The sequence below is a fragment of the Pseudomonas sp. HY7a-MNA-CIBAN-0227 genome (assembly GCF_040310325.1).
In the GTDB taxonomy this organism is placed as follows: Bacteria; Pseudomonadota; Gammaproteobacteria; order Pseudomonadales; family Pseudomonadaceae; genus Aquipseudomonas.
In genome coordinates this window covers 1-112,814 of sequence record NZ_JBEOPT010000006.1, presented here as the reverse complement: position 1 = coordinate 112,814, position 112,814 = coordinate 1, and the positions used below count along the sequence as shown (strand labels likewise).

Genomic DNA, 112,814 nt, shown 5'->3' with positions numbered 1-112,814 from the left:
TAACTACGGAGTGAGCGTCAATCGCGTCGACGGCAATCGCAAGGTCACCTGGTCGGCGCGCCGCGCCAAGGGTAACCAAACCCTCTACTACCGCCTGGTGCTGACCAAGCGCTACAGCGGCGAGAAGATCAAGGTCAAGGGCCCGACTTTCCGCGACAGCATCGCCGTCGAGGGCCCGGAAAAAATCGCCGCAGAAGCCCTGCTTGCGCCAATCCGCCAGCACTCGGCGGACGTCGAAACCTTTATCAGCGAAGCCATCAAACGCACCAACAACCTCAGCGACGACAACGTCAAGCTGCTGCTGGCGGGCGACCCCTCGACGCCGCACAAAGCCAAGATCGTCGAACTGCTGCTGTCCATCGCCCACGTGCCGGTGGAAAAGGTCCACACCATCCGCCTCGTCGCCGACCAGCCGCAAACCCCAGAACTGTGGCTGCGCAGCTTCAATGGCAATGACTGGCTGTACTTCAACCCGGACACCGGCGAACAAGGCCTGCCGTCTGACCGCCTGCTGTGGTGGACCGGTGACGAAAACCTGATCACCGTCGACGGAGGCAAGAAGGCCATGGTGACCTTCAGCCTGAACAACAGCGAAATGAACGCCATTCGCCTGGCCAAGCTGACCGACGAAAACACCGACGCCAACTTCCTCGAATACTCGCTCTACGGCCTGCCGCTGCAAACCCAGCAGACCTTCATGATCATGGTGATGATCCCGATTGGCGTGCTGGTGATCCTGATCCTGCGCAACCTGATCGGCCTGCAGACCCTGGGCACGTTTACGCCGGTGCTGATTGCCCTGGCGTTCCGTGAGACGCAGTTGGGCTTCGGCATCGTGTTATTCACCATTATTACCGCGCTGGGCTTATCCCTCAGGTCGTACCTGGAACACTTGAAGCTGCAGATGCTACCGAGGTTGTCGGTGGTGCTGACCTTCGTGGTGGTGCTGATCGCGGCCATCAGCCTGTTCAGCCATAAGCTGGGCCTGGAGCGCGGGCTGTCGGTTGCGCTGTTCCCGATGGTGATCCTGACCATGACCATCGAACGCCTGTCCATTACCTGGGAAGAGCGCGGTGGCGGCCATGCCATGAAAGTAGCGATCGGCACGCTGTTCGCCGCGTCCCTGGCGCACCTGATCATGAGCGTGCCGGAGTTGATCTACTTCGTCTTCACCTTCCCTGCGATCCTGCTGATCCTGGTGGGCTTTATGCTGGCCATGGGTCGTTATCGCGGCTACCGCCTGACCGAACTGGTGCGTTTCAAGGCCTTCATCAAGGCTGACTCGTAATGTTCGGCTTCTGGAAGACCTGGAAGGCCCTGGAAGCGCGGGGCATCATGGGCATCAACCGGCGTAACGCCGACTACGTACTCAAGTACAACAAGCGCAGCCTGTATCCTATCGTCGATGACAAAATCATCACCAAGGAACGGGCCATCGCCGCCGGCATTCATGTGCCGGAGCTATACGGGGTGATCTCCACCGAGAAGGAAATCGACAAGCTCGACGAGATCATCGGCGGGCGCAGCGACTTCGTGATCAAGCCGGCCCAGGGCGCCGGCGGTGACGGCATCCTAGTGATTGCCGACCGCTTTGAAGGCCGTTATCGCACGGTGTCCGGCAAGATCATCAGCCATGAAGAAATCGAACACCAGATTTCCAGCATCCTCACCGGCCTGTATTCCCTGGGCGGCCACCGCGATCGCGCGCTGATCGAATACCGGGTGGTCCCGGACCAAATTTTCAAAAGCATCAGCTACGAAGGCGTGCCGGACATCCGCATCATCGTGCTGATGGGCTACCCGGTGATGGCCATGCTGCGCCTGCCAACCCGTCAGTCCGGCGGCAAGGCCAACCTGCACCAGGGCGCCATCGGCGTCGGCGTAGACTTGGCCACTGGCCTGACCCTGCGCGGTACCTGGCTAAACAACATCATCACCAAACACCCCGACACTACCAACGCGGTGGATGGCGTGCAGTTGCCCAACTGGGACGGCTTCATGAAGCTCGCAGCGGGCTGCTATGAGCTGTGCGGGCTGGGGTATATCGGCGTGGACATGGTGCTGGACCAGGAAAAAGGTCCGTTGATCCTTGAACTCAATGCCCGACCGGGGCTGAATATCCAGATCGCCAACGACTGCGGCCTAACCTTACGTACCCACGCAGTGGAAGCGCGACTGGAAGAGCTGAAGACGGCCGGCGTGACGGAAACGCCGGAAGAACGGGTGAAGTTTGCGCAGGAGATGTTTGGGCATATTCCGGCGGTGGAAGGATAAAGGCAGCTACAAGCGGCAAGCTACGAGCTGCAAGAAAGAGCAGCTGTGTCATTTAACTCGTGGCTTGAAGCTTGGAGCTTGGAGCTACCCCCCAAGGCTGATCCACACAGCATGTTGACCTGTTCCGTACACCCCCTGCCCTACCGAGCCAACCCTGCCGAGTATTTCGCGGCTATTCGACATGCCCCCGGTGCGGTGCTGCTAGACAGTGGCCGGCCGAGTGCCGAGCGTGGTCGCTATGATTTGCTCAGTGCCTGGCCGGAAGCGACATTGGCGGTTTGGCCGGATGAAAGCGGCAGCGATTTCCTGCAACGGCTACGGGAGAACCTGACGCTATTGGGTGAAGCCTCCCTGCCCGCCCCTTATGAACTGCCGTTTGCCGGCGGGCTGATCGGTTACCTCAGCTACGACTTCGGCCGTCACCTAGAACAGCTGCCGCATCAGGCCGTGGATGATCTGCGCCTGCCCGATGCGCGCTTTGGCCTGTATGCCTGGGCATTGATCAGCGACCATCAGGCGCTTACCAGCCAGTTGGTGTTTCACCCCAAACTCAGCGAAGGCGAGCGGCAACGCCTAGCGACGCTATTCAGCCAGCCCGCCGCCAGTGCGCCCGCCACCTTCAAACTGCACGGCGCAATGACCCCGGACCTGACCGCCGAGGCGTACGAACAAGCCCTGGCCCGCATCCAGGACTACATCCAGGCTGGCGACTGCTATCAGGTCAACTTCGCCCAACGCTTTCGCGCGCCTTGCATCGGCGATCCGTGGGTAGCTTATTGCGCTCTGCGCGAAGCCTGTCCAACGCCGTTTTCGGGGTTCCAGAGCCTGCCGGACGATGGCGCGGTACTGAGTTTGTCGCCCGAGCGTTTCGTCAAAGTCAGCGAACGCCAGGTAGAAACCCGGCCGATCAAGGGCACGCGCCCGCGCGGGCTGACACCCAGCGAAGACGCTGCCAACGCCGCCGAACTCCTGGCCAGCGCCAAGGATCGTGCAGAAAACCTGATGATCGTCGATCTGCTGCGCAACGATCTGGGCCGCACCTGCCGCACTGGCTCGGTGAAGGTGCCAGAGTTGTTCAGCCTGGAAAGTTATCCCAACGTTCACCATCTGGTCAGTAGCGTCACCGGCGAATTGGCGATTGATAAAGACGCCCTGGACCTGATCGCCGGCAGCTTCCCCGGCGGCTCGATCACCGGCGCGCCGAAGATTCGCGCGATGCAGATTATTGACGAACTGGAACCGACCCGGCGCGGACTGTACTGCGGCTCATTGTTGTACCTGGACGTGCGCGGGGAGATGGACAGCTCCATCGCCATTCGCAGCTTGCTGGTCAAGGATGGCCAGGTGTGTTGCTGGGGCGGTGGCGGGATTATCGCCGACTCCGAGTGGCAGGCAGAGTATCAAGAGTCGATGACCAAGGTGCGAGTGTTGCTGGAGACCCTGGAAGGGCTGTAACCAAATACCCTGTGGCGAGTGGGCTTGCCCCCGTTGGGCTGCGCAGCAGCCCCCAATAAGGTGACCGCGGTGCTTCAGAGATCACTTCATTGCAGGCTTTGGGGCCGCTTCGCAGCCCAACGGGGGCAAGCCCCCTCGCCACAAAGAGCCCCTAGACACAAAATTGAAGCCTACAAAGTTCGTAGGTCTCTTAGCTTCCCGTCACCAGAGAATCACAGGCTCAACGGCCGATTCGACGCCTTGATGAATTCCTGCTTCAAATCCTCAAATGTATGCACCGCCGGAAACTGCGGAAACTCTCGAATCACATTCTCGGGTGCGTGAAACAGGATGCCCTGGTCGGCCTCGCCCAGCATGGTGGTGTCGTTGTAGGAATCCCCAGCAGCAATCACTCGGTAGTACAGGCTCTTGAAAGCCAACACCGACTGACGCTTGGGATCTTTCTGACGCAACTGGTAACTCACCACCCGATCATTCTCGTCGGTAATCAACCGATGGCAGAGCAAGGTCGGAAAGCCCAATTGGCGCATCAGCGGCTGGGAAAACTCATAGAACGTATCCGACAGAATCACCACCTGGAAGCGCTCGCGCAGCCAGTTGACGAAGTCGATGGCGCCATCCAGCGGCTTGAGGGTGGCGATCACTTCCTGGATGTCAGAAAGTTTGAGGCCGTGCTCGTCGAGAATCCGTAGGCGTTGCTTCATCAGCACGTCGTAGTCGGGAATGTCCCGAGTGGTGGCCCGCAGGGATTCAATACCGGTTTTTTCGGCGAAGGCGATCCAGATTTCCGGAACCAGCACCCCTTCCAGGTCGAGACAGGCAATTTCCACAACACACTCCCATTGATATTGTTAAGTTGAGCGAGCAAAAAAAGGACTGCCGAACTCTAGCGATTCATGCTCGCCGCCGCAACGCAGAGCGGATTTTGTTACCATCGCCTCCTATAGAGCGCTCAGCGCCACTGACCTGTAGGAACCGTCCTGATGAACCAAGCCTTCGACGTCGCTGAACTCGCCGCGACTTATGCCAACAAGTCCGCCCAGGACATCCTCAAACTGGCGTTCAGCCAGTTCGGCGACGACTTGTGGATCTCTTTCAGCGGTGCCGAGGACGTGGTGCTGGTAGACATGGCCTGGAAGCTGAACAAAAACGTCAAGGTGTTCAGCCTCGACACCGGCCGTCTGCACCCGGAGACCTACCGGTTTATCGAGCAAGTGCGGGATTTCTACAAAATCGATATCGAATTGATCTCCCCGGACCAAAGCAAGCTGGAACCTTTCGTCAAGGAAAAGGGCCTGTTCAGCTTCTACAAGGACGGCCATGGTGAATGCTGCGGCGTGCGCAAGATCGAACCGCTGCGACGCAAGCTCTCCAGCGTCAGCGCCTGGGCCACCGGCCAGCGCCGCGACCAGAGCCCCGGCACCCGCAGCCAAGTGGCAGCGCTGGAAATCGACACGGCCTTCTCCACCCCGGAACGCACCCTGTACAAATTCAACCCGCTGGCACAAATGACCAGCGAGGAGATCTGGGGCTACATCCGCATGCTGGAATTGCCGTACAACAGCCTGCACGAACGCGGCTTTATCAGCATCGGCTGCGAGCCCTGCACCCGCCCGGTGTTGCCGAACCAGCACGAGCGCGAAGGCCGTTGGTGGTGGGAAGAAGCAACCCAGAAGGAATGCGGGCTACATGCGGGGAATATCATCAGCAAGGGGTGAGGTTTAACTCAGTCAAACTGCGCTGAACCGCTGGCCCAATTGCTGTTCGGCAAACTGCTCGATGATGAAGTCGACGAAGGCCCGGGTCTTGCCCGGCAGCAGTTTGTGTTCGCCGTAGTAGAGAGAGATGTTGCCGTCGTCGACGTACCAGTCCGGCAGGACTCGCTGCAACTCGCCGCTGTCGAGGAATGGCACCGCCATCGGCATGCTCACCAAGGCAATGCCAAGGCCTTGGGCGCTGGCGCAGCAGGCGGCTTCGGAGTCACTCATGGTCATTCCCGGCTTGAGCACCAATGGCCGGTGCTCGTGACTGCGACTGGTCAGTTGCCAGGAACGAACTCGCCCGGTTTGTGGCGAGCGGATCAGGATGCCGTTGCACCGTGCCAGGTCCTCGGGCGACAGCACCGGCAGGCGTCGCGCCAGGTAATCCGGTGAGGCCACCAGAACTCGGTGAGCCGGGGTCAATTTGCGCGCGACCACCCCTTGAGGCAGGTCAAAACCACCGCCAATGGCGGCGTCGAAGCCTTGGCCGATCAGGTCCACCTGGCGATTATCGAAATGCCAATCCGGGCTGATATCGGGGAAACGTTTCAGAAACTCCCCCAGCAACGGCATCACATAGCGATTACCGAACACAGTGCCCATGCTGACTTTGAGCGTGCCCACCGGCCGTCCTTCGGCGCTGGCCAGGTTGGCCACGGCGTTTTGGATGGTGGTGAGGCTACTGCTGACCTCCTCCAGAAACAGCTTGCCGGCTTCGGTCAGGGTCAAGCGCCGGGTGCTGCGCTGGAACAAGCGCACACCCAGGCGCGCTTCCAGCTTGGCAACGCTTTTGCCGACGGCAGCCGGGGTCAGGCTCAGGTGCCGAGCGGCTTCGGCAAAGCTGCCACCTTCAGCGCTGCGCACGAAGCATTCGATACTGCCAAAGCTTTCCATATCGTCACATTCTAAACTTTTGGTTTACACAGACTATAGCAATCACGGTCTACCGAGACAGGGTTGTGTGGTCGATACTCGGCGCCAACACCAAGGCAGCCCCGCCTTGAATAATTGGGAGATCGACATGACCACACAAAATCTCAGCGGCAAAGTCGCCTTGATCCAGGGCGGTTCCCGCGGCATCGGTGCCGCCATCGTCAAACGCCTCGCGGCGCAAGGCGCAGCAGTTGCCTTCACCTACGTCAGCTCTGCGGCCAAGGCCCAAGACTTGCAAAACAGCGTGATCAGCGACGGCGGCAAAGCCCTGGCGATACATGCTGACAGCGCCGATGCCGCTGCCATTCGCAATGCGGTCAGCGCTACCGTCGAAGCGTTCGGGCGCCTGGATATCCTGGTGAACAACGCCGGCGTACTGGCAGTGGGGCCACTGGAAGATTTCAAACTGGAAGACTTTGACCAGACCCTAGCCATCAACGTGCGCAGCGTGTTTATCGCCACTCAGGAAGCAGCCAAGCATATGGGCGAAGGTGGCCGCATCATCAACATCGGCAGCACCAACGCCGAGCGCATGCCATTTGCCGGTGGTGGTCCGTATGCCATGAGCAAGGCGGCGCTGGTGGGCTTGACCAAAGGCCTGGCGAGGGACCTGGGGCCTCGGGGGATTACCATCAACAACGTGCAGCCAGGCCCGGTGGATACTGATATGAATCCGGCCAACGGTGATTTTGCCGAGAGCCTGATCGGGCTCATGGCGGTTGGGCGTTATGGCCGCGTAGAAGAGATTGCCAGTTTTGTGGCATATCTGGTGGGGCCGGAAGCTGGGTATATCACTGGCGCGAGTTTGACGATTGACGGTGGGTTCAGTGCTTGATCGGTCTGAAATGCACTCTTTGATCTGACAGAGATCAGATGTGGGAGTTGGCTTGTTGGGTTGGGTTGGGTACATATCCGTTATTTTGGTCAGGGCGACTTGGGGTTACGCCCTTACGGCGTGTCACTTTGAAAAGCCCAAAGTAACCAAAGGCTCTTGCCCCACCACTCGGTGCCTCGCTGTGGCTCGGCATGCCTTCTCTGCGGCATTGCTCCGTGGGCCGCCGCGACGGGCCATCCTTGGCCCAACGCGGCTAAACCGGCGTCCTGCCGGTTTACCCACGGATCAATGCCTGCGTTCAGCCATCGTGGTTAACGGGGCGCCTCAGATCAAAATCAAAAGCACGGCGGCCTGGTAGCCGACCTGAGTGGTGAGAAGCAAGAGCGGATCCCATGCCCCCTGTAGAGCGAGCTTGCTCGCGATGGTCGTTAACGATGACACGGGCATCCTGGATGAATGCGGTGCCTGTGAGCCCATCGCAGGCGAGCCAGCCCCCACAGAAAAGCGGATTGGCGCTGGCTTTTGATCTCGCTCTTGATCTGCCTGCCCATAAAACCAGAGGCTGAACACAGGTGTTGTGCAGTGGCTAAACCGGCAAGGATGCCGGTTTAGCCAGGTGGATCAGCGCAACGGCGGCAAGCCGTAAGCCGCAAGATCGAAGTCCGCCAGCTGGCGGATGATCTGGTCGGCGTGGTGGTACTTGCTGTCGGCCATGGCTTCATCCGGCACGGCGATGGCGGTCATGTTCGCGGCTTTGGCGGCGGTGACGCCGAAGGGTGAATCTTCAAACACCAGGCAATTCTCGGGCGCTATGCCCAGACGGCGGGCGGCGGTGAGGAAGATGTCCGGCGCAGGCTTGGCGGCACCAACTTCTGGGTCGTCGGCGGTGACGATGGTGTCGAACAAACTAAACCATTCCTTATGCAGGGTGGTCTTGTGGCCAAAGGAATTGCGCGATGAACTGGTACCCACGGCAATCGGAATGTTGTGGGCCTTCAAGTGCCGCACCAGCGCTTCAGCGCCCGGCATGCCGAGGGCTTTGGGGAAGCGCGCGCTCATCAGCGGCTCGCGGATCACTAGGAATTCTGCGGGTGTAATCGGCAATTCCAGGGCCTTGACCACGTACTCGGCCAGGTCCTGGGCGCCACGCCCGATGATGTGCTGCTTGATACTCCAGTCGTAGGTACGACCGTAGCGTTCGGCGATGATTTGCGTGACTTCGGTGTAGATGCCTTCAGTGTCCAGCAACAACCCGTCCATATCGAAAATCACGGCCTTGATCGGGCCGACAGCAGTACGCGGTGCGTTCATCACAACAGATCCGTTGGCAGGGACGTCGGCGCAGCAGCACGCCGCAGACGTTGAAGACTAAAAGGATTCAGCACAATAACGGCCGGGGTTGCCTGTAAGCAACCGTTAAGGATCTGCGACCAGAAAGGTAGCGGATGCCTGAAGTCACTACCTATCAGCTGGAACGCCAAGGCTCGCTTATCTCAAGCGAGCACAAGCATCAAAACAACGCGGCGCTAATAACGGCGCAAGAGACGGCCGATTATTTGATTTTCTTAACCTGACCTTCATCTTCCATCAACGCGGCAAACTGCTTCCAGCTCAGACGGTGCTTGTTGACACTATTACCCGCAGGCACCCATTCAATATTGCCCTTGCTGATCAGGATCTTCCCAAGCCTTGCGCCGTCAGCCTTGACCTCGACTTCAATATCTTTGCTCAGGACGACTTTCTGGTGAAAATTGACACTAACTTCGTGAGCCATTGCGGCTTCCTTGTCTGATGATTGCTTCAACCACTGCTCGACGAGTAGCGGCCAGCGAACAACAATATCATATTGATATCATTCACTTGCACTCACTTGGTCCATGCCCTGCGTGATCGAATAATTGCACTGCAAACGGAATTCATGATGTTTTATCGCCTAGCCGCCGACAGCCTGGTGCTGTTTCACCTGTTATTTATCCTGTTCGTACTGTTTGGCGCACTGCTGGCCCTCAAGTGGCGCCCCGTCATCTGGCTGCACCTGCCTGCTGCCGCGTGGGGCGTCGCCGTCGAAGTCTTCCACCTGCCCTGCCCGCTGACCCGCTGGGAAAACCTGTTCCGACACCTCGCCGGGCAAGACGGTTATGGCGGCGGTTTTATCGAGCACTACATCCTCACATTGATTTATCCCGCCGGGCTGACCCCGCAGATCCAACTGGGCCTGGGCGCCCTGGTGTTGTTGATCAATATCGCGGTGTATGTGCGGTTGATCAGACGGGTATGTTGATGGTCTGCGTTACCCTTTGACCTTGCTTAAGGGTGGGGCCAAATCCAGTTGTATCGATGCATCAGATAGCGGCTGATGTCTCGGTGTGCTTCTTGGGCAGTCATGTAGCCCACAGTCGGTATCCACTCGGCTTTCAAACTCAGAAACTGACCGTTCGGCTGTTTTGCGCCGTGTATGGTTTGCCAATCTGGGCCTGAGGAGCTATTCATTCTGAGTGGGAGTTACTGTCACTGGGCCAGTATCCTTTTTTGATGTTGTTCGGGGATGGAATAGCTCTTCTTGGGGTCGGGTCTATGCAAAGCATTCGCTCAGTGAGTCGCCGGTTCGGTCGTGTGTACGACATCCTGTGGGTGATCGGTGGGCAGGCCGCGCAAAGCCTGGCCAGCTTTCTTACAGGTCTGGCACTCGGTCGATGGGTTTCGCAGGAGGCACTGGGCGCATATGCCTTGGGTTATACCTTCTGCTTTTTGATTATTTCCCTGGGCGATACGCTGATCGCCACCCCCTACACCTATTTTCGAGCGCGTCAGGAAGGTGAGCAGGCGCAACTGTTTCCGGCGGCCTTGCTGGGTACGCTGTTGCTGGGTCTGGTGGTCGCACTGGGCCTGACGCTGTTTCATGTGCTCGGCACGGGAATACTGGCCGAGCTCTGGCCGGCCTTGCCGGTAGCAGTTTTCTGTTTGGTGCTGCGCGAGTTTCTGCGTCGACATTTCTATGTCATCGGCCGCTCTGTTTCGGCCTTGTTGCTTGACCTGCTCACGGCTGCTGGCCAACTGGTATTGCTGGGCTGGCTGCTGGCCAGCGATCGACTGAACGCCAACAACGTTTTCTGGACCATCGGCGCAGTCTCCGGGATCGCATTTGTTGTGTTCCTGTCGATGGTACAAGAGCGCTTTGTGGCCATTGGTCCGGGAACGCTCTGCAAGAGCTTGCGTGAATTTTTTGGCTATGGCGCCTGGCTGGTGGGTGGCGGACTTTGCCATGTGGCCAGCGTCCAATTGTATCCATGGCTGGCACTGCTGGGTGGCGGGCAAGGCCAGACCGGGCTCTACGCCGCCTGTGTTGCGCTGACCAACCTGATCAACCCGCTGCTCATTGCCCTGACCAATTATTTTCGTCCACGCTTCATTGCGCACTATAAAGAGGCGCAGGGACACGATTTTGTGGCGTATGTGTTCAGGCGTGCGTTGCTATTTCTGATTCCCGCTCTGGTGTTGTTACTTGTGGTCACCTTTGAAGGTGGCACATTGCTGCGTCAGCTGTATGGCGAACCCTTTACCGCAGGTGCTCCCGCGCTGGTATTCCTGGCCCTCGGCCTGTTAGCTGTCGCCTGTGCCGCGCCTGTACAACTGGGCCTTCTGGCCCTTCGCGCTCCGGTCAGTAACGTGTTCTACCATGGCTCCATCCTGCTGGTAGTGGTGGTTTTGGCTTACTTCTGGCGTGACCGACTGTCACTTGTCACCCTGGCCCAGATATACCTTGGTTCAAATGTTGCCGGCCTTTTGATGTTGCTGGGATTGCTGCAATTTTTTAAAAAAAATAACCGTGGTGCGACTGGTGAATCAATAGCGAGCAGCTAGAGTTCAGAAGCGCTGGTGATGGTATTTTGATATTGAAGTGCCGCCCTTTGGTGTGGCAGTCAATGCAGTAGTAAGCGTGGAGACATGCCCCCGTTTGCGCAGTATCCAGAAGGGGCTTATGGCTGGGTCTAAAACGTTGAATTCTTAAACGGTCCTGTGATCGGGGAGATTCGGGTTATGCGCAAAATAGTCATTACAGGCGGGGCGGGCTTTGCTGGGTCGCATATTGTTGATGAGGTGTGTCGGCGCTTTCCGAGTTCGAAGGTAGTGGTCCTCGACAAGATGACGTATGCCGGGGATTTCAGGAATATCTCCCATCACGTTTTTTCCAATCGCGTCCAGTTGCTGGTTGGCGATGTGACAGATCTCGATTTGTGTCGGCGTGTCGTGAAGGGGGCCGATCTGGTCATTCACGCGGCTGCCGAAAGCCATGTCGACAACTCTTTTGGCAACTCCCTGGAGTTTACCCGGACCAATGTCCTTGGGACCCACAGCCTGGTGGAGGCTTGCCGTCAGGAAAAGGTAAAAAAGATCATTCATGTCAGCACCGACGAGGTTTACGGTCAGATCATGAGTGGTGCGGCGAGCGAGGATGAAGTCTTGCGCCCGACCAACCCCTACTCGTCGTCCAAGGCAGCGGCAGAGATGATTCTGCAAGGCTATGTCCAGTCCTATCACGAGCCCATCGTGATCATTCGAGCCAACAACCTCTACGGCATCCGCCAGTTCCCGGAAAAAATCATTCCGCGATTCATCAGCCACCTGTTGACCGAAAGACGTTTGCCCTTGCACGGAAATGGCAGCTATCGACGCCACTACCTCAGTGCCGTGGACTTCGCCGAAGCGGTGGTATTCGTTGCCGAGCACGGTGCGGTGGGCGAGGTCTACAACATCGGCACCACCGAGGAATACACCAACCTGGAGGTAGCCGAGTTGATCAGCAACGCCTTTGGCAAGGACTCGTCCGAGTTGATCGACTTTGTGCCGGATCGTCCTTTCAACGATGGCCGCTACTCGGTCTCATGGGAAAAGCTCCAGGCCATGGGCTGGTCGCCACGGCACAGCCTGCATACAGACATCCCGCTGCTGGTCGATTGGTACCGTAATAATTTCGAGCGCTATTCGGAGTTGTTCGGGCCTGTACTCGTGCGTGAGCGGATGGAGCTTGAGAGCGACACTTTTACTACGGCGCTGGTTGAACAACGACCCAGTCCGTTCGGACCTCTCGATTCCTGATCTTCGTAGGCCATACCCGTAGTTTGCGGGGCTGGGGAGAATGCAATGACAGTATCGGAACCGCTTCTGGGCGTAGCCCAGAAGGAGGGGGACACTTGTGCCCGGGCTCGGGGAAAACCGACGCGACGTTTCGACGCTGCGGCCCTGGATGGTCTTGAGATTTTATTGGTGCGCCTGACCCGGGCCTGTGGCGGGGTTCTGGCAACGTTGCTGCTGGCCAGCCAGTACTGGTTGCTCAACGGTGCTCACTGGTCTGGTGTCTGGCTGGTCGGGCTGGCCCTGGTATGCAGCATGAGTTTGCTGCCGGTACGGGGTTACAAGGGTTTCGCCAAGCATGACGTTCGAGCACTGCGCATAGTCTATGCGGTGCTCGGCAGCGTGCTAGTGACGCTGTTTATCGTGCTGTTCATGTGGGTTGGCAACTTACCGCTGCTCCCGGCGGTGATGTACCTGGAGCTCACCCTGGCACTGGTGCTGTTGTGGCTACTCGCAGGGTGGGTCGTCGATAAACTGACGCGAAGCTGGGATCGCAAGGTGCGTCTGGTGATTGTCGGAGCCGGCGAACAGGGCGTGGCTATTTCGCGCTACATGACCGAGAACGAGTCGGGGATCGAGGTTATCGGGTTCATAGATGATCGCCAGTCCCGGATTGATTGCAGCAACCTGCCGTTTCCAATGCTGGCCGGAGGCACTGCGCAACTTGAGCAATTGCCGGCGGACGTGGATGGGGTCGTCATCGCTCTGCCCAATCAGGCCGGAGACCGAGTCAGCTCGTTGGCCACGCGTCTGCGCGGGCAACTGGGCAATGTCTATCTGGCGCCGGACGAGCCAGTGCTGGGGCACGCTTTCGTCAATCGGCCGACACAGGGTCCGGGCAATATGCTGTTGCTGGGGATGAATCCGCTGCCGATCGAAGCGCGGCTGATCAAGCGTGCTTTCGATATCACCTTCGCTTTTTGTGTGCTGACACTGTTCCTGCCATTGGGTTTGATTATTGCCGTGCTGATCCGTCTCGAGTCGCCCGGGCCAGTGTTGTTTACCCAGAAGCGCTACGGCTTGCGCAATTGCATGTTCGATATCTACAAATTTCGTAGTATGCGTTTTGACGCCGACTCCGCCAGCAAAGCCATCAACCTGACACAACGCACGGATAGTCGGGTCACGCGCGTGGGCAATTTCCTGCGGCGTACCAGCCTCGATGAGTTTCCGCAGTTTATAAATGTATTGCTCGGCCATATGTCGGTCATCGGCCCTCGGCCGCACCCTCCCGGGGTCATGGCCGGCGATCGGACCTATGAAACCGTTATTGTGGATTTCGTCGAGCGTTATAAGGTGCGCCCCGGCATCACCGGCTGGGCCCAGGTCAATGGTCTACGCGGCAACACGTTTACGGAAGAGTCACTGACCGAGCGTTTTGTCTACGACGTGCAGTACATCGAGAACTGGTCGCCGGAACTGGACCTGTGGATCGTGTTCAAGACCATGTTTGGCGGTTTCGGAGGTGCCAATGCATTCTGATGCCCAACAGGCCGTTGCCTCACTGGTCGAGCGCACCAGTATCGTGATTCTGACCCTCAATGCCGCCGAGCACTTGCGCGCATTGTTGCCCGCGCTGGCGGCATTGGAACATGCGCCCCAACGGGTGCTGTTTGTTGACTCGGCGTCGACCGACGAAACCGTCTCGTTGGTGCTGGGTGCCGGTTACAACGTCCAGAGCATCCAGCGCCGTGAGTTCGGGCACGGCAAGACCCGAAATCTGGCGGCGCAGCTATGTGCCGACAGCGACTACCTGGTGTACCTGACGCAGGATGCCTGCCCGCAGGGCAGCGACTGGCTGGCGCAATTACTGCAGCCTTTCGCCGACCCGCAGGTAGCGTTGGCGTATGGCCGTCAGCTGCCGCGTGCCGGGGCCACCGAAGCCGAGCGTTTTGCCCGTGAGTTCAATTACCCGGCCCGCGCAGAGCGAACCACGCTGGCCGACATCGCTCATGCCGGGATCAAGGCGGTGTTCTGCTCCAATTCTTTTGCCGCCTACCGGCGCGAGGCGTTGGAAAAAGTCGGCGGTTTTCCCGAACGCTTGCCCCTGGGCGAAGACATGGCGGTTGCCGCGCGTTTGCTCAAAGGCGGCTACGCACGGGTATACCAACCTGCGGCACGTGCGATTCACAGTCACGACTACAGCATTGTCCAGGAGCTCAAGCGTTATTTCGATATCGGCACTCTGATCGCCATGGACAGCGAACTGAGCCAGGCCCGACTGGCGGCGTCCGGCGAAGGTATGCGTTTTGTCAAAAGCGAGATTGCTGCCGCCTTGCAGCGTAAGCAGCCGCTGGCGGTGGTGCCAATTCTATTGCGAACCGCCGGGAAGTATTTCGGCTACTCACTGGGCGAACGCTATCGCTTGCTGCCGCTCGGCTGGCGGCGCCGGTTGAGCATGCATTCGTTCTTCTGGGATCAGCCATGAGCATCGTCGTCGTTGGCAGCACCAGCCTGATTTCCCGTGCCTTGCAGGAGCGCCCGGAGACCGCAGGCTGGCACTTCATCGGTCACCGCCAGGCGCTGGACGAGGATGCCTGGCCGGACAAGGTGCGCGTGGTGCTCAACCTGGCCTACAACCCGGCATTGCGCAACGGCTACGACCCGGCACTGGATTTCGAGCTGGCCCTGGCCCGGCGCGTGGAGCACTTGCCAGATGTGCACTACATCATGGCCAGCTCGCGGATGGTCTATGGCCCCGCCGACAGCGATGGGCGCTTGCATGAGGAGCGAGTACTCAACCCGGTGAACCCTTATGGCGTAGGCAAGGCGCTCACTGAAAACGCCTTGTCGCAGCTACTCGGGCCGCGGCTGACCATTGTGCGACTGAGCAATATCTTTGGTTACGAGCTGGACGATAGCCGGCGAAATTTTTTCGCCATGGTCTTGCGCAGCTTGTTCATCAGCCAGCGCATCGTGTTCGACATGAGCCCCTTCGTCGAGCGCGACTTCCTCCCGGTGGAGGTGCTGGCACGCTGGCTGGTGCGAGTAATTGAGGCACCGGTGCCGGGCATCTTCAACCTCGGTGCCGGTTTCGGCACGCCGACCGGGCGTATTGCGCAATGGTTACTGGAAGGTTTCGGGGGTGGCGAGTTGCTGATCAACGACATGCGTGAAGTCGACGCGTTCTGGCTGGACATGCAGGCGGCAGAACGCGCGTTCGGTATCACAGGGGCCAAACCGAACTGGCTGAAAACTCATTGTCATGTCCTGGGGGCACGTCTGCGTCAGGAGCACCGACTGTTGAAGGAGAAACGCGGATGAAGTCCCTGACTGTTTCCATCGTCAACTACCGCACTGCTCAGTTGGTGAACGAGTGCATTGATTCGCTCAAGGCGTTCCCCGCGACCCTGGCTCAGACCAGCATCGTAGTGGTCGATAACGCCTCGGGCGATGACAGTGTGGCGCAGATCTCCAGCCGGCACCCGGATGTTCGGCTGATCGCTTCGTCGCAGAATCTGGGGTTTGGAGGCGGTAACAACCTCGTACTCCGGGGCCTTCAGAGTCACTACGTGTTGCTGCTCAACAGCGACGCACAGGTTGAGGTCGGCACGCTCGACAGCCTGCTGCGGGTGCTCGAAGCGCAACCTGAAGTCGGTGCGGTGAGTGCCCGGGTAGTTAATGCCAGCGACGGTGCCGACCAGGACTTCCCGTGCCGCTTCCCGACACTGCCGGAAATGTTTCGGCGGTTGTATGGCGGTCCGCAGTTTCCAGCCTGTGGCCAGGAAGCACCGCTGGAACTGGAGCGTCTGCACGGCGCCTGCATGATGATACGAGGCGAACTGTTGGGCAGCGTCGGCCTGTTCGATGAAGGCTTCTTCATGTACGACGAAGATGTCGACTGGTGTGTGCGGGCACGAAACCAGGGCTGGCGCTTGCTGTTGGTGCCCGCAAGTCGTGTGTTGCACCACGGTGGCAGTTCGTCCGGGCGCGCGCCTAGTGGTCATCGCCCTGGCGCCCTGAGCGAAACCGCATTGCGCATGCGCTATGAGCTGCGTCGCAGTCGCTATCGCCTGTACCGCAAACACCGTTCGGCAGGAGAGGTGCTGGTCCTGAAACTGCTGACCGATACGGTCATGTTGCTGGCCAGCGTTCGAGCCCTGCTGGTCGGTTTACTGCGACCTGGACGGCGCGACGAGGCCTTGGCGCTGCTGCGGGCCAACGTGCGTGTCATCTCGATCAACCCGTTTCGCATCGAGGTGCCATTGCATGGCGTCTGAACCCTTGGCCCCATTGGGAATACATGAGCGCGTGCAGGCCCCCGGGGTGATTTTGGCCGTTGTCCTAGGTTTGGCGGTATCGCTGCTGACGGTGTATATGCCGCTCGCCGGCATCGGAGCCTCGCTGGCAATCGGCGCGAGCCTGCTCTTGAGCAAACAGCCCAAGTTGCTGTTGCTGGCGTTCGTGATCAGCCTGGCGATTCCGATCCAGAAAACCCTCGGCGGTATTCCGCTGAATGCTGCCGATGCCATCATCGTGGTCTGGTGCGCACTCTGGCTATTCATGCTGCAACGCCAGGATGGCCCGCGACTGGGGCGCATCCAGGTGCCTTTTCTGATCTGGGCGATCTTGCCTTTCGTGGTCGCGGTGTTTCTCGCCCAACTAGGTTCGACCAACCCTGGATCGAGCATCAAGCAATCGCTGCGCGTTGTTGAATGGTTTGTGGTGCTGCCGGTGTTGCTGATGGTGTTTCGTCCGGCCGAGCACTTCTGGCGTTTCATCGCCATGACCCTGATTTGCGTATCGAGTTTTTTTGCCATCGACGGGCTGGTGGAGGCCGCCACTAATGGCCACACCATCACCGGCATGCTTGGTATTCCGGTGCCTGGGCCCACTGGAGATGAACCGCAGATACGCCATACCTTCGACGTGTCGGGCCGTGCCGGCAGCTCATTCGGTGGCGCTCAGGGCCTGGCCATGTACCTGGTGATGATGATGAACATTGCCATTGCCCATTTGCTTTGCTCGCGCACGACTTATCTGCGCTGGCTGTCGTTGATCGGCATCGGTATCAGTATTGCCGGATTGATCGCCGCCGATTCGCGCGGCGGTCTGCTCGGGGGGGTGGGATCGTTGCTGGCGATCGGCCTGGTGCTGCGCCCAGGCCTGTGGAAACCGCTGTTGCTGATCGCCATTGTCGCGTTGGTTGCCTTGCCGCTCGGACTGGGGCTGTGGCCCAGTTGGGATGGCACGATCACCGGCCTGATTCCCGGCCGTGCGGACGCGGTGAACGATCGCTTGATCATCTGGAGCGTGGCCCGCGATGTCTGGTTCGACAACCCATTGTTCGGGGTTGGCCTGGGTAATTTCCGCGACGAGTTCTTCACCCGCGGCGTGACGCTGAATGTCGAGCTGGGCTATCAGTCGCTGCACGCTCATAACACTTACATGGAAATCCTCGTCGACACAGGGTTGATCGGACTGCTCAGTTATCTGTCGTTCATTGTCGTTGTGTTGCGCCAGTTGCTGCGTCGCTGGCGGCGCGGCGGGCAGGAGTCGGCGGATATATTTGCCCTCGCCGCAGTCGGCACCCTGACGGCCTACTGCATGTTCGCCATGGTCGACATGCTACTGCTGCAAAACATGCATTTCACCCTGGTGTTGCTATTAACGCTTGGCCTGACCGATTCGTCGTCACCTGCCCTGGGCCTGACCGCGCGCAATGTCGCTGAGGTGAAAGCATGAGAGTCCTTTTACTGGTGCAAGAGTTATCCATCGGCGGGCTACCCAACTATGCCCTGGACCTGGCCCGGGCGTTGATTGCTTGCGGTGACCAGGTTGTGCTCGCGCATCAAGGCGTGTCGGTGCCGGCGCATTTGGATAGTCAGGGTGTCGAGATCATCTCGCTGGCGGGTGCCGGGTCTGCGTTTGCGGCAGTGGAGCAACTACGTGCCTGGAGCCCGGATGTGATCCATGTGCATCTGTGCAGCGATGTCGCCTTGCTCGAAGCATTGGTCTCAAGCGGGCTGGCGTTGGTGCGCTCCTTTCATGACTACACCTCCATGTGCCTGCGCCGCGGTCGGCGGCGTTTTGCGGGGGACCGTTGCGCGCGTGCGCTCGGTTGGTCGTGTGCATTGTACGGCTGCGTGATAGGCCCACCGTCGGCCGGTGGGCGTGTTCCACGGCTGATGGACCTGCCAGGCAAGCTCCACGAACGTACGCTTTATCAGGGGTTCGATGCCGCGGTTGTGGGCAGTCAGCATATGCGACGAGTCTTGCTCAGCAATGGCTTTGCTGCCGAGCGTTTGTCCGTGGTGCCGTATTTCAGCCGCTTCGATCACGTCGCGCAAGGCGAGCCGGCCTATGGCAAGGCCCCGGGGCTGGCAACCGGAGATCGCCCGGTGCGGTTGCTGTTTACCGGCCAAGCGGTCAAGGGCAAGGGGCTCGAGGTGCTGATTCGTGCACTCGCGCGGGTGCACGGCAATTGGCGGTTGACGGCGATCACCAGTGGTCCGCGGTTGTTGCCGGCCAAGGTGTTGGCCGATCGCCATGGCCTGAGCGAGAGAATCGAGTTCATCGAGTGGCTGACACCGCAAAAGCTGGCTGCGTACTACCGGGATGCCGATCTGTTCGTTTTACCTTCCGTGTGGGACGACCCTGGTCCCTTGGTGGGTATTGAGGCCATGTCGTTCGAGACACCGGTACTGGCGTTCCCGGTAGGGGGCATTCCCGACTACGTCCAGGACGGTGAAACCGGGCTGCTGGCAGCACAGGTCAGTGCCAGGGCGCTTGCGACAGGACTGCAGCGAGCCCTGGACAACCCGAGCGACTTAACCCGACTCGGGCGTGCGGCACGCGTTCACGTTGTTCGTGCGCATAGCCGCGATGGCCATATCGACACACTGCGTCGCCTTTACCTGAGTTGCAGCAAGCGTGTCGCTGCGCAATCAGAGCAATTGATCACATTGCAGGAGCTTGGTTGATGAAGACATTCTTCAAAAGACGGGTGCGTCCATGAACGCCGTACTGCGGCAGTTTGCCGGCTTTTACAGCAAAGCCATCGCACGCTGGGAGGTGCAGCGTGGCGAGTTGCTCAGCGTTCAACGCCTGCGCGGCTTCGCGGTGCTGATGGTACTGGTCTATCACGCAGAAGACATTGCCCGCAAGCTGCCGGCGCTGGCGGACTTTCACAGTACCTATGCCTTGCGCTTCGGCTACTCGGCACCCGATATGTTCTTCGTCATCAGTGGTTTCATCATGACCTACGTGACGGTCAATAGCCGGTTTCAGCCAAAACGCTGGTTGCTCGGCCGGTTTTTCCGAATCGTGCCGATGTATTTTCTCTTCACATGCCTGGTCATGCTGCTCTGGCTGTACAACCCGCAGATGACCATGGGCTCGGGCAGCCATGACTGGGCGAGTGTTATCCAATCCTTGTTGATGCTGCCCCAGGCCGACCTCCCATTACTGTTCATTGGCTGGACGCTCGAGCATGAACTAGTGTTCTACACGATAGTGTTCCTGGTGGCATGTTTCTTGAAGATGGACGCGTTGTTCTGGGTGATGCTCGCACTTTCGGTGCTCGCGCTGGGTAAATGGACACTGATTCACTACACAGGGATCGAGCTTTGGGACTATCACCTGTTCTCCCTCTACATCATTCAATTCACCCTCGGTGTCTGGGTCTTTCGCATTCGCGAACGGGCCAGCAGCTGGGGCGTCATGCTGCCTGCAGTGGTCGGGTGTGCACTGCTGATGATCGGCGGGATGTTCGCTGAGTCGGGGCTGATCAATCACGAGCAACCCGTGCGGGTCCTGGCCTTCGGCGGAGCCTACGCGGCGTTCCTGCTGGCGGGATTGAACTGGGAGCTGAAGAACCGCAGCGCCGGCATCGTGCCGCAACGACGCGACGCGATGGTGCTGATTGGTGACGCGTCCTATGCGATCTACCTGACCCACCCATTCGTACTGGCCAGCTACGGCAAGTTGTTCCTGATGGTGAGCGTTTCACCGCTCGCCAGTGTCGGCCTGGCGGTGTTGGCGGGTATCTCGACGATCGTAGTGGGATATGCGGTGCACGTCTTGCTGGAAAAACCTGTGATCGAGATAGGCAAGCGATTAACCCGGGCCTTTGCCTGAGCACTGAAGGAAGGACCTATTCATGAATGCAATCAGTCGTCCAATTGTGTTGACGCCGGATATCGAAGATGCCCGGCTGACACTCCCCATGCAGGATTTGATGGCCCGGGTGTTACGTGATGCGCAGTCGCACACTTTGACCCAATTGATGATCGTTGGTGTCACCCGCAAGGTCGGTGCGTCCTTTATCACCCGGCAGGCAGCCAGCCAGCTGTCGATGGCGTTCGGCAGTGTGCTGGTGATTGAGGTCAGCGCCACTGCCGATGAAGCGGAAATGCTCGCGGGTGATATCGGTCGGTTGCGTGTGCCGGATCATTCGGCGGTGCAGATAAATCTGTCGACCAGCAGTTGCCTGAAACTTTTCGGTCTGGGAGGGAGCACCTCTCATGGCTCGTTGAGTGAGCGCCTGCATGAACATTTCGATCTGGTGCTGTGGGACATGCCATCGCCGACTTTCGCACCCGTCGCGATCGTCGCCGCCAAGAGCATGAACGGCATCATCCTGGTTGCGCAGACCAACAAAACCAGGCACCAGGCAGCCAGTTATGTCAGTCAACGTCTTCAGGAAAGCGGCGGCAAGATACTCGGGGTTGTGCTTAACCGTACGCTCAATTTCATTCCCGGCTGGCTTTATCGCTGGCTTTGAGCAGGCAGGCACGTCATCCGCTATTCACCAGGGGAGTAATAAAAATAAATGGCGATCATGGAATGGTTGGGGACAGGCAAAAGGGTGCTCGCATCGCTGTTGGTGCTGGGTGGGTTGTTAACCGGCTGCTCGACGATTGAAACGCAACAAATGCCAAGTGCCGACGGCTTGCCGCTATTGGGCGCCGACGGGATCGTGCCGGGGTTGCAATACCGGATTCGTCCGGGGGACGACCTGGATATCAAGTTTTACGTTGCCAAGGACTACAACGAGCAGGTGCCGGTTCGTCCGGATGGCTATATCACCATGCAGCGGGTCGATGACATCAAGGCCGCTGGGCTGACGCCCAATGAGCTGCGCGAAGAGATAAGACGTCGCTATCTGGGCCTCGTCAACGATCCCAGCGTCTCGGTGATCGTCAAATCCTTCAAGGGCTTTCGCGCCTACATCGGTGGCGAAGTGGCGGTACCGCAGGTGGTACCCATGGACGGTGGCATCACGGTCATGCAGGCCATTTATCGTGCCGGTGGTTTCCGCCCGACAGCGCACCCACAATCGATCGTACTCATTCGCAAGATGCCGGACGGGCGCCCAGTGCCTTATCACCTAGACCTGAGTGACCAGGCGATCGCGCAGGGCAAATCCGACCTGGGCGTGGCGCTCAGTCCTTACGACGTGATCTACGTGCCGCGTTCGCCAATCGCCAATGCCAACCTGTGGGTTCAGCAATACGTCACCGACCTGGTGCTGTTCAAAGGCATACAGTTCGGTTTCTCGGTCAATCGCAACTACAACAAGGGCGATTCTTCCGATGGCTCCTTCTGATCGAAGCGGGTGGCGTCAGTGCCTGGTGCTGATAGTGCTGTTGGGCGCAATGCTGGCGCAGTTGGCCCAGGCAGCCGCACCCGTGCTGGGGATCAACGCGATGTGGGGCAGTGGTGACCCGGAGCAACTGCGCGAGCGCTTCAAGAAAGCCAAAAGCCTGGGCGTCACCCACGTGCGGATCGACTGGGAGTGGCGCCTGGCAGAGCCGCAGCGCGGCACGTATCAGTGGGACAAGCTCGACAACCTGGTACGGGTAGCTTCCGAGGAAGGCATTGAGTTATTGCCCATCGTTCACTACGCCCCGGCCTGGGCTCTGGTTGACAAGACCAAGGCTGGGGATGTTTTCGAGTTGGCGCCGAGCGAGGACGCCTACCAGGACTTCGGTCGTTTCGTCAGTGCCTGCATCGAACGTTATGGCCCTGGTGGCAACGCCCCACAAGGGTTGAAGCCCATCGGCTATTGGCAGATATGGAACGAGCCCAACGTCAAACAGTTCTGGGGGCCGGAGCCTGACGCCGATGCGTTTGTAGCGATGATGCAGGTGGTCAATAAGGAAACCGAACGGCTGCGAGATCGGGTCAAGATTGTCCATGCCGGTATCTCGCGAGCCGACATCGAGTACCTGTGGGAGCTCTGGGATATCGACAAGGATTACGGCAGAACCTTCGACATCCTTGCCGTGCATCCGTATGTCTTCGACATGAAGGAAGGTGTTCGCGAGCCGGATGCCATGGACAAGGACGAGTCGAAACCTGCGGCCATGGGCTTTATCGGCAGCACCGACGATCCGGCCTTTCTCGGCAAGGTATTCAACCTGCAGTTGTTCATGAATCTCAAGGGCGCAAAGGACAAGCCGATCTGGATCACCGAAGAAGGCTACGTAGTAGCCGATCATAAACTCGGCGTCACTGAAGCCGAGCAGGCCAGGCGGATGGTCGCGACCCTGGATTACATCAACCAGCACCTCACTCAAGTACCCTTCGGCGAGGGCAATCAAGCGTTGCCGGCTAATGTTCAGCGGGTGTACTGGTTCTCCCTGGAAGACTACCCGTCACCCGATGGGCTGGGCAATTTCGGACTGTTCCGTGCCGACGGCAGCGAACGTCCTGCCGCTGAAATCTTTCGTCATTTGAAACAATAAGAGGCTGTGGCCATGACCATACGCGACGTGCTCAATATTCTGTTCAAGCGGCGTTATGTAGTGCTCGGGTTTTTCCTGGCAGCACTGGTCGGCGGCTTTGCCGGGCTGAAACTGTTTCCGGCGACTTATGAGTCGACCGCGCGTCTGCTGGTACGCATTGGTCAGGAAGATATCTATGTCCCGACACTGAGCAGCACCCAGTTCCGCGCCCCGATGATGTCTGTGGTGCGTGAGGAGCAGCTTCACTCCGAAGCGGGCATCCTCACCAGCGAGAACCTCTCCGAACAGGTTGTCGATGAGGTCACGCCGCAAAAACTGTTCCCCGGCATTGATGTCGAGCATCCCTGGTATACGCCCAAGGGTGTGGTCCAGGGCCTGACCCAGATGTACAGCGCGATTGAAGGCTACTTCTTTCCACAGTCGGCCGACCGCAGCCTGCGTAGCCGGGCAGTGAGCCGGATGCAGAGCGATCTCTCGGCGGAGCCGGTGAAAAGCTCCAATATCATCGAGGTGAGCTTGCGTAACAAGTCAGCAGAGGCGGCTGCGCTTGGGGTCAACACCTTGGTCAAACGCTATCTGGTGGAGCGGGTTCGCATCTACCAGCGTGAGAAAACCAGCTTTATTTCCAGCCAGCTGGATGAACTGGAGTCGCAGATCAAGACGACCGAGCGTGGCCTAGGCAGCTTGCGCAGCGAAAGGCAGGTGGTCGATGTCGATTTGCAGCGCAACATGCAAATAGACAAACTCAAGGATGCACGCAAGAACATCGATACCACCCAAGTGATGATCGACCAGACCGAGCGCCAGAACGAGGTGCTGCGCCAGCAATTGAACAATGTACCGCGCACCACCGAACTCACTGGGGCGCAGAGCTCGAACAGTTTTGCCCTGAGCGAGTTGAGCAAGCAACTCACTGACCTCAAGCGCACGGAAGCCGAAACCATTTCCCGGCTCTCGGCAAACGATCCAAAAATTGTCCCGCTGCGTCAGGAAATTGCCGTGGTCGAGCAGCAAATCAGTTCGCAGAAGGGGCAGCGCTATGCCTCTTCCGAGCGCGGCATCAACCCTCTCAACGCTCGGTTACGCGATGACCTGATGCGCAATGAGTCCGCTCTGGCCGGTTACCGTCAGGCACTGGCGACCCTGACCCAGCAGGAGAAACTGGATATCGAGCGGCTCAACGAACTCAATGGGATCGAAGCGCAATTCAAAGAGATGGAGCAGAAGCTTGGCGTGTTGCGCGACAGTCGCAAGTTGTACCTGGAACGGTTTGAGGAGACCCGCTTCCTCAGTCAACAAGCCGAAGCCCAGATCGGTAACGTTTCGGTGGTCAATTGGGCCTCGGTGAACAATCGCCCGGTCAGCCCCAAGCTCTGGCTGGTACTGGTCGGAGTGCTATTGGGTGGTCTGCTCGGTGGCATTGGCCTGGCTTTCGTTTTCGAAATCTTGGATGACAGCCTGAAATCCGAGTCCGATGTGCAGCGATATCTCGGCTTGACGGTGATCGCCAAGGTGCCGCAACTAGGTTGACACGGTTGTGCACGAACGCCCCGTTGTCCCTCGGGTCACGGGGCGTTTTGCCCGCTAGGTGTTGATGACGCCGAGGACCGTTAACGGCTTCGCTCACAAAAAAATGCTCCCACTCCTAGCTTCGATGCGGGGGCATTTTTTATATAAGTGGCGTTATTCGCATTCAGCGTTCTATCTATCTTCAACTGGCGAAATCGACCAAAAACTGACTCGCAAATTCATCTACGGGGGCGTTGTAAACTCCAGCACAGTACGCCAGCAGTCATGAAATATACGCGTCCCACTTCACACCGCGCATCACTAAGCGACCAGTCACCTTTGACAACAGCGCAAGCAGACGTGCAAGGCCAATGGCGGCATCATCAAACCGAAGGTAAGAACTGTTACCTTCCTTGTTAAATAACATTCCTTCGTTCTTGATAAATATCCCTTTTGTGAGATCTAAGTACACGTCTGGTTGGCAGGCCTCTGGAAGCTCTATAAGTTTGCGCTCGATGCTCTCCAGTGCAGAACCTCCGTATGTGAGAACAACGCTCAATATCCTAGCGTGCGGCCAATCTAGATCGCCAAGCTGAACCCCCTCAAGCGTAGTAGGGATTAGCGTTTTTACGCTCTCAATATTGAGAGCTACAGCCTCAAGAACAGATGGTGTTATTTCTGTTTTGATTTCGAAGGTTGCTACACTTCCCTCCTGGAAAATCAAGTCGTGGCCGCTAGCGAACGGAAGTCGAGGCATGGACTTCAACATTAATACGATATCTTGCTGTTTCGAACGTCGACCATTCGAGTCGATAATTACTCCACTTACAACGCTGGTCACTTCAGGAAGATGTGCAACAAGAAAGTCCTGAATGAGTCGCTCTCGCGCCGATCCCGCAGTGGCAGAATGTCCCAGTACCTTGGTCATTTCGTATTGAGCATTTAACCCTTTAACAGCCCCTTGACAGTACTCAATTAGCGGTTTCATTAAGGTGCTCTTTTCTTGGAAATGAATATTGTGACTCTCTAGGAATCGGTGAGCGGCTGAAAATGGCCAGAGGTAGCCACACTTTATCCAAGTCTCGACGGTCGGGTGAAATGGCCCTTACACGCTCAGTCACAGGTCCCTCTTTACGCCCCATGGGAGCACCAGTCCCATGGTGCTCCCATGGGGCAATTTTCTGGATGCCAAAAACCACAAACCCCCGACTTTCTCTAGGAAAATCAGGGGTTTGTGTTTACTTAATGTGGCGGTGAAGGAGAGATTCGAACTCTCGATACAATTTCTTGTATACACACTTTCCAGGCGTGCTCCTTAAGCCACTCGGACACTTCACCGTATCTCGTCAAACTCATTCAGTCTGTCGAGGCGCGCTAATGTAGTCGAAAGCTTTTCTGATGGCAAAGGTTTTTTTCAGAATTTTCATGCGCTTAGACGGTTATACCGTTCCAGGCGTATTAGGCGCCGTACTCACCAAGGCGATTGTGCCATTCTCAGGCACAGGCAACGCCTGCCTAGAGTCGCTGCTGCGCCCTGCCGAAGGCTGCTCGCGGGCGGGCATGGGGGAAAACTCTGACTGGCCAGTCAGTCACGGCGCTTTACCAGGGCGAGCGCGGTGAGTAACGTCTGCTGCCTGCACTTCTATTACATGTATTACAAAGGAATCGCGTCATGAGTGAGTTGATTGCCTACCACCTCGAAGACGGTATCGCGACCCTGACCTTGAGCAACGGCAAGGTCAATGCCATTTCACCTGCGGTGGTCGGTGCCTTTAATGAAGCGCTGGATCAGGCCGAGAAAGATCGGGCAGTGGTGATCATCACGGGCCAGCCCGGGATTCTGTCGGGCGGTTACGATTTAAAAGTGATGACCGCCGGCCCCAAGGAGGCGGTCAGCCTGGTGACGTCGGGCTCGACCCTGGCCCGTCGCCTGTTGTCACACCCTTTCCCGGTGATTGTCGCTTGCCCTGGGCACGCGGTGGCCAAGGGCGCGTTTCTGTTGTTGTCGGCGGATTATCGGATTGGCGTGGAAGGGCCGTTCAGCATTGGCCTGAATGAAGTGATGATCGGCATGACCATGCACCATGCCGGGATCGAGTTGGCGCGCGATCGCCTGCGCAAGTCGGCGTTTCATCGCTCGGTGATCAATGCCGAGATGTTCAACCCGCAAGACGCTTTGAGTGCCGGCTTCCTCGACAAGGTGGTGGCACCCGAAGAACTGCAGGCAGCGGCGTTGGAAGCGGCGCGTCAGTTGAAGAAAATCAATATGAACGCCCACAAGCACACCAAGCTGAAAGTGCGTAAGGCGCTGCTCGAAGCGCTGGATAGCGCGATCATTCAAGATCAGGAGCACTTGGGTTAAGTCGACAACCCATGCATTACTAGAAGCCCGACCTTGAGTCGGGCTTTTTCTTGCACTCAACTCTGAAAAGAGCCACAACCGCTCTAAACAGTGTCTGTCACCGAATGTTGAAACATGCGCTTAAACATCGCCCATCTCCTACCTCTACAGGGGTAATTGCCGAATACAGTGCACGTCCGTACACTGCGCCACCTTTTGTCCCAATGGGCCGTATCGATGCTTTACTCTGTACGCATGTTATTGATGAGCCTGCATTTTATCGTCGCTGGCGTGCTGGGCGTGCTGCTGGGGATTTGCCGGCCATTCAACCCGGACAATAGCCGTCTTTGTGCACGCCTTTATGCGTTGCCTGCGATGTGGATTTTGCGCTTGCGGGTCAAGGCCCAGGTTGACTCGCTGCGGGACAAACCCAACAGCTGCGTGATCATCGCCAACCATCAGTCCAACTATGATTTGTTCGTATTCGGTAACGTGGTGCCCTACCGTACCGTGTGTATCGGCAAGAAGAGCTTGAAATGGGTGCCGCTGTTCGGGCAGTTGTTCTGGCTGGCGGGCAATGTGTTGATTGATCGGAGCAATGCCCTCAAGGCGCGGCGTTCAATGCTCACCACCACCCATACGTTGCAGCACGAAGACACCTCGATATGGGTGTTTCCGGAAGGTACGCGCAACCTCGGCGAAACCCTGCTGGCGTTCAAGAAAGGTGCGTTCCAAATGGCGATTGCCGCTGGCGTGCCCATTGTGCCGGTGTGCGTCAGTACCTATGTGAAGCAGATGAAGCTCAATCGCTGGAACAGTGGTGATGTGTTGATTCGTTCATTGCCGCCCATTCCTACGGCCGGATTGACGATAGATGACATGCCCCGACTGATGGAGGAATGTCGGGCGCAGATGGTGGTGTGTATTGCAGCAATGGATCAACAGCTGCAAACAACCTGACTCCGCTGGCGCCCTGTTCAAGCTAAGCTGCCCGCAGCCATCCAAATAAAGAAGCGATCAGCACTATGGGTAGAGTTGTTGCCGCCGCCGTCTACAGCGCCGGGAAGAAAGTCACTAACATCACCCTCGACGAAGGTGCTGCCTGGGCCGCCAAGCCTGACCATTTTGTCTGGATTGGCCTCGAAGAGCCCAACGCCCAGGAGTTGGCCAATCTGCAACGCCAGTTCAACCTGCATGAACTGGCCATCGAAGATGCCCTGGAAAAACACAGCCGGCCCAAGCTGGAAACCTTCGGCGATGCGCTGTTTATCGTGACCTACTCGCCGGTTCGCCATGAAGGCAAGCTGGAGTTTATCGAAACCCATATCTTTGCCGGCAACGGATACATCATCACTGCCCGCAATGGCCACTCGGCGTCCTACGGTTACGTGCGCCAACGCTGTGAGGCGCGTCCATTGCTGCTGGAACACGGGGAAGACTTCGTACTCTACGCGATACTGGATTTTGTCACCGAGAACTACCAGCCAGTCAGCGAAGCGATTCATGCCGAAATCGATGAGCTGGAGCGCAACGTGCTATGCAACTCCCTGAGTGAACGGGATGTCCAGCATCTCCACGGGCTGCGCCGCGATGTGCTGCGACTACGCCGCTATGTGGCGCCGATGGTGGAGATCAGTGAGGAACTGCAGAGGCTGAGCTTTCCGTTTATCGACAAGAATATGCGCCCGTATTTTCGCGATGTGCAGATTCACGTCACGCGGCAGATGGAAGACCTGGCGACCCTGCGGGATATCGCCAGCCAGACCATTGAGATCGGGGTGTTGCTGGAAGCGTCTCGACAGAGCGTGGTGCAGCGCAAGTTTGCCGCCTGGGCGGCGATCCTGGCGTTCCCCACGGCGGTGGCCGGAATCTATGGGATGAACTTCCAGAACATGCCAGAGCTGCAATGGCACTACGGTTATTTTGGCGTATTAGGGTTTATCGCGGCGGGCTGCATCGGGTTGTGGGTAAGTTTCAAGCGTTCGGGGTGGTTGTAAGTCACCCCGCAGGCTTATTGATCAGGCAACCTGCGGTTTGTGCGCAACAAACCGCATCATCCACTCCGCCACGGTCACGCCGTGGTGGTCATGCTCCAGGCTGGCCATACCTTTCTGATAGACCTGTTCGCCCAGGTGTAGCTGGCGGATATCCAACAGTGCCCGCGAGTAGTCGTGGATAAACTCAGGATGACCCTGGAAGCACAACACCTGGTCATTGATGTGATAGGCGGCAAACGGACAGAAATCACTGGACGCGATGACCGTGGCGTTTTCCGGTAGCGCCGTGACCTGATCCTGGTGGCTGATCAACAGTGTCAGTTCTTCCACCACCGGACTCATCCACGGAGCCTTGGCAGCCAGTTTGTAGTTGTGAATACCCACGCCCCAGCCCTGGGTCGCCCGCTCGCTCTTGCCGCCCAGCAGCAGCGCCAGCAGTTGATGCCCGAAGCAGATACCTAGCAATTTGTCGCCACGTTCATAGCGCTTCAGCAGGTACGTCCTGAGGGTTTCGATCCACGGGTCAGTGGCAAAAGAGTCGGCCTTGCTGCCCGTCACCAGGTACGCATCGAATACCTGATCATCGGCCGGATAATCGCCCTGCATCACGTTGTAGACGGTGAACTCAGCAGCAATCGGCTGCTGGGAGAACAGGCGCTGGAACATCTGCCCGTAACCTTGATATTGATCGACCAGTTCCGGACGCAGGATATCGGTTTCCAGAATGCAGACGCGTAGTGACATAAAAAATACCTGACACGGTGATGGGAATAATGCACACGCAAGAAGCCTGCCTTGAAATACCCCAGCAAGGCAAGCCCTAGCCTATGTCTTTACCTCGCTGCAGTCAGAACGTCGCACCCTGCGCCGCTTTTTCCAGCAACAAGGCCGGCGGCGAAAACCGCTCGCCATATTGCTCGGCCAGGTAACGCGCCCGCGCAACAAAGTCGTTCAGTCCATATTGATTAATGAACTGTAATGCCCCGCCACTCCAGGCCGCAAAACCAATACCAAAAATCGAACCGACGTTGGCATCGGCGGTGGACATCAGTACGCCTTCCTCCACGCACCGCACCGTCTCGATGGCCTGGATAAACAGCAGTCGGTCCCGCACATCCTGGGACGAAATCTGCTGGTCAGCTTTCTCGAAACGACTTTTCAGCTCCGGCCACAAATGTTTTTGCCCTCCGCTGGGGTATTCGTAGAAACCGCCGCCGGCTGCCTTGCCAGGCCGCTTGTATTCATTGAGCAACAGATCAATCACGGCGAACGCCGGATGCTGAGGCATTGTTTTACCTTCGGCCTGCAGGTCCTTGGCCGTCTGCTGACGGATATGGCTCATCAGGCTGAGGGAAACCTCGTCGGAAATCGCCAGCGGGCCAACGGGCATGCCGGCCTTACGCGCCTCAGTCTCGATCATCGGCGCGGCCACGCCTTCACCGAGCATGGTGATGCCTTCGTTGGTGAAGGTGCCAAACACACGCGAGGTAAAGAAGCCGCGACTGTCGTTGACCACGATCGGGGTTTTCTTGATCTGCAGTACGAAATCGAAACCTCGGGCCAGGGTTTCGTCGCTGGTATTGGCGCCCTTGATGATCTCTACCAGAGGCATTTTTTCCACCGGGCTGAAGAAGTGCAAACCGATGAACTTGCCCTGGTCCGGCACCGCTTTGGCCAAGCCACCGATGGGCAAGGTGGAAGTATTTGAGGCGATCACCGCGTCGGCACCGACAACCCGTTGCGCGGCGGCCGAGACCTTGGCCTTAAGGTCTCGGTCTTCAAATACCGCTTCAATGACCAGGTCGCAGCCGGCAAGGTCGGCATCGAGCTCTGCAGGATGAATCCGCGCCAGCGTGCTTTCTCGCTGCTCGGCGGTCAGTTGCCCACGGCTGACCTTCTTGTCCAGCAGCGCTGCAGAATGAGCCTTGCCCTTCTCTGCCGCGGCCAGGTTGACGTCCTTAAGCACCACCTCGATCCCGGCACAAGCGCTGGCGTAGGCGATCCCCGCGCCCATCATCCCGGCGCCGAGTATGCCGACCTTGCGTGTGACGTATGGAGCGAAGCCTTGTGGTCGCGAACCGCCAGCGTTGATTTCATTGAGCTGGAACCAGAAGGTGCCGATCATGTTTTTCGCCACCTGGCCAGTGGTCAGCTCCGTGAAGTAGCGGGTCTCGATCAACTGCGCGGTGTCGAAATCAACCTGGGCGCCCTCCACGGCGGCGCAGAGAATTTTCTCCGGAGCCGGGAAACAACCATTGGTTTTGCTGCGCAGAATCGATGGGGCGATGGCGAGCATTTGCGCGACTTTCAGGCTCGACGGCGTACCGCCGGGGATCTGGTAGCCGCTGACGTCCCAACGCTGCTTGGCCGTCGGGTTGGCGAGTATCCAGGCCCGGGACTTGGCCAGCAGCTCGGCGCGATCCGTCGCCAGCTCGTCGATCAATCCAGCTTGCAAGGCCTGTTGCGGCGTGACTTTTTTGCCCTCCAGCAAGTAGGGCAAGGCTTTCTCCAAGCCCAGCATGCGCACCATCCGCACCACTGCGCCACCGCCCGGCAGCAGGCCGAGGGTGACTTCCGGCAAGCCTATCTGTACCGACTTGTGGTCCAGCGCCACGCGGTGCTGGCACGCCAGGCAAATCTCCCAGCCACCGCCAAGGGCCGCGCCGTTGATGGCCGCCACCACTGGTTTGCCAAGAGTCTCCAGGGTGCGCAGTTGCGCCTTCAACCCCAGGACCATGTCGTAGAAGGCCTTGGCGTGGGGCTTTTCAATCTTGATCAATTCAGTGAGGTCGCCGCCGGCAAAGAAGGTCTTTTTCGCCGAGGTGATGATCACTCCGGCAATCGAATCCTTTTCCGCTTCCAGGCGTGCGACGGTGGCGGCCATGGCTTCGCGGTACACCGCATTCATGGTGTTGGCGCTCTGGCCCGGCATGTCCATGGTCAGCACCACAATCTGGTCCTGGCCTTTTTCGTAACGAATGGCATCGGTCATGACAAATTCCTTAGGCTCAGAGGCGTTCGATAATGGTAGCGATACCCATGCCGCCGCCCACGCACAGGGTGGCCAGGCCATAACGCTGCTGGCGCACCTCCAGTTCGTCGAGCAGGGTGCCGAGGATCGCGCAACCCGTCGCGCCCAGGGGATGGCCCATGGCGATGGAGCCGCCATTAACGTTGACCCGCGCGGCGTCGATGCCCATGTCCTTGATGAACTTGAGCACCACCGAGGCAAAGGCTTCGTTGACCTCAAAGAGGTCGATGTCTTCAACCCGCAAGCCGGCCTTGGCCAGGGCTTTGCGGGTGGCAGGCGCTGGGCCGGTGAGCATGATGGTCGGATCGGTGCTGGTCACCGCCGTGGCGACGATTCGCGCCCGTGGTTGCAGGCCCAATTCGCGACCCTTGGCTTCGGAGCCGATCAGCATTAACGCAGCGCCGTCAACGATTCCGGAGCTGTTGCCCGGTGTGTGCACATGGTTGATGCGTTCCACATGGCTGTAGACCCGCAACGCGGTGGCGTCGAAACCCATCTGGCCCATCATTTCGAAACTGGGCTTGAGCTTGCCCAAGCCCTCCAGGGTGGAGTCGGCGCGAATGAACTCGTCCTGATCCAGCAGCACGATGCCGTTTTGGTCTTGCACCGCAATAAGCGATTTTTTGAAGGAGCCGTCCGAACGTGCCCTCGCCGCTTTCTGCTGGGAGTGCAAGGCAAAGCCGTCGACATCCTCACGGCTGAAGCCTTCCAAGGTCGCTATCAGGTCAGCACCGATGCCTTGAGGCGTGAAGTGGCTGTGCAAGTTGGTTTGCGGGTCCAGCACCCAGGCGCCACCGTCGCTGCCCATGGGCACACGAGACATGGACTCAACGCCGCCGACCACCACCAGGTCTTCGAAACCGGAGCGCACTTTCATCGCCCCGAGGTTGACCGCTTCCAGGCCGGACGCACAAAAACGGTTGATCTGCACACCGGCGACGCTGACGTCCCAGTCAGCCACCAGCGCGGCGGTCTTGGCGATGTCCGCGCCCTGGTCCCCCACCGGAGTGACGCAGCCAAGGACGATGTCATCCACCTGCCGAGTGTCGAGGCCTGTGCGCTGCTGCAGCGCCGCCAGCAACCCGGCCACCAAGTTCACCGGCTTGACACTGTGCAAGGCGCCATCGGCCTTGCCTTTGCCCCGGGGCGTGCGTATCGCATCAAAGATCAAAGCTTGGGTCATGTCGTCCTCGAACCGCTGTGCAATGAAGCTCTCAAAGACGAGAGCCGACCGTGCTCTTACCTTAGGCGCAGAAGCGTTGTATTCAATGACCGAAGCGCTCATTGACCTTGACGCGCACGCTCAGACGAACGGTAGGAGGCTAATGGAAACCCCTGATTAATCGTTTTAGCTGTCTAGCCAAGGGGCTGCCGCCGAGCTGGCAATATGCCTCATGCATTTTTTAGAGGATTTTCATATCGGTTGATATTAAAGGGATCTAAGCCACGGACAACGAGGGCTCTAAGGTTGAATTTGTAGGAGCTTTAAAAGGTGGCTACCGGGTTTTGCTGGGGCACCTGTAAGAAAAGCGACATGTTCGACCTTCATAGTGAAATGTACCGGCACGCATTTGACGCTCAGGAATAACAACAAAAGGCAGTCAGCCATGTTCAAACAATCGAAAGTACGTCAGGCGGGACTCATTCTTTTCGCCACCACCCTGATTCTGATTTTGCCCAATCTGACCAAGATCATTGGGTGACTGATTCATTCTCCACCTGTGCCAATACAGCACCAGGCATGCAGCCTTTGGCAGCACCTACCGGGAAATTGCGTACAGCTGTCCCGTCGTAGGGGCTGTCTTTTTGCGTACTGATTGTTTGTGGTTTTCCGGTATCGTTAGCCACGGTTTCGGCCTTGGGAAGTCAGGCCGGTTAACAGTGAGCTATCGCGGGCCAGCCCTTGAAATACATCATCGCCTTCTTGACCCTGCTGCTGGCCTTGCCTGCCTCTGCTGCGCAGTTGACCATCGAGTTGGATCACACCAGCAAAATCTGGCAAACCGCTGATTTGCTCAAACACCCGGCTGCGCAAACGGTACAGATCGCCTATGACGTTTCCTACAAGCGCGCCATGACCTATCGTGCGGTTCCGCTGGCAGTTTTGCTTGCAGGTGTACAACCTGAAAACCATCTGCAGGCAGTGGCCCTCGACGGCTTTGCCGCGGAGCTGACGGCGGCTCCCCTGCTTGAAAAAACCGGCAGCCGGGCCTGGCTGGCGGTGGAAGATCCGGCTCACCCGTGGCCAGCACTGGCAGCTGACAAACCTGGCGCCGGACCGTTTTATCTGGTCTGGACTAACCCGCAAGCGGGCCATATCAGCCCCGAGCAATGGCCGTTTCAGATCTCTGAAATCAAACAGCTGAAGACAGTTGCCGAACGTTTCCCGGCATTGTTGCCAGATCCCAAGCTGGCGGCGGATGACCCGATCAACCGGGGGTTTGTGCTGTTTCAGAAAAATTGCCTGGCCTGCCATCGGCTCAATGGTGCCGGTGATGCCCATGTCGGGCCAGATCTGAATATCCCCTACAGCCCGATCGAGTACTTCAGCGGTGATTTCCTCAAGCGCTACATTCGTGATCCACAGAGCATGAGGCATTGGCCCCAGGCGAAGATGCCAGCGTTTGCGGCCAGTGTGTTGCCAGACAGCGAGCTGGATTTGCTGGTGAGGTATTTGAAGCATATGGCAGGGCGTAAGCAGTAGCCTTGAGGTGACTGGAAAGACCTTATCGCAGGAACCGCCGTAGCAGTTGCCGAGCTTTAGCGAGGCTACGTCGGCCGCACCACCGCCACCAGATCAGACCCCAACACTAGGTCGCTCCCGACGCCGCCTCGCTAAAGCTCGACAGCTTCTACGAAAAATAGCGGGGCTGCGCGATGTGTAAATACCTATGCTCATTGCAAGCAAGCATGCGATAGCAGGCTAAATCCTACTGCTGCTGCACCGAAAACATCGGCATTGGCGCCACAAACACCTTGGCATGCATCTGTTCATGGCCTCCGCCGCGCCGCATGCCGCGTACCGGGCAGGCATCCAGGTAATCCAACCCCACCGCCAGCTTCAAATGCCGCTCCGGCCGGGCCACTTGGTTGGTCACGTCGAAGCTGTACCAGGCTTCATCCAGCCAGGCTTCGGCCCAGGCGTGACTGGCCAGGTGCTCGCTGTCTTCGCTGTACAAATATCCCGACACATACCGCGCCGGAACCCCCAGGCTGCGAGCGCAGGCCAAGAAGGCGTGGGTGTGATCCTGGCAAACGCCCGCACGACCGGCGAAGGCCTGGGCGGCACAGGTGTCGACTTCGGTGGCGCCCGGCGAGTAGGTCATGTACTGGTTGAGAGCATGCATCAGGTCGATCAAAGCGCTGCGATCTCGACGCTTTTGGCACTGCTTTTCGGCAAAGCTGCGCAGCGCTTCGTCAGGTTCCGTCAAGCGGGTGCAACGCAGGAACGGAAACGCCGATTGGCTCTCATGCTCGGCCTCACGTAACTCGTCGATATCCACCTGGCCACGGGCGCAGATGATGATGGCTTCGTGGGGTTCATCCAGGGTCAGTACATGCAGGATATTGCCGAACGGGTCCAATTGCGCTCGCACCGGGCGCGGCAGGTCCAGTTGCCAGCTGAGTACATGCTGGCGCTCGCTGTCGTGGGGCGTCAGGCGCAGATACTGGATGCTGGCACGTACCTGGTCTTCGTAGTGGTAGGTGGTTTCGTGGCTGATGGAGAGTCTCATGCCGCCTCCAGATAGGAACTGTGAATAGCGTTACCCAACTGGCGCACCAGCGGGATGAAGTCGGTCAGCCAGGCGTGCAGGCCTTCCTCCAGGATTTCGTCGATCGCAGTAAAGCGCAGGCGTGCGTCCATCTCGGCGGCCAAGCGCTGGGCCGGACGACCGTTGATACCCGGCAGGCTGGCGAGGATCTGATCGATCTCCTCGCTGCAAGCCCGTAGCGAACGCGGAACGTCGGCCCGCAACAGCAGCAACTCAGCCACCTGTCGGGCACCCGGAGCATCGCGGTAAATCTCGGTATAGGCCTCGAACGACGATAAGGCCCGCAGCAGCGCGCTCCACTGGTAATAGGCGTGAGCAGTGCCATCGATGACGGCTTCGGCCTGATCGCCGGCCATTTCATATCGAGCGTCCAGCAAGCGCAGGGTGTTGTCAGCCCGTTCGATAAAGGTGCCCAGGCGAATAAAACGGAAGGCGTCGTTGCGCATGATAGTGCCGTAGGTGGCGCCGCGGAACAGGTGGGAGCGCTCCTTGACCCACTCGCAGAAACGGCTCATGCCATAGCGGCTCAAGCCCTGCTGGGCAATACCGCGAATCTCCAGCCAGGTGGCGTTGATGTTTTCCCACATGTCAGCGGTGATTCGCCCACGCACGGCATGGGCGCTGGCCCGGGCGGCACCGAGGCAGCTGTAGATACTCGCCGGGTTGGCGGCATCCAGAGCAAAAAAGTGCAGCAGGCGCTCGGCATGCAGTTCGCCGTGGCGCTCGCGATAATCGTCCAGGGTGCCGGTGATCAACAGCGGCATCGCCAGTTCGTGCAGGCCATCGCCGCGCCCATCCTGGGGCATCAGCGACAGCGAATAACTGACATCAAGCATCCGTGCGAGGTTTTCCGCGCGCTCCAGGTAGCGTGACATCCAATACAAATCCGAGGCAGTTCGACTCAACATGGCATCAATCCTCAACCACCCAGGTGTCTTTGGTGCCGCCGCCCTGGGACGAATTGACCACCAGCGAGCCTTCACGCAGCGCCACACGGGTCAGGCCGCCGGGTACCACGCGGGTTTCCTTGCCGGACAGCACGAACGGACGCAGGTCGATATGCCGGGGCGCAATGCCGTTTTCGACAAAGGTCGGGCAGGTGGACAGGCACAAGGTCGGCTGGGCGATATAAGCGTGGGGTTTAGCCTTGATCCGCGCGCGGAAGGCTTCGATCTCTGCAGCGCTGGAGGTCGGGCCTACCAGCATGCCGTAGCCGCCGGAGCCTTGGGTTTCCTTGACTACCAGCTCAGGCAGGTTGGCCAGCACGTAGGACAATTCATCAGGTTTACGGCACTGGAAGGTCGGAACATTCTTCAGGATCGGCTCTTCATCCAAATAGAAACGGATCATGTCGGTGACAAAGGGGTACACCGACTTGTCATCCGCCACCCCAGTACCAATGGCGTTGGCCAGCACCACATTGCCCGAGCGGTAGGCCGCCAGCAGGCCCGGTACGCCAAGCATGGAGTCAGGATTGAAAGCCAGGGGGTCGAGGAAGGCGTCGTCGAGACGGCGATAGATCACGTCCACCGCTTTCGGCCCGTCGGTGGTGCGCATGAAAACACGGTCATCGCGCACAAACAGATCGGCGCCTTCCACCAACTCGACGCCCATTTCCCGTGCGAGGAATGCATGTTCGAAGAACGCACTATTGAAGCGTCCCGGCGTTAGCACCACAACACTGGGGTTATCCAGCGGGCTGGAGCTTTTAAGGGTGTCGAGCAACAGGTTTGGATAATGATCTATCGGGGCAATACGCTGGGCGGCGAACAGTTCAGGGAACAGGCGCATCATCATCTTGCGGTCTTCGAGCATGTAGCTGACGCCGCTGGGGGTGCGCAGGTTGTCTTCGAGAACGTAGTAGGTGCCGTCGCCATCCCGTACCAGGTCGACCCCGGAGATGTGGGAATAGATATCGCGGTGCAGATCCAGGCCTTGCATCGCCAACTGATATTGCTCGTTGGCCAGCACTTGTTCGGCGGGAATAATCCCGGCCTTGATGATCCGTTGTTCGTGGTACAGGTCGGCGAGAAACATGTTCAGCGCCTTGACCCGCTGGATGCAGCCGCGCTCGACAATTCGCCACTCACTGGCGGGAATGCTGCGGGGAATGGTATCGAAGGGAATCAGGCGCTCGGTGCCCTGCTCGTCACCGTACAGGGTGAAGGTGATTCCGGCGCGGTGAAACAGCAGATCGGCTTCGCGCCGGCGCTGGGCCAGCAGCTCCGTCGGGGTTTCGGCCAACCAGCGGGCGAATTCGCGGTAATGGGGGCGAACCAGCCCTGCCCCGTCGTACATCTCATCATAATAAGTGCGGATCATGCCGAACTCCTTGTCACCCGGACGCAAGGGGTTATCGCAAGGCCCGTGCCAGCGGCATAAACACTTAAGTATCAATCAGTTGGGTAGAGCAATTAGTCACGCCGCACCGTCCCGGTGCAGAAAATGACCTAGCGTCGCCCGCGGTGCCTCATTGCGAAGCGAGCTTTTCCTATCACCAGCATAGCCAGAGTTGATTTCACTGCCTGATAAACACTGGGGGATAATCGCCTCCACACGCTGAACAGGACACGTCCTACAGCTTCACCCATTGCCTCGCCGGTAACTTGGTACCTCATGTACCGACCGGTTCCCCTTCATGTCCGGTCTTCCCTTTTGGCCACCCTGCTCGGGTGGCCTTTTTTTGTGCAGGATATTTCCGAGAATGGCTTGAGGGTTTTCCGGGAGCAGAAACAAAATCGGCCGACCCAAAGGTCAGCCGATACGCTGTGTTGTTCATAAGCTACATGGGCAACCCACGAACCTCCTGTTTCACGCCCCATCCTTCGATGATCCCGCCCAAGGGCTCGACCACCGCCTCAAAGTCTTGCTCAAAGTCTCCTATGCCGTCGTAGGTAGCGAACATCACTTTGCTCAGTTCCAGGTACCCGGCACCGTCATCCCGCACGCTGACCTGGGCATTGAGGGATTCCCCACGAAATCGACCCGCAGCCCTGCGCGCATGTTCCTCATCCGGGAAAATGGCGTAGAACTCGATGGGGTGGAAACGTGAAAAATCAAAGCCGCCCTCTTTCATGCGGCGCAACACGTTGGTGCTGATGTCTTCTTGATAAGCTGTGCTCATGAAACGTCCTCCTCAAACCGATGGATAGACTTTCCGTGCTTCCCAAAACCCGCACTCGAATGGCGCAGGTGATACGGCAATGGCTTCACCGCTGGGAGATAAGCATGTAGCTGACAAGACCAGACCTTAGCGATTCATTCGCTGATCTCCCTTGCAGAGTAGCGCGAAGCTATCACCTCCACCAGAGGGTCGTGTGCGATGTACAGGGAATGTTCAGGCGGCAGGGGTAATGCTGAGGATTTGAATACTGTTCTGGGTTTTCAGGCTTTTGACCGTTGGCTCGTTGGTGCGGCCTTCAAGGTCATTGAGATCCAGTTCAGCAGCCACCGGCAGCAATTTGGCACGGATCATCTGTGCAGCCTCTTCGGTACTGGGTTTCTGTTCACAGTCGAACAGTTCCACGGATTGATCGCCGTGATCATCAGCGAAGGTAATTTGCCACTTTTGCATCAGTGCCTCCTCGATAAAACCCATGGATGGGTTTACAGACATCTGGACCTTGAGGGTTTGGCAATCGTTCCACTGAAGGCAGGAGGCACCTGATCGGCCGCGCTTACTTTTCTGCGCGGTCTTTGAGGGCTTTCAAGGTATTGAACGGCGCGTCCACCACGAACTTGTTGGCCAACCACGACGGCACGCTGCCGCCTGGCTCGGTGTGGACCTGATAGGTTACTTCGGTCTGGTCGGCGCCTTTAGGCACCAGCTTCCAGAAGCCTTCGACCTGGGCCACACGCACATAGCCCTTCTCTTCCGGGAGGTAGGTAGGCACTTCCAGCAGCTTGCGGGTCACGCTACCGTCTGCGTCCTTGGTGGTGGTGATCTGCAAGATCGAGTCACGGTCTGTCACCGGGAACGGTGCCTTGAACTGCGTGTAGGTCCAGCTCTTGTCGCCTTCCTGCTTGAGCAGCTTTTGCGACTTGCATTCATGAATCCACTTACAGGCCCCTACCGCGTCGTCCTGCAAGGCCTGCACCTTGGCCAATGGCGCCTTGATCACGGTCACACCACGATAAGCCTTGTACTTGGACCCGGCCACCTCACTCAAGGACACCTTGATACCGTCTTCATCCTTGGCAGTCTGCCAATCTTCGGCCTGGGCAGTGGCAGCAAACAAAACAGTAAAACCGCACAACACAGCCAGTCGTTTCAGCGAACCCATTGTTGTATTCCTTATTGTTGAAGTTGCGACATTGAAATGCCCACTAAGCCGCCGTCATCTGCTCCCACCAGCCAATCAGTCTGATTGCATCTTCCTGGCTACTGCCACAGACCTCCAGATCCGCCTGAAACGCACTGCACACCGCAGGCCGCTCTGGCTGGCCGAACAATTGGCACAACTGTCCGACAGACAGATGCAGGCAGCGTTCGCCCGCAGGTTTGCCGTGGGGCATCCCCGGTAACGGTGAGCTGATGGAGGGGGCAATGCAGCAAGCGCCACAGCCTTTACGGCATTTCATGACAAGCGGTCCTCGACGGCAAAGTGTTGATGGTCGGGCTAGAGTACGCCCTTAAACAGCCGTTTTAAAATGGTCAAACAGGGGTTTTCGCACAAAACAAAAGTGACTGACCAGTCTGCGACAGAAGGTCAGCGATTCGCGTCACCTTGGCGGGAATAATTTATTGCTTGAACTCGAAATCCAGCGCCGCACCTTCCACTTCCCGGCGCTCTTCGTTGCGCAGCTGTAGCATCATTTCATTACTCAGCAGGCGGCCGTTGATCTGGAACGCGCTGTTGTCGACAGGTTTTTCACCAAACATCGGCGGGAGCAGCGGCACGTTTTTCGGCTGTGGCAAGGTGCCAAGGGGCTGCAGGTGCCTGACCATGTCCTGCGGCAGGCGCAAGTCCAGATGGGCTGGCGGCAGTTGAGTCTGGGCCACTTCGTGGGCCGACTTGGATTTGCTGACGACTGGTGCACGTTTCTTCACAGCAGCAGCTTTTTTGGGCTGGACTGTTTTTTTCGCGGGCACAGGCTTTGGCTCGGCATTCGCTGCCACAACGGGCTCACTGACGGGAGCAGCCAGCACCGGCGTGGCGTTGCACAGACTCAGCAGGCAGATCAATAACGCGGCAGGAAAAGTAGGATTCATATCGCCAACAGCTTTAACGGCAGAGGGCCATATGCTCGCTTGTTGAGCGCAGCATGACAAGCGTGGTGATTAGCCTATGGCCCTTTGCGCGGTTCAAAAACCGCTCGCCGCCTCCTGGCACAACTGGTTCGCCAGCATTCCCAGGGTCATCAATGCCCGTTCAGCCTCGCGATTCCACGGCGTACCGCAATTGAGGCGGATACAGTGGTTGAACTGTTCCGTATTACTGAAAATAAGCCCCGGTGCAATGCTGATGCCCTGTTGCAGCGCACGCACGTGCAATTCCTGAGTATTGACCCGCCCAGGCAAACTGACCCACAGGATAAATCCGCCGCTCGGACGACTCATCTGCGTACCCTCGGGGAAATACTGCTGCACCGCCAGTTGAAAGGCACTGAGGTTCTTGCGGTATTCCTGACGAATGTAGCGCAGATGACGGTCGTAACCGCCGTTCTCCAGGTACGCCGCTGCGCCCATTTGGGTGACGCTGCACGCCGAATGGGTGCTGAACATTTGCAGCCGTTGGATTTCCTGCTGGTACTTGCCGGCGATCATCCAGCCGATGCGTATGCCGGGAGACAGGGTCTTGGAGAAACTGGAACAGTAAATCACCCGGTCCAGGCGGTCGTAGGCTTTCAGGGCCTTGGTGCGGCCCAGCTCAAACATCAACTCGCCATAGATGTCGTCTTCGACAACCTGGATATCGAAGTCCGAGGCCAGGCGCAGCAACTGCTTCTGCCGCTCTTCCGGCATGGTACCGCCCAAGGGATTGCTCAGGCGCGTGGTCAGCACCAAGGCCTTGATCGACCATTGGTTGGCCGCCAGTTGCAGAGCTTCCAGGCTCATGCCAGTGGCCGGGTCGCTAGGGATCTCGATGACCTTGAGCCCCAGCAAGTCCGCCAGTTGCAGCAAGCCGTAATAGGTCGGCGACTCGGTGGCAATCAGGTCGCCGGGCCGCGTCAGCACCCGCAGCGACATCTGCAGGGCATCGACGCAGCCGTGGGTGATTACCACCTCGGAAGGATCGACCACTACGCCGGCATCGCGCATACGGATCGCCACTTGCCGGCGCAATGGTTCAAAACCGGGGCTGAACATGTAGCTGAAGGCCCGCGGGCTCTGAAAGCGCGTGACCTTTGCCAGTTGCTGGTGCAGCGCCCGTACCGGTAGGTAGTCGACGCTGGGCACGGCGGCGCCCAACGGGAACACGCCTTCGCGACGCGATTCCACCAGCACTTGCTGAATGATGCTGCTACGGGTGACCAACCCAGGGCGTTCAACCCGGGCGATGTCCGGCGTTGGCGCAGTGAGGGCCGGGGTCTGGTGCACGTAATACCCCGATTGCGGCCGTGCACGGATCAAGCCCTGGTCTTCCAGGTTGGCGTAGGCCTGCAACACTGTGGCGTGGCTGACGTTGAGCTGGGAGCTCATCTTGCGTACCGACGGCACGCGCTCACCCGGTTGATAGACACCACGTCGGATATCCTCAGCCAGTTGCTGAGCGATACGTTGGTAAAGCAGGAGGTTGGTCATGACGCAGCACTCGATTTCACGGGTATTTTATTTTTGTGTGAAACGTACCGGCACAGTTTAAAAGTGTACGGGGACAGTTGCGAGAATAGTCGAGCGCAGGCGCCAGTGATAGAAAAAACTGTATGGGTTGCAAACTGAATCTCAGGCATGAAAAACCCGATCAGTGATCGGGTTTCAAGTTGCCCATCAAAACTGTAGGAGCGAGCTTGCTCGCGAAAAATACATAAGGGCACCGCGGTTGTTCAGAAAATCCGCGTTATCGTTAACGTCCTTCGCGAGCAAGCTCGCTCCTACAACGGATCTTCAACTACGGGCAGCACCGAGTTGGCCTTTTTCATCGGAGAAGACGATTTCAACGCGACGGTTCTGCGCACGGCCACGCTCCGAGGCGTTCACTTCGACCGGATACTGGTCGCCATAGCCTTCCACCTGGACCCGTTTTTCATCGACCCCCAGGTCTACCAGCACATCGGCCACCGCCTGGGCACGATCCCGGGACAGCTTGAGGTTTTCATTCTCGCCGCCGGTACTGTCGGTGTAGCCCTCGATCCGCACCACGCGCTTGGGATTGAGTTGCAGGAACTGGACGATTTTCAGCACAGTGCGGTTCGCCGAGTTTTTCAGCTCCGCTTCACCGGTGTCGAACAGCACATCACCGAGGGTCATCACCAGCCCGCGATCGGTCTGGGTGGTGGCCAGGCTGACGATCTGCTCCTCCAGCCACTTGCCCTGCTGCTGCACGCTGAGCAGCTTGGCCTCGCGCAAGGCCAGTTGCAGGCGCTGGCGCTCCAGTTCAAGCTTGGCACCACGCTCTTCGTTGAGTACCTGCTCGGTATGTTCCCGGGCAATCGCGCTGTAGCGCTGGCTCAGGTAAGCGTAATGCACCACGTCGGCACCGCTGCCCCAATAGGTGGACAAACGGTCAGCACGGGCTAGGGACTCACCGGCACGAATCACGTCCTTGGGGGCGATGCGCAGCACGTTGGTGTCTTCCTTGACCTTCTGGAAGTCATTACCGGCCTGTTGCAGGACAACCTCACTGCTGGGATGGCTGGCACACCCGCCCAGCGCCGCGCTGCCCAGCAGCAGCACACAGCAACCACGAATCATCGGGTTCATTGGGCGTCTCCCAGCTGTTTGCGCAGGCGGGTGATGCGCGTGTTGAGCACATCCAACTCCTCCTGACTCTTCTGGGTCAGCACCTGCGCTTCTGCCAGACGGGCGTCCAACTCGGCCTGTTCAGCCTGCATGCGGGCATCCTTGAAGGATTCATCAGCCATTTCGGCCTTCGCCTGGGCGAACTTGCCCTCGGCCAGTTTCAACTCAGGCACGTCATCGGCGACAGCACCTACGGCAGTGGCTTGTTCCAGGGCTTGCTGGGTCAGACGCATTTGTTCATTCGGCGCAGGATCTGCGGCACATCCCGCCAGGGCTACAACGGCGAGGGCCGCGAAAAGAGGTCGAATAGTCACTAAAAATCCCTACTTTGTTGGGGTTCCGACGGGTTGCCGCAATTGCGCCTTCCAGCGCTCAAGATTGCGCTGCAGAGCGGCCTCCGTCAGACCGGACGCGGGCAATTCTGTCATCTTTTTGGCGAGCTGTCCGCGTAACCACGGATCATTGCAGGCCGAGTTGTGGGAAATGGCGAGGAACAGACCGGGCTGATCGATGGGCGGTTCCCAGGCAACCAGGTCCTTGCTCATGCCCAGGGTCTGGGCCATGGCCATGCCGGAATAGCGCCCCGCGATCACGTAGTCGACCTCTCCCAGCAGCAGTTTCTGAAAGGCCGGGGTCAGGGTTGGCGTGCGCTGCAGGGTCAATTGTTCACCGGCGAAGGTTTCAAAGTCGCGGGTCAGTCGCGCCTTTTCCGAGACCGCTCCCTTGTGGCCGTGCAGGTCCGTCGCCTGGTTGTAGGCCAGGGGCGAACCGGCGCGAGTCCAGACCAGATAGTCGGTTTGCGCCAGCGCCGGGTGGATGTAGTCCAGGCTCTCCAGTTCGCTGACGGTCAACGGCGCATCGGCAAGGATGTCCATGCGCCCGCTGCGCACTTCATCCAGCGCCGCAGAGCGCTTGCCGCCATATAGCAGGTCGATTTTCACGCCCAGGTCCTTGGCCACTTGCTGCAGCACGTCGGCGGTAGCGCCGATCAAGTGCGTAGGGTCCTGGGGGTCACGCCACAGGTAGGGCGGCGCATCCGGGCTGCCGGTTACCACCAGGCGATCGCATTTGCCGGCGGCAAGGGGCAGGGTCGGCACCAGCGACAGGCCCAGCAGTACAGTCCAGCGACGCAGTTCCATGGCATGGTTCTCCGATCAAAAAATCGCGCTCATAAAAAAACCCGGTCAAAAGACCGGGCTCTTTATAAGTGAAGCAGCTGGATTAGACCAGCTTCGAAAGCTCTGGTACGGCTTCGAACAAATCCGCTACCAGGCCGTAATCAGCCACCTGGAAGATCGGTGCTTCTTCGTCCTTGTTGATCGCGACGATCACCTTGGAGTCTTTCATACCGGCCAGGTGCTGGATCGCGCCGGAGATACCGACGGCAATGTACAGCTGTGGCGCAACGATCTTGCCGGTCTGGCCGACCTGCATATCGTTGGGTACGAAGCCTGCATCAACGGCAGCGCGGGAAGCGCCGACCGCAGCGCCCAGCTTGTCGGCCAGGGTGTACAGGTGCTTGAAGTTGTCACCGTTCTGCATGCCGCGACCGCCGGAAACGACGATCTTGGCAGCGGTCAGTTCCGGACGATCCGACTTGGCAAGTTCTTCGCCAACGAAGCTGGAAGTGCCAGCGTCGTGGACAGCAGCAACAGCTTCAATCGCAGCCGAACCACCTTCGCCAGCAACCGGATCAAAACCGGTGGCACGCACAGTGATGACTTTTACCGATGCAGTGGACTGCACGGTGGCAATGGCGCTACCGGCATAGATCGGACGCTTGAAGGTGTCGGCGCTTTCAACCGAAATGATCTCGGAGATCTGGTCAACGTCCAGTTGCGCAGCAACACGCGGCAGGATGTTTTTGCCGTTGGAAGTAGCTGCCGCGAGAATGTGGCTGTAGCCAGTTCCCCCCGCCGCTGAACCAAGAGCAGCGACCAGCGGCGCAACGTTTTCCGACAGTTGGTGAGCGTAGGCAGCGTTGTCGGCTACCAGCACTTTGCTCACACCCGCGATTTTTGCAGCGGCTTCAGCGACGGCACCGACGTTCTGGCCAGCGACCAGCACGTGGATATCACCACCGATTTTCGCAGCGGCAGCCACGGTGTTCAGCGTGGCCGGAGCCAGCACTTTGCTGTCGTGTTCAGCGATTACCAAGATAGTCATTTTTAGATTACCTTCGCTTCGTTTTTCAGTTTCTCGACCAGTTCAGCCACCGACTTGACCTTGATACCCGCGCTGCGTGCAGCCGGCGCTTCGACTTTCACGGTCTTGTAGGTGGAGGCGGTGGAAACGCCCAAAGCATCCGGAGTCAGCACTTCGAGAGGCTTCTTCTTGGCTTTCATGATGTTTGGCAGGGACGCGTAGCGCGGCTCGTTCAAACGCAGGTCGGTGGTGATGATGGCCGGCAGTTTCAGGGAAACTGTCTGCGCGCCGCCGTCGACTTCGCGAGTCACCGCAACACTGTCGCCGCTGACTTCGACTTTCGAGGCGAAGGTGCCCTGGCCGTAACCGGTCAGTGCAGCCAGCATCTGGCCAGTCTGGTTGTTGTCGCTGTCGATGGCCTGTTTGCCAAGGATCACCAGCTGTGGCTGTTCCTTGTCGACAACGGCTTTCAACAACTTGGCAACGGCCAGGGAGGTCAGCTCTTCAGCGGATTCAACGAGGATGGCACGATCGGCACCCAGCGCGAGGGCGGTACGCAACTGCTCTTGAGCAGTGGTCGGACCGATGGAAACGACGACGATTTCAGTCACAACACCTTTCTCTTTCAGGCGTATGGCTTCTTCCACTGCAATTTCGCAGAAAGGGTTCATCGACATCTTGACGTTAGCGAGGTCGACGCCGGAGTTGTCCGCTTTGACGCGAACCTTGACGTTGTAGTCGACCACTCGTTTGACAGCTACAAGAACCTTCATGGTTTCCTCGTTACTCTCCGGTGAAAAGAAAGCCGCCCGGACAAACCTGGCGGTAGATGCTCAACGGCGCACAAGGGCACCTCTAAAAACGTAGACCGTCATGACAGGTAACGTTGCACGCTGGCAATAATAAAGACCGTTCGTCAGGGGTGACCGGCAAGTCATTCATTGTCACTGCGTGTAAACTGCGCGCCGTCACATACCTGCGCGTCACCTTGCATGGCCTTCGCCCTATTTTTGGAGGTGGCCTTGAAACCTGCGGTCCGCCTACGGGAAGCGCAAAACCGACCGTATATTGACCGGAACGCCTATTCCGGTCAATACAGCAAAATGGTCAGATATAAGCCGCGCTTCTTTGATTTATCTGGGTTGCGGACGATTCAAACAAACGTTTGTATTGGACGCTGGAGGTGGTGTAGATATAATGCGCCGCTTAGAGAGAGCGGTGTGTGATCCATTGTTACCTTTGCGCCGAAGATCACGAAATATGGGCCCCGGAAAACGATGGATGGGACACCCAACCTCCACATTAGAAAAAAAACTGTAGAGCCTTGAGTAGGAGATAGCCTGTGGAACGCGAATACATGGAATTCGACGTGGTCATTGTCGGCGCTGGCCCGGCAGGCCTGTCTGCCGCCTGCCGTCTGAAGCAGAAGGCCGCCGAAGCCGGTAAGGAAATCAGCGTCTGCGTGGTCGAAAAAGGCTCCGAAGTCGGCGCTCACATCCTGTCCGGTGCCGTGTTTGAACCACGGGCGCTGAACGAATTGTTCCCGGACTGGAAAGAATTGGGCGCCCCGCTCAATACCCCGGTGGTGCGCGATGACATTTATGTCCTGCGCTCCAGCGAAACCGCTACCAAGGTCCCTGACTTCTTTGTGCCCAAGACCATGCACAACGAAGGCAACTACATTATTTCCCTGGGCAACCTGTGCCGCTGGCTGGCTCAGCAAGCCGAAAACCTGGGCGTGGAAATCTACCCAGGCTTCGCCGCCCAGGAAGCGCTGTTCGACGAGAATGGCGTGGTGCGCGGGATCATCACCGGCGACCTGGGTGTCGACCGCGAAGGCAACCCGAAAGAAGGCCTCTATACCCCAGGTATGGAACTGCGTGGCAAGTACACGCTGTTCGCCGAAGGCTGCCGCGGGCATATTGGCAAGCAACTGATCCAGCGCTTCAACCTGGACAGTGACGCCGACGCCCAGCACTACGGCATCGGCCTGAAGGAAATCTGGGAAATCGACCCGGCCAAACATCAGCCAGGCCTGGTGGTACACACCGCCGGCTGGCCGCTGGATATCATGAGCAATGAGAACACCGGTGGCTCATTCCTCTATCACCTGGAAAACAACCAGGTGGTCGTCGGCCTGATCGTCGATCTTTCCTACAGCAACACCTTCCTGTCGCCGTTCGACGAGTTCCAGCGCCTCAAGCATCACCCGGTGCTCAAGCAGTACCTGGAAGGCGGCAAGCGCATCAGTTACGGCGCTCGGGCCTTGTCCAAGGGTGGCATCAATTCGTTGCCGAAGATGGTGTTCAAGGGTGGTGCGCTGATCGGCTGTGACCTGGGCACCATGAACGTGGCCAAGATCAAGGGCAGCCACACCGCCATGAAGTCCGGCATGCTCGCGGCGGATGCCGTGGCAGAGCAACTGCTTGCAGGTTCCGAAGGTGCGGACGAGCTGATCGGTTACGTCGACAGCTTCAAGAAAAGCTGGCTCTTTGATGAACTGTTCGCCACCCGTAACTTCGGCCCGGCGATGCACAAGTTCGGCCCGATCATCGGCGCCGGCTTCAACTGGTTCGACCAGAACATTCTCGGTGGCAAAATACCGTTCACCCTGCACGACACCAAGCCGGACTACGCCTGCCTCAAGCTGGCCAAAGACAGCAAGCAGATCGACTACCCGAAACCCGACGGCAAGCTGAGCTTCGACAAACTCAGCTCGGTATTCATCTCCGGTACCAATCACGAAGAAGAACAGCCGTGCCACTTGAAGTTGAAAGACCCAAGCATCCCGATCGGCACCAACCTGCCGCTCTATGATGAACCGGCCCAGCGTTACTGCCCGGCGGGCGTGTATGAAGTGATCACCCAGGAAGACGGCGAGAAGCGCTTCCAGATCAACGCCCAAAACTGCGTGCACTGCAAGACCTGTGACATCAAGGACCCTTCGCAGAACATCACCTGGGTCACGCCGGAAGGTGCTGGCGGGCCGACTTACCCGAATATGTAAGCCTGCTGCTTGAACATCAAGGCTCCCTAAATGGGGGCCTTTTTTGTGGCCTCATTGTTCGTAGCGGTCAAGGTTTATGCCGCCCGCTCGTCCCCAGGGCTGCGCTCGAAGTAGCGCTTATATTCCCGGCTGAACTGCGACGTACTCTGATACCCCACACTATGGGCGGCCTGCGCCACGCCCATGCCCTCCACCAACAGCAATTGCTGGGCCTTGAGCAAGCGCAGGCGCTTGAGGTACTGCACCGGCGACAACAGCGTGCAGCGCTTGAAATGTTCGTGAAACGTCGACGCGCTCATATGCGCGTAACCGGCCAGGGTTTCGATATTGAGCGGCTCGGCGTAATGGGCATGCAGGTGATTCAGCGAGGTCGCCACCCGGGCAAACTGCCCCTGTTGTTCTACCAGCGCCCGCAGCACATCGGCCTGGGGTCCGCGCAAGGCGGTGAACAACAACTCACGAACCCGCGCCGGCCCCATGATCCGGCTCTCCAGCGGATCGTGCAGGCACTGCAACAGCCGCTCGACGCAGCCACGCATGGCGTCATCGAGCACCACCGAGCTCATCGACTCAAGTGTCTGCGCCGCTGCTGGCGGCCCAGGCCTGATGCCCATAGCCATCACTAACTCCCCCAGCACCACTCGGTCAATGCCGACGGTCACCCCCAACAGCGGCGCATTGGGCAGGGCAAAGGTCTCGCACTCGAAGGGCACCGGCATCGCCTGGATCAGGTAATGCCCGGCGCCATACTCCAGGGTGCGTGGGCCCAGGTACGCGACTTTGCTGCCCTGGGCGACAATCATCAGGCTCGGCTCATAAATCTGCGGCCCTCGCGCCACGTCGCAACTGGCGCGCAATACCTGCACACCCGGCAAGTTCGTGGGGCAGAAACCATCGCGGGGGGTCAGCGGCTCAATCAGAGCAACCAGCGCGGCATTGGCGTCGAGATGAAGGGTCAGCATAAAAACAGTTCTCGGAAATTCATGGACCTGTGCAGGGCTACAAACTGCAAGCGGCAAGAGAGCGCGCAGTTTATCGCTTGCAGCTTGTAACTTGCTGCTTCTAGCTGCTCCTCCGCAGCTTTAGGCATGAGACTCGGAGCAATCGCCATGGCCGTCCCAAGCCCTGGCGCGGAAAATGGGCCACCTCACTTGTCACTGTTTTTACGAGGTTTCTCCATGTACACCGCCATCGGTTACGCCGCCCAGTCGGCCACCACTCCCCTCGCCCCGATGTCCTTCGAACGCCGCAGCCCACGCGCCGATGACGTGGCCATCGAAATCCTTTACTGCGGCGTCTGCCACTCAGACATCCACCAGGCGCGCAACGAATGGGGCATCGCCGTGTACCCGCTGATGCCGGGCCACGAGATCGTCGGCAAGGTCACCGCCGTCGGCGCCAGCGTCACCGCTCATAAAGTCGGCGACCTGGTGGGCGTTGGGTGCATGGTTGACTCGTGCCGCCATTGCGACGCCTGCAAATCGGACCTGGAGCAATACTGCCTCGAAGGCCCGACCATGACCTACGCCACCCCGGACCGCGTGGATGGCAGCAACACCATGGGCGGCTACTCCGACAGCATCGTGGTCAGCGAGCATTTTGTGGTGAAGATCCCTGCCAAGCTTGACCTGGCCAGCGCCGCGCCAATCCTCTGCGCTGGCATCACCACCTACTCGCCGCTCAAGCACTATGGCGTGAAGGCCGGTGACAAGGTCGGGATTCTCGGCATGGGCGGCCTGGGCCATATGGGCATCAAGTTCGCCAAGGCCATGGGCGCCGAAGTGACGTTGTTCACCCGCTCCGCCAGCAAGGCTGCAGAAGGCCGTCGCCAGGGCGCCGATCACGTGATCGTGTCCACCGATGCCGAACAAATGAAAGCTGCGGCCGGGCATTTCGACTTCCTGCTGGACACCATTCCGGTGCAACACGACCTCAACCCCTACCTCGATACTTTGCGCTTTGACGGCGTGCATATTCTGGTGGGACTGATCGAACCGGTAGAGCCGCCGGTACACGCAGCCAAACTGGTATTGGGCCGCAAGGTCCTGGCCGGCTCGTTGATCGGTGGCATTGCCGAAACCCAGGAAGTCCTGGATTTCTGCGCCGAGCACGGCATCACTTGCGACATCGAAATGCTCGACATCCGCCAGATCAACGAAGCCTACACCCGCATGATCGCCGGTGACGTGAAGTACCGCTTCGTCATCGACATGGCGACCTTGAAGGCCTGATCAGGCCTTCGCGCCCAACTCCGCTGACAGCCGGGCTGCAACCTGTTTCACCACGAGGATCAGCTCGGCCATTTTTTCCAGCGGCATGTAGGGCACGGTACTGGCGATGCTGATGCCGGCGACAATTCGCCGGCTGGCATCGCGCACCGGTGCCGCGACGCAACGGATCGACGGTTCGTTGTCTTCCAGATCGAACGCATAACCGCCCACCACGTATTCCTGCATACGCTGCTCAAACTGCGCCCATGATTGTTCCGGGTGCTGCGGCCACTGCATATTCTTCCCACCCACTGGCAAGCTGACCTGATACAGGCGCTGCCACTCTTCCACACTGTCGTCCAGCAGCAAGGCCTTGCCGATTCCGGTGCGCGCCAGCGGCATGCGATGGCCAACCCGCGAGCGCATTTCCGGACCGTTGCGGCCGGGATTCTTGTGCAGGTAGAGCACGTCGTCAAATTCGCGGATCGCCAGGTGGATGGTGTCGCCGGTCAACGCCGACAACTCGTCCAGGTAGGGAATTGCAAGGGTTACCAAAGGCAGCTCTTCACGGGCCTGGAAACCCAGCTCGATCAGTTTCGGGCCAAGCAGGTAGCCGACTTGCGGCACTACGCGCAGGTAACGCTCTTCTACCAGACAGCTGGCCAAGCGGTGGGTGGTGCTGCGGGTGGTGCCGATGCGCCGGGCGATTTCCTTGAGATCCCGCGCGCCAGCCGCCACCGCTTGCACCACGCCCAGGCCACGCAGCAGGGTCTGGGTGCCGGTGGGAGCGGCGTCTTTGACGGGAATGTGGGCGTTTTCCTGCATATCGGGCCTATTGGGAAGTACGAAAACGGCGAGCATTATGGGCGGTCACGATTAGTGTGGCGAGGGGGCTTGCCCACTCGCCACAAAAAGCGCTTTTGCCACAGTCTCAATCAACGCTGCTTCATCCGATCAATAATCACCGCCAGCAACAGGATAGAGCCGCGAATCACGTATTGGTAGAAGGTGTCGATGTTCTTCAGGTTCATCGCATTCTCAATGATCGCCAATATCAGCACTCCGGCAATCACATGGCGAATCATCCCTATGCCCCCGCTCAGGGATACACCGCCCAGCACACACGCCGAAATCACCGTTAGCTCAAAACCCTGGCCGATCATCGGCTGACCCGAGGTCATCCGCGAAGCGAGGATCACTCCGGCCAACGCCCCGATCACACCGTGCACCGCGAAGATGATGATCTTGGTCCTGTCGACATTGACCCCGGCCAGCAACGCCGCTTCCTGGTTACCGCCAATGGCCATGGTGTTGCGCCCGTAGGTGGTGTAGTTCAGCAACCAACCAAAAAACACAAAGCACAGCACGGTGATAACAATCGGCACCGGCACGCCAAACAGCTGGCCGTTACCGAAGACGAAGAAGCCTTCATCCATCACGCCAACCGCCTTGCCATTGGAAAAGATATACGCCAGCCCACGAACGATCTGCATGGTCGCCAGCGTTGCAATCAACGCATTGATCCGCAGTTTGGCAATCACGATGCCGTTGATCAGCCCCACTACCAGGCCCATGGTCAGTGCCGCCGACACGCCGAGGACGATGCTGTCGGTGTCGCGAATCACGATTCCCGCCACCACGCCCGAGCAGGCAATCACCGACCCCACCGACAAGTCAAAATGCCCCGACGCCAGACAGAACAGCATGGTGCAGGCGGCAATCCCGACGGTGGAAATCGCCAGGCCCAGGCCACGCATGTTCAGTGGCGAGAGGAAGTTGTCAATAAACACGGCACTAAGCAAAAAGATGCTCAAGGCCGCCAGCAACATGACCCACTCGTCGAGAAACTTGCGCTGGTTGAAGCCCGGCCAGAAGGTTCTCGCGGTTTTTACCTGTGACATACCCACCTCGTATTCTTCAGTCCCGCGAACGCGGGAGAGCCAATTGCAGCAAGCGCGCTTCATCGGCGTCATCGCGGTTCAAAACGCCGGTAAGCGCACCTTCGCTCATCACCAGGATGCGGTCGCAGATACCCATGACTTCCATCAAGTCGCTGGACACCACAATCACTGCAATGCCGGTGGCCGCCAGGTTGTGGATGATCTGGTAGATCTCGGCCTTGGCGCCGATGTCGATACCGCGAGTCGGTTCGTCCAACAGCAGCACTTTCATCGGCATCGACAGCCAACGGCCAAGAATGGCTTTTTGCTGATTGCCGCCGGACAGGTACAGGATCGGCTGCTCGGCCGACGGCGTACGCACGTTCAGCGCGCTGATTTGCCGCTGTGCGTTGTCCCGTTCCCAGCCGCTTTGCAGCAACCAGCCAAAGCGCGCATGGTCGCGACGGGCGCTGATATTGATGTTCTCGGCGACGCTGGCACGGGGCACGATGCCTTCCTTCTTGCGGTCCTCGGGGCACAACAGCACACCGGCGGCAATCGCATCCCGTGGCGACTTGAAAGACTGCGCCTGGCCATGCAACACCAGCGCGCCTTGTTCGCTACGGGACAACCCCGCCAGCAGCCGCAGCAATTCGGTACGCCCTGCCCCCACCAAACCGAACAGGCCGAGAATTTCGCCCTTGTCGACCGCAAGGCTCACCGGCTCTTGCAGCCCTGGCCCGAGTAAACCTTCAACGCGCAGCGCCTCGCCAAAATGCTCCCGAGGCCGGTAGTTGTAGATGTCCTGAATATCGCGGCCAACCATGCAGTTGACCAATTGATCGACGTTCAACTGCGTCATGTCCTCGAAGGTGCGTACAAAGCGCCCGTCCTTGAACACCGTCACCGCATCGCAAATGCGGAACACCTCTTCCATGCGGTGCGACACATAGAGGATCACCCGGCCTTCGTCACGCAGCCGCGCGATGATCACCATCAGCCGCTCGATCTCACGGGCCGAGAGGCTGCTGGTAGGTTCGTCGAAGGCAATCACATGGGCATTGCGCGACATGGCCTTGGCGATTTCCACCAGTTGCCGCTGGCCCAGGGACAGGCTGCCAAGGCGCGCCTGGGGATCGATTTCATCCGCCAGGCCCTTGAGCAACTCCCGCGCCTTGTGCACCATCGCGCCACGATTGACCACACCCCAGCGCGACGGCATATGCCCCAGTAACAGGTTCTCGGCAACGGTCATTTCCGGCACCAGTTGCAGCTCCTGGTGAATGACGGCGATGCCATTGGCAATGCTGTCTGCTGCCGACTTGAAGCTGACGCTGCGCTCGCCCAACTGCAGGCTGCCGCTGTTGGGCGGATAAAAACCGCCGAGAATTTTCAGCAAGGTCGACTTGCCGGCGCCGTTCTCGCCCATCAGCGCGTGCACCGAATGGGGTCGCGCTTCAAAGCTGATCTGCGCCAGCGCTTTCACACCGGGAAACTCCTTGCCAATGCCGTTGAAGCGCAGGGTATCGAAGGCGGCGGTATTCATTTCCACAGACCGATCTTGCTCAACTCTTCCTTGAAATTGGCGCGGGTGATCAAGGTCACGTTATCCAGCGCGGTGAACTTGGCCGGTTCAGTGCCCTTGGTGACCCACTCGAACATGGCGGTAGCGGTTTTATAACCGGACGCGTCGGGGCTGAGCAGCATCGAGCCGTAGAAACCCGTGTCAGTCTTTTTAAGCTCTTCGATGGCATCGGTGCCGTTGATGCCGACACCGATCACATTGGCCGCCTTGAAGCCGGCGCTTTCAGTGGCGCGCACGCCGCCCAGAACGGTGCTGTCATTCATGCCGCCGATCAGCAGGTTTTTCGCGTCGCTGGGCAGTTTCACCAGAGCCGAGTTGGTGGAGTCCATGCTGCCAGGCACGTCGAGGGTTTTCTGCGCGCTAAACAGGATGTGGTCCGCTGGCAGGCCGGCGGCCTTGAGCCCTTCTACTGAACCGTCGGTGCGTTTCTTGCCGGTTTCCAGTTCGTCGAAGGTGTTGATCACCGCGTAGGTCTCTTTCCAATCCCAGCCACGTTTTTTCGCTTCGGTGGCCATGGCCTCGCCCTGTTTCTGGCCGATCTTGTAGGCGTCCAGGCCGACGTAGGGCACGTCTTCCATGGGTTTGCCCTTGGCGTCGACAAAGCGGTCATCCACCGCCAGCACTTTCAGGCCATTGAGCTTGGCCTTGGCCATGATTGCCGGGCCCAGGGACACGTCCGGCGGGCAGATCACGAAGCCTTTGGCGCCATTGGCGGCGAGGGTGTCGATGGCGGACAGGGTTTTTTCACCGTCGGGCACGGCGATCTTGATCACGGTGAAGCCCTGGTCCTTGCCGGCTTTTTCGGCGAACGCCCATTCGGTCTGGAACCAGGGCTCTTCTGCCTGTTTGACCAGGAAGCCGATCTTTATTTCTTCGGCGGATGCGAGGGTGCCGAGGCCGCTGATTGCCACAGCAACGGCGGCGCAGGCCAAGGTGCGTATTGCTTTTTTCATGAACATAAACCACCTCTTGTTGTTATTGGAGAGTTGCAAGGTTTAGTCGTGGTACATCACCGAACGCCCGCCATCGATCATCAGGCAGGTGGCGTTGATAAACGGCGCTTCGTCGGTGGCGAGAAACAGCGCAGTCATCGCCACTTCGATGGGCTGGCCGATGCGCTTGGGCGGATGCAAATCGAAGGCGCGCTGGCGTTCGGCGTGGGGGTCGGGGAAGCCGTTCCAATAGTCGACGTTGAGTTGGGTTTCGATATAGCCCGGTGCGATGGCATTCACGCGGATGCCCTTGGGCGCGTATTCGATGCCCAGGGCGCGGGTCAGGCCCAGCAGCCCGTGCTTGGCCACCGGATAGGGAAAGCAACCGGGGATGATGTGACTGGAATGGGTGGACGCGATATTGATGATGTTGCCGATGCCTTGCTCGATCATGTGCGGCAACACGGTGCGGCAGCCGAACCAGGCACCGTCCAGGTCGATGGCGAAGCAGCGGCGCCAATCGTCGTCGGTCATTTCCAGAGGGTCGCAAAACACGTTGACACCGGCGCAGTTGACCAACACATCGACGCGCCCAAAGTGTTCGATGGCAACCTCCACCAGGGCTCGCCATTGCTCTTTGGAAGTGATGTCGATGGGTTGTGCGTAGATATCCGCGCCGCGCTCTCGCCAATGAGCCGCGACTTTCTCGACCTTCTCGCCCTGGATATCACCGATAACCAGACGCGCCTGCTGAGCCTGGAAGCAGGCCACGATGGCCTCGCCAATGCCTTGCGCAGCACCGGTGATCACCACCACTTTGTTCTTCAGCCGATCGCCGTAGATTGGCTCCGGCACTGGAGGTAACGACAACGGTTGTGCCTGCATCGCTTCACCTGTTTTATTTTTGGTAGTGAGTGCTGATGCAGGGGACTATAAACCCAGAACTTAAAATATCTCAATATATAAATTAACATCCCACATGCTGATCATTAATGTAAAAAAACCGGCACCTATAGCCGGCTTTTTAACGACTCAGCCGTGGGCAAACTCGTGCAGTGAGTCCCCTTCCATGCGGTAACGCACCCACTCCTCCTGAGGTTGGGCGCCGATGGATTTGTAGAACTGGATGGCCGGTTCGTTCCAGTCCAGCACGCTCCATTCGAAACGTCCGCAACCGTTGTCACAGGCAATCTTGGCCAGATGGCGCAACAACTTCTTGCCCGCACCGCCTCCGCGCTGTTGCGGGTTGATGTACAGGTCTTCCAGGTACAGGCAGTTGCTGCCCAGCCAAGTCGAGTAGCTGAAAAAGAACACGGCAAAACCAATTGGCAACCCTTCCCGCAGACAGATCAGGCCATGGGCGGTGGCGCCTTCGCTGAACAGGCTGCGTTCGATATCCACCACGCTGGCGATCACTTCGTGCCGGGCCTTTTCGTAGTCGGCAAGCTCCGTGATAAAGGCCAGGATCTGTGCGGCATCACTGGGCACGGCGGGGCGAATCTCAATGGTCATGGACAGGCCTTGTGAATGAAGAAAGAACACATACTAAGGCTGTTTTATGAAGGGTTGCAGTGCAATTTCATTCACGACTAACCTTGCATGGCAACGCATAGCCCCCAATAGGAAACCCGATGCCCTTCACGCCATTGTCCGACCTCGCCGCCACCCTGCTGCCCCACGCCTTGGAACCGTCGGAAGACGGCGCCCACGACCTGTCGCACTTGCAGCGGGTGTGGCACAACGCGCGGTCGATCCAGGCCGAGGAAGGCGGCGACCTCGAAGTGCTGCTGGCGGCCGTGTTGCTGCACGACTGTGTGGCCGTGGAAAAGAACTCGCCGCTGCGCTCCAAGGCGTCGGCGCTGGCGGCGACCAAGGCTGGGGGAATCCTGCAAAACCTCGGCTGGCAGCCTGCGCGCATGGCTGCCGTGACCCATGCCATCGAGACCCACAGCTTTTCGGCGGGATTAACGCCTGAGTCCCTGGAAGCCAAAATCGTCCAGGACGCCGACCGCCTCGATTCCCTCGCCATGATCGGCGTCGCCCGCACGTTCTACACCGCCGGGCGCATGGGCAGCGGGCTGTATGACCCGGCTGACCCGACTGCACGCCACCGCGAGTATGACGACAAGCGCTTTTGCCTCGATCACTTCCAGACCAAGCTGCTGCACTTGGCCAATGGTTTTCAAACCGCCACGGGACAACGCTTGGCACAGCTTCGTCATGCCCGGCTAAAAGGGTTTATGCAGACGTTTATTGAGGAGATTGGCGAACAATAGGCACACAAATTCTTACAAGCAACGTAGCACCGTTCGTCGCTGCCAAGGCACCAATGGCAACCGGGGGCTGACCAATATCAGGTAAGGACTTTAATGATATGGAGGCTCCACATGAATACTTCCAAATTGACTGCCCTCGCTCTCACTGGCTTGCTGTCTGCCGTTTCCCTCAGCAGCTTTGCCGCATCAAACAACTCCACCGGCCCGACAGACCCTATCGGCAGCCCTCCAAGCCCGGCAACCCAAGAGTCCAAGGACTCCATGGGCACCGGCCTTGATACCAACGGTGGCGCAATTAACAACCAGGGCAACGACCCGCGCGCCCAAGGCAACGATGGCAACCGCCAAGGCCTGGGGACCGACGTGGAGAACGGCAAAATGGGGCCGGGCAAAAATGCCACCCCACACGGCGACGACTCCAACCTTCCCGGCGCACCCAAGCAGCCCTGAGCCATAAGCAGACGAACACTACCCAACCACTCACCCTGAAGAGGTATGCATGAACGTCGATAAAAACCTTGAGAAAGAAGTCCTCACCCGCCTGCTGCACGCCCATCCCAGCGGCCTGGGTAAAGAAGTACTGGACAACTACCGAGGTGAAAAAGTGGTGGCCAGCGCCTTGGCCGCCCTTCAGGACCGTGGGTTGATCAAGGAAGGTCATGTGACCTGTAACGACGCCGGTGAACACGCGTTGAACCTGCCGATCAAGCTCACGGCGTCCGGCGTGGAGGCAGCTCGCAAGCTGGAAGGCGAAGTAAATCAGTAACCCACGTTGTCTGGCCTGGCCCTTCCTCAAGGGCCAGAAGGCGTATCGCAATGCCTCGTGCAAGCAAAGCCAAATACACCGCCGAACAGCAGCCCAAGGCCGGTTGAATCTGATCGACTAACACCACAAAACGAACGTGCTTACCCGAGACTCTTTCCTGATAAAGTCACTTTTCAGCTTTGACGACCTCATAGTCCCGCAGTTTATTGGCAATAGTGGTATGGGAAACCCCTAACCGTTTCCCCAACTGCCGGCTACTGGGATGCTCGGAATACAACCGTTCCAACACCGCCTTTTCAAACCGCCCGACAATCTCTTCCAGCCCGCCTTCCAGGGAGAAATCCCCCAGCGGCTGGCGCACGCCGTAGTCTGGCAGGCGGATATGCTCGGCCTTGACCGTCCCGCCGTCGCACAGCGAGACCGCCTGGAACAACACGTTCTCCAACTGCCGCACATTGCCTGGCCAGTGGTAATGGCTGAGCCGATCCATGGCCGCTGGTGCCAGCTTGGGCAGCGGGCAACCAATCTGCCGGCTGGCCTGATCGAGGAAGTGCTCAACCAGCGGCGGCAAACCATCGAGGCATTCACGCAGCGGCGGGATATGCAGCGACAGCACATTCAAGCGGTGGTAGAGGTCCTGGCGAAATTCGCCACGAGCACAGAGTTCCGACAAGTCCACCTGGGTTGCGCAGATCACCCGCACATCCAGGTACACCTCTTCATCACTGCCTACCCGGCGAAAGCAACCGTCCTGCAGGAAGCGCAGCAACTTGGCCTGCAGCCGCGCGCTCATTTCCCCGACACCATCGAGAAACAACGTGCCGCCCACCGTCAGTTCCAGCAACCCCAGCTTGCCCTCGGCCCGCGCGCCTTCGAACGCGCCGGGGCCGTAGCCAAACAGTTCGGTCTCGGCCATGGACTCCGGCAAGCCGGCGCAGTTGAGGGCCATCAGCGGTGACTGCCCGCGCGGGCTGGCCAGATGGCAGGCACGTGCCAACAGTTCCTTGCCGGTGCCGGTTTCGCCTTCTATTAATAGAGGGGCGTCCAGAGGGGCCATGCGTCGGGCCTCACGGACCACGGCGGCCATGACTTTCGAGCTTTGGAAAATGCTGTCGAAGCCCCGCAGTTCCTGCTTGCGCACGTTGTAGATACGCTCACCGACCCGGTCGGCGCGGTGCAGGGTCAGCACAGCGCCAGCCATGGCTTCGCTGTCATCGTGTTCCGAGGATTGCAGCGGGGCGATATCGGCGAGGAACACATCGCCCTTGACCTTGACTCGCAAGCCATTGATCCGCGATTTGCTGGAGCGCACCAGTTCCGGCAAGTCGAAGTCTTCGGCATAGCGCGACAGCGCAATGCCCGGTACTTCGTCCACCCGCACCCCGAGCAACTGCGCTGCCGCCCGGTTGGCAGCAACGATGGCGCCGCTCATGTCGATGGACAGCACCGGAAATTCCAGCGCACCCAGCAAGGCATTGAGTTCCATATGCCGACGTTCGCTAGGCATCAGTCCTACCCGCTTGACGCCAAATACCCCGGCAATCGCTTCAAACTGCGGGCGCAGCGCCTGGAACTGCATGTTCACCAGGTTCGGGCAGTACAGGTAAATGGCATTGCCGTGTTCGCCGCCGACCTCGCCCTTGGCAACGTTGACGCCGTACTCCACCAGCAGGTTGAGGATGTCCCGCAGGATGCCTATACGGTTCTGGCAATGCACTTTGATACGCATGAAAAGGCCCGAATTATTGTTGAAGGGCTGATTGAACTGCGTCTTTTTGTCGCTGAGCGCAGATAGTCGTCAAGATTATGTGACAGCTAGCGACCTTTTCAAACCGTAAAATCGCAATACACAGTGCTCAACGGCAATACCGTAACGAATACTTTACAAATATCAGTAAGTTTTCCTACAAGTTGCAGCAGATGACGGATGGATTCCTGACCCAGGCGGAGTATCAATAGGTTTATCGCAGGACATAACAAGAACGAATGCCTAGCAGGAGAGCCGTATGAAGCAGACGCAGTACGTGGCCCGCGAGCCCGACGCGCAAGGTTTTATCCAGTACCCGCCCGAAGAACATGCGGTGTGGAACACCCTGATCACTCGCCAACTGAAAGTGATCGAAGGCCGTGCCTGCCAGGAATACCTGGACGGCATCGATAAGCTCGGCCTGCCCCACGACCGCATTCCGCAACTGGCAGACATCAACAAGGTGCTGGGGCAAACCACCGGCTGGCAAGTCGCCCGCGTGCCGGCACTGATCCCCTTCCAGACTTTCTTCGAGTTGCTCGCCAACAAGCAGTTTCCGGTGGCGACCTTTATTCGTACCCGTGAAGAGCTGGATTACCTGCAAGAACCGGATATTTTCCACGAGATCTTCGGACACTGCCCACTGCTGACCAACCCCTGGTTCGCCGAGTTTACCCACACCTACGGCAAGCTTGGCCTGGCTGCCACCAAGGAACAGCGGGTGTACCTGGCGCGTCTGTACTGGATGACCATCGAGTTTGGCCTGGTGGACACGCCTGAAGGCCGGCGCATCTACGGCGGCGGTATCCTGTCCTCGCCGAAGGAAAGCGTTTACTGCCTGTCGGATGAACCCGAGCATCAAGCCTTCGACCCGCTGCAAGCTATGCGCACGCCCTATCGCATCGACATCCTGCAGCCGCTGTACTTCGTATTGCCCAACCTCAAGCGCCTGTTCGAAGTGGCGCAGGAAGACATCATGGGCATGGTCAAGCGCGGTATGCAGTTGGGCCTGCATGCGCCCCTGTTCCCTCCAAAACCGGTCCAGCCCAAGCCCAAGGCGGCGTGACACGTGCCTTTTGCGGCCAGGTGAGTCTGTTCCCTGGCCCCGCGTTGCTTTAGGGTGACGCCACTGACGACCGTTTTCCAAACACTCGATTTCAGGAATCCCCACATGACCACGTTGAACCAAGCCCACTGCGAAGCCTGCCACGCCGATGCCCCGCAAGTCAGCGACGAAGAACTGCCGGTACTGATCAAGCAGATCCCCGACTGGAACATCGAAGTACGCGACGGCGTGATGCAGCTGGAAAAGGTCTTCCTGTTCAAGAATTTCAAATTCGCCCTGGCCTTCACCAACGCCGTGGGCGTGATCGCCGAGGCCGAAGGTCACCACCCCGGCCTGCTCACTGAATGGGGCAAAGTCACCGTGACCTGGTGGAGCCACTCCATCAAGGGCCTGCACCGCAACGACTTCATCATGGCCGCGCGCACTGACAAAGTGGCCAAGGATGCCGAGGGCCGCAAGTAATGCACTTCACTGCCATTGACCGAGTGCCAGGGGACCCGATCCTCGGGCTGATGGAGTCCTATGCCAAGGACCCCAGCCCGCAAAAGTTCGACCTGGGCGTGGGCGTCTACAAGGATGCCCAGGGGCTGACGCCGATTCTGCGCTCAGTGAAGCTGGCCGAACAGCGCCTGGCGGACCAACAAACCACCAAGACCTACATCGGCGGCCACGGCGATGCAGCGTTCGGCAAGCTGATTAATAGGTTGGTGCTGGGCGCCGACTCGCCGCTGCTGCGCGAACGCCGTGCCGGCGCGACCCAGACCCCAGGCGGCACCGGCGCGCTGCGCCTGAGTGCCGACTTTATCGCCCACAGCCTGCCCGGTCGCGGCGTGTGGCTGAGCAACCCGACCTGGCCGATCCACGAAACCATCTTCGCCAAGGCCGGGCTCAAGGTCAGCCACTATCCGTACGTGGGCAGTGACAACCGCCTGGATGTTGCGGCGATGTTGGCTACCCTGGCCAGCGTGCCCAAGGGCGACGTAGTGCTGTTGCACGCCTGCTGTCACAACCCCACCGGCTTCGACCTGTCCCAGGACGACTGGCGCCAGGTTCTGGAGATCGTCCGCGAGCGCGAGCTGCTGCCGCTGATCGACTTTGCCTACCAGGGGTTTGGTGATGGCCTGGAGCAAGACGCGTGGGCCGTGCGCTTGTTCGCTGCCGAGTTGCCTGAGCTGCTGATCACCAGCTCCTGCTCGAAGAATTTCGGTTTGTACAGCGACCGTGTTGGCTCGCTGATTGTCTGCGCAGGTGATGCTGAAAAGCTGCTGGATGTGCGCAGCCAACTGGCATTTATTGCCCGCAACCTGTGGTCGACGCCGCCGGATCATGGTGCAGCCGTAGTCGCCACAATCCTGGGTGATGCCGAGCTGAAAGCGCTGTGGAGCGAGGAAGTCGAAGCCATGCGCCTGCGGATCGCGCAATTGCGCTCCGGGCTGCTGGAAGCCTTGGCGCCTCATGGGCTGTCAGAGCGTTTTGCCCATATCGGCGTGCAACGCGGGATGTTTTCCTATACCGGGTTGAGCGCCGATCAGGTGAAAGAACTGCGCGAGAAGCACAGCGTATATATGGTCAATTCAGGGCGGGCGAACGTTGCCGGAGTTGATGAAACGCGCCTGACACTGTTGGCTGACGCGATTGCGGATGTGTGCCACTCCTGAGAGCGGCTCGATTTAGTGTGGCGGGCTGTGTGGCGAGCAGCCAAGCCCACATCTGTTTGCGTCCGGCCATAAAACTGTGATCTACCCCGCCACCATCTCCGCCTTGAGCTGCGCCTCTTTGGCCTGGGCATCGGCCAACCGATACAGCTCGATATGCCCATCCCAGTGCTCGATCAACGCCGTGCAAGACTCCACCCAATCCCCGCAGTTGAGGTAGTCCACCTCCCCTACCTTGCGGATCTCCGCGTGGTGGATATGCCCGCACACCACACCGTGCAACTCGCGCTTGGTCACTTCATGGGCGATGGCTTCTTCGAAGTCGCTGATAAAGCTGACAGCAGTTTTCACCTTGTGCTTGAGGTAGGCCGACAGCGACCAATAGCCGTAACCGTAGCGCGCCCGCCAGTGGTTCAGCCAGCGATTGAGGGTCAGGGTGAATTCGTAGGCAGAGTCGCCAAGGAACGCCAGCCAACGGTGGTAACGGGTGATCACGTCAAACTGATCGCCATGGATCACCAGCAAGTGACGACCATCGGCGGTGACGTGCACCGCCTCGTCCACCAACTGGATATTGCCCAGGATCAGCTTGGAATAACGCCGCAGGAATTCATCATGGTTGCCCGTGACGTAGATCACCTCGGTACCGCGCTTGCTCATGGTCAGCAAGCGGCGGATCACGTTGGTATGGGCCTGGGGCCAATACATGCCGCCGCGCAGTTTCCAGCCGTCGATGATGTCGCCAACCAGGTACACCCGGTCGGCGTGGTAGCCCTTGAGAAACTGCGACAGGTGCTCGGCCTGGCAATCCCGAGTGCCCAGGTGCACGTCGGAAATCCACAGGGTACGAACCCGTTGCTTGCGGCTGGGTTTGGCAAGCTCGGCGCTGGTCATGGGCATACCTCAACGGTGTTTTCGCGAGCTTGCTCCCTGGCGATTAATAGCCCATGACAGTCGTGCGTCAGTCTGATGACAGCGTTCATCAGGCTCCCGGCCATGTAAACTGCCAGCCTGCCCAGGAGATTGCGATGAGACCGACACTCACGCTACGCCACTACACCCACAACCTGATTGCCCATAGCCACGACCATGCGCAACTGGTGTTCGCCCTGGCCGGCCGCCTGGATTTCGACGTGGAAGGTGTAAGTGGCGAGATCCGCCCGCAAGGGGTCATGGTCCTGCCATTCTCGGCCCATCACGCCTGCGGCAGTCCCCAAGGCAGTCATTGCCTGGTGCTCGATGTGCCCGACGAACAATGGCTGGTGCAGTCCCTTGGCGATCATGCCGACGCCAGTCGGCGCCTGCTGGACCAGCCGGCACGGGTGGCGCTGGATGCCCGGCAAGGCCAGTTGGTGCAGTGGCTGGCGAGCAGCCCGCTGGATGATCCGCTGATCGCCCAGCAAGGCGCCGTCTTGTTGCTGGCCAGCCTCAATGGCCAGGCGCCACGCGACAGCCGGCGGCTGCCTTATGCAGCGTTCAATGCCCATATCGACCAACATGCGGCGCACCCGCTGCAAGTCGCCGACCTGGCGCGGATGGCCAATCTATCCGTCGCACGGCTGCATGCACGCTTTGTCACCGAGTGCGGGCAGACGCCCATGGACTACATCCGCAGCCGGCGCTTGCAGATGGCCCGTGGATTGTTGCGCGACAGTCACCTGCCCATCGGCGAGATTGCCGCGCAGGTTGGCTATGGTTCGCAAAGCGCCTTTTCGGCAGCGGTGTTGCGTGAGTTCGGTGAATCCCCCGGCGCCTTGCGACGCCGCCCCCGTAGCAGTTGACGAGTAGAACGAGGCTACGTTCGACAGGGTCGAGACGGCTGCTACGTGAACATGCTCAAGAGTCCTGCGACAAAACCTGCGAGTCCGACGACAGACGCCAAACGCTGTAACCCTCTAGACTGGCCGTCTGTCCGCTCACTGCCCAAGGATCACAATGACTCCGCGCTCTGCCCTCGGCGCCCTGCATATCGGCGCATTGATGTTTGGCCTCACCGGCGTCTTCGGCAAACTCGCCGCGGCCTCCCCGGCCATTATCGTCTTTGGCCGCGCCGCGTTCGCCGTGATCGCCCTGGCAGTGTTCGCCCGTTTTGCCAGCAACACTCCCTGGCAGAAGCTGCAAGCCAGCGATTTGCGGCGCCTGCTGCTTAGCGGCTTGTTGCTGGCCGGCCATTGGGTGAGCTTCTTTATTGCCGTGAAGGTGGCCGGCGTGGCGATTGCGACGCTGGGATTTGCCACCTTCCCGGCATTCACGGTGATCCTCGAAGGGCTGATCTTCCGCGAGCGAATCCGCGCCAATGAAATTATCCTGGTGGTGTTGGTCAGCGTCGGCCTGGTGCTGGTCACACCGGATTTCGATCTCGCCAGCCAAGCCACCAACGGCTTGATCTGGGCCGTCGGTTCCGGCTTGCTGTTCTCGCTGCTGTCGCTGAACAACCGCGCCAGTGGCCGCATCCCGCCGGTGCAGGCAGCCCTGTGCCAGAACGTCGTCGTGGCGCTGTGCCTATTGCCGGCCGCCGCTCCAGGCCTGACCGAAGTACGTGCCCTGGATTGGTTGTGGATTGGTCTGTTGGGAGTGTTCTGCACCGGCCTGGCCCACAGCCTGTTTGTCGCCAGCCTCGCGGTGCTCAAGGCGCGCACGGCGGCAGTGGTATTCGCCATGGAACCGGTGTACGGCATCACCGTGGCCTGGCTGCTGTTTGGTGAAAACCCAACCCTGCGCATGCTGATGGGCGGCGCGCTGATCATCCTCGCCATCGTCGTCTCAGGCCTGATGAGCCGCCCCGAAAAGGCCAAACAGCCCGCTGCGCAGGCCTGATCTATACGTTTCCTATCCGTAACAGTCTGTCGTCGTTCACGGATACAGACTCCTCGACGACAGCCATGGTTCTTTGAGGTTGCTGCATGCGAGTGGTCACTCCATCAACGCTATGCAGGAGTTTCACCATGGACATGTTCATCAGCCTGATCATCCAAATCATCAGCGGCGCCGTCGGCGGCAATCTGGCCGGCTTGAGCAAGCAAGGCCTGGCCTGGCACCTGGCTCAATACGATTGTCGGTGGTGTGGGCGGCTTGATCCTGACGTTCGTGGTCGGCTGGATCAAAAACAAGATGGCGACCAAATAGCCGCCTATCGATGCAGGCCACTGCTCGCCCATCAGTGACAGTGGCTTTTATTGAGTACGGTCGTTGTGCCCAAGATCCCGTTGCGGATCGATCTGGTCACGTACTCGCTGCTTGAGCACCTTAGCTTCCGGGAAGCCGCCGTCCGCCTTGCGCTCCCAGATTTGCACGCCGTCGCAGGTGATGCGAAACGCGCCACCAGTGGCCGGTTCCAGCGCCACTTTGCCCAGGTCATCGGCAAAGGTACTCAACAGTTCTTGAGCCAGCCACGCCGCGCGCAGCAGCCACTGACATTGCGTGCAATAGGTGATGACAATCTCGGGTTTGGGCGCGGACATGAAATGACTGGCTCCTGAGGTAATGGGATCGGCGGATCGGGTGGCTATAATACCGACCTTTATCGTCCAGCCCCGAGATTGATGATGCGCCGCCTGTTGTCCTGCCTGTTGCTGTGCCTACTCCCCATCCTTGTGCAAGCTGTTGAGACACCGCGCCCGAAGATCGGCCTGGTGCTTTCCGGTGGCGCCGCCCGTGGCCTGGCCCACATTGGCGTGCTCAAGGCTCTGGAAGAACAAGGTATCCACATTGATGCCATTGCAGGCACCAGCATGGGCGCGGTGATTGGCGGGCTATATGCCTCAGGCTACAAGATCGACGAGTTGGAAAAGCTGGCGCTGAACATCGACTGGAAGCTGGCACTCTCCGATGCACCACCTCGGGAGGATGTACCATTTCGACGCAAGCAGGATGATCGGGATTTTTTGGTCAAACAAAAGCTCAGCTTTCGCGACGACGGCAGCCTCGGCCTGCCATTGGGTGTAATCCAGGGCCAGAACCTGGCGCTGCTACTGGAAAGCATGTTCGCCCACAGCAGCAACACTCGGGACTTCGACAAGCTGCCCATTCCGTTTCGGGCGGTCGCGACCGATATCACCAGCGGCGAAAAAGTGGTGTTTCGCAAAGGCCACCTGCCGCAAGTGATCCGCGCCAGCATGTCGATCCCCGCCGTGTTCGCCCCGGTGGAACTGGACGGCCGACTGCTGGTGGACGGCGGCATGACCGACAACATCCCGTTGGATGTGGCGCGGGAGATGGGCGTCGACATCGCCATTGTGGTGGACATCGGCACGCCGCTGCGCACCCGCAAGCAACTGGCGACGGTGGTGGATGTGCTCAACCAGTCCATCACCCTGATGACCCGGCGCAACTCCGAGGAACAACTCAAGGCCCTGCATCCGCGCGATGTGTTGATCCAACCATCGCTGGCCGCTTATGGTGTGACCGATTTCGGTCGAGCCAAGGACATGATCGACGCCGGCTACCGCGCCACCCGCGCCCTCGACGCACGCCTGTCGAGGCTGCGTCCCGCCGAGTCGGTCGACGCCGAGCTGGCGGCGGCACGCACACCTGGCCAGCGCAATCCGGTGATCACCGCAATCAAGGTGGAGAATGACTCGAAAGTCGGCGACGACGTCATCCGCTACTACATCCGCCAACCCATCGGCGAACGCCTGGACCTGGGCCGCCTGCAAGCGGACATGGGTACCTTGTACGGCCTGGACTACTTCGAGCAGGTGCAATATCGCGTCGTGAAAAAAGGCCAGGACAATACCTTGGTGATCAGCGCGCGGGGTAAACGCAGCGGCACCGATTACCTGCGCCTGGGCCTCAACCTTTCCGATGACATGCGCGGCGACAGCGCCTTCAACCTCGGCGCCAGCTACCGAATCAACGGCATCAACCGCCTCGGCGCCGAATGGCTGACACGCGTGCAGATTGGTGATCGGCAGGAGTTGTACAGCGAGTTTTATCAGCCGATGGACACCGGTTCGCGCTACTTCGTCGCCCCCTATATCAGCGCCGAAGCGCAGAACGTCGAGCTGATTGAAGATAACAATCCGATTTCGGAGTACCGCCTGGAACGTTATGGTTTTGGCCTCAACGTCGGCCGGCAGATCGGCAACAGCGGCGAGATCCGCTTCGGTGTCGGCGAAGCCTGGGGAAAGGCCGATGTGCGCATTGGTGATCGCGACTTGCCGAGCGTCAGCTTCAGTGAGGGCTTCTATGAACTGAAGTACTCCTTCGACTCCCTGGACAACGTCTACTTCCCCCACACGGGCGAAGACATCGGCCTGGCCTTCCGTGAATTCGAACCGGGCCTGGGTTCCGACCAGCGCTATCGGCAGTGGGAGTTCAAGCTGGACAAGGCCATGAGCCACGGGCCGGACACACTGGTTCTGGGCGGTCGTTATGGGCGCACTCTGGACAATTCGGACGTGGTGATTTCCAGCTTCCTGCTGGGCGGTGCGCGGCAGCTGTCGGGCTTTCGCCAGGACGCGATTGCCGGACAGAACATCAGCCTGATGCGGGCGGTCTATTATCGCCGCCTGACGCCACGTTCATACCTGCCGCTGGACTTCCCGCTGTACCTGGGCGCGTCCCTGGAACGGGGACGCGCGTGGAACAACGACAATGAATTCGACAGCGGCTACATCAATGCCGCGAGTATTTTCCTCGGGTTTGATACGCCGCTGGGGCCGTTGAATTTCAGCTATGGATTTAATGATGACAATCAGAAGGCGCTGTATCTGAATCTGGGGCAGACGTTCTGACTTTCTGTGGCAAAGGGACTTGCCACTGGTCTCAGGTTTTTTCCAGATTCGCCAGGATGTGCCCGTGAACCCGCATGCACACCCGCAAATCATCTTCGTCGACACCGACAAACAGTTCATGACGCAGGGCTGTGGCGATGGTTTCGATCTGCTCAATCAAAGGGCGGGCGGTATCGCACAGCACGATGCGTTTGGCCCGACGGTCTTCGAGTACCGCCTGGCGTTGTACCAGGCCCTGGTTTTCCAGGCTGTCGAGCAAACGGGCCAGGGTCGGCCCTTCAACCCCGACGCTTTGCGCCAGCTCGCGCTGGGTAGGTGCGCTTTCGAAACGGGCCAGGTGCAGCAGCACCAGCCAGCGCGCCTGGGACAGACCCAGGCCAGCCAGACGGCGATCCAGCTCGGCACGCCAACCTCGGGACATCTGCGCCAGCTGCATGCCAAAACGGTGTTGATCAGTTAACGGCATAAAAAACTCATGGATTAGACTAAAAACAAAGTATGGCTAATTATTAGTCAGCTAAGCATGACCCATGACAGTAGGCAAGGCTTGGTATGTACTGACTCCTTACAATGTCGCAATTGACACATTAAATCTCGAATTCCGACTGCAAAGCGGCCCTGACGCAGTACAAAACACCCTCGGGAACCCGCCCGGTAAACAGCGGCGATATCTCGGAAACGGGTGGCAACTCGCCTTCTCCGTCGAGGAAGGCGTCCTGAATTTCGCCGAGCAAATCTTCCGGCAAATCAAGGGCCTGCTCCAGGGACAGTTGTTGCTTGCCGATGGACTCAGCGAGCAGGGTGTAGACGTTTTTTTCCGAGCATTGCAACTGCCCAGCGATCTGGATCGGGGTCATGCCGGCGCGGGCCAGACTGATCAACTCATGACGAATATCGGCGATTTCTTTCGGCGCTTCGACCTGGCCGCCGAGGACTTCGAGGAACGCCTGGCCATAACGCTCCAGCTTGCGTGCGCCGACGCCACTGACCCTGGCCATTTCCGCCAGGGTGGTGGGTTGTTCGCGGAGCATTTCCAGCAAGGTGGAGTCGGGAAAGATAACGTAAGGCGGCACGCTGTGCTCCTGGGCCAGCTTGCGCCGCAAGGTACGCAAGGCTTCCCACTGCTCGCGCTCCTCGCCACGCACCAGTTGGCTGGCCTGGCTGGTGCTGGTTTTCGCGGTGGTTTGTGGCTTGAGGTCGCGGCGCAGCTCCAGGCTGACTTCACCCTTGAGCAGCGGCCGACAACTGTCGTTCAGACGCAAACCGCCGTAGCCTTCCAGGTCGATATCCACCAGGCCACGGGCGACCATCTGTCGAAACAGCGAGCGCCACTCGCCTTCGGCCCGCGCCTTGCCCACGCCGTACACCGACAGGTGCTGATGGCCAAAACTGCGGACCTTTTCGTTGTCCTTGCCCAGCAACACGTCCACCAGATGGCCGACGCCGTAACGCTGGCCGGTGCGGTAGATGGCCGACAACCCCTGGCGCGCAGGCTCGGTGGCATCCCAGGTCTGCACGCCGTCCACGCAGTTGTCGCAGTGGCCGCAAGGCTTTGGCATGTCTTCGTCGAAATAGGCGAGCACGGTCTGACGGCGGCAGCGGGTTTCTTCGCACAGCGACAACATGGCGTCGAGCTTGTGCTGTTCCAGCCGCTTGTGGCGTTCATCGCCTTCGGAGTTCTGCAGCATCTGCTTGAGCATCACCACGTCTTGCAGGCCATAGACCATCCAGGCATCGGCCGGCAGGCCATCACGGCCGGCACGACCGGTTTCCTGGTAATACGCTTCAAGGGACTTGGGCAAATCCATATGGGCGACGAAACGCACGTTGGATTTGTCGATACCCATGCCGAAGGCGATGGTGGCAACCATAATCAGGCCTTCCTCGTTGAGGAAGCGCTTCTGGTGGTAGGCGCGTAGCTCATTGGGCAAGCCGGCGTGGTACGGCAGCGCGGGGTAACCCTGTTCACAGAGGAATGCCGCCACTTCGTCGACTTTCTTGCGCGACAGGCAATAGACGATGCCGGCGTCGCTACGTCGCTCCGAGAGAAAGGCCAGCAACTGCTTGCGCGGCTGTTCCTTGGGCACAATGCGATAAAAGATGTTGGGCCGGTCGAAGCTGGAAAGGAAACGCTCGGCATCCTGCAAATGCAGGCGCTCGACGATTTCTTCACGGGTGCGCTTGTCGGCGGTGGCGGTCAGGGCGATGCGCGGGACGTTGGGAAACAGTTCCGCCAACTGCCCCAATTGCAGGTATTCGCGACGGAAGTCGTGGCCCCACTGGGATACACAGTGGGCTTCGTCGATGGCGAACAGGGCGATTTCCAGGCTCTGCAAGAACGCCAGCATTCGCGGCTGGACCAGGCGCTCGGGGGCCAGGTAAAGCATCTTCACTTCGCCACGCTTGATGCGCATGGCAAGATCACGCTGCTGTTCGGCGCTCAATGTGGAATTCAATGCCGCAGCGGCAACGCCAAGTTCTTCAAGGGTCGCCACCTGATCGTCCATCAAGGCGATCAACGGCGACACCACCACGGCGAGCCCATCGCGCAGCAACGCTGGCACTTGGAAACACAAGGACTTGCCGCCGCCGGTAGGCATCAATACCAGGGCATCACCGCCATTGGCCACGCGCTCAATGATTGCACCCTGACGGCCACGAAAACTGTCGTAGCCGAAGATGTCCTTGAGGACGCGTTGAGCCTGTTCAAGCATGAAAAACTCCAAATATCGCCGAAATCCCGCTGTACAGGCTGGCCGAAAAAGCGCGTCTCGACGGGAAATAATCCGTAAGCGAACTTTTCCCGCTGCGCCGTTTGGCCTGCAGGGGCATCACAAAACGCGGCAGTATACCCGAGCACCACCCGGCAAAGGGCGCCGCTGACGAATAGCGACCCGATTGAAAACCTGGCAAATGTGCACAGCGACTGGCCTGGGCGCTCAAGAAGGCCTAGAATTCAGCATCGTTTATTCCCAAGGTAACCCGTCAATGTCCTTCGCTGAGCAACTAACCCGCCTGCAAGCCTTCCTCGATGCCGACGAGCTGCATGACGAGGCGCTGGACTACGTGGCCGCCCACGGCTACCTGACCGCCCTGTCGATCTGCTCCGAAGTGGTTCCCGAACGTGAATGGATCGACGCGCTGTTCTCCGAAGAGCCTCACTACCGTGACGACGCCGAGCGCGCAGAAATCGAAGCTACCCTGTTGGCCCTCAAGGCCCACATCGGCCGTCAACTGGCTTCCGATGAGGAATTCGAGCTGCCATGCGACCTGGACCTCGGCGAAGAACCGGATGATTCCGATCTGCGCGGCTGGTGCATTGGCTTTATGGAAGGTGTGTTCCTGCGCGAAGCCGCCTGGTTCGAAACCGCCGAGGAAGAAGTCAGCGAAATGCTGCTGCCGATCATGGTCGGTTCCGGCCTGTTCGACGATCAGCCTGAGTTCGCTGACATCGCCACCGACGCCAACTTGATGGACGACATGGTCGTTCAGATCCCGGAAGCGCTGACCGCCCTGTACCTGCTGTGCAACGCACCTGACGAAAAACCGGCGCTCCTCAAGCCTCGCCACCACTGAGTCCGTTGCCCGTGGCGCCCATGGGCAACCGTTCTCTGCTCGTGCGTTACGCTCTGCTGGCCATCGGCTGGCTGAGCGTAGTGCTCGGAGTCATCGGAATTTTCCTGCCGGTCTTGCCGACCACCCCCTTTCTGCTGCTGGCTGCCGCCTGCTTCGCCCGAAGTTCACCGCGCTTCTACCAATGGCTGGTGGAGCACCCGCGGCTGGGCCCGTGGGTTCGTGATTACCTGGATGGCAACGGCATTCCGCTCAAGGGCAAGGTATATGCCATTGGGGTGATGTGGCTGAGCATCGGGTTTTCCTGCTACCTGGTACCGCTGCCTTGGGCCCGCGGGTTCATGTTGACCAGTGCGGTGCTGGTGACCCTCTATATCCTGCGACAGAAAACCCTGCCCCGACGCTGATACTCAATTGATAAAGCTTGCACACGACCTTGGTCGACACTGACTAACCCCAAGCATCATGCGAGACTGTCCGTCCTGGGCCTGGAATGCCCGGGTGTTCTTATGTCCGGAGTTCTCATGACGCTGTCCAGCGGGCTGATCGCCGCCGTTGCCCTGGCTTATATGGCCATTATGTTTGCCATTGCCTTCTATGGTGACCGCCGCCGCACGCCGCTGCCACCACGGGTGCGTGCCTGGGTGTATAGCCTGTCGCTGGCCGTCTATTGCACCAGTTGGACCTTCTTCGGCGCGGTCGGCCAGGCGGCCGAACAGTTGTGGGCGTTTTTACCGATTTACCTGGGTCCGGTGCTGTTGCTGGTGTTGGCACCCTGGGTGCTGCAAAAAATGATATTGATCAGCAAGCAGGAGAACATCACCTCCATTGCCGACTTTATCGCCGCCCGCTATGGCAAGTCCCAGTCCCTGGCAGTGGTGGTAGCTCTGATCTGCCTGGTGGGCGTGCTGCCGTACATTGCCCTGCAACTCAAAGGCATCGTGCTGGGGGTGAACCTGCTGATCGGTGCCGGCGCCGATGCCACCGGCACACGGGCCCAGGACACCGCACTGATCGTGTCGCTAGTGCTGGCACTGTTCACCATTGTCTTCGGTACCCGCAACCTCGATGCCACGGAACACCACCGCGGCATGGTGCTGGCGATTGCCTTTGAATCCCTGGTCAAGCTGTTCGCGTTCCTCGCTGTTGGCGCCTTCGTTACCTATGGCCTGTATGACGGTTTTGATGATTTGTTCAGCCAGGCAATGCTTGCGCCACGGCTGGAGGAGTACTGGAAAGAGACCATCAACTGGCCATCGATGGTGGTCCAGACTGGCGTGGCAATGATGGCGATCATCTGCCTGCCCCGGCAGTTCCACGTCACTGTGGTGGAAAATATCGACCCTCAGGATTTGCGCCTGGCCAAGTGGGTGTTCCCCGCGTATCTGGTGCTGGCCGCGCTGTTCGTGGTGCCGATTGCCCTGGGTGGGAAAATGCTGCTGCCGGGTTCGGTACTGCCCGACTCCTATGTGATCAGCCTGCCCCTGGCCGAATCCCATCCGGCCCTGGCGCTGCTGGCCTTTATCGGGGGTGCTTCGGCGGCGACCGGCATGGTGATCGTGGCCAGTGTCGCGCTGTCGACCATGGTCTCCAACGATATGCTGCTGCCCTGGTTGCTGCGCCGTACCAACGCCGAACGTCCATTCGAAGTGTTCCGCCACTGGATGCTCTCGGTGCGCCGGGTCAGTATCGTCATCATTCTCCTGCTGGCTTACGTCAGCTACCGCCTGCTGGGCTCCACCGCGAGCCTGGCGACCATCGGCCAGATTGCCTTTGCCGCTGTCACCCAACTGGCGCCGGCGATGCTCGGTGCGCTGTATTGGAAACAGGCCAACCGCCGTGGGGTGTTTGCCGGATTGGCGGCAGGGACATTCCTGTGGTTCTACACCTTGGTACTGCCGATTGCGGCCCACAGCCTGGGTTGGTCACTGAGTATCTTCCCTGGCCTGAGCTGGTTGCATGGCAACCCGCTGGGACTGCCTATCACGCCACTGACCCAAGGCGTGGTGCTGTCCCTGGCCGGTAACTTCACGCTGTTTGCCTGGGTTTCCGTGTTGTCGCGCACACGGGTCTCCGAACACTGGCAGGCCGGCCGATTTATCGGCCAGGAAACCAGTCAGCGCGCCAGTACGCGCTCTATGCTCTCGGTGCAGATCAACGACCTGCTCAGCCTGGCCGCCCGCTTCGTCGGTGAAGAACGGGCGCAACAGAGCTTTATCCGCTTCGCCTATCGCCAAGGCAAAGGCTTCAACCCTAACCAGAACGCTGACAATGACTGGATCGCCCACACCGAGCGGCTGCTGGCCGGTGTGCTGGGCGCCTCCTCGACCCGAGCGGTGGTGAAAGCGGCCATTGAAGGCCGGGAAATGCAGCTTGAAGACGTCGTACGAATCGCAGACGAAGCCTCGGAAGTGCTGCAGTTCAACCGGGCGCTGTTGCAGGGCGCCATTGAAAACATCACCCAAGGCATCAGCGTGGTCGACCAGTCCCTCAAGCTGGTGGCCTGGAACCGTCGTTATCTGGAGCTGTTCAATTACCCGGACGGACTGATCAGCGTCGGCCGGCCGATTGCCGACATTATTCGCTACAACGCCGAACGCGGACTGTGCGGTCCGGGGGAAGCCGAAGTGCATGTCGCCCGGCGCCTGCATTGGATGCGCCAAGGCCGTGCCCATACCTCGGAGCGCCTGTTCCCCAATGGCCGGGTGATCGAGCTGATTGGCAACCCGATGCCCGGCGGCGGCTTTGTCATGAGTTTCACCGACATCACCGCATTCCGCGAGGCCGAGCAAGCCTTGACCGAGGCCAACGAAGGCCTGGAGCAGCGCGTCACTGAACGTACCCATGAACTGTCGCAACTGAACGTCGCCCTGACCGATGCCAAAGGCGTCGCCGAATCGGCCAACCAGTCGAAAACAAGGTTCCTGGCGGCGGTCAGCCACGACCTGATGCAACCGCTGAACGCGGCGCGGTTGTTCTCCGCCGCCCTCTCCCATCAGAACGACGGATTGTCGGGGGAAACCCGGCAACTGGTGCAGCATCTGGACAGCTCGCTGCGCTCGGCCGAAGACCTGATTAGCGACCTACTGGACATCTCACGCCTGGAAAACGGCAAGATCAATCCTCAGCACCACCCCTTTGCCCTCAACGAACTGTTTGATGCCTTGGGCGCCGAGTTCAAGGCACTGGCCCAGGAACAAGGCCTGGACTTCCGCGTGCGGGGCAGCCGCTTGCGTGTCGACAGCGACATCAAGTTGCTGCGACGGGTTTTGCAGAATTTCCTGACCAACGCCTTCCGATATGCCGATGGCCCGGTGCTGCTGGGGGTGCGGCGGCGCCGGGGAGAGCTATGCCTGGAGGTCTGGGACCGGGGTCCCGGCATCCCGCCAGACAAACAGAAAGTGATCTTCGAAGAGTTCAAGCGCCTGGACAGCCACCAGACCCGTGCCGAAAAGGGCCTGGGCCTTGGGCTGGCGATCGCCGACGGCCTGTGCCGAGTACTTGGCCACCGCTTGCGTGTGCGCTCATGGCCGGGCAAGGGCAGCGTATTCAGCGTCAGCGTGCCCCTGGCCCGCAAGCAAACCAGCACACCGGTCCAGACCGTACTGGAAAATGGCCAACCCATGAGTGGCGCCCAGGTGCTGTGCGTGGATAACGAAGACAGCATCCTCATCGGCATGCGCAGCTTGCTGACTCGCTGGGGTTGCCAGGTCTGGACCGCCCGCGACCAGGCGCAGTGCGTGGCGTTGCTGGCAGAGGGGATGCGACCGCAATTGGCCCTGGTGGATTACCACCTGGACCACGGCGAGACCGGTACTGAGTTGATGGGTTGGCTGCGAGCAGAGCTGGCGGCACCAATACCAGGCGTGGTGATCAGCGCCGATGGGCGCCCAGAAATGGTGGCCGAGGTGCATGCCGCGGGATTGGATTATTTGGCCAAACCGGTCAAGCCTGCGGCGCTTAGGGCGTTGTTGAGTCGGCATTTACCGTTGTAGCCAAGGAGGCACGTTACCTGTGGAAGCCTCACATATTGACGGGGCTCTACTCCGGCAACTGCGCCACACCGTCTTCATCGGTCATCGCCCGCTCCAGCAGATCGGCCGGCAGGCTTTTACTGGCGCGAGCACCGAGCAGTTTCAGTTGTTCGGTACGACTGACCAGATTCCCGCGTCCATCTGTCAGCTTATTGCGCGCCGCGCTGTAGGCCTTGTCCAACTGCTGCAGGCGATTGCCCACCTCGTCCAGATCCTGGATAAACAATACGAACTTGTCATACAGCCAGCCAGCACGCTCGGCGATTTCCCGGGCGTTCTGGGTTTGCCGTTCCTGTTTCCACAGGCTGTCGATCACCCGTAGGGTCGCCAGTAACGTCGTCGGGCTGACGATGACGATGTTGCGGTCGAAAGCCTCCTGAAACAGATTCGGCTCAGCCTGCAATGCAGCGGAAAACGCGGCTTCGATGGGCACGAACAGCAGGACAAAGTCCAGGCTGTGCAAGCCCTCCAGACGCTTATAGTCCTTGCCGGCGAGGCCTTTGACGTGGGTGCGCAAGGACAAGACATGCTGCTTGAGAGCGGCCTGGCCGATCACTTCATCGTCAGCAACAACGTACTGCTGATAGGCGGTCAGGCTGACCTTGGAGTCCACCACCACCTGCTTGTCGCCCGGCAACATGATCAGCACGTCCGGCTGGAAGCGCTCGCCATCCGGGCCCTTGAGGTTGACCTGGGTCTGGTACTCGCGGCCTTTCTCCAGGCCTGCATGCTCAAGCACCCTTTCAAGAATCAACTCACCCCAGTTGCCCTGGGTTTTCTGGCCTTTGAGGGCACGGGTCAGGTTGGTCGCTTCATCCGACAGACGCAGGTTCAGTTGCTGCAGGCGCTCAAGTTCCTTGGCCAGGGAAAAGCGTTCCCGCGCCTCACTCTGATAGCTTTCTTCCACCCGCTTTTCGAAGGACTGAATGCGCTCCTTGAGGGGATCAAGCAGTTGTCCCAGGCGCTGCTGGCTGGTTTCGGCGAACCGCTGCTCGCGCTCGTCGAAAATTTTTCCGGCGAGCTCCGCGAACTGTGCCCGCAGTTCATCCCGCGAACCTTGCAGGTCGCTGAGGCGTTGCTGATGGCTTTCCTGTTGTTCCCGAAGTTCGGCGCGCAGGGCGGCCGACAAGGCATCAAGGCGCCGCAACTCGACTTCCTTGGCAGAGCGCTCGATATTCCAGGTATGGGCAGCGTCGCGCGCGTTGTCGCGATCGATCTGCAGCAACTCGACTTCCCGGCGCACAGCAGCAAGATCCGCCTGCTTGGCGGCATTGGCCTGGCTCAGGTCACTGATTTCATCGCGACTGGCGTCCAATTGCGCCGCCAACCCTTCCTGGGCTAGTTGCGCGATGGAGAGGCGCTCTTCGAGCAATTCCCAGCCGGCCATTCGCGCACTCAGGCGTCGCTGAATCTGCCAGCACAGCACCAATAAAGGTAACGCAGCAGCAGCGAGACCCAGCGCCACACTGGTCCAGTCAAAAGCCATAGCCACTCCTGCCATCACCATAAAAGAAGAAGGTTAACCAAGCAGGCGCGCCGTGGACAGCTCAGTCTTCGATTTGGCCCAGTTCGCGCTGGGCACGGAGGTCGCCGGCACGGGCGGCCTGACGCAACAGATCGTGACCGATGCGCCGGTCCCGGGCGCTGCCACATTCGCGGCACATCAATTGGCCTAATCGACTTTGCGCGGCAACCACACCTTCACGGGCGGGCTGCTTGAGCAAGCGACCAGCAAAATGCTTGACGTTGGGGCTGTCAGCTAGGCGCGGGTTGTCCAGCAGCCACAAAGCGACCCTCAAGGAAAAACGCTTGGGTGCGGTAACAACGGAAGGGCTGTCGGTAACAGAAGGTGATACTGAGCGAAACTTCATAAAGCACTGTAGGGCAGAACGGAAGGCGCGCCACTCTACTCCTTTTTTCATACGGGTAAAGCTGAAAAAAGCCTGCACGCCCGTCCTAGAGCAAGCGCTTGGGACAATCCACAGAAGCTGTGGATAACTCAGTGGACAACCCTCCTTTAACTCCCGCAAAGGCCCATGGAATGGGGGCCGCAGTCAAACTGACGATTTTTTCACCAATAAAAAAAAGCCAGATTTTTCATTGACTTAAATTTTCGTTGCAGGCACTCAAGGGTATTACCAACCTTATGACTGTGAGGTGACACGCTGCGCAACCAATGTGCACAACTGCCCACATGGTGGTTATATCGCCGCCCTTTTTAGCCCACCGCCACCCCAAAACGTTACTGACGCCTCACACCACCGCCACTTTTCAAACGCTCTTGAGCTCGCCACACTGTTCGGCCTACATGAAAGGCATTCGGCTAGCCGCGACGACGACCTCGCTGATTTATCCAGGGTTTCTAGGGGCTGACTGAAGTATTTTCTCTAACGCGCTTCCTTTTCAGGATTCAATCCGTTAGTATCCCCGGCGTTAGTACCAAGCTGAAAGTCAATTCTGGTCGAACAAATCCCCCGCGACATAACTTTCCTAAAGAAGAGTTACTGTCCATATCGATGGGATCGACCACCTCGATGGTTTCCAGGTATCACTTGCGACGACACTGCCTTTGAATAATGCAAAGGGTGTCGCGAAGTCTCAATACTCTGACCGAACCAACCTGCAGATTGATCAGGATCTTCACCCTGGGCCCAGAACCTTTGCCCCTGTTGTGTTGCCTGCCCTCCTAAGTACCTACCTGCCAGCCCAAGCGCGCCAAACTAATTAGCGCTTCAAACTGGCTGCTTTGTTCCAGTCGGGCTCTTCGTTCGATCAATGGTGATCAACGTCACTGGAACGTTTTAATGTTGCACGGTTTTTAACCGTGTTATTTGTAGGAACACCAATAATATGTCCACTCAAATCCATACTCAGGATGCCATTCGCACCCTCACCAATGCTTTTGCACCAATGAATTGCCTGATCATGGCCGCTCGTAAAGGCTGCTTCAGCTTCACCCTGGTCAACGAACACGGCATCGCTCGTCACAGTGAACGCCTGTACCCCGATCAATACTCCAGCGCAGAACCGCTGCAGGCCGTGATCGAGCGTACCCGTCAGGCACTGATTGCCTGATCGACCCCAACACTGAAAAACCCGAAACCCTGCCTGCAAAGCAGGGTTTTTTATTGCCTGAAATCCGAGCAATTGAACTTTTACTTAAGTTCAAACAGATATAACGGTTATAACCGAATGATAAAAATATTTTAAAAACAGTCCTTTACGTCGTAAATATGACACTACACTTCAACTCAAGCGGCATGATCCGCTTCCGGCGAGCCTGAGATCCGATTCACCGCTGCCAAGCCCCCCCTTCTCAGGCCTCGTCGACCACTTCCACGCTTCGAGGGCTTTATGGGTATCGCCGCCAGCGAATTGTGTCGTTATGTGATCCGGCCCACCTTGATTTACCTGGGCCGCCACAGCCAAGCTGCGGAATCCCTGCTGCTGGGCATCGCTGCCAGCCAATCAGCCTTGGGTACCGCCCTGCATGACCGTCGCGGTCATGGCCTGTATCGCATCACTGAACTACGCCACCGGGCCCTGTGGGACGAATACCTGGCCCTCGACCCAGAACGCGCCAGCCTGGTACGAGGTCTCGCCAGCCAACACGCATTCCTTAGCGGGCCCCAGCTTGAGTTGACGGTCAACCTGCGTTACGCCACTGCCATTGCCTGGCTGCTGGTGGAGAAACATCACCCCGCCCTACCCTCTCCCGACGACGTGCAGGCCATGGCGCGAATCTGGCGAGAAATCTTCCAACCCCAGGGCCGGCTGCGGGATTTCACCCGCGCCTGGCACACCTGTGTTTCACCGCTGAATCAGGTCGCCTGCTGATCGGGCAATTTGCAAGATTCGGCAAACACCGCTCACCTTGGTCTGATTGTCCTACAAAACCGCTCTATCTCCTGTGTTTCAGCCTATAGCGCTAACTTGAAAATATTGTTACTTTCCGCAGCGGTGATCACCACGGAGTTCTAATAATGAAAAAAGTAATGCTCAAGACCACACTTAGCCTCGCCATTGCCATGGTCTCCTCCCAACTGTTCGCAAGCGGCTTTGCCCTCAACGAACAAAGCGTCAGCGGGATGGGTACCGGTTTCGCGGGTCGCTCTTCTTCTGCCGATGATGCAAGCACTGTCTACGGTAACCCTGCCGGTATGTCTCGCTTGAATGGCCAGCAAATCACCGGCGGTGTTGCTGCCATTGATGCGTCGACCGACATCAAGGACGTCAGTGGCCGCCCAAGCGGTTCCAACAAAGGCGACATGGTTCCGTTCACCGCGGTGCCGTTCGGTTTCTACACCAACAAACTCGACGATCAGTGGGCCATCGGCTTTGGTGTGTATGCACCTTTCGGCCTGGTGACAGATTACGAAAGCGGCTTCCAGGGCCGTGGCTTTGGCAGCAAGAGCGAAGTGAAGGTCATGACCTTCCAGCCAACTGTCAGCTATGCCTTCAACGACAAGGTTTCCATCGGTTTTGGCCCAACCATCAACCGAATTTCCGGCGTATTGGAATCGGACAAGACCCTGGTAATCGGCGCGCCTTTCGCTGATACCAACGTCAAGATCAAGGGTGACGACACTGCACTGGGCTTCAACTTCGGTGTGCTGGTCCAGGCTACAGACACCACCCGTGTCGGCCTGACCTACCACTCGAAGGTCAAATACAAGCTTGAAGGCCACACCACTGTCACAGGCCCGGCTCAGACTCAAGGAGCGCTGCGCAACAACCGTTACGACGCCTCCCTGAAAATCGAGACCCCTGAGTCCTACGATCTGTCGGTCACTCAAGACCTGACTGACGCCTGGAAACTCTACGGCGGTGCAACCTGGACGCGCTGGAGCCGCCTGAAAGAGATCACCGTCAATAACGACGGTGTGACTGGGACAAACGGTGGCGCCTTGGCCCCGAGCCGCATCGCTAACATCACCGAAGAGCAAAACTGGCACGACACCTGGGCCTATGCCGTAGGTACCTCGTACCAGTTGACCAAACAGGTCGTGCTGCGTACCGGCCTGACATTCGACCAGTCGCCTACCAACAACACCGATCGTTCACCGCGCATCCCGACTGGCGACCGTACGATCTTCAGTGTGGGTCTGGGCTATAAGGTCATGGATAACATGACGGTCGACCTGGCTTACTCGTACTTGAAGGAAGAGGACATCAAGGTCAACAACACCTCGCTGCCGTCCAACTACCAAGCCAAGTACCAAAACAGTGCCAACGGTTTCGGCCTGGGCATGACTTACACCTTCTGATTCAGACCGGTGTAAAAAAGCCCCGCCCTCCTGCAAAGGAGGCGGGGCTTTTTAATGGGCGGCGATCAGGGCTTGGAAGCCAACGCCTGCTCCACCGCCTTTATCAGATCCGGGCTGTCGGGCTTGGTTAGGCTGGAAAAATTGGCAATCACCTTGCCCTGGCGATCTACCACGTACTTGTAGAAGTTCCACTTGGGCGCGCTGCTTTGTTGCGCAAGGATCTTGAACAGGTGCACAGCGTCTGGCCCCTTGACCTTCTGCGGCTCGGTCATGGTGAAGGTCACACCGTAATTGACGTAGCAGACCTTGGCCGTTTCCTCGCCGGTCTTGGCTTCCTGCTTGAAGTCATCCGACGGTACGCCAATCACTTCCAGCCCATCGTCCTTATAGCGCTGATACAACGCCTCAAGGCCTTTGAACTGGGGAGCGAACCCGCAGAAGCTGGCAGTGTTGACGATCACCAGCGGCTTTGCGGCAAAGCGCTGGCACAGGTCGATGGACTCCTTGGCGCGCAACTTGGGCAATTGGCCTTCAAGCAACGCCGGGCAATCGGCGGCCATGGCAACACCGCCAAAAGCCACAATCAGGGCCGGTACTGCAAGCCAGCGCATCAGCATGTCGAATGTCCTTGAATAGGTTCAGACACAGAACTTAACAGATCGCCATGCCCAGTTGCATCAACGCCAGGCCGCCCTGCTGCCACCCCCACCATGCCAGTAACAGCAGCAGGCCCGCTCCCCCTGCCACGAACCAACGCCCTATCGAACTCATGCTGCCTCCATCTGCGCCTGTAATCGGGCCACCGGGCGCTCACGCACCGGCCAGTTCAAGGCAGCGGCGAGCACGCTCAAGACAATCGCCACTTGCCAGATCAAATCGTAGTTGCCGGTTCGATCATAGACCACGCCGCCCAGCCAGCCACCGAGGAACGAACCCAGTTGGTGGAACAGAAACACGATCCCACCCAGCATGGAAAGATTTCTGACACCAAACAGGGTCGCTACCGTGCCATTAGTCAGCGGCACGGTGGACAGCCACAAGAAACCCATGGCCATGCCGAACAGGTAGGCACTCATTTCAGTCACCGGCGCCCACAGGAACAGCACGATCACCACCGCCCGCAACAGGTACAAGCCGGTCAACAGCCGCGGCTTGGACATCCGCCCGCCGAGCCAACCGGCTGTGTAGGTGCCGAAGATATTGAACAAGCCAATCAACGCCAACACTGTCGTACCCACGGTGGCCGGCAGATGCTGGTCCACCAGATACGCCGGCAAATGCACACCAATAAATACCACCTGGAAACCGCAGACGAAAAAGCCAAAGGCCAGCAACCAGAAACCGGAATGGGAACAGGCTTCGTGCAGCGCTTCACGTAGCGTCTGCTGGCCTGCCAGCACCGGCAGCGGGCGATCCTTGAGCATGGTCACCAGCGGCACGATCAACGCCACCAGAAGGCCCAGCACCAGCAACGCGGCAGACCAGCCGAGCCAACCGATCAAGCCCAGGGTGCCCGGCAACATGGTGAACTGGCCGAAAGAGCCGGCCGCACTGGCGATACCCATGGCCATGCTGCGTTTCTCCGCTGGCACGGCGCGCCCCACCACGCCAAGAATCACCGAGAACGAAGTACCGGAAAGGCCAATCCCGATCAATAAACCGGCACTCAACGACAGCGACCATGCCGAGTCCGATAAGCCCATGAACACCAGGCCCAGGGCATAAAGTACGCCGCCAATCATCACCACTTTTGCCGCACCGAAGCGGTCGGCCACGGCGCCGGTGAAGGGTTGGGCCAGGCCCCAAATCAAGTTTTGCAAGGCAATGGCAAAGGCAAAGGTTTCGCGCCCCCAGCCAAATTCGGCACTCATGGGCGCCAGGAATAGACCAAATCCGTGCCGCACACCCAGGGACAGAGCCAGGATCAGCGCACTCCCGACAAGAATCCAGCCACTAGTACGCCACATCGAGGTCATTTCTTATTCTCCGTTCACGGGTATATACCCGCTTATGATCGAACAAACTTGCGTTTAAGCAAGTTCGTCCAGCAAGGCCAACAGGGTTTCGCGCTTTTCTGCTCCCAACCGATCAATCAGCTTCTGCTGCGCAGCTTCCCAGGCGGGCAAGGCGGCGGCAAGCCGCTCATTGCCTGCCTCGGTGAGCAGCACCAGGCGATTGCGCAGATCGTCTCCCTCGACCAATTGCACCAGACCTTCGCCCTCCAGCACCCGCAGATTGCGCCCCAGGGTGCTGCGATCCAGGCCCATGGCATCGGCCAGGCTGGAAATGCTCGGTTGATCAAGGCGCTGCAAGTTACACAGCAAAGAATACTGGGCGACGTTGATCCCGAAGCCGTCGAGAGCGCCGTCGTAATGCCTGCTGACGCCACGAGCGGCACGACGCAGGTTGGTACATAAACATTGGGAGGCAAGCATGGCGCGTGTATATACCCGCGATTAAGGAAATGCAAGAAACTGTTACAAAGCCAGACCAATCAACACCGCCACTTCCAGCAACTCCAACAGGGCTCCGGCGGTGTCGCCGGTGGTGCCGCCCAGTCGATTGACCATCAGTTGACGCAAGCCAATGAAGCAGATGGCCGCCAGTAACACCGCGATCCCACCGCTGAAGCCGCCGATCAAGATGCACGCCAGACCACTGAGGGTCAGCACCTGTTGGCCGACGACCCGCGGTAAATGATCCGATAACGCCTGGCCCAGCCCTCCGGCCCGCACATAGCGAGTGGTAAGAAAAAGTGCCAACATCGAGCTGCGACCAATCAACGGTGCCAGGAGTAGCGCCGCGCCGTTGTGCTGTTCGATCAGGGCCACCAGCGCAGTAAACTTAAGCAGCAACACCAGACCCAGGGTAACCACGGCAATCGGCCCGCTGCGAGGGTCTTTCATGATGGTCAGGGTACGCTCGCGGTCACCAAAACCGCCCAACCAGGCATCGGCGCTGTCGGCCAGGCCGTCCAGGTGCAAGCCGCCGCTGAGCAACACCCACGACGTCAGCAACAACGCCGCATGCAACAGCAACGGCGCGCCCATCAGCACCGTGTTCAAGCCCCACAGCAACAGCCCGAACAACAGCCCCACCAGCGGATAGAACAGCAGTGAACGCCCCAGTTCCTGCGGCTGCGGCATACCCGGCAAGCGGATCGGCAAGCTGCTGAGAAACTGCAGGGCAATCCAGAATGGCAGCATGATCAGGCGCCTTCCCTTAATACACCATTGGCCTCGACCTGCAGGCTGAACAAGCCGCCGTGGCCGACTTCAACATTCAACAGCTGCTCACGGGGCAAGCCTCGGGCCTGGGCCAGCAGCAAGCGCATGACCCCACCGTGGCTGATCAACAGCACTCGTTGGCCGGTATAGGCCTGATGCAAACGCGAGACGGCGCCGCGCACACGGTTGGAAAACTGCTCCACCGGTTCGCCATCGGGCGGGGTGAAACAATAGGGATCAGCCCAGAACAAGCCCAACGCCTCGGCATCGGTTTCCATCAACTTCGCAGCGCTCTGCCCTTCCCAGGCACCGAAATGCAGCTCTTGCAGATCCTTTTCCAGGGTCACCGGCAGGTTCAGGCGCACGCCCAACTCGTCGGCAAAGCGCGCGCAACGTTGTAGCGGCGAGCTGACCAAACGGTCCCACGGCCCCCGTTCGATCACAGCAGCACGCATCTGCTCCCAGCCCTTGACCGTCAACGCATCGTCCAGGCTGCCGCGCAAGCCGCCGCCCAGTTCGGTTTCACCGTGACGCAGCAAGTCCAGGTGCAAGGTCATGCCGGACGATCCGCCACGGCGGCTTCGGCAAAGGTTGCCATTTGCCCGTGCAGCGCGCAAGCCAGGCGCAGCAACGGCACCGCCAACGCAGCGCCACTGCCTTCGCCCAGGCGTAGGCTCAGTTCTAGCAGCGGTTCAGCGTTAAGACTTTCCAGCACATGACGATGGCCCGGCTCCGCACCACGATGACCGAACAGCAGCCACTCACGGCACGCAGGATTTAGACGCGTGGCGACCAGGGCTGCGACGGTGCAGATAAAACCGTCCACCAACACCACGACACCCTCTTGGGCGCAGGCCAGATAAGCACCGACCAACGCGGCAATCTCGAAACCACCTAGGTTGAACAGGGCTTGCAGCGCATCGCCGCGCTGAGTGATATGTAATGCCAGTGCACGCTCGATCACGGCCACCTTATGGCTGACGCCCTGGGCGTTCAAGCCAGTACCTGGCCCGGTCAAGTCACTCACTCGGCAGTCCAGCAACGCACACGCCAGCGCACTGGCTGCCGTGGTGTTGCCGATGCCCATCTCGCCGCCGATGAACAATTGAGCACCGCCCGCGACGGCCCGGCGCACGCTGTCGCGCCCCGCTTCCAGGGCCAGGCGGCCTTGGGCCTCGGTCATCGCCGGGCCGTTGACGAAATTGGCGGTGCCCGCGCCGATATTCAGGTGACGCACACCCGGCAGGTTCAACGACGGCGTGACGGTGCCCAGGTCGATTACTTCCAGTTGCGCATCCAACTGGCGGGCCAATACGCTGATGGCAGCGCCGCCAGTGACGAAGTTGCGCAGCATCTGCCCGGTGACTTCCTGGGGAAATGCGGAGACTCCTTCGGCAACCACGCCGTGATCGCCGGCAAAGATTGCGACCCACAGGTGGTCGAGGCTCGGCTTGACTTGCCCTTGCAAGCCGGCCAGTTGCACTGCCACCGCGTCCAACTGGCCGAGGGAGCCGGCGGGTTTGGTCAGCTGTTGTTGACGGGCCAGGGCTTGGGCGTGCGCTTGGGCGTCAATAGCCTTACAAGGGTTGAGCCACCAGGTGTCAGTCATAACGCAGTACCTTTCAAAGTCAGGGGCAGGCCGGCGACGGTCAGGACAACACGCTGACAACGCTCGGCCAGGGCTTGATGCAGCCAACCGGCTTCATCGACATAGCGGCGAGTCAATTCGCCCAGCGGCACGACACCCAGTCCGGTCTCGTTGCTGACAAAGATGATTTCACCTGGCAGGGAGGCTAGGGTTTGCAGCAGGGCGTCGCGCTCTGAGGCAAGACGTGCGGGATTTTCGAGCATCAGCAGGTTGGTTAGCCATAGGGTCAGGCAGTCGACCAGCAGGCAGCGGTCGGGGGCGGCGGCTTCCCGTAGGACGCGGGCCAGTTCGATGGGTTCTTCGATCAGGCTCCATTCCGCTGGGCGGCGCTGGCGATGCAGGGTGACGCGCTCGTTCATTTCGCCGTCCAGGGGTTGGCTGGTGGCTATGTAGGTGACCGCGAGCATGCTGTTCGCAGCGAGTTTTTCGGCGAGGCGGCTTTTGCCGGAGCGGGCGCCGCCCAGGATTAGTTGGAGCATGGGGTGGGGCCTCTTTTTTTGATTGTGTGTGTTTCCGTTGCTGCGGTAACGGCGGCTTGGGGTTTCGCTCTTACAGCGACTCACTTTTGAAAGAGCCCAAAAGTAAGCAAAAGGCTCTTGCCCCACCACTTGGTGCCTCGCTGTGGCTCGGCATGCCTTCACTCCGGCATTGCTCCGTGGGCCGCCGCGATGGGCCATCCTTGGCCCAGCGCGGCTAAACCGGCGTCCTGCCGGTTTACCCACGGAGCAATACCTGCGTTCAGCCATCGTGGTTAACGGGGCGCCTAAGATCAAAAGCAAAAGCACGGCGGCCTGGTAGCCGACCTGAGTGGTGAAAAGCAAGAGCGGATCTACTGCTCCTTGCTCGCGATGGTCGTTAACGATGACACGGGCTTCCTGGATGAATGCGGAGCCTGTGAGCCCATCGCAGGCGAGCCAGCTCGCTCCAGAAAGCGGATTGGCGGGCACTGGCTTTTGATCTAGTTCTTGATCTGCCTGCCCATAAAACCAGAGACCGAACGCAGGCATTGATCCGCGGGCAAGCCCGGCTCTCACACTAGATCGGTGTACACCCTCAAACCCCACACAACTGACGCAACAATCCCGTATCCAAATGCTGCTCTACCAAATCCGCCAACCGCTCAATATCCCGTTCGCGAAGGGCGTGGTAATCCACTTCCTGCACATTCTCCAACCCCGCCCAGCGCAACAACGAACTGCAAGCGGCCGGAGTCTCAAACAACCCATGCAGATAAGTACCAAGAATCTGCCCGTCGGCACTTTGCGCACCCTCCCTACGACCGTCATCCAAAACCACCGCCGGCCGCGACAAGGCACTGCCACTGGTCACACCCGCATGAATCTCATAACCACTGACCTCAGCGTCTTCCAACAGCAACCGCCCGCGAACATTGCGCAGCTGCTTCTCTTCTTCCAGCGTCGTGCTAAACGCCAAAAGCCCCAGCCCCTCACTGGAACCGCAGGGCCCTTCCAGCCCCAACGGGTCATGCACCTGCTCGCCAAGCATCTGCAACCCACCGCAAATCCCCAACACCTTGCCGCCATAGCGCAAGTGCCGGCCCAGCGCCACGTCCCAACCATTGGCCCGCAAATAGGCCAAGTCGCTACGTACGCTTTTCGACCCCGGCAAGATAATCAGGTCAGCCGCAGGAATCGCCTGCCCCGGCCCGACAAACTGCAAATCCACCTGGGGATGCAGCCGCAGCGGATCAAAATCCGTGTGATTGCTGATACGCGGCAATACCGGCACCACTACCTTGAGCACCTGCGCCGCCTTGTCGATCTGACGCTGGTCGATGCCGTCTTCGGCCTCCAGGTGCAAATCCAGCACGTAAGGCAGAACACCCACCACCGGCTTGCCGGTGCGTTCTTCCAGCCAGTCCAGCCCAGGTTGCAGCAGCGCGATATCGCCACGAAAACGGTTGATGATGAAACCCTTGACCCGCGCCTGCTCCGAAGGCGACAGCAATTGCAGCGTCCCTACCAAATGAGCAAACACCCCGCCGCGATTGATATCGGCGATCAACAGCACCGGGCAATCCACCGCCTCGGCAAAGCCCATGTTGGCGATGTCGTTGGCTCGCAGATTGATCTCGGCGGGTGATCCGGCACCTTCCACCATCACCACCGGATACGCCGCGCTCAAGCGGGCATGGGACGCCAACACCGCTTGCATGGCGATGGCCTTGTAGTCGTGATAAGCCACCGCATTCATGGTGGTGACGGCCCGGCCATGGATGATGACCTGCGAACCGGTGTCGCTATTGGGTTTGAGCAGCACCGGGTTCATATCGGTGTGAGGCGCCAGCTTCGCCGCCTGGGCCTGGACCGCCTGGGCCCGGCCAATCTCGCCGCCCTCGGCAGTCACCGCGCTGTTGAGCGCCATGTTCTGCGGCTTGAACGGCACCACCGCCACGCCCTGGCGTACCAGCCAGCGGCACAAGGCGGCGACCAAGGTGCTTTTGCCGGCATCGGACGTGGTGCCCTGCACCATCAAGGTACTCATGATGCTTGCTTGTACGCGGTGAGCGCTTGTTCCAGGCGCAGCCAGTCAGCATCGGTACCCGGTAGCCCAAAGCGCAGGCTGCTGTCGTGGACAAACAGGCGCAGCAGAATACCGCGCTGGGCCATAAATTCGTGCAGGTGCTCGGCGCGGTCGGTAATCAACCACTGGAACAGCGCGCAGCCGCCTTGCGGTCGCAGGCCATGACGCTCCAGCAGTTCAAACAGACGCTGGCTGGCTTCTTCGCAGCGCAGGCGCTGGCGCGTATGGCCGGCGACATCCTTAAGGCACACCTGGCCCAACATCCGCGTCGGCCCGCTGACCGCCCATGGCCCGACTTGTTCAGCAAGCAACTTGAGCAACTTGCGCTCGGCCAGGACAAAGCCCAGTCGAACCCCGGCCAGGCCAAAAAACTTGCCGAACGAGCGCAATACGATCAAGCCCACCTGATGGCTCTGGCTCGCCAGGCTTAACTGTGGGGTGTTGTCCATAAAGGCCTCATCCACCACCAGCCAGCCGCCGCGTTGGGCCAGGCGTGCGTGCCAGTCCAGCAGGCGTTGCGGCGTGAGGCTCAGGCCGGTGGGGTTGTTGGGATTGACCACCACCAGCACGTCAAGGCTGTCGAGGAAGAAGTCCACTTCCTGCTCCAGCACTTCACGCACGATATAACCGGCGCGGCGCCAGGCTTCGGCGTGCTCGGCATAGCACGGCGACAGCACGCCGACCTTGTCCGAACGACGCAGACGCGGCAGCAATTGGATTGCGGCCTGGGAACCGGGCACCGGCAGCACCTGGGCGGCGCCGTAGTACTCGCAGGCGGCCGCCTCCAGGCCATCATCGGTTTCCGGCAGGCGCGCCCAGGCCCGTAGCGGGACCTCGGGGATCGGCCAGGGCCAGGGCGCCAGGCCGCTGGATAGGTCCAGCCAGTCGGCCTCGCTGATGCCGTATTGCATCGCTGCCTTGCGCAGCCGACCACCGTGCTCAAGCATAAAATTCAGCCCCCACACACAGAATCAACAACCATAGCCACACGCCGCGCTGCACCAGTTGCCAGCCTTGGTCGATGGAGTCGGCACTCGCCGGCACACCTTCGCCCAATTGCGGACGCTGATGCAGTTCGCCGTGATAAATCGCTGCCCCGCCCAACTCGACACCCAGGGCACCTGCGCCCGCCGCCATCACCGGACCGGCGTTGGGGCTGTCCCAGGTTGGGCCTTGAGTGCGCCAGCACTTGATCGCCAGCCGAGTTTTGCCCAGTAGCGCGTAGGTCAACGCCACCAACCTTGCGGGAATATAGTTGAGCAGATCGTCGATCTTCGCCGCAGCCCAGCCAAAACGTTCAAAACGTTGGTTGCGATAACCCCACATGGCATCCAGGGTATTGCTCAAGCGATAGAGCACCACGCCGGGCACGCCGGCGATGACAAACCAGAACAGCGCGGCGAACACCGCATCGCTGCCGTTTTCCAATACCGATTCGGTGGCGGCGCGTGCAACTTCGGTGTGGTCCAACTCGCTGGTTTGGCGGCTGACCAGATAACCGACGCGCTTGCGCGCCTCGTCCAGGTCATCACTGCGCAGGGCCTGGGCCACGGGCGCCACGTGTTCGCCAAGGCTGCGCATGCCGAGGGCGCAATACAACGCGAGGATCTCGATCACCCAACCCACATACGGCGCCCACGACAAGGCCGTGGCCAGTAGGGTCAGCGGCACCACCGCGATCACCCAGGCGGTCACGCCATGGCTGCGCCAGCCACGGCCACCCGAGTTGAAACGCTGCTCGATCCGCCCGGCGAAATTACCGAATGCCACCAGCGGATGCCAGCGCCTGGGTTCGCCCAGCAGCGCATCCAGCGCCACGGCAGCGACACTCAGCAAGGCCACACTCATTGACTCACTCCCCAATAATTCTCATACAGCATGTCCCTCAATGGACGCGGTTCGGTCCAGCCTTCCAGCTGCAACATCGGTGCCGGGTAGAACTCGGCCACCGGGCCCAGACACAGCACCGCCAGGGGCTTGGCGCCCGCCGGCAAACCCAGCAGATCGGCCAGGGCCTGGGGCTCGAACAACGACACCCAGCCCATACCCAGCCCTTCGACCCGGGATGCCAGCCATAGATTCTGGATCGCGCAGGACAAGGACGCCATGTCCATTTCCGGCAAGGTGCGACGGCCGAAGATATGCCGTTCGCGGTCATCCATCAGCGCGGCCACCAGCACCTCGGCGCAATCATTGATGCCTTCGACCTTGAGCTTCATAAACTGGTCGGAACGCTCGCCGAGGGCTTCGGCGGTGCGAATACGCTCTTCTTCCACCAGTTGCTGAATCTTGCCCCGCAGGCCGCGGTCACTGATGCGGATGAAACGCCACGGTTGCATCAGGCCGACGCTGGGTGCCTGGTGGGCGGCTTGCAGCAAACGGTGAAGCAGCTCGGGAGCGACGGTGCCGCCGCTGAAGTGGCGCATGTCGCGGCGTTCGGCGATGGCCCGGTAGACGGCTTCGCGGTCGGCCTGGGGGAAGGTGTTGTCGGTCATGGCCTCATTGCGGGCAAGCCCGCTCCCACATTGGTTTGGGTGTCTGGCACAAATAACGCTGCAATCGCTGTCGGGTTGGACGGGAAATAAAAGTGCACATAAGAGGCGGTCATCCGTCCCTGCCGATAAACCGCCTCGGCGCCGCGTCCGCCGTTGGGGCTCAGGCCCCGGGCAATCGGCTGCCATTGGGTGCTGGTCAGGGAATGATGGTAGGTGTGGCCACGCAGAACGCCTTCGGGCAAATCGACACTTTGCAGCGCCAGGGCGGCCAGGCGCTTTTGCATCACAGCATCGCCCTGAAGCAGTCCGAGTAATTCGGCGCGGGTGCCATCGACATCGGTGAGCGAGTCCAGCAAATACAGCATACCGCCGCATTCGGCCAGCAAGGGCTTACCGGCGCCATGGTGGGCGCGGATGGCGGTCAGCATCGAAGTGTTTTGCGACAACGCCAGGTGATGCAGTTCCGGATAACCGCCGGGCAGGTACAGGCTGTCCGCTTCTGGCAGTTCACAATCATGAATCGGCGAGAAGAAGCGCAGCTCGGCGCCCATCGCTCGCAACAAGTCGAGGCTGGCGCCGTAGGTAAAGGCAAAGGCTTCGTCACGGGCAACGGCAATCCGTACACCGGCCAGCAACGGTTCGGCCTCTATCGGCTCAGGCGCAGCGAACTCTACCGGCGGCGGCAGCGCTACCTCGCAACTGCTACCCAACGCTTGCGCGGCAGCATCCAGGCGCAGATCCAGGTCATTCAATTCGCTGGCTTGCACCAGCCCAAGATGACGACTCGGCAGCTCGATACCGGTCTCCCGCGACAATGCGCCGTACCAGCGCAGGCCTTCGGTAAGGCTACCTTCCAGCAACTGCGCATGACGCAAGGTGCCGACGCGATTGGCCAGCACCCCGGCGAACGGCAGATCAGGCTGGTAACGGGCTAGCCCCAAGGCCAAAGCGCCAAAGGTCTGGGCCATGGCCGTGCCGTCGATTACCGCCAGCACCGGCACGCCAAAATGCCGCGCCAGGTCAGCGCTGGACGGCGTGCCGTCGAACAGGCCCATGACGCCTTCGATCAAAATCAGGTCGGCCTCCCCCGCCGCTTCCCACAACAGCCGCCGACTTTCCTGCTCGCCGACCATCCACATGTCCAATTGATAGACCGGCGCACCGCTGGCGCGCTCGTGGATCATCGGGTCGAGAAAGTCCGGGCCGCACTTGAACACGCGGACCTTGCGCCCAAGATTGCGGTGCAAGCGGGCCAGTGCGGCGGTGACGGTGGTTTTGCCCTGGCCTGACGCGGGTGCGGCGATCAGAACTGCGGGGCAGTGACGGGACTGCTTCAAAGTTCGATGCCCTTCTGTGCCTTGATACCGGCCTGGAACGCGTGTTTGAGCACGCCCATTTCAGTGACGGTGTCGGCCATTTCAATCAGTTCCGGCTTGGCACCGCGACCGGTGACCAGTACGTGCTGCATCGGCGGGCGGGCTTGCATGTCGCTGAGGACCTGGTCCAGGTCGAGGTAGCCGTGCTTGAGGGCGATGTTCAACTCATCCAGCACCACCAGGCCGATGGACGGGTCGCGCAGCATTTCCTGGGACACCACCCAGGCGGCTTCGGCGGCTGCAATATCACGCTGGCGGTCCTGGGTTTCCCAGGTAAAGCCTTCGCCCATCACATGGAAACGCACTTGCTCGGGGAAGCGGCGGAAGAACAGCTCTTCACCGGTGCTATTGCGGCCCTTGATGAACTGCACCACACCGCACTGCAGGTCGTGGCCCATGGCCCGGGCCAGCATGCCAAAGGCTGAACTGCTCTTGCCTTTGCCGTTGCCGGTGAGCACCAGCAGCAATCCGCATTCGTTCGGTGAATTGGCAATGCGCTCGTCGATCACCGCTTTTTTGCGCAGCATGCGCGCCAGGTGGCGTTCGTCACGATCGGGGGATTCAGTCATGGCAGCTCTCCGTTGGGGCTGGACAAAAACGGCGGGCAGGAAAAGAGAAAACAAACAGCCAAGCATCGCCCACCGTGATGCTGTTGGATGAATCAGGCCGGTCTCCGGGCTCATGAGTGGCGTTGCGCGCCGAGGGTGCGCCTTCCCATATCGCGGGGCGATACAGTGGCGAAAGCACCGTCTTGACTCATTTACCGTTGCGGGGGCAGCGCCGGGATCGTGGCTTCACTGTGTACAAGTGCGCTCACTCACCGGCTTCCCTGTTTCACTCTGTTGACGCACACGCCACAGAGCACCTGAAACAAGCGGCGAAGGTTAGTGGGTTGGGGGTGGAGCGTCAATTAAAGCTGGCGGCGCACTTGAACCATCGCAGCGCGTCGTGCCTCTATGACTACAGGTATTGAGGAGAAAAACATGCATAAGACCCGACTCGCCTTACTCATCATGGTCGCTGGCACCCTGGCCGCTTGCGGTGATAGTTCCACCTTGCAAGTGTCCGACGGCACCGGGCCCTCACCCAAGCTTCCGGAACCGAACAAAACCCTGATCCCCACCGTGAATATCGCCCCGGCGATCGGTTGGCCGGACGGCGTCAAGCCCACTGCGGCGGCCGGCACCCAGGTGGCAGCGTTCGCCGAAGGCCTGGATCACCCGCGCTGGCTGTACGTACTGCCCAATGGTGATGTGCTTGTGGCGCAAACCAACGCACCGCCCAAGCCGGACGACTCCAAGGGCATTCGCGGCTGGGTGATGGGCAAGGTCATGGGCCGAGCCGGCGCTGGCGTGCCGAGCCCGAACCGCATCACCCTGCTGCGGGACGCCGACCACGATGGCGTCGCTGAAACCCGCACGGTGTTCCTGGAAAACCTCAACTCGCCGTTCGGCATGACCCTGGTGGGCAACGACCTGTACGTCGCTGACTCGGACAAGCTGTTGCGCTTCCCTTATCAGCCAGGCGAAACCTCCATCAAGGAGGCTGGCACCAAGGTCGTCGACCTGCCGGGCGGCCCTCTGAACCATCACTGGACCAAAAACGTGGTGGCCAGCAAGGATGGTAACAAGCTGTACGTCAGCGTCGGCTCCAACAGCAACGTCGCGGAAAACGGCCTGGAAGCGGAGCAAGGTCGGGCGGCGATTTGGGAAGTAGACCGCGCCACCGGCCAGCACCGCATCTTCGCCTCTGGCCTGCGCAACCCCAACGGCATGGCTTGGGAACCGCAAAGCGGAAAACTGTGGACGGCGGTCAACGAACGGGATGAAATCGGTAGCGACCTGGTGCCGGACTACATCACCTCGGTCAAGGATGGCGGCTTCTATGGCTGGCCGTTCAGCTACTACGGCCAGCACGTCGATGTGCGCGTGACCCCACAAGACCCGGACCTGGTGGCCAAGGCCATTGCACCAGACTATGCGGTCGGCCCGCACACTGCATCACTGGGCCTGACCTTCGCCGAGGGCAGCAAGTTGCCAGCACCGTTCAGTAACGGCGCGTTTATCGGCCAGCATGGCTCGTGGAATCGCAAGCCTCACAGTGGTTACAAAGTGATCTTTGTGCCGTTTGAAGCGGGCAAGCCAAAAGGGCAACCGGTGGATGTACTGACCGGGTTCCTCAACAGCGATGAGAAAGCCATGGGCCGGCCAGTGGGCGTGGTGATCGATCAGCAGGGGGATTTGCTGGTGGCCGATGATGTGGGGAATAAAGTGTGGCGGGTGTCGGCGGCTAAATAACCGGGTAGCAAGCCTCAAGCTGCAAGTGGCCGTTGCGCGCCTTCTTGCAGCTTAATAGCTGCTTCTTAGGGATTACGCGCCAGATGTTCCGGCGGCAATACCCGCTTGGCGCTCAGGTACGCACTCTGCCAATACGCCTTGGATAGCGTGTCCAGCTTCACCGTACCGCCCGTTTGCGGGGCATGCACAAAGCGCCCTTCGCCCACATAGATTCCCGCGTGGCTGACCTGCGAGCCGCCATTGGTGGCAAAAAAGAGTAGGTCGCCGGTTTGCAGGGCGTCTTCACTCACATCCTGAGCACGCATCACGATCAGTTCGCGGGTGGTGCGCGGCAAGGAGATACCGGCAGCGTCACGGTAGACAAAACCAATCAGGCCGCTGCAATCAAACCCCGAGTCCGGCGTATTGCCGCCCCAGCGATAAGGCGTGCCGACCAGGCCCAACGCACGAAAAAGCACGTCTTCGGCAGCCGGAGAAAAGGCTTGGGTGGAATAGTTGAACACCGGCTTGGGCTTGACGGCCACGGGAGGTGGACGACTTGCGCAGGCGCTGAGCAGCGCGGCGCAAATGAGAAGAATTAGGCGGGCCGAGGTCGACATGGGCAGAGCGATCCTGATCTGGATGCGGCTTTCGTTGCCGAAGGCTGAAAACCAGACCGCGCAAGCAAAGCTCGCGCGATCAGTTCACAACAATATCCAAGGATTCTAGCGCTTACACATCAAACTTCAAGTATCACTTTAACTTTACTTGCGGGAGGTAACGGTAGTCGGGGCCATGGCCAGGGCGCGCTTGGCTTCGATAAAGGTCTTGCTCCAGTAACTGTCGCCCAACTTATCGACCCGAACGCCACCGCTACGACGGCTGCTGGAGTGGATAAATTGATCATCGCCCAGGTAAATACCGGCGTGACTGACGCGACCACGACCATTGGTACTAAAGAAAAGCAGATCACCAGGCTTGAGGTTGTTGCGCGCGACCAACGGTGCATCAACGTTGATCATTTCACGAGTGGAACGCGGCAGGTTCATGCCGGCCTCTTCGCGAAACAGGTAACCGATGAAACCGCTGCAATCGAAACCGGCTTCAGAAGTACCGCCAAAACGGTAACGGGTACCGACCAGAGACAGGCCGCGTTCGAGGATGCTGTCGGCCAGAACTGGAAGCTGATAAGGCTTGCTGTCGGAAAATTCAGCCAGTTCTTTTTCTGTCGCTACTTCTTCTGAATAGACAGCTTCCTGGTAAGCAGTGGAAGACTGCGCAGCGACAAATTTTTGTTGATTGTGTTGTTGAGGCTTTTGCTGCTCAGCCACCTGTTGAGGGTGGGTGGCGCAACCAAACAACAGGGTAACGAGTGCGAGAGGCACGAGGGGTGCGAAGCGATTTAGCATGGGCACGACCGTGGCTGGATGTGTAAAGAAGCCGAGACTATGCCTTCTATCATATCGATTTGCAAATTCAATCGTGATCCATGTGACTTCTTGTTTGGGCTATGACATCTAAGCCCTTAAACCCCTACAAGACCCTTTTGCGTGGCCAAACAGGCTAAAACGCAAGATTTCTGGCGCCTGCAAAATGCCAAGAGCCCCTATTTTAAAGGGCTGGCTACCAGCCGAGGGTTTCTTTCAAGAAAGGAATAGTCAGCTTGCGCTGGGCCTGCAAAGAGGCTTGGTCGAGGCGTTCGAGCAATTCGAACAGCGCACTCATGCTGCGGGTGCCACGGGTGAGGATAAAGTGCCCGACTTCATCGGTAAGGTGCAGGCCGCGACGGGATGCACGCAATTGCAGGGCGCGCAGCTTGTCTTCATCAGACAGTGGGCGCATCTGAAAAATCAGCGCCAGGGTCAGGCGAGACTTGAGATCTGCCAGCTTCACCGGCAACTCCCGAGGCGAGGTAGACGCAGCAATCAGCAAGCGCCGCCCGCTGTCACGCAAGCGATTGAACAGATGAAACAGCGCTTCTTCCCAATCCGCCCGACCCGCAACTGCTTGCAGGTCATCCAGGCAAACCAGCTCGTATTGTTCAAGGTTGTCGAGGATTTCGATGCCACGATCCAGCAACTCGGCCAAAGGCAGGTACACCGCCGGTTCGCCCATCTGCTCAAAGCGCAGGCAAGCGGCCTGCAATAAGTGGGTACGCCCCACGCCGTCCTTGCCCCAGAGGTAAATCAGGCTTTCGGTCCACCCGGCGTCGGCTTCGCAAAGCCGCTCGACATAGCCGAGTGCAGCGGCATTGGCGCCTGGGTAGTAATTGATAAAGGTAGCGTCGTCACGCAGACGCACACCTAGGGGCAGCTGAATCGGTTTCATGCTGACTGAGCGGTTCCAATCGGACCGTTAGTGGCCTCTGTGAAAAGTGTGCAAAGTTTATACCCGTGACGCCGGGTGCACAATGCAGCAGACCACAAGCAAAATCAAAGGTTTGCGTTAACGTGTTGGATTTTGTAGAGATTATTTGACGCCACGGCCACTGGCCTGGGGAGCAACTACGACAAACCCGGCACTGAGCCGGGTTTGTGAGGGAGCGCTGAACCTCGACCTTATAGATTGGGCTCGTCGACACCGGTGTAGACATCTGAATCCTTGTACAGGTCGTGCACATGGCGCACCAGCACCATGATCACTGCTGCCACCGGCAATGCCAGCAGGATGCCGGTAAAGCCAAACAGTTCACCGCCCGCCAGGATCGCAAAGATCACCGCCACCGGGTGTAGACCGATCCGATCCCCCACCAGCAATGGCGTCAGCACCATGCCTTCCAGCGCCTGGCCCACCATGAAGACCGCGACAATCCCCAGCATCGGGTAGAAGTCACCGCCAAACTGGAACAGCCCGGCCACCAGCGCCGCACCAATGCCAATGACAAACCCCATGTACGGCACAATCGCCGCGAGGCCAGCAATCAGGCCGATCAACAGGCCCAGCTCCAGACCGATTGCCATCAGCCCCGCCGCATAAATAATCCCCAGGGCCAACATCACCAGCAATTGACCACGAACGAACGCGCCGAGCACTTCATGGCACTCTCCTGCCAGAGAGACGATGCGTTCCTCACGGCTACGCGGCAACAGGCTGCGGATCTTCGCCATCATCAGGTCCCAGTCCCGCAGCAGGTAGAACGCCACCACAGGGATCAACACCAGATTGGTCAACCAGCCAATCAGCGCCAGGCTGGAAGCCGTCGCCTGACTGAGGACAATCCCGACAATATCGGTAGTCTGCCCCATGTGCTCGCTGATGGCGGCCTTGACCTTGTCGAATTTCCAGAAGCCATCGGCCAGGCCAAGCTTGGTCTGAGCCCAAGGCATGGCAGTGTGTTGCAGCCAATCGAGCATTTGCGGCGCCAGTTCATAGAGGCGAAACAATTGCTTGGCCAGCATCGGTACCAGCACCAGCAGCAGCGCCATGACAATCAGGGTGAACAGCGCAAACACTGCCACCACACCCCAGGTGCGCGACAACCCAACCTTTTCCAGGCGATCCACTAAGGGATCGAACAGATAGGCCAGCAGCAGCGCAACCAGGAACGGCGTCAATATCGAATGCAGCAAGAATACAAAAACGCACAGCACGACGATCCCGCCAAGCCACACCCAACGACGCGAATCCGCCATAAACCACTCCATCTGTTAGTTGCTTCTATATAAGGAAGAACAGTTACCAACGAAAACGCAGTTGCGGCGTCGGCTCGACCTGCGGCGCAAGCGCCGGTTGCGCACCTTCGGCCGTCGGCTGCTGGACGGGCGCAGGTGCAGGCACCTCACCGGCCGGCACCTCCTGCAACTTCGCCAGGCTCAACTGGGTGCGCAACTGGTCGGCGCTGCCATTGACCCGATAGACGATACGACTGCCATCGACCCGTTGCAGTTGCGCGCCAAACGGCTCCAGCAAGTGCCCCAAGGCAGCGTAGCGCTCCAGGGTCATGCCCTGCACTTCCAGCAGTTGCTCGCTGGTTGCCCCCGCCTTGACTGCAAAGCGCGGCGCCAGGCGCTCACTCACGGCCAACAGCACGGCGTCGGCCAGGGCCGCGCTATCTGCGCCTTGTACGGTGCCCTGCTCGGCTTTATCGCCCAGCCACAAACGCCATTTGGCTTGCCATTGCCCGCCCTCTTCACGGGCATGCACCGCCAACATGGCATCGGCACCATAACGCTCCGACGCCGAGCGCAGTGGAGCTGGGTCAGCGCTTTCAAGATTAGGTGCGGTGGCGACGATCTGCTCATCGAGATCGCCCAACGGCAGGCGCAACGGCAAACCGCGATGCTGGGCCGCGCGGCGCAATGGCTGCGCAGCGGCCTGGCCGTCACCAACCAGGCTGCTGCCTTCGGTGGAATCACTCAGCCACCAACCAAGGATCGACGGTCGATTGCTGCCCCACAGCGCCAGGCCTGCTTCGCGCAAGGCGCGATCGGTGCTGACCGGGTCGAAATCTACCTGCAGGCTTTCAGGCGGGCCGGCGTCGTAGCCGTACTGGCTGATGATTTGTTGCGGGTCCTTGCGGATTGCCGCCAGGCCGGGGCCTTTGGCTGCCTTGGCATCGCCGGTCAAGCGAATCACCAGGGTTTCCAAGGCGCGCTGGGTCGCCTGGGCGCGCTGGGTCGCCTGGGCGCGCTCATCCGGCGTCTGGCTGCTGACAGGTTCGAGCACTTGATAGAGGCCATTGAGGGTTTCGGCATGACTCGCCAGGCTGACCAATGACAAACAGCCTACAAAAAAGAATTTACACAAACGCATGGAAGATTCCCGAACGACAAAAAAGCGGCTGGAACAGACCGCGTGAGCACTGTTAAGCAAGGCTGTGACCACAGCGACCAGCAAAACATTCACAAGGTCCTGGTAAGTTTTTGTACTGTCATAACGATAGTCGGTTAAAGGCTATACCTTATATACGGTCAGAAGCCGCGTCGATTAGCGTTTTTTTAACCCCATATGCCCCTGCCCGTCGGCCCGAGGATGGCCGCTGCCCCTCAAGCCTGATAAAATCGCGCGCCTTCGCAGACCGTCCATGGCAAGGCATTCTGAAACCATCCGTTTCAGCATTCCCGCCGCATTCGGTCGTTACCCCTGAATCCCCCCTAAAGGCCTGGATCATGAGCAAGCAACCCTCCCTGAGCTACAAGGACGCCGGTGTAGACATCGACGCCGGTGAAGCATTGGTCGAACGCATCAAGAGCGTCGCCAAGCGCACTGCGCGCCCTGAAGTCATGGGTGGCCTGGGCGGTTTTGGCGCCCTCTGCGAAATCCCGGCCGGTTACAAGCAGCCTGTTCTGGTCTCCGGCACCGATGGCGTCGGCACCAAGCTGCGCCTGGCGCTGAACCTGAACAAGCACGACACCATCGGCATCGACCTGGTGGCCATGTGCGTCAACGACCTGATCGTCTGCGGTGCCGAACCGTTGTTCTTCCTCGACTACTACGCCACCGGCAAGCTCAATGTCGAGACCGCGACCCAGGTCGTGACCGGCATCGGCGCGGGCTGTGAACTGTCCGGTTGCTCCCTGGTAGGCGGTGAAACCGCTGAAATGCCGGGCATGTACGAAGGCGAAGACTATGACCTGGCTGGCTTCTGCGTCGGCGTCGTGGAAAAAGCCGAGATCATCGACGGCTCCAAGGTTGCCGCCGGTGACGCCCTGCTGGCCCTGCCATCGTCCGGCCCGCACTCCAACGGTTACTCGCTGATCCGCAAGATCATCGAAGTGTCCGGTGCCGACATCGAAAACATCCAGCTCGACGGCAAACCATTGACCGACCTGCTGATGGCCCCGACCCGCATCTACGTCAAGCCGTTGCTCAAGCTGATCAAGGATACTGGCGCCGTCAAGGCCATGGCCCACATCACCGGTGGCGGCCTGCTGGACAACATCCCGCGCGTACTGCCTAAAGGCACCCAGGCCATTGTCGACGTGGCCAGCTGGCAGCGTCCGGCAGTATTCGACTGGCTGCAAGAGAAAGGCAACGTCAACGAAACCGAAATGCACCGCGTGCTGAACTGCGGCGTCGGCATGGTCATCTGCGTAGCTCAAGAGCACGTTGAAACCGCGCTGAATGTCCTGCGCGAAGCCGGCGAGCAGCCATGGGTCATCGGCCAGATCGCCACGGCTGCCGAAGGCGCAGCCCAGGTGGAACTGAAGAACCTCAAGGCGCACTGATGTCAGCAACCTGTAACGTCGTGGTGCTGCTCTCCGGCACCGGCAGTAACTTGCAGGCTCTGATCGATAGCACGCGCACGGGCGACAGCCCGGCGCGCATCGCTGCGGTGATTTCCAACCGCAGCGACGCATACGGCCTGCAACGTGCCAGGGACGCAGGGATCGACACCCGCGCCCTGGACCACAAGGCTTTCGAGGGCCGCGAGGCCTTCGATGCGGCCCTGATCGAACTGATCGACGCCTTCAATCCCAAGCTTGTGGTATTGGCCGGCTTCATGCGCATTCTCAGCGCTGATTTCGTGCGGCACTACCAGGGGCGCCTGCTCAATATCCACCCTTCGCTGCTGCCCAAGTACAAAGGCCTGCATACCCACCAACGCGCCCTCGAAGCCGGCGATACGGAGCATGGTTGCAGCGTGCACTTCGTCACCGAGGAACTCGATGGCGGGCCTCTGGTCGTACAGGCAGTGGTTCCGGTAGAGTCTGCGGACTCTGCGCAGTCGCTTGCGCAACGGGTTCACACCCAGGAACACAAGATTTACCCGCTGGCTGTTCGCTGGTTCGCTGAGGGGCGGTTGATTCTTGGTGAACCGGGTGCATTATTGGACGGTCAGTTACTTGCGGCCAGCGGCCACTTGATTCGAACCTAGGAGATTTTATGCGTCGCGCCCTGCTCTTTGCTTTTGCGCTGCTCACCCTGCCTTTGGCGCAGGCGGCAGACCTTCAGCCGTTCTCCGCCAGCTACACCGCCGACTGGAAGCAGTTACCCATGAGCGGCACCGCTTCGCGAAGCCTGGAGAAAACCGCCAACGGCGCCTGGAAGCTGAGCTTCAAGGCCTCGATGATGATCGCCAGCCTGACCGAAGAAAGCACCTTGACCCTGGACAAGGACACCTTGCTGCCACAGTCCTACCACTTCGAACGTGGTGGCCTGGGCAAAGCCAAGAAGGCCGACCTGGATTTCGACTGGACCACCAAGATGGTCACCGGCACTGACCGCGGCGACGCGGTGAAGATCCCGCTGAACCGTGGCATGGTCGACAAATCCACTTACCAGTTGGCCCTGCAACATGACGTCGCCGCTGGCAAGAAGACCATGAGTTACCAGGTGGTCGACGACGGCGAAGTCGAGACCTATGACTTCCGTGTACTGGGTGAAGAGAAAGTCGAGACCAAGGCCGGCCAGATCGATGCCATCAAGGTCGAACGCGTGCGTGACCCGACTCAAAGCAAACGCACCACCGTGATGTGGTTTGCCAAGAGCTGGGACTACCTGCTGGTTCGCCTGCAACAGGTTGAAACCGACGGCAAGGAATACAACATCATGTTGTTGGAAGGTACGGTCAACGGCAAGGCTGTGAAAGGCAGCTGATCCACGATCGATTAAAAGAGCCTCGCGAAATGCGGGGCTTTTTTTCGCCTGCAGGATATCGGTAGCTCGGCGACCTGACTGCAACATGAAGCTTTTGTCATAAAACTCAGCCGCCTGCGACGTAATATCGCGGTTTTCGGGGCCTGGGCGACTGTTCCTATTTCTGTAAAGGTTTGTTGCAAATCCTGGTTATTTACTTAGCAAGCTAACAAAACATATAACAAAGGCCTGCGACGACTTGCCGCAGACCAACCAGAGATTGGAGCAAGCAGATGACTGTAAAAGTAACTGAGCGCGACGATGCACATATGTCCCACGAAGGTGTAGCCAACGGCATACGTATCTGGGATGTCCATCAGCAAGACTTGCTGGTGGGAATGTTTCACTCTGAAACCGACGCCCATAATTATAAAAGCGAGCTCGAAACTCTGGAAATGAGACGCCAGGCGCAAAGCGCCTGAAACTCTGAAATCCGGCGGGGACCCCGGCCCACGCAGCCGCGATATCCGCAAACACAAACCCCGCCATTAAGCGGGGTTTGTTGTTTTCGGGCCTTATTGGGGCCGCTGCGCAGCCCAACGGGGGCAAGCCCCCTCGCCACACGTGTTGTTTTTACAGCCTTACCACATCAGATCATCAGGGATCTGGTAGGCGGCGTATGGATCATCCTCATCCGGCACCTGGGTCTCGGTGAGGATGTTGAGCTGAACGATACGCTCCGCAGCCCGCTCCTGGATCTTCAGCGCCGCCTCGCGAGGGATCACTTCGTAACCGCCGCCATGATGGACAATTGCCAGTGAGCCGTTGCTCAGCTTGTTGCGCATCAAGGTGTTGACCGAAAGGCGCTTGACCTTCTTGTCATCGACGAAGTTGTAGTAGTCCTCGGTGGTCAGCTTGGGTAAGCGCGAGGTTTCGATCAACTGCTTGACCTGGGCCGTACGGGCCTTGGCCTCGACCTTTTCCTGCTGCTGGCGGTTGAGCTCCTGGTCGCGCTTGACCTTCTCGGCCTGTGCTTCCTGGGCCAGACGCACTTGAGTGTCGTCCGCCTCGGCCTGGCCTTTATGAACCAGACGTTGCTGCTTCTGCTTGTCTTTGCCGACCTGCTTGGCCTGCTTTTGGTTGACCAGCCCTGCTTTGAGCAACTGGTCGCGAAGGGAAATGCTCATGGTGCTTACTCACTTAGGCAACTGCTCAACCGCAGCTGGACACGTTCTTTTCCTGGCGTTTGGCTTCGCCCCATAGGGCGTCCAACTCTTCGAGGGTGCAATCTTCCATGGGACGACGGGTGTCGCGCAATGCCTGTTCGATAAATCGCAAGCGCCTTTCGAATTTGGCGTTGGCAAGCCGCAGGGCGGTTTCCGGGTCGACCTTGAGGTGCCGCGCCAGGTTGACCACCGTGAACAGCAGGTCACCAACCTCGTCGCTAATGGCCGCCGAGTCGTTATCGGCCATGGCTTCCAGCACTTCATTCAGCTCTTCGCGGACCTTATCCACCACCGGCAAAGCCTCAGGCCAGTCGAAACCGACCTGCCCGGCGCGCTTCTGCAATTTGGCCGCGCGGGACAACGCTGGCAAGGTTATTGGCACGTCGTCGAGCAGGGATAACAGCTGCGGGGCGTCAGATTTTTCTGCGCGCTCCTCGGCCTTGATCTCTTCCCAGCGCTGCTTGACCTGCTCTTCGCTCAGTTGCGGGATATCCAGCGGCGCATACAGATCACCCGTCGGGAACACGTGCGGGTGACGGCGGATCAGCTTGCGGGTGATGCTGTCGATCACCCCGGCAAATTCGAAGCGCCCTTCTTCTCGCGCCAACTGGCTGTAATACACCACCTGGAACAACAGATCGCCCAGCTCGCCTTGCAAGTGATCAAAGTCGCCGCGCTCAATGGCGTCAGCGACTTCGTAGGCTTCTTCAAGGGTATGAGGGACGATGGTGGCGTAAGTTTGCTTGATGTCCCACGGGCAACCGTACTGCGGGTCGCGCAGACGGCTCATCAGGTGCAGCAGGTCTTCAAGTGAATACATCGATCAATCTCTGTCCGCTCATGGCGTCCGGTTGCGCCGGGTCTCAATGATGTTCGGCAACTGGGAGATTCGCCCCAGCAACCGCCCCAACGCGTCCATCCCCGGAATCTCGATAGTGAGGGACATCAACGCCGTGTTGTCCTCCTTGTTCGAGCGCGTGTTGACCGCCAGCACGTTGATCCGCTCATTGAGCAGCACTTGCGACACGTCCCTCAGCAGGCCGGAGCGGTCGTAGGCGCGGATGATGATATCCACCGGGTAAGTCAATACCGGCACCGGGCCCCAACTGACCTGAATGATCCGTTCTGGCTCGCGCCCGCCCAGCTGCAATACCGAGGCGCAGTCCTGACGGTGAATGCTCACCCCGCGGCCCTGGGTGATGTAGCCGACGATGGCATCGCCCGGCAACGGCTGGCAGCAGCCGGCCATTTGCGTCAGCAAGTTGCCGACGCCCTGGATCTGAATGTCGCCGCGCTTGCCTGGCTTGTAGCCGGTGGCCTTGCGCGGGATCAGTTCCAGCTGTTCGTTGCCACGCTCCGGCTCCACCAGTTGCTGGGCCAGGTTGACCAGTTGCGCCAAGCGCAAATCGCCGGCGCCGAGGGCGGCGAACATGTCTTCGGCGAGCTTCATGTTGGCCTTTTCGGCCAGCTTGTCGAAGTCCACCTGGGGTAGGCCCAGGCGCCCGAGTTCCCGCTCCAGCAAGGTCTTGCCGGCGGCGACGTTCTGGTCGCGCGCCTGCAACTTGAACCAGTGGACAATCTTCGCCCGCGCCCTGGACGTGGTGATGTAGCCCAGGTTCGGGTTCAGCCAGTCGCGGCTCGGCGTGCCGTGCTTGCTGGTGATGATCTCGACCTGTTCACCGGTCTGCAGGCTGTAGTTGAGCGGCACGATGCGTCCGTTGATCTTCGCGCCACGGCAGTTGTGGCCGATCTCGGTGTGCACGCGGTAGGCGAAGTCCAAGGGTGTGGAGCCCTTGGGCAGGTCGATGGCGTGGCCGTCGGGAGTGAAGATGTAGACCCGGTCGGGCTCAATATCCACCCGCAACTGTTCGACCAGGCCGCCGATGTCCCCCAGCTCTTCGTGCCATTCCAGCACTTGGCGCAGCCAGGAAATTTTCTCTTCGTACTGGTTGGACCCCGCCTTGACGTCGGTGCCCTTGTAGCGCCAGTGGGCACACACACCCAGCTCTGCCTCTTCGTGCATGGCGTGGGTGCGGATCTGCACTTCCAACACCTTGCCCTCGGGGCCGATTACCGCCGTATGTAACGAGCGGTAGCCGTTTTCCTTGGGGTTGGCGATGTAGTCGTCGAATTCCTTGGGGATGTGTCGCCACAGGGTGTGGACGATCCCCAGCGCGGTGTAGCAATCGCGCATTTCAGGCACCAGCACCCGCACGGCACGCACGTCGTAGATCTGGCTGAACTCCAGACCCTTGCGCTGCATTTTGCGCCAGATGGAATAGATGTGTTTGGCCCGACCGCTGATGTCAGCGTCGACCCCAGTGGCCTGCAATTCCGTGCGCAACTGGCCCATCACATCGGAGATGAAGCGCTCACGGTCGAGCCGCCGCTCATGGAGCAGCGTGGCAATCTGTTTGTATTGATCGGGTTCCAGGTAGCGGAAGGACAAGTCCTCCAGCTCCCATTTGATATGGCCGATGCCCAGGCGGTGAGCCAGGGGCGCGTAGATGTCGAAAACTTCCCGGGCGACGCGGTTGCGTTTTTCGTCATCGGCGGTTTTCACCGCCCGAATCGCGCAGGTGCGTTCGGCCAGCTTGATCAGGGCGACACGCACGTCGTCGACCATCGCCACCAGCATCTTGCGCAGGTTTTCCACCTGGCCCTGGGTGCCCAGCACCATGGACTGGCGCGGGCTCAGGCTGGCGCTGATGGCGGCCATGCGTAGCACACCGTCGATCAGCTTGGCCACGACGGCGCCGAAACGCTGGCTGACCAGCGGCAACTGAATATGCCCTTCGCGTACGCCGCGATAGAGCACCGCAGCGATCAGCGAGTCTTGATCGAGTTTGAGATCGGCGAGAATCTCGGCGATTTCAAGCCCGGTACGAAAACTTGACGTGCCTTCAGACCACAAATTCTTGGCTGCATTGTCTTGCTGTTCAGACTCACGAGCGAACTCGCAGGCTGCTTTCAAGGCTTCACGGTCCAGTGCCGGGTCGACACTGACGGCATGATCCAGCCATGCCTCGAGATTGATACTGCCGTCGGTGTTGATCGGCTGGTGTGCTCTCACCTGTACCATCTTGCTTACCTTCCCTACGACGCGCCTTCAGCGCGTCAAAATCGCTGACCTTTGTAACGCATGCTCCCAGGCAGGTCACGACCCTGGAGAACGCAGGCCAGTCGGACTAAGCGAGCATCCTAGCTCGCTTCAAATAACGCCATCGCCTCGACATGTGCCGTCTGCGGAAACATATCGAGGATCCCGGCACGTTTTAGCCGGTAGCCTTGCTTGACCAACTCGACCGTGTCCCGCGCCAGCGTGGCTGGATTGCAGGACACATACACCAGGCGATCGGCCCCAAGAGCGGCGAGCTTGCGCACAATCTCTAGGGCACCATCACGGGGTGGGTCCAAGAGTACCGCAGAAAAGCCTGCATTGGCCCATTCTGCGTTAGCCAAGGGCTGGGACAAATCGGCCTGAAAAAACCGCACATTATGCAAATTGTTGCTCACAGCATTGGCAGCAGCGCGCTCAACCATAGCCTGCACGCCCTCCACTGCCACCACTTCCCGTACCTCACGGGCCAGGGGCAAGGCGAAGTTGCCTAGGCCGCAAAACAGGTCCAGTACCCGTTCATCGGGTTTTGGCGCCAGCCAATCCAGGGCCTGGGCGACCATCGCCTCGTTAACTCCGGCGTTGACCTGGATAAAGTCCCCCGGCCGGTAAGCCAGTTCCAGATCCCACCGATCCAGGCGATAGCCTAGGGTTTGATCGGGCTCGAACGGTTGTGGTTCACCTTCGCCATGCAGCCACAGTTGCGCTTCATGGAACGTGCAAAATTCTTTAAGTACCACCAGGTCGGCGTCCGACAACGGCGCCATGTGCCGCAACAACACCGCGATGGACGAGCCACTGAAAAGCTCAACATGCCCAAGAGCTTGTGGCTTGCTCAAACGGCGAAGCATGTTCGGCAAGCGTTGCATGATCGGTTGCAAGGCCTGTACCAGCACCGGGCAATCGTCAATACCGACGATGTCCTGGCTGGCGGCGGCGCGAAAACCCACTTCAAGTTTTTTGGCCTTGACGTCCCAGCGCACAGCCACCCGCGCACGACGTCGGTAGGCGAATTCCGGCCCGCTCAAGGGGGCAGCCCACTCCTGAGGTTCGACACCGGCCACACGGGACAGTTGCTCGGCGAGCATGCGCTGTTTCAGGGCAAGCTGTTCGTTGTGGGGCAAATGTTGCAGGCTGCAACCGCCGCAACGGCCGGCGTGTACACAAGGGGCTGGCCGACGCAGTTCGCTGGCGGTGAATACCCGCTCGGTGCGGGCCTCGACCACTTTGCCGTGGGCACCCAAGACCCGCGCCTCGACTTCTTCGCCGGCCAGGGCACCGGTCACAAACCAGGTACGGCCTTCAAAGAACACAATGCCACGGCCGTCATTGGCCAGGCGCTCGATGGTCAGGCGTTGTTTTTTGCCCACTGGAATTTGTGGGGCCCGGCTGCCGCCCGTCGGTTGGAAGCGCAGGCCTCTCTCGTGCTTGGCCATCAGTTAGGCACGTCGAAAATGCCGGTCGACAGGTAACGGTCGCCTCGGTCACAGATGATGGCGACGATCACCGCGTTTTCAAGCTCCTGGGACAAGCGCAACATCCCAGCCACGGCACCGCCGGAGGACACGCCGCAGAAGATGCCTTCTTCACGGGCCAGACGACGGGTGGTGTCTTCGGCTTCGCGCTGGGCCATGTCGATGATGCGGTCAACGCGGTCAGCGTTGTAGATCTTCGGCAGGTACTCTTCGGGCCAGCGACGAATCCCCGGGATCGCCGCGCCCTCCATCGGTTGCAGGCCAACGATCTGGATCTCGGGATTCTGCTCCTTGAGGTAGCGCGAGGTGCCCATGATGGTACCGGTGGTGCCCATCGAGCTGACGAAGTGAGTGATGCTGCCCTGGGTCTGGCGCCAGATTTCCGGACCCGTGCTGGTGTAGTGCGCTTCAGGGTTATCACCGTTGGCGAACTGGTCCAGCACCTGGCCACGGCCTTCGGCCGCCATGCGCTCGGCAAGATCGCGCGCGCCTTCCATGCCTTCTTCCTGAGTCACCAGAATCAACTCGGCACCATAGGCAGTCATTGCCGCCTTGCGCTCGGCGCTGGAGTTGTCGGGCATGATCAGGATCATCTTGTAACCCTTGATCGCCGCGGCCATGGCCAAGGCAATCCCGGTGTTACCAGAGGTGGCTTCGATCAGGGTATCGCCGGGCGTGATCTGCCCACGCAACTCGGCGCGGGTAATCATCGACAACGCCGGACGGTCCTTGACCGAACCCGCCGGGTTATTACCCTCAAGCTTGAGCAACAGGGTATTGCTGGTGACGCCCGGCAGACGCTGCAAGCGGACCAGCGGGGTGTTGCCGACGCAATCGGCGATAGTTGGGTACTGCAAGGTCATGACGTATTCGCAATCCAGACTGCGGGGGCGCCCATCATACCGGCAAACGCTGGCAGGCCATATCACGCAAAGTGCGGTTGATATAGCTGCAAGCTATAAGCCACAAGCGGCAAGTTGGGATCTTGCAGCTTGAGGCTTGCAGCTGTCGCTAAACCGTATCCACCTTCAACGAATGATCATTCAACATCCCATTGATAATAGTTGCCGTATCCGCCCCGCCCGCAATCACCCCGCCCGCCCCCGGCGTCACACCGTAATGGGTCGCCAGGTTGACCCCGGCCAGGTCGATGGTCTGGCTGGGGGCCGCACCCGCCACAGCACTTATATCAAGGGTGGTCATGCCGCCCACGACCTTGAAGTGCAGGTAGTCATCCAGCGAAGCCGTCGTCGCGTTTTCCCCTTGCAACAATTGCGACAGATCCAGTTTGTCGATACCCAGCACGAAGTCCGTGATGACGTCATGCCCAGTGTTACCGATGGCGTACTGAAAGGTGTCGGCCCCAGTGCCGCCGGTCAGCGTGTTGTTGCCCGGCCCGCCAATCAGGATGTCATCGCCACCGCCACCGCTGAGGGTGTCGTTGCCCAGACCGCCAGAGAGCAAGTTGTTACTGCCGTTGCCGATCAGGGTGTCGTTGAAGTTGGAACCGATGAGGTTTTCCACCGCCATCAGGGTATCGGTCCCTGCGCCAAAAGTGTTTTGCGCCACCAGCAGACCGAGGTCGACGGTCACACCGCCTGTGGCGTGGGCATAGCTGGCAGTGTCAATGCCTGCCCCGCCGTCGAGCAGGTCATTGCCCACCCCGCTGAACAGCAGGTCGGTGCCATTGCCACCATGCAGTTGGTTATTGCCGGTGCCTGCGGTCAGCACATCATTACCGTCACCACCGTTGAGGATGTTGTTCCCCGGGCCGGCCATCAGAATATCGTCCCCGGCGGTACCGTTGAGGGTATTGCCGCTCTGATAACTGATGCTCACGGCGCCGCTGTCGCTGCCGCCGTGGCTGTCGTTGACCGTGTAGTTACCATGGAAGTCCGGCGAAAAGTCCTGGGCGCCGGCGTAGTTGAGTTTCATGGTCAACAGGTAGTTCTGCGAACCGTCGACGTTGCTGCCGCTGGTGTTGGTGATGTTGGTGATATGGATCTGATAGACGCCATCGGCCGCTGCGGTGATGGTGCCTCCGTCGGCGATGGGGATATAGCCACCGCCATTAAGGGAGTACTCCATGGTGATACGACCACCCGCCACATTGTGGTCCAGGTTGAGGGTTTCACCCTGCTTGAGGCTGACGGTAATCCGGTCTTCGTCATTGGCGTTGGCCGTGGTGACGTTGCCCAGATAGCCGCTGATCGCCAGCGTCGCGATGAGTGTCGCGGTATTACCGGCGAATGACGGCCGCACGTCAGGCAGAATCTGGTTGGCGGGAACATTGTTGTTGACGGCAAATGCCTTGCTGCCCATGCCGGTAAAGTCGGCACCCTTGAGCGCCCAACCGGTGGTGAAGCTGGTGGGCGTGGCCGTCAGCCGGTCATAGTTGGGGTCACTGTCGTTGAGCAACAGCAACTCGCCGGGCACCACAATCGTGCTGGAGAAGATGTTGGTGATGACATGGTCATCGCCGGCAACCGGCGTCGCATTCGGGTTGACCTTGACCACCAGGCTGGAGTTGACCAGGTCGCCGTCGTTGTCGCTCACCACCACGCCGAAGTTTTCAGTGATTGCCGTGTCCGTCAGCTTCGGCGGCGTGTAGCGGAACTCGCCACTGTCCATGTCCACCACCAACGTACCGCCCTGGCTGGTGGTGATGGTGATGCTGTTGCTCAGGGTGTCGAACGTGCCATGACCGCCTGGCAGGTTGGCGCTCATTGAGCCCTGATTGCCCAGGCCCGCGGGGTCGTAGGTGTAGGTGATGCCATCCACCATGAGGGATTTGATAAAGCCGCCGTCAGCGCCAAAGGTGCCGGCGGTCATCAGGCTGCCGGTGACCGGCGCACCTTGCACAGTGCCGGCCAATACCGCATCCAGGCCGGCAAGGTTAGTGACCACCACCGAGTTGGTATTGGTATGGGTGCTGCCGTCATAGGCCACCGGGTCCAGGTAGATGCCGTTGACACCAGCGCCCAGGCCAATGGCGTAGGACTTGATGCCGTTGGCGTCGAGGAAGGCTTTCCACAGCACCTCTTCGCTCGCGTTGATACCGTCGCCAAACTCCGGATTGACCTGATCGCCGGGGTTGTTCGGGTTGTTGGTATTGGACAGCGTGGGGTTGCCGTCGGAGAAGAAGTACGACAGGTTCTGCGCCCCTGTCAGCTTGCCTCCAGAGGTGAAGGCCGTTTGTGCAGTGCCCAGGGCTGAGTCGTAGTTGGTACCGCCCGTAGCGCTGATGCCTGCGACAATGCTCTTCGCGGTGGCCACATCCACCCACTGGCTGGTCAACTGCGTGGAACCGGTGCTGAAGGTGACGATCTGCACCTTCACATCGCCCATCTCGTCGTATTTGGTCAATAGCTCGTTGATCGCCGCCTTGGCCAGGCTCAAACGCGTGCCGCCCGCGCCCGATGCATCATTCATGCTGCCGGACACGTCGATGATCAGCAGCAGGTTGGAATCCACCTCGGTGGCCGTGACCGAGCGTTCGCTGGCCACCACCTTGGGCACGTCATCGACGATGGTAACGTCCAGCGAGCCGGTAGCGGTGTTGGTATCAGAGTCGGCGGCGGTGACGACAAAGGATTCGCTGATGCTGTTAGCGCCAGCGCCAGTCGGATGGCTGTCGGTGCCGTTGAGGGTGTAGCTGTAGCTGATCACGCCCGTGGTCGCGTTGTAGTCGGTGATGGTCAGGGTATTGCCATAACCGGTCGGGATCGACTGTGGAAAACCAGCCGCTACCCCGCCGCTGACGACGCTGATGCCGCCCACGGTCAAGGTTTGCAAACCGTCCAGCGCGGTGACGGTGAAGGTGCCGCTTTGGGTCAGGGCAGGAGTGTCTGTAGCGCTGCCCAACGGCAGGTTTTTCTCGTAGACGGTGAGTTCGCCGCCGTTCACTTCCAGGCCGGTAAGCACAACCGGGTCATTGTTGTTATGCACTTGCAAGACGAGATTGGCAGTGCTGGTATCGCCGTCGGCGTCGGTCAGTGTGTAGGCGAAGGTTTCGGTGCCGTTACCGCCGCCGTGCAGGGCGATGAAGTCGGTGTCTGCTGGGTTCAGCGTGTAGGTGTACGTACCGTTGGCGGCCAGTACCAGCGTGCCGTAAGTCCCGGCAAAAGTACCCGCTGTGATAGGCCCGGTGGCCACACGATCAGCGCCTTGCACATCGTTGCTGAGCACGGTGCCGCTGAGGGTTTGCAAGCTTTCGGATGCGGCATTGAGATTACTGTCATCAACTGCCTTGGGCACGTCATCGACGATGGTAACGTCCAGCGAGCCGGTAGCGGTGTTGGTATCAGAGTCGGCAGCGGTGACAACGAAGGATTCACTGATGCTGTTAGCGCCAGCGCCAGTCGGGTGGCTATCGGTACCGTTGAGGGTGTAGCTGTA

106 protein-coding genes, 1 tRNA gene and 1 riboswitch (1 of these 108 running past the window's edge) are annotated in these 112,814 nt (G+C 59.4%); of the genes, 46 read left to right on the top strand and 61 right to left on the bottom strand.

The annotated features are described in order from the left end of the window. The 3 genes from rloB to pabB form a co-directional block, all read left to right on the top strand. Positions 1 to 1,288: the 3' portion of an osmotic stress tolerance membrane protein RloB gene (gene rloB / locus AAEZ06_RS12425; RefSeq protein WP_149412047.1), read on the top strand. 245 nt of this gene lie to the left of the window's left edge; 1,288 of the gene's 1,533 nt are visible here — the last part of the coding sequence; its start codon lies off the left edge, out of view; it ends in the stop codon at positions 1,286 to 1,288. Further along, positions 1,288 to 2,274, top strand: coding sequence for an alpha-L-glutamate ligase-like protein (locus tag AAEZ06_RS12420; RefSeq protein WP_149412048.1), 987 nt, complete (start codon positions 1,288 to 1,290; stop codon positions 2,272 to 2,274). The genes rloB and AAEZ06_RS12420 overlap by 1 nt, the downstream gene beginning before the upstream one ends. A gap of 111 nt (positions 2,275 to 2,385) precedes the next feature. Then, the gene (gene pabB / locus AAEZ06_RS12415) at positions 2,386 to 3,729 is read left to right on the top strand and encodes an aminodeoxychorismate synthase component I (RefSeq protein WP_350614495.1); all 1,344 of its coding nucleotides are present in this window, start codon (positions 2,386 to 2,388) and stop codon (positions 3,727 to 3,729) included. A 212-nt stretch (positions 3,730 to 3,941) separates the two neighbouring features. On the opposite strand, the gene thrH is transcribed toward pabB, so the two are convergent. Beyond that, positions 3,942 to 4,559 carry a bifunctional phosphoserine phosphatase/homoserine phosphotransferase ThrH gene (gene thrH, locus AAEZ06_RS12410; protein WP_350614493.1) on the bottom strand — a complete coding sequence of 206 codons (618 nt, stop codon included), beginning with the start codon at positions 4,557 to 4,559 and terminating at the stop codon, positions 3,942 to 3,944. Between the two features lie 153 nt (positions 4,560 to 4,712). Here thrH and AAEZ06_RS12405 point away from each other — a divergent pair, with 153 nt between their 5' ends. Further along, on the top strand, positions 4,713 to 5,447 hold the full coding sequence (locus tag AAEZ06_RS12405; RefSeq protein ID WP_350614491.1) for a phosphoadenylyl-sulfate reductase: 735 nt from the start codon (positions 4,713 to 4,715) through the stop codon (positions 5,445 to 5,447). A 12-nt stretch (positions 5,448 to 5,459) separates the two neighbouring features. Here the strand turns inward: AAEZ06_RS12405 and AAEZ06_RS12400 are convergent, their stop codons facing one another. Next, the gene (locus AAEZ06_RS12400; RefSeq protein ID WP_149412052.1) at positions 5,460 to 6,383 is read right to left on the bottom strand and encodes a LysR family transcriptional regulator; all 924 of its coding nucleotides are present in this window, start codon (positions 6,381 to 6,383) and stop codon (positions 5,460 to 5,462) included. Positions 6,384 to 6,510: 127 nt separating this feature from the next. On the opposite strand from AAEZ06_RS12400, the gene AAEZ06_RS12395 reads away from it, so the two are divergent. Beyond that, on the top strand, positions 6,511 to 7,257 hold the full coding sequence (locus AAEZ06_RS12395; RefSeq protein WP_149412053.1) for a 3-oxoacyl-ACP reductase family protein: 747 nt from the start codon (positions 6,511 to 6,513) through the stop codon (positions 7,255 to 7,257). 621 nt (positions 7,258 to 7,878) lie between these two features. Here AAEZ06_RS12395 and AAEZ06_RS12390 read toward each other — a convergent pair. Next, a complete protein-coding gene (locus tag AAEZ06_RS12390) occupies positions 7,879 to 8,568 on the bottom strand; it encodes an HAD-IA family hydrolase (protein ID WP_149412054.1) in 690 nt (229 codons plus the stop codon). 241 nt (positions 8,569 to 8,809) lie between these two features. Further along, complete coding sequence (locus AAEZ06_RS12385) at positions 8,810 to 9,031, bottom strand: hypothetical protein (protein ID WP_149412055.1); 222 nt, start codon at positions 9,029 to 9,031, stop codon at positions 8,810 to 8,812. A 147-nt stretch (positions 9,032 to 9,178) separates the two neighbouring features. On the opposite strand from AAEZ06_RS12385, the gene AAEZ06_RS12380 reads away from it, so the two are divergent. From AAEZ06_RS12380 to AAEZ06_RS12315, 14 genes are all read left to right on the top strand, one after another. Next, entirely contained in the window at positions 9,179 to 9,538 is a 360-nt protein-coding gene (locus tag AAEZ06_RS12380; protein ID WP_350614488.1) for a DUF2784 domain-containing protein, read from the top strand. Positions 9,539 to 9,789: 251 nt separating this feature from the next. Further along, positions 9,790 to 11,118 (top strand): lipopolysaccharide biosynthesis protein, encoded by a 1,329-nt coding sequence (locus AAEZ06_RS12375; protein WP_350614486.1) that lies wholly within the window; start codon positions 9,790 to 9,792, stop codon positions 11,116 to 11,118. A gap of 177 nt (positions 11,119 to 11,295) precedes the next feature. After that, positions 11,296 to 12,354, top strand: coding sequence for a GDP-mannose 4,6-dehydratase (locus tag AAEZ06_RS12370; protein WP_149412058.1), 1,059 nt, complete (start codon positions 11,296 to 11,298; stop codon positions 12,352 to 12,354). A 45-nt stretch (positions 12,355 to 12,399) separates the two neighbouring features. Further along, a complete protein-coding gene (locus AAEZ06_RS12365) occupies positions 12,400 to 13,872 on the top strand; it encodes an exopolysaccharide biosynthesis polyprenyl glycosylphosphotransferase (RefSeq protein WP_350614484.1) in 1,473 nt (490 codons plus the stop codon). Next, positions 13,862 to 14,818, top strand: a complete 957-nt coding sequence (locus AAEZ06_RS12360) for a glycosyltransferase family 2 protein (RefSeq protein ID WP_149412060.1) — start codon at positions 13,862 to 13,864, stop codon at positions 14,816 to 14,818. The genes AAEZ06_RS12365 and AAEZ06_RS12360 overlap by 11 nt, the downstream gene beginning before the upstream one ends. Next, positions 14,815 to 15,654 carry an NAD-dependent epimerase/dehydratase family protein gene (locus AAEZ06_RS12355; protein ID WP_149412061.1) on the top strand — a complete coding sequence of 280 codons (840 nt, stop codon included), beginning with the start codon at positions 14,815 to 14,817 and terminating at the stop codon, positions 15,652 to 15,654. Before AAEZ06_RS12360 ends, AAEZ06_RS12355 begins: the two co-directional genes overlap by 4 nt. Further along, complete coding sequence (locus tag AAEZ06_RS12350) at positions 15,651 to 16,610, top strand: glycosyltransferase family 2 protein (protein WP_149412062.1); 960 nt, start codon at positions 15,651 to 15,653, stop codon at positions 16,608 to 16,610. Before AAEZ06_RS12355 ends, AAEZ06_RS12350 begins: the two co-directional genes overlap by 4 nt. Continuing rightward, entirely contained in the window at positions 16,600 to 18,075 is a 1,476-nt protein-coding gene (locus AAEZ06_RS12345) for an O-antigen ligase family protein (RefSeq protein ID WP_149412063.1), read from the top strand. The genes AAEZ06_RS12350 and AAEZ06_RS12345 overlap by 11 nt, the downstream gene beginning before the upstream one ends. Continuing rightward, complete coding sequence (locus tag AAEZ06_RS12340) at positions 18,072 to 19,313, top strand: glycosyltransferase family 4 protein (protein ID WP_149412064.1); 1,242 nt, start codon at positions 18,072 to 18,074, stop codon at positions 19,311 to 19,313. The genes AAEZ06_RS12345 and AAEZ06_RS12340 overlap by 4 nt, the downstream gene beginning before the upstream one ends. 31 nt (positions 19,314 to 19,344) lie before the next feature. Further along, positions 19,345 to 20,469, top strand: a complete 1,125-nt coding sequence (locus AAEZ06_RS12335) for an acyltransferase family protein (RefSeq protein ID WP_149412065.1) — start codon at positions 19,345 to 19,347, stop codon at positions 20,467 to 20,469. Positions 20,470 to 20,491: 22 nt separating this feature from the next. After that, on the top strand, positions 20,492 to 21,115 hold the full coding sequence (locus tag AAEZ06_RS12330) for a hypothetical protein (RefSeq protein WP_350614480.1): 624 nt from the start codon (positions 20,492 to 20,494) through the stop codon (positions 21,113 to 21,115). 84 nt (positions 21,116 to 21,199) lie between these two features. Further along, positions 21,200 to 21,940: a polysaccharide biosynthesis/export family protein gene (locus AAEZ06_RS12325; protein WP_178114404.1), complete on the top strand. Its 741-nt coding sequence runs from the start codon at positions 21,200 to 21,202 to the stop codon at positions 21,938 to 21,940. After that, a complete protein-coding gene (locus tag AAEZ06_RS12320; protein ID WP_350614478.1) occupies positions 21,927 to 23,081 on the top strand; it encodes a beta-galactosidase in 1,155 nt (384 codons plus the stop codon). Before AAEZ06_RS12325 ends, AAEZ06_RS12320 begins: the two co-directional genes overlap by 14 nt. A gap of 12 nt (positions 23,082 to 23,093) precedes the next feature. Next, on the top strand, positions 23,094 to 24,611 hold the full coding sequence (locus AAEZ06_RS12315) for a GumC family protein (protein WP_350614476.1): 1,518 nt from the start codon (positions 23,094 to 23,096) through the stop codon (positions 24,609 to 24,611). Between the two features lie 262 nt (positions 24,612 to 24,873). Here AAEZ06_RS12315 and AAEZ06_RS12310 read toward each other — a convergent pair whose 3' ends face one another. Further along, positions 24,874 to 25,578 (bottom strand): DUF6602 domain-containing protein, encoded by a 705-nt coding sequence (locus AAEZ06_RS12310; RefSeq protein ID WP_350614474.1) that lies wholly within the window; start codon positions 25,576 to 25,578, stop codon positions 24,874 to 24,876. A gap of 260 nt (positions 25,579 to 25,838) precedes the next feature. Then, a tRNA-Ser gene (locus AAEZ06_RS12305) sits at positions 25,839 to 25,928 on the bottom strand. Between the two features lie 334 nt (positions 25,929 to 26,262). Between AAEZ06_RS12305 and AAEZ06_RS12300 the strand changes: the two genes are divergently transcribed. The 3 genes from AAEZ06_RS12300 (at position 26,263) to AAEZ06_RS12290 (ending at position 28,928) form a co-directional block, all read left to right on the top strand. After that, positions 26,263 to 26,952: a crotonase/enoyl-CoA hydratase family protein gene (locus AAEZ06_RS12300; RefSeq protein WP_149412071.1), complete on the top strand. Its 690-nt coding sequence runs from the start codon at positions 26,263 to 26,265 to the stop codon at positions 26,950 to 26,952. Between the two features lie 216 nt (positions 26,953 to 27,168). After that, on the top strand, positions 27,169 to 27,891 hold the full coding sequence (locus AAEZ06_RS12295; RefSeq protein ID WP_350614472.1) for a 1-acylglycerol-3-phosphate O-acyltransferase: 723 nt from the start codon (positions 27,169 to 27,171) through the stop codon (positions 27,889 to 27,891). A gap of 65 nt (positions 27,892 to 27,956) precedes the next feature. Beyond that, on the top strand, positions 27,957 to 28,928 hold the full coding sequence (locus AAEZ06_RS12290) for a magnesium and cobalt transport protein CorA (protein WP_149412073.1): 972 nt from the start codon (positions 27,957 to 27,959) through the stop codon (positions 28,926 to 28,928). Between the two features lie 21 nt (positions 28,929 to 28,949). Here the strand turns inward: AAEZ06_RS12290 and AAEZ06_RS12285 are convergent, their stop codons facing one another. The 3 genes from AAEZ06_RS12285 to AAEZ06_RS12275 form a co-directional block, all read right to left on the bottom strand. After that, complete coding sequence (locus AAEZ06_RS12285; RefSeq protein ID WP_350614470.1) at positions 28,950 to 29,672, bottom strand: amidotransferase; 723 nt, start codon at positions 29,670 to 29,672, stop codon at positions 28,950 to 28,952. Positions 29,673 to 29,775: 103 nt separating this feature from the next. Then, positions 29,776 to 31,920, bottom strand: a complete 2,145-nt coding sequence (locus tag AAEZ06_RS12280) for a 3-hydroxyacyl-CoA dehydrogenase NAD-binding domain-containing protein (protein ID WP_350614468.1) — start codon at positions 31,918 to 31,920, stop codon at positions 29,776 to 29,778. A gap of 16 nt (positions 31,921 to 31,936) precedes the next feature. Next, the gene (locus AAEZ06_RS12275) at positions 31,937 to 33,142 is read right to left on the bottom strand and encodes an acetyl-CoA C-acetyltransferase (protein ID WP_149412076.1); all 1,206 of its coding nucleotides are present in this window, start codon (positions 33,140 to 33,142) and stop codon (positions 31,937 to 31,939) included. Positions 33,143 to 33,862: 720 nt separating this feature from the next. On the opposite strand from AAEZ06_RS12275, the gene AAEZ06_RS12270 reads away from it, so the two are divergent. After that, positions 33,863 to 34,663: a c-type cytochrome gene (locus AAEZ06_RS12270; RefSeq protein ID WP_350614466.1), complete on the top strand. Its 801-nt coding sequence runs from the start codon at positions 33,863 to 33,865 to the stop codon at positions 34,661 to 34,663. A 226-nt stretch (positions 34,664 to 34,889) separates the two neighbouring features. Here the strand turns inward: AAEZ06_RS12270 and AAEZ06_RS12265 are convergent, their stop codons facing one another. From AAEZ06_RS12265 to AAEZ06_RS12200, 14 genes are all read right to left on the bottom strand, one after another. Continuing rightward, on the bottom strand, positions 34,890 to 35,693 hold the full coding sequence (locus AAEZ06_RS12265) for a transglutaminase family protein (protein ID WP_149412078.1): 804 nt from the start codon (positions 35,691 to 35,693) through the stop codon (positions 34,890 to 34,892). Beyond that, positions 35,690 to 36,640, bottom strand: a complete 951-nt coding sequence (locus tag AAEZ06_RS12260; RefSeq protein WP_149412079.1) for an alpha-E domain-containing protein — start codon at positions 36,638 to 36,640, stop codon at positions 35,690 to 35,692. The genes AAEZ06_RS12265 and AAEZ06_RS12260 overlap by 4 nt, the downstream gene beginning before the upstream one ends. Positions 36,641 to 36,644: 4 nt before the next feature. Next, positions 36,645 to 38,054 (bottom strand): circularly permuted type 2 ATP-grasp protein, encoded by a 1,410-nt coding sequence (locus AAEZ06_RS12255; RefSeq protein WP_149412080.1) that lies wholly within the window; start codon positions 38,052 to 38,054, stop codon positions 36,645 to 36,647. Between the two features lie 460 nt (positions 38,055 to 38,514). Beyond that, positions 38,515 to 38,856, bottom strand: a complete 342-nt coding sequence (locus AAEZ06_RS12250) for a ribonuclease E inhibitor RraB (protein ID WP_133101733.1) — start codon at positions 38,854 to 38,856, stop codon at positions 38,515 to 38,517. 213 nt (positions 38,857 to 39,069) lie between these two features. Beyond that, the gene (locus AAEZ06_RS12245; protein WP_350614754.1) at positions 39,070 to 39,330 is read right to left on the bottom strand and encodes a hypothetical protein; all 261 of its coding nucleotides are present in this window, start codon (positions 39,328 to 39,330) and stop codon (positions 39,070 to 39,072) included. A gap of 79 nt (positions 39,331 to 39,409) precedes the next feature. Beyond that, entirely contained in the window at positions 39,410 to 40,015 is a 606-nt protein-coding gene (locus AAEZ06_RS12240) for an START domain-containing protein (protein WP_149412081.1), read from the bottom strand. Between the two features lie 43 nt (positions 40,016 to 40,058). Further along, a complete protein-coding gene (locus tag AAEZ06_RS12235) occupies positions 40,059 to 40,313 on the bottom strand; it encodes a YkgJ family cysteine cluster protein (protein ID WP_350614462.1) in 255 nt (84 codons plus the stop codon). A gap of 160 nt (positions 40,314 to 40,473) precedes the next feature. After that, complete coding sequence (locus tag AAEZ06_RS12230; RefSeq protein ID WP_350614460.1) at positions 40,474 to 40,944, bottom strand: translation initiation factor 2; 471 nt, start codon at positions 40,942 to 40,944, stop codon at positions 40,474 to 40,476. Between the two features lie 93 nt (positions 40,945 to 41,037). Continuing rightward, positions 41,038 to 42,477: an aminotransferase-like domain-containing protein gene (locus tag AAEZ06_RS12225; protein WP_133101737.1), complete on the bottom strand. Its 1,440-nt coding sequence runs from the start codon at positions 42,475 to 42,477 to the stop codon at positions 41,038 to 41,040. 303 nt (positions 42,478 to 42,780) lie between these two features. Continuing rightward, positions 42,781 to 43,596, bottom strand: a complete 816-nt coding sequence (locus AAEZ06_RS12220) for an OmpA family protein (RefSeq protein WP_149412083.1) — start codon at positions 43,594 to 43,596, stop codon at positions 42,781 to 42,783. After that, complete coding sequence (locus AAEZ06_RS12215) at positions 43,593 to 43,949, bottom strand: DUF4398 domain-containing protein (RefSeq protein ID WP_133101739.1); 357 nt, start codon at positions 43,947 to 43,949, stop codon at positions 43,593 to 43,595. The genes AAEZ06_RS12220 and AAEZ06_RS12215 overlap by 4 nt, the downstream gene beginning before the upstream one ends. A gap of 9 nt (positions 43,950 to 43,958) precedes the next feature. Next, positions 43,959 to 44,774, bottom strand: a complete 816-nt coding sequence (locus AAEZ06_RS12210) for a substrate-binding periplasmic protein (protein WP_149412084.1) — start codon at positions 44,772 to 44,774, stop codon at positions 43,959 to 43,961. A gap of 82 nt (positions 44,775 to 44,856) precedes the next feature. After that, positions 44,857 to 45,801, bottom strand: a complete 945-nt coding sequence (locus tag AAEZ06_RS12205; protein WP_350614457.1) for an electron transfer flavoprotein subunit alpha/FixB family protein — start codon at positions 45,799 to 45,801, stop codon at positions 44,857 to 44,859. Between the two features lie 2 nt (positions 45,802 to 45,803). Beyond that, positions 45,804 to 46,553 (bottom strand): electron transfer flavoprotein subunit beta/FixA family protein, encoded by a 750-nt coding sequence (locus AAEZ06_RS12200; RefSeq protein ID WP_133101742.1) that lies wholly within the window; start codon positions 46,551 to 46,553, stop codon positions 45,804 to 45,806. A gap of 569 nt (positions 46,554 to 47,122) precedes the next feature. Here AAEZ06_RS12200 and AAEZ06_RS12195 point away from each other — a divergent pair. After that, on the top strand, positions 47,123 to 48,787 hold the full coding sequence (locus AAEZ06_RS12195; RefSeq protein WP_149412086.1) for an electron transfer flavoprotein-ubiquinone oxidoreductase: 1,665 nt from the start codon (positions 47,123 to 47,125) through the stop codon (positions 48,785 to 48,787). 74 nt (positions 48,788 to 48,861) lie between these two features. On the opposite strand, the gene AAEZ06_RS12190 is transcribed toward AAEZ06_RS12195, so the two are convergent. Further along, positions 48,862 to 49,749 (bottom strand): AraC family transcriptional regulator, encoded by an 888-nt coding sequence (locus AAEZ06_RS12190; protein ID WP_133101744.1) that lies wholly within the window; start codon positions 49,747 to 49,749, stop codon positions 48,862 to 48,864. 216 nt (positions 49,750 to 49,965) lie between these two features. Between AAEZ06_RS12190 and AAEZ06_RS12185 the strand changes: the two genes are divergently transcribed. Further along, the gene (locus AAEZ06_RS12185) at positions 49,966 to 51,018 is read left to right on the top strand and encodes an NAD(P)-dependent alcohol dehydrogenase (RefSeq protein WP_149412087.1); all 1,053 of its coding nucleotides are present in this window, start codon (positions 49,966 to 49,968) and stop codon (positions 51,016 to 51,018) included. Here AAEZ06_RS12185 and AAEZ06_RS12180 read toward each other — a convergent pair whose 3' ends face one another. The 6 genes from AAEZ06_RS12180 to AAEZ06_RS12155 all read right to left on the bottom strand — a co-directional run bounded on the left by AAEZ06_RS12180 (position 51,019) and on the right by AAEZ06_RS12155 (position 56,906). Then, a complete protein-coding gene (locus AAEZ06_RS12180; protein WP_149412183.1) occupies positions 51,019 to 51,822 on the bottom strand; it encodes an IclR family transcriptional regulator in 804 nt (267 codons plus the stop codon). A gap of 110 nt (positions 51,823 to 51,932) precedes the next feature. Next, a complete protein-coding gene (gene araH, locus AAEZ06_RS12175; protein WP_149412088.1) occupies positions 51,933 to 52,898 on the bottom strand; it encodes an L-arabinose ABC transporter permease AraH in 966 nt (321 codons plus the stop codon). Between the two features lie 16 nt (positions 52,899 to 52,914). After that, positions 52,915 to 54,423: an L-arabinose ABC transporter ATP-binding protein AraG gene (araG, locus tag AAEZ06_RS12170; RefSeq protein ID WP_149412184.1), complete on the bottom strand. Its 1,509-nt coding sequence runs from the start codon at positions 54,421 to 54,423 to the stop codon at positions 52,915 to 52,917. Next, complete coding sequence (locus AAEZ06_RS12165; protein WP_149412089.1) at positions 54,420 to 55,421, bottom strand: substrate-binding domain-containing protein; 1,002 nt, start codon at positions 55,419 to 55,421, stop codon at positions 54,420 to 54,422. The genes araG and AAEZ06_RS12165 overlap by 4 nt, the downstream gene beginning before the upstream one ends. Positions 55,422 to 55,457: 36 nt before the next feature. After that, complete coding sequence (locus tag AAEZ06_RS12160) at positions 55,458 to 56,279, bottom strand: SDR family oxidoreductase (protein WP_350614453.1); 822 nt, start codon at positions 56,277 to 56,279, stop codon at positions 55,458 to 55,460. Positions 56,280 to 56,426: 147 nt separating this feature from the next. Beyond that, positions 56,427 to 56,906 (bottom strand): GNAT family N-acetyltransferase, encoded by a 480-nt coding sequence (locus AAEZ06_RS12155; protein WP_350614451.1) that lies wholly within the window; start codon positions 56,904 to 56,906, stop codon positions 56,427 to 56,429. 119 nt (positions 56,907 to 57,025) lie between these two features. On the opposite strand from AAEZ06_RS12155, the gene AAEZ06_RS12150 reads away from it, so the two are divergent. The 3 genes from AAEZ06_RS12150 to AAEZ06_RS12140 all read left to right on the top strand — a co-directional run bounded on the left by AAEZ06_RS12150 (position 57,026) and on the right by AAEZ06_RS12140 (position 58,436). Continuing rightward, positions 57,026 to 57,670 carry an HD domain-containing protein gene (locus AAEZ06_RS12150; RefSeq protein WP_350614449.1) on the top strand — a complete coding sequence of 215 codons (645 nt, stop codon included), beginning with the start codon at positions 57,026 to 57,028 and terminating at the stop codon, positions 57,668 to 57,670. 111 nt (positions 57,671 to 57,781) lie between these two features. After that, positions 57,782 to 58,120 (top strand): hypothetical protein, encoded by a 339-nt coding sequence (locus AAEZ06_RS12145; RefSeq protein ID WP_133101752.1) that lies wholly within the window; start codon positions 57,782 to 57,784, stop codon positions 58,118 to 58,120. A gap of 49 nt (positions 58,121 to 58,169) precedes the next feature. After that, positions 58,170 to 58,436, top strand: a complete 267-nt coding sequence (locus AAEZ06_RS12140; RefSeq protein WP_149412094.1) for a hypothetical protein — start codon at positions 58,170 to 58,172, stop codon at positions 58,434 to 58,436. Between the two features lie 166 nt (positions 58,437 to 58,602). On the opposite strand, the gene AAEZ06_RS12135 is transcribed toward AAEZ06_RS12140, so the two are convergent. After that, positions 58,603 to 60,165, bottom strand: coding sequence for a sigma-54-dependent transcriptional regulator (locus AAEZ06_RS12135; RefSeq protein ID WP_149412095.1), 1,563 nt, complete (start codon positions 60,163 to 60,165; stop codon positions 58,603 to 58,605). Positions 60,166 to 60,442: 277 nt separating this feature from the next. Between AAEZ06_RS12135 and phhA the strand changes: the two genes are divergently transcribed. From phhA to AAEZ06_RS12120, 3 genes are all read left to right on the top strand, one after another. Then, complete coding sequence (gene phhA, locus AAEZ06_RS12130; RefSeq protein WP_350614446.1) at positions 60,443 to 61,249, top strand: phenylalanine 4-monooxygenase; 807 nt, start codon at positions 60,443 to 60,445, stop codon at positions 61,247 to 61,249. A gap of 105 nt (positions 61,250 to 61,354) precedes the next feature. After that, positions 61,355 to 61,711 carry a 4a-hydroxytetrahydrobiopterin dehydratase gene (locus tag AAEZ06_RS12125; protein WP_149412097.1) on the top strand — a complete coding sequence of 119 codons (357 nt, stop codon included), beginning with the start codon at positions 61,355 to 61,357 and terminating at the stop codon, positions 61,709 to 61,711. Next, the gene (locus AAEZ06_RS12120) at positions 61,711 to 62,907 is read left to right on the top strand and encodes an amino acid aminotransferase (RefSeq protein ID WP_350614444.1); all 1,197 of its coding nucleotides are present in this window, start codon (positions 61,711 to 61,713) and stop codon (positions 62,905 to 62,907) included. Before AAEZ06_RS12125 ends, AAEZ06_RS12120 begins: the two co-directional genes overlap by 1 nt. Before the next feature lie 81 nt (positions 62,908 to 62,988). Here AAEZ06_RS12120 and AAEZ06_RS12115 read toward each other — a convergent pair whose 3' ends face one another. Further along, positions 62,989 to 63,798 carry a UDP-2,3-diacylglucosamine diphosphatase gene (locus AAEZ06_RS12115; RefSeq protein ID WP_149412099.1) on the bottom strand — a complete coding sequence of 270 codons (810 nt, stop codon included), beginning with the start codon at positions 63,796 to 63,798 and terminating at the stop codon, positions 62,989 to 62,991. A 134-nt stretch (positions 63,799 to 63,932) separates the two neighbouring features. Between AAEZ06_RS12115 and AAEZ06_RS12110 the strand changes: the two genes are divergently transcribed. The 3 genes from AAEZ06_RS12110 to AAEZ06_RS12100 all read left to right on the top strand — a co-directional run bounded on the left by AAEZ06_RS12110 (position 63,933) and on the right by AAEZ06_RS12100 (position 66,068). Beyond that, positions 63,933 to 64,685 (top strand): helix-turn-helix transcriptional regulator, encoded by a 753-nt coding sequence (locus AAEZ06_RS12110; protein WP_350614442.1) that lies wholly within the window; start codon positions 63,933 to 63,935, stop codon positions 64,683 to 64,685. 154 nt (positions 64,686 to 64,839) lie between these two features. After that, positions 64,840 to 65,721 (top strand): DMT family transporter, encoded by an 882-nt coding sequence (locus AAEZ06_RS12105; protein WP_149412101.1) that lies wholly within the window; start codon positions 64,840 to 64,842, stop codon positions 65,719 to 65,721. Positions 65,722 to 65,849: 128 nt separating this feature from the next. Further along, positions 65,850 to 66,068 (top strand): hypothetical protein, encoded by a 219-nt coding sequence (locus AAEZ06_RS12100; protein WP_502948029.1) that lies wholly within the window; start codon positions 65,850 to 65,852, stop codon positions 66,066 to 66,068. Between the two features lie 9 nt (positions 66,069 to 66,077). Here AAEZ06_RS12100 and AAEZ06_RS12095 read toward each other — a convergent pair whose 3' ends face one another. Then, complete coding sequence (locus AAEZ06_RS12095) at positions 66,078 to 66,365, bottom strand: Rdx family protein (RefSeq protein ID WP_149412102.1); 288 nt, start codon at positions 66,363 to 66,365, stop codon at positions 66,078 to 66,080. Between the two features lie 84 nt (positions 66,366 to 66,449). On the opposite strand from AAEZ06_RS12095, the gene AAEZ06_RS12090 reads away from it, so the two are divergent. Then, a complete protein-coding gene (locus AAEZ06_RS12090) occupies positions 66,450 to 68,639 on the top strand; it encodes a patatin-like phospholipase family protein (protein WP_149412103.1) in 2,190 nt (729 codons plus the stop codon). A gap of 31 nt (positions 68,640 to 68,670) precedes the next feature. On the opposite strand, the gene AAEZ06_RS12085 is transcribed toward AAEZ06_RS12090, so the two are convergent. Next, complete coding sequence (locus AAEZ06_RS12085; RefSeq protein WP_149412104.1) at positions 68,671 to 69,105, bottom strand: MarR family transcriptional regulator; 435 nt, start codon at positions 69,103 to 69,105, stop codon at positions 68,671 to 68,673. Between the two features lie 121 nt (positions 69,106 to 69,226). Further along, positions 69,227 to 71,353 carry a DNA helicase RecQ gene (gene recQ, locus AAEZ06_RS12080; RefSeq protein WP_149412105.1) on the bottom strand — a complete coding sequence of 709 codons (2,127 nt, stop codon included), beginning with the start codon at positions 71,351 to 71,353 and terminating at the stop codon, positions 69,227 to 69,229. Positions 71,354 to 71,627: 274 nt separating this feature from the next. Here recQ and AAEZ06_RS12075 point away from each other — a divergent pair, with 274 nt between their 5' ends. From AAEZ06_RS12075 to AAEZ06_RS12065, 3 genes are all read left to right on the top strand, one after another. After that, positions 71,628 to 72,215 (top strand): UPF0149 family protein, encoded by a 588-nt coding sequence (locus AAEZ06_RS12075; RefSeq protein WP_149412106.1) that lies wholly within the window; start codon positions 71,628 to 71,630, stop codon positions 72,213 to 72,215. 20 nt (positions 72,216 to 72,235) lie between these two features. Next, complete coding sequence (locus AAEZ06_RS12070; protein ID WP_178114406.1) at positions 72,236 to 72,619, top strand: YbaN family protein; 384 nt, start codon at positions 72,236 to 72,238, stop codon at positions 72,617 to 72,619. A 117-nt stretch (positions 72,620 to 72,736) separates the two neighbouring features. Next, positions 72,737 to 76,207, top strand: coding sequence for a hybrid sensor histidine kinase/response regulator (locus tag AAEZ06_RS12065; RefSeq protein ID WP_149412108.1), 3,471 nt, complete (start codon positions 72,737 to 72,739; stop codon positions 76,205 to 76,207). Positions 76,208 to 76,253: 46 nt separating this feature from the next. Here the strand turns inward: AAEZ06_RS12065 and AAEZ06_RS12060 are convergent, their stop codons facing one another. Both AAEZ06_RS12060 and AAEZ06_RS12055 read right to left on the bottom strand, forming a co-directional pair. After that, positions 76,254 to 77,618 carry a DNA recombination protein RmuC gene (locus AAEZ06_RS12060; RefSeq protein WP_178114409.1) on the bottom strand — a complete coding sequence of 455 codons (1,365 nt, stop codon included), beginning with the start codon at positions 77,616 to 77,618 and terminating at the stop codon, positions 76,254 to 76,256. 175 nt (positions 77,619 to 77,793) lie between these two features. Next, complete coding sequence (locus AAEZ06_RS12055) at positions 77,794 to 78,117, bottom strand: SEL1-like repeat protein (RefSeq protein ID WP_149412110.1); 324 nt, start codon at positions 78,115 to 78,117, stop codon at positions 77,794 to 77,796. A 979-nt stretch (positions 78,118 to 79,096) separates the two neighbouring features. On the opposite strand from AAEZ06_RS12055, the gene AAEZ06_RS12050 reads away from it, so the two are divergent. The 3 genes from AAEZ06_RS12050 to AAEZ06_RS12040 all read left to right on the top strand — a co-directional run bounded on the left by AAEZ06_RS12050 (position 79,097) and on the right by AAEZ06_RS12040 (position 81,513). Beyond that, positions 79,097 to 79,321 (top strand): hypothetical protein, encoded by a 225-nt coding sequence (locus tag AAEZ06_RS12050; RefSeq protein WP_019407963.1) that lies wholly within the window; start codon positions 79,097 to 79,099, stop codon positions 79,319 to 79,321. Between the two features lie 279 nt (positions 79,322 to 79,600). Then, positions 79,601 to 80,083 (top strand): hypothetical protein, encoded by a 483-nt coding sequence (locus AAEZ06_RS12045; RefSeq protein WP_149412111.1) that lies wholly within the window; start codon positions 79,601 to 79,603, stop codon positions 80,081 to 80,083. A 146-nt stretch (positions 80,084 to 80,229) separates the two neighbouring features. Then, entirely contained in the window at positions 80,230 to 81,513 is a 1,284-nt protein-coding gene (locus AAEZ06_RS12040) for an OmpP1/FadL family transporter (protein ID WP_149412112.1), read from the top strand. Positions 81,514 to 81,578: 65 nt separating this feature from the next. Here AAEZ06_RS12040 and AAEZ06_RS12035 read toward each other — a convergent pair whose 3' ends face one another. From AAEZ06_RS12035 to cobO, 13 genes are all read right to left on the bottom strand, one after another. Next, entirely contained in the window at positions 81,579 to 82,130 is a 552-nt protein-coding gene (locus tag AAEZ06_RS12035) for a glutathione peroxidase (protein WP_350614436.1), read from the bottom strand. Between the two features lie 150 nt (positions 82,131 to 82,280). Beyond that, a complete protein-coding gene (locus tag AAEZ06_RS12030; RefSeq protein WP_178114410.1) occupies positions 82,281 to 83,480 on the bottom strand; it encodes an MFS transporter in 1,200 nt (399 codons plus the stop codon). A 63-nt stretch (positions 83,481 to 83,543) separates the two neighbouring features. Beyond that, a complete protein-coding gene (locus tag AAEZ06_RS12025; RefSeq protein ID WP_149412115.1) occupies positions 83,544 to 83,948 on the bottom strand; it encodes a MarR family winged helix-turn-helix transcriptional regulator in 405 nt (134 codons plus the stop codon). Between the two features lie 42 nt (positions 83,949 to 83,990). Beyond that, positions 83,991 to 84,719 (bottom strand): adenosylcobinamide-GDP ribazoletransferase, encoded by a 729-nt coding sequence (locus tag AAEZ06_RS12020; protein WP_149412116.1) that lies wholly within the window; start codon positions 84,717 to 84,719, stop codon positions 83,991 to 83,993. A gap of 2 nt (positions 84,720 to 84,721) precedes the next feature. Beyond that, on the bottom strand, positions 84,722 to 85,297 hold the full coding sequence (gene cobC, locus AAEZ06_RS12015) for an alpha-ribazole phosphatase family protein (RefSeq protein ID WP_149412117.1): 576 nt from the start codon (positions 85,295 to 85,297) through the stop codon (positions 84,722 to 84,724). After that, positions 85,294 to 86,349 (bottom strand): nicotinate-nucleotide--dimethylbenzimidazole phosphoribosyltransferase, encoded by a 1,056-nt coding sequence (cobT, locus tag AAEZ06_RS12010; RefSeq protein ID WP_350614433.1) that lies wholly within the window; start codon positions 86,347 to 86,349, stop codon positions 85,294 to 85,296. The genes cobC and cobT overlap by 4 nt, the downstream gene beginning before the upstream one ends. Beyond that, complete coding sequence (gene cobU, locus AAEZ06_RS12005) at positions 86,346 to 86,867, bottom strand: bifunctional adenosylcobinamide kinase/adenosylcobinamide-phosphate guanylyltransferase (protein WP_149412119.1); 522 nt, start codon at positions 86,865 to 86,867, stop codon at positions 86,346 to 86,348. Before cobU ends, cobT begins: the two co-directional genes overlap by 4 nt. Positions 86,868 to 87,441: 574 nt before the next feature. Further along, complete coding sequence (locus AAEZ06_RS12000) at positions 87,442 to 88,893, bottom strand: cobyric acid synthase (protein ID WP_350614431.1); 1,452 nt, start codon at positions 88,891 to 88,893, stop codon at positions 87,442 to 87,444. Beyond that, positions 88,890 to 89,879, bottom strand: coding sequence for a threonine-phosphate decarboxylase CobD (gene cobD, locus AAEZ06_RS11995; protein WP_350614429.1), 990 nt, complete (start codon positions 89,877 to 89,879; stop codon positions 88,890 to 88,892). The genes AAEZ06_RS12000 and cobD overlap by 4 nt, the downstream gene beginning before the upstream one ends. Further along, on the bottom strand, positions 89,872 to 90,780 hold the full coding sequence (cbiB, locus tag AAEZ06_RS11990) for an adenosylcobinamide-phosphate synthase CbiB (protein ID WP_149412122.1): 909 nt from the start codon (positions 90,778 to 90,780) through the stop codon (positions 89,872 to 89,874). Before cbiB ends, cobD begins: the two co-directional genes overlap by 8 nt. Further along, positions 90,777 to 91,427 carry a 5,6-dimethylbenzimidazole synthase gene (gene bluB, locus AAEZ06_RS11985; RefSeq protein ID WP_350614426.1) on the bottom strand — a complete coding sequence of 217 codons (651 nt, stop codon included), beginning with the start codon at positions 91,425 to 91,427 and terminating at the stop codon, positions 90,777 to 90,779. The genes cbiB and bluB overlap by 4 nt, the downstream gene beginning before the upstream one ends. Then, positions 91,424 to 92,764, bottom strand: coding sequence for a cobyrinic acid a,c-diamide synthase CobB (locus AAEZ06_RS11980; protein WP_149412124.1), 1,341 nt, complete (start codon positions 92,762 to 92,764; stop codon positions 91,424 to 91,426). Before AAEZ06_RS11980 ends, bluB begins: the two co-directional genes overlap by 4 nt. Beyond that, a complete protein-coding gene (cobO, locus tag AAEZ06_RS11975) occupies positions 92,761 to 93,372 on the bottom strand; it encodes a cob(I)yrinic acid a,c-diamide adenosyltransferase (protein ID WP_350614424.1) in 612 nt (203 codons plus the stop codon). Before cobO ends, AAEZ06_RS11980 begins: the two co-directional genes overlap by 4 nt. A 78-nt stretch (positions 93,373 to 93,450) precedes the next feature. After that, positions 93,451 to 93,687: riboswitch (cobalamin riboswitch) on the bottom strand. 99 nt (positions 93,688 to 93,786) lie between these two features. Between cobO and AAEZ06_RS11970 the strand changes: the two genes are divergently transcribed. Continuing rightward, positions 93,787 to 95,100 carry a PQQ-dependent sugar dehydrogenase gene (locus AAEZ06_RS11970; RefSeq protein ID WP_149412125.1) on the top strand — a complete coding sequence of 438 codons (1,314 nt, stop codon included), beginning with the start codon at positions 93,787 to 93,789 and terminating at the stop codon, positions 95,098 to 95,100. A 65-nt stretch (positions 95,101 to 95,165) separates the two neighbouring features. Here the strand turns inward: AAEZ06_RS11970 and AAEZ06_RS11965 are convergent, their stop codons facing one another. The 5 genes from AAEZ06_RS11965 to AAEZ06_RS11945 all read right to left on the bottom strand — a co-directional run bounded on the left by AAEZ06_RS11965 (position 95,166) and on the right by AAEZ06_RS11945 (position 99,831). After that, a complete protein-coding gene (locus AAEZ06_RS11965; protein WP_149412126.1) occupies positions 95,166 to 95,699 on the bottom strand; it encodes a C40 family peptidase in 534 nt (177 codons plus the stop codon). A gap of 144 nt (positions 95,700 to 95,843) precedes the next feature. After that, positions 95,844 to 96,488: a C40 family peptidase gene (locus tag AAEZ06_RS11960; RefSeq protein WP_149412127.1), complete on the bottom strand. Its 645-nt coding sequence runs from the start codon at positions 96,486 to 96,488 to the stop codon at positions 95,844 to 95,846. 214 nt (positions 96,489 to 96,702) lie between these two features. After that, a complete protein-coding gene (gene hda / locus AAEZ06_RS11955) occupies positions 96,703 to 97,407 on the bottom strand; it encodes a DnaA regulatory inactivator Hda (protein ID WP_054049492.1) in 705 nt (234 codons plus the stop codon). Positions 97,408 to 97,637: 230 nt separating this feature from the next. Beyond that, positions 97,638 to 98,711 carry an AI-2E family transporter gene (locus AAEZ06_RS11950; protein ID WP_133101788.1) on the bottom strand — a complete coding sequence of 358 codons (1,074 nt, stop codon included), beginning with the start codon at positions 98,709 to 98,711 and terminating at the stop codon, positions 97,638 to 97,640. 43 nt (positions 98,712 to 98,754) lie between these two features. Then, positions 98,755 to 99,831: a DUF2066 domain-containing protein gene (locus AAEZ06_RS11945; RefSeq protein WP_350614420.1), complete on the bottom strand. Its 1,077-nt coding sequence runs from the start codon at positions 99,829 to 99,831 to the stop codon at positions 98,755 to 98,757. Between the two features lie 356 nt (positions 99,832 to 100,187). On the opposite strand from AAEZ06_RS11945, the gene purM reads away from it, so the two are divergent. From purM to AAEZ06_RS11925, 4 genes are all read left to right on the top strand, one after another. Next, positions 100,188 to 101,246, top strand: coding sequence for a phosphoribosylformylglycinamidine cyclo-ligase (gene purM / locus AAEZ06_RS11940; RefSeq protein ID WP_149412129.1), 1,059 nt, complete (start codon positions 100,188 to 100,190; stop codon positions 101,244 to 101,246). After that, a complete protein-coding gene (purN, locus tag AAEZ06_RS11935; protein ID WP_149412130.1) occupies positions 101,246 to 101,896 on the top strand; it encodes a phosphoribosylglycinamide formyltransferase in 651 nt (216 codons plus the stop codon). Before purM ends, purN begins: the two co-directional genes overlap by 1 nt. An 8-nt stretch (positions 101,897 to 101,904) precedes the next feature. Beyond that, positions 101,905 to 102,618: a DUF3108 domain-containing protein gene (locus tag AAEZ06_RS11930; protein WP_133101792.1), complete on the top strand. Its 714-nt coding sequence runs from the start codon at positions 101,905 to 101,907 to the stop codon at positions 102,616 to 102,618. Positions 102,619 to 102,890: 272 nt separating this feature from the next. After that, the gene (locus AAEZ06_RS11925; protein ID WP_149412131.1) at positions 102,891 to 103,079 is read left to right on the top strand and encodes a hypothetical protein; all 189 of its coding nucleotides are present in this window, start codon (positions 102,891 to 102,893) and stop codon (positions 103,077 to 103,079) included. A gap of 159 nt (positions 103,080 to 103,238) precedes the next feature. Here the strand turns inward: AAEZ06_RS11925 and AAEZ06_RS11920 are convergent, their stop codons facing one another. The 6 genes from AAEZ06_RS11920 to AAEZ06_RS11895 form a co-directional block, all read right to left on the bottom strand. Continuing rightward, positions 103,239 to 103,784: a DUF2058 domain-containing protein gene (locus AAEZ06_RS11920; protein WP_149412132.1), complete on the bottom strand. Its 546-nt coding sequence runs from the start codon at positions 103,782 to 103,784 to the stop codon at positions 103,239 to 103,241. Between the two features lie 25 nt (positions 103,785 to 103,809). Then, positions 103,810 to 104,643 (bottom strand): nucleoside triphosphate pyrophosphohydrolase, encoded by an 834-nt coding sequence (gene mazG / locus AAEZ06_RS11915; RefSeq protein ID WP_149412133.1) that lies wholly within the window; start codon positions 104,641 to 104,643, stop codon positions 103,810 to 103,812. An 18-nt stretch (positions 104,644 to 104,661) separates the two neighbouring features. Further along, the gene (gene relA / locus AAEZ06_RS11910; RefSeq protein ID WP_149412134.1) at positions 104,662 to 106,905 is read right to left on the bottom strand and encodes a GTP diphosphokinase; all 2,244 of its coding nucleotides are present in this window, start codon (positions 106,903 to 106,905) and stop codon (positions 104,662 to 104,664) included. Positions 106,906 to 107,024: 119 nt separating this feature from the next. Next, positions 107,025 to 108,377: a 23S rRNA (uracil(1939)-C(5))-methyltransferase RlmD gene (gene rlmD / locus AAEZ06_RS11905; protein ID WP_149412135.1), complete on the bottom strand. Its 1,353-nt coding sequence runs from the start codon at positions 108,375 to 108,377 to the stop codon at positions 107,025 to 107,027. Further along, positions 108,377 to 109,279: a cysteine synthase CysM gene (cysM, locus tag AAEZ06_RS11900; RefSeq protein ID WP_133101798.1), complete on the bottom strand. Its 903-nt coding sequence runs from the start codon at positions 109,277 to 109,279 to the stop codon at positions 108,377 to 108,379. The genes rlmD and cysM overlap by 1 nt, the downstream gene beginning before the upstream one ends. A gap of 148 nt (positions 109,280 to 109,427) precedes the next feature. After that, a partial coding sequence (locus AAEZ06_RS11895) for a beta strand repeat-containing protein (RefSeq protein ID WP_350614414.1) occupies positions 109,428 to 112,814 on the bottom strand: 3,387 nt, incomplete at its 5' end.

Excerpts from the sequence above, each read along its gene's own strand:
- cobD (WP_350614429.1), bottom strand. The coding sequence starts at position 89,879 with ATGCTTGAGCACGGTGGTCGGCTGCGCAAGGCAGCGATGCAATACGGC.
- AAEZ06_RS11930 (WP_133101792.1), top strand. The coding sequence starts at position 101,905 with ATGCGTCGCGCCCTGCTCTTTGCTTTTGCGCTGCTCACCCTGCCTTTG.
- AAEZ06_RS12000 (WP_350614431.1), bottom strand. The coding sequence starts at position 88,893 with ATGAGTACCTTGATGGTGCAGGGCACCACGTCCGATGCCGGCAAAAGC.
- relA (WP_149412134.1), bottom strand. The coding sequence starts at position 106,905 with ATGGTACAGGTGAGAGCACACCAGCCGATCAACACCGACGGCAGTATC.
- pabB (WP_350614495.1), top strand. The coding sequence starts at position 2,386 with ATGTTGACCTGTTCCGTACACCCCCTGCCCTACCGAGCCAACCCTGCC.
- AAEZ06_RS12335 (WP_149412065.1), top strand. The coding sequence starts at position 19,345 with ATGAACGCCGTACTGCGGCAGTTTGCCGGCTTTTACAGCAAAGCCATC.
- phhA (WP_350614446.1), top strand. The coding sequence starts at position 60,443 with ATGAAGCAGACGCAGTACGTGGCCCGCGAGCCCGACGCGCAAGGTTTT.
- AAEZ06_RS12250 (WP_133101733.1), bottom strand. The coding sequence starts at position 38,856 with ATGAGCACAGCTTATCAAGAAGACATCAGCACCAACGTGTTGCGCCGC.
- AAEZ06_RS11960 (WP_149412127.1), bottom strand. The coding sequence starts at position 96,488 with ATGCTAAATCGCTTCGCACCCCTCGTGCCTCTCGCACTCGTTACCCTG.
- AAEZ06_RS12420 (WP_149412048.1), top strand. The coding sequence starts at position 1,288 with ATGTTCGGCTTCTGGAAGACCTGGAAGGCCCTGGAAGCGCGGGGCATC.
- AAEZ06_RS12265 (WP_149412078.1), bottom strand. The coding sequence starts at position 35,693 with ATGAGACTCTCCATCAGCCACGAAACCACCTACCACTACGAAGACCAG.
- AAEZ06_RS12030 (WP_178114410.1), bottom strand. The coding sequence starts at position 83,480 with ATGTGGCGTACTAGTGGCTGGATTCTTGTCGGGAGTGCGCTGATCCTG.
- AAEZ06_RS12140 (WP_149412094.1), top strand. The coding sequence starts at position 58,170 with ATGAACGTCGATAAAAACCTTGAGAAAGAAGTCCTCACCCGCCTGCTG.
- AAEZ06_RS11945 (WP_350614420.1), bottom strand. The coding sequence starts at position 99,831 with ATGCGTTTGTGTAAATTCTTTTTTGTAGGCTGTTTGTCATTGGTCAGC.
- AAEZ06_RS12165 (WP_149412089.1), bottom strand. The coding sequence starts at position 55,421 with ATGTTCATGAAAAAAGCAATACGCACCTTGGCCTGCGCCGCCGTTGCT.
- araH (WP_149412088.1), bottom strand. The coding sequence starts at position 52,898 with ATGTCACAGGTAAAAACCGCGAGAACCTTCTGGCCGGGCTTCAACCAG.
- AAEZ06_RS12390 (WP_149412054.1), bottom strand. The coding sequence starts at position 8,568 with ATGAACGCACCGCGTACTGCTGTCGGCCCGATCAAGGCCGTGATTTTC.
- AAEZ06_RS12375 (WP_350614486.1), top strand. The coding sequence starts at position 9,790 with ATGTTGTTCGGGGATGGAATAGCTCTTCTTGGGGTCGGGTCTATGCAA.
- AAEZ06_RS12365 (WP_350614484.1), top strand. The coding sequence starts at position 12,400 with ATGACAGTATCGGAACCGCTTCTGGGCGTAGCCCAGAAGGAGGGGGAC.
- cobC (WP_149412117.1), bottom strand. The coding sequence starts at position 85,297 with ATGACCTTGCACCTGGACTTGCTGCGTCACGGTGAAACCGAACTGGGC.
- AAEZ06_RS12110 (WP_350614442.1), top strand. The coding sequence starts at position 63,933 with ATGAGACCGACACTCACGCTACGCCACTACACCCACAACCTGATTGCC.
- AAEZ06_RS12220 (WP_149412083.1), bottom strand. The coding sequence starts at position 43,596 with ATGAACCCGATGATTCGTGGTTGCTGTGTGCTGCTGCTGGGCAGCGCG.
- AAEZ06_RS12160 (WP_350614453.1), bottom strand. The coding sequence starts at position 56,279 with ATGCAGGCACAACCGTTGTCGTTACCTCCAGTGCCGGAGCCAATCTAC.
- hda (WP_054049492.1), bottom strand. The coding sequence starts at position 97,407 with ATGAAACCGATTCAGCTGCCCCTAGGTGTGCGTCTGCGTGACGACGCT.
- AAEZ06_RS12055 (WP_149412110.1), bottom strand. The coding sequence starts at position 78,117 with ATGAAGTTTCGCTCAGTATCACCTTCTGTTACCGACAGCCCTTCCGTT.
- AAEZ06_RS12330 (WP_350614480.1), top strand. The coding sequence starts at position 20,492 with ATGAATGCAATCAGTCGTCCAATTGTGTTGACGCCGGATATCGAAGAT.
- AAEZ06_RS12255 (WP_149412080.1), bottom strand. The coding sequence starts at position 38,054 with ATGATCCGCACTTATTATGATGAGATGTACGACGGGGCAGGGCTGGTT.
- AAEZ06_RS12280 (WP_350614468.1), bottom strand. The coding sequence starts at position 31,920 with ATGACCGATGCCATTCGTTACGAAAAAGGCCAGGACCAGATTGTGGTG.
- purM (WP_149412129.1), top strand. The coding sequence starts at position 100,188 with ATGAGCAAGCAACCCTCCCTGAGCTACAAGGACGCCGGTGTAGACATC.
- AAEZ06_RS12235 (WP_350614462.1), bottom strand. The coding sequence starts at position 40,313 with ATGAAATGCCGTAAAGGCTGTGGCGCTTGCTGCATTGCCCCCTCCATC.
- AAEZ06_RS12380 (WP_350614488.1), top strand. The coding sequence starts at position 9,179 with ATGTTTTATCGCCTAGCCGCCGACAGCCTGGTGCTGTTTCACCTGTTA.
- araG (WP_149412184.1), bottom strand. The coding sequence starts at position 54,423 with ATGAATACCGCCGCCTTCGATACCCTGCGCTTCAACGGCATTGGCAAG.
- AAEZ06_RS12045 (WP_149412111.1), top strand. The coding sequence starts at position 79,601 with ATGGGTATCGCCGCCAGCGAATTGTGTCGTTATGTGATCCGGCCCACC.
- AAEZ06_RS12090 (WP_149412103.1), top strand. The coding sequence starts at position 66,450 with ATGCGCCGCCTGTTGTCCTGCCTGTTGCTGTGCCTACTCCCCATCCTT.
- AAEZ06_RS12120 (WP_350614444.1), top strand. The coding sequence starts at position 61,711 with ATGCACTTCACTGCCATTGACCGAGTGCCAGGGGACCCGATCCTCGGG.
- AAEZ06_RS12100 (WP_502948029.1), top strand. The coding sequence starts at position 65,850 with ATGGACATGTTCATCAGCCTGATCATCCAAATCATCAGCGGCGCCGTC.
- AAEZ06_RS12145 (WP_133101752.1), top strand. The coding sequence starts at position 57,782 with ATGAATACTTCCAAATTGACTGCCCTCGCTCTCACTGGCTTGCTGTCT.
- AAEZ06_RS12295 (WP_350614472.1), top strand. The coding sequence starts at position 27,169 with ATGCTTTACTCTGTACGCATGTTATTGATGAGCCTGCATTTTATCGTC.
- AAEZ06_RS12190 (WP_133101744.1), bottom strand. The coding sequence starts at position 49,749 with ATGCTGACCCTTCATCTCGACGCCAATGCCGCGCTGGTTGCTCTGATT.
- cobU (WP_149412119.1), bottom strand. The coding sequence starts at position 86,867 with ATGCTCCAACTAATCCTGGGCGGCGCCCGCTCCGGCAAAAGCCGCCTC.
- cobO (WP_350614424.1), bottom strand. The coding sequence starts at position 93,372 with ATGACTGAATCCCCCGATCGTGACGAACGCCACCTGGCGCGCATGCTG.
- bluB (WP_350614426.1), bottom strand. The coding sequence starts at position 91,427 with ATGACCGACAACACCTTCCCCCAGGCCGACCGCGAAGCCGTCTACCGG.
- AAEZ06_RS12320 (WP_350614478.1), top strand. The coding sequence starts at position 21,927 with ATGGCTCCTTCTGATCGAAGCGGGTGGCGTCAGTGCCTGGTGCTGATA.
- AAEZ06_RS12230 (WP_350614460.1), bottom strand. The coding sequence starts at position 40,944 with ATGAATCCTACTTTTCCTGCCGCGTTATTGATCTGCCTGCTGAGTCTG.
- AAEZ06_RS12085 (WP_149412104.1), bottom strand. The coding sequence starts at position 69,105 with ATGCCGTTAACTGATCAACACCGTTTTGGCATGCAGCTGGCGCAGATG.
- AAEZ06_RS11965 (WP_149412126.1), bottom strand. The coding sequence starts at position 95,699 with ATGTCGACCTCGGCCCGCCTAATTCTTCTCATTTGCGCCGCGCTGCTC.
- AAEZ06_RS12350 (WP_149412062.1), top strand. The coding sequence starts at position 15,651 with ATGAAGTCCCTGACTGTTTCCATCGTCAACTACCGCACTGCTCAGTTG.
- rlmD (WP_149412135.1), bottom strand. The coding sequence starts at position 108,377 with ATGGCCAAGCACGAGAGAGGCCTGCGCTTCCAACCGACGGGCGGCAGC.
- AAEZ06_RS12360 (WP_149412060.1), top strand. The coding sequence starts at position 13,862 with ATGCATTCTGATGCCCAACAGGCCGTTGCCTCACTGGTCGAGCGCACC.
- AAEZ06_RS12070 (WP_178114406.1), top strand. The coding sequence starts at position 72,236 with ATGGGCAACCGTTCTCTGCTCGTGCGTTACGCTCTGCTGGCCATCGGC.
- recQ (WP_149412105.1), bottom strand. The coding sequence starts at position 71,353 with ATGCTTGAACAGGCTCAACGCGTCCTCAAGGACATCTTCGGCTACGAC.
- purN (WP_149412130.1), top strand. The coding sequence starts at position 101,246 with ATGTCAGCAACCTGTAACGTCGTGGTGCTGCTCTCCGGCACCGGCAGT.
- AAEZ06_RS12155 (WP_350614451.1), bottom strand. The coding sequence starts at position 56,906 with ATGACCATTGAGATTCGCCCCGCCGTGCCCAGTGATGCCGCACAGATC.
- AAEZ06_RS12285 (WP_350614470.1), bottom strand. The coding sequence starts at position 29,672 with ATGTCACTACGCGTCTGCATTCTGGAAACCGATATCCTGCGTCCGGAA.
- AAEZ06_RS12135 (WP_149412095.1), bottom strand. The coding sequence starts at position 60,165 with ATGCGTATCAAAGTGCATTGCCAGAACCGTATAGGCATCCTGCGGGAC.
- AAEZ06_RS12125 (WP_149412097.1), top strand. The coding sequence starts at position 61,355 with ATGACCACGTTGAACCAAGCCCACTGCGAAGCCTGCCACGCCGATGCC.
- AAEZ06_RS12025 (WP_149412115.1), bottom strand. The coding sequence starts at position 83,948 with ATGCTTGCCTCCCAATGTTTATGTACCAACCTGCGTCGTGCCGCTCGT.
- AAEZ06_RS12405 (WP_350614491.1), top strand. The coding sequence starts at position 4,713 with ATGAACCAAGCCTTCGACGTCGCTGAACTCGCCGCGACTTATGCCAAC.
- AAEZ06_RS12185 (WP_149412087.1), top strand. The coding sequence starts at position 49,966 with ATGTACACCGCCATCGGTTACGCCGCCCAGTCGGCCACCACTCCCCTC.
- AAEZ06_RS11920 (WP_149412132.1), bottom strand. The coding sequence starts at position 103,784 with ATGAGCATTTCCCTTCGCGACCAGTTGCTCAAAGCAGGGCTGGTCAAC.
- AAEZ06_RS12400 (WP_149412052.1), bottom strand. The coding sequence starts at position 6,383 with ATGGAAAGCTTTGGCAGTATCGAATGCTTCGTGCGCAGCGCTGAAGGT.
- AAEZ06_RS12245 (WP_350614754.1), bottom strand. The coding sequence starts at position 39,330 with ATGGGTTTTATCGAGGAGGCACTGATGCAAAAGTGGCAAATTACCTTC.
- cobT (WP_350614433.1), bottom strand. The coding sequence starts at position 86,349 with ATGACTGACACCTGGTGGCTCAACCCTTGTAAGGCTATTGACGCCCAA.
- AAEZ06_RS12275 (WP_149412076.1), bottom strand. The coding sequence starts at position 33,142 with ATGACCCAAGCTTTGATCTTTGATGCGATACGCACGCCCCGGGGCAAA.
- AAEZ06_RS11925 (WP_149412131.1), top strand. The coding sequence starts at position 102,891 with ATGACTGTAAAAGTAACTGAGCGCGACGATGCACATATGTCCCACGAA.
- AAEZ06_RS12315 (WP_350614476.1), top strand. The coding sequence starts at position 23,094 with ATGACCATACGCGACGTGCTCAATATTCTGTTCAAGCGGCGTTATGTA.
- AAEZ06_RS12075 (WP_149412106.1), top strand. The coding sequence starts at position 71,628 with ATGTCCTTCGCTGAGCAACTAACCCGCCTGCAAGCCTTCCTCGATGCC.
- AAEZ06_RS12065 (WP_149412108.1), top strand. The coding sequence starts at position 72,737 with ATGACGCTGTCCAGCGGGCTGATCGCCGCCGTTGCCCTGGCTTATATG.
- AAEZ06_RS12340 (WP_149412064.1), top strand. The coding sequence starts at position 18,072 with ATGAGAGTCCTTTTACTGGTGCAAGAGTTATCCATCGGCGGGCTACCC.
- mazG (WP_149412133.1), bottom strand. The coding sequence starts at position 104,643 with ATGTATTCACTTGAAGACCTGCTGCACCTGATGAGCCGTCTGCGCGAC.
- AAEZ06_RS12260 (WP_149412079.1), bottom strand. The coding sequence starts at position 36,640 with ATGTTGAGTCGAACTGCCTCGGATTTGTATTGGATGTCACGCTACCTG.
- AAEZ06_RS12210 (WP_149412084.1), bottom strand. The coding sequence starts at position 44,774 with ATGGAACTGCGTCGCTGGACTGTACTGCTGGGCCTGTCGCTGGTGCCG.
- AAEZ06_RS12300 (WP_149412071.1), top strand. The coding sequence starts at position 26,263 with ATGAGTGAGTTGATTGCCTACCACCTCGAAGACGGTATCGCGACCCTG.
- cysM (WP_133101798.1), bottom strand. The coding sequence starts at position 109,279 with ATGACCTTGCAGTACCCAACTATCGCCGATTGCGTCGGCAACACCCCG.
- AAEZ06_RS12095 (WP_149412102.1), bottom strand. The coding sequence starts at position 66,365 with ATGTCCGCGCCCAAACCCGAGATTGTCATCACCTATTGCACGCAATGT.
- AAEZ06_RS12035 (WP_350614436.1), bottom strand. The coding sequence starts at position 82,130 with ATGCTGATGCGCTGGCTTGCAGTACCGGCCCTGATTGTGGCTTTTGGC.
- AAEZ06_RS12205 (WP_350614457.1), bottom strand. The coding sequence starts at position 45,801 with ATGACTATCTTGGTAATCGCTGAACACGACAGCAAAGTGCTGGCTCCG.
- AAEZ06_RS12290 (WP_149412073.1), top strand. The coding sequence starts at position 27,957 with ATGGGTAGAGTTGTTGCCGCCGCCGTCTACAGCGCCGGGAAGAAAGTC.
- AAEZ06_RS12200 (WP_133101742.1), bottom strand. The coding sequence starts at position 46,553 with ATGAAGGTTCTTGTAGCTGTCAAACGAGTGGTCGACTACAACGTCAAG.
- AAEZ06_RS12115 (WP_149412099.1), bottom strand. The coding sequence starts at position 63,798 with ATGACCAGCGCCGAGCTTGCCAAACCCAGCCGCAAGCAACGGGTTCGT.
- AAEZ06_RS12040 (WP_149412112.1), top strand. The coding sequence starts at position 80,230 with ATGAAAAAAGTAATGCTCAAGACCACACTTAGCCTCGCCATTGCCATG.
- AAEZ06_RS12385 (WP_149412055.1), bottom strand. The coding sequence starts at position 9,031 with ATGGCTCACGAAGTTAGTGTCAATTTTCACCAGAAAGTCGTCCTGAGC.
- AAEZ06_RS12310 (WP_350614474.1), bottom strand. The coding sequence starts at position 25,578 with ATGAAACCGCTAATTGAGTACTGTCAAGGGGCTGTTAAAGGGTTAAAT.
- AAEZ06_RS12225 (WP_133101737.1), bottom strand. The coding sequence starts at position 42,477 with ATGACCAACCTCCTGCTTTACCAACGTATCGCTCAGCAACTGGCTGAG.
- AAEZ06_RS12020 (WP_149412116.1), bottom strand. The coding sequence starts at position 84,719 with ATGCTGCCATTCTGGATTGCCCTGCAGTTTCTCAGCAGCTTGCCGATC.
- AAEZ06_RS12395 (WP_149412053.1), top strand. The coding sequence starts at position 6,511 with ATGACCACACAAAATCTCAGCGGCAAAGTCGCCTTGATCCAGGGCGGT.
- AAEZ06_RS12370 (WP_149412058.1), top strand. The coding sequence starts at position 11,296 with ATGCGCAAAATAGTCATTACAGGCGGGGCGGGCTTTGCTGGGTCGCAT.
- cbiB (WP_149412122.1), bottom strand. The coding sequence starts at position 90,780 with ATGAGTGTGGCCTTGCTGAGTGTCGCTGCCGTGGCGCTGGATGCGCTG.
- AAEZ06_RS12345 (WP_149412063.1), top strand. The coding sequence starts at position 16,600 with ATGGCGTCTGAACCCTTGGCCCCATTGGGAATACATGAGCGCGTGCAG.
- AAEZ06_RS12180 (WP_149412183.1), bottom strand. The coding sequence starts at position 51,822 with ATGCAGGAAAACGCCCACATTCCCGTCAAAGACGCCGCTCCCACCGGC.
- AAEZ06_RS12240 (WP_149412081.1), bottom strand. The coding sequence starts at position 40,015 with ATGGGTTCGCTGAAACGACTGGCTGTGTTGTGCGGTTTTACTGTTTTG.
- AAEZ06_RS12050 (WP_019407963.1), top strand. The coding sequence starts at position 79,097 with ATGTCCACTCAAATCCATACTCAGGATGCCATTCGCACCCTCACCAAT.
- AAEZ06_RS11970 (WP_149412125.1), top strand. The coding sequence starts at position 93,787 with ATGCATAAGACCCGACTCGCCTTACTCATCATGGTCGCTGGCACCCTG.
- AAEZ06_RS12105 (WP_149412101.1), top strand. The coding sequence starts at position 64,840 with ATGACTCCGCGCTCTGCCCTCGGCGCCCTGCATATCGGCGCATTGATG.
- AAEZ06_RS11950 (WP_133101788.1), bottom strand. The coding sequence starts at position 98,711 with ATGGCGGATTCGCGTCGTTGGGTGTGGCTTGGCGGGATCGTCGTGCTG.
- AAEZ06_RS12355 (WP_149412061.1), top strand. The coding sequence starts at position 14,815 with ATGAGCATCGTCGTCGTTGGCAGCACCAGCCTGATTTCCCGTGCCTTG.
- AAEZ06_RS12150 (WP_350614449.1), top strand. The coding sequence starts at position 57,026 with ATGCCCTTCACGCCATTGTCCGACCTCGCCGCCACCCTGCTGCCCCAC.